Raw genomic sequence first — 110,197 nt, 5'->3', positions numbered from 1 at the left:
TTCAGATACTGGTGCGGCGCGATGCCGTACGCGGTGCTGAACGCCCGTACCAGATGGGCGGGGTGGGCGTGGACGAGGGCCGCTGCCTCGTCCAGGGTGAGGCCGTCGACGACGTGCTCGTCGAGTAGTTCGCGCAGCCGGCGGGCGAGGGCGGGGTCGGAGCGGGGTACGTCGGCGACGTCGCGCGGCCGCAGATGGCCGCGCAGCCGCTCCTCGATCAGCGTCAGCCGGCTCTCGGCCTCCAGCTCGTCCCCGGCGTGCGCCAGGGCCGCGTGCAACTGGCCGACGCGTGTCCGCAGCACGGGATCGCGCAGGTCGGGGTGGTCCACGGCGGCGCCGATGAGGTCGTCGGGGATACGGGTGTCGTCGAGATACAGGACACGCTTGCGGAACCCGCGCGGGGTGGCGGGGGAGCCGTTGTGCGGGACGTGCGGCGGCAGCAGCGAGACCGTGTCGAGGGGGGTGCCGTGCCGGTGGCGCTCCAGGTCGTACCGTACGGCGCCGTCGTCCACGATCAGCACCGTCCATGCCTCGTGGACGTGCATCGGGTAGGCGTACTCGGTGAAGTGGGCGTGGAAGACCTCGACGACGCCGGATACACGGGGCCGCCAGGCGGAGACTTCCGGCTGCGGGGCCGAGGGCTGCTTGGCCGAGGGCTGCTTGGCCGAGTGCTGCGGGGCCATGCAAAGAACGTACAAGACGTGCGCGCGGTCCGGTCGGCAGTCTCGGAGTATGAGCGACGACGCACCCATCCGTTTCGACACCAAGATCGCCGTCCTGCTGCGCGAGGACCTGGAGCCCTGGCAGCGCCTGAACGTCACCGCGTTCCTGGTCAGCGGCCTCGGCAGCCAGATCCCCGAGGTGATCGGCGAGCCCTACGCGGACGCGGACGACGTGCAGTACCTGCCGATGTTCCGCCAGCCCGTGCTGGTCTTCGAGGGCACCAAGGAGACCCTGTCGGCGGCCCACCGCCGGGCGCTGTCCCGGGCCCTGCCGCGCTCACTCTTCACCTCCGACCTGTTCACCACGGGCAACGACCGCGACAACCGGGCGGCGGTGCGGGCCGTCCACACGGACGACCTGGACCTGGTGGGGCTGGCGGTGTACGGACCGAAGAACGCGGTGGACAAGGTGATCAAGGGGGCGCGGATGCATCCGTGAGGTTTTGCGGGGGGCCTTGGTGGGGCTTCAGCTCGCGGAGACCTCGGCCGCTCCGGTGGTGGTGGCGGGCACCGCGGTGGCCGTCGTCGCCGTCGGGAGGCGCCGCATCAGGACGCCGTAGCCGACCGCCGCCACCGTGCCGACGACCGCGCACAGCCCCCACAGCCACTCGGCCCCCAAGCGGTCGATGACCAGGCCGGACACCAGGGGAGCGACGAGCGCGGCGAGGGACCAGGAGAGGGTGTACATGCCCTGGTAGCGGCCGCGGCCGTGCACCGGGGAGAGGCGGACGACCAGGCTGGTCTGCGTCGGTGCGTTGACGATCTCGGCGAGCGTCCACACGCACACGGTGAGCGCGAAGAGGCCGACCGACCCGGCGAAGGCGGTGAGCCCGAAGCCGTAGCCGGCCAGGAGCGACGAGACGACGAGCAGCCGCCGCGGGTCCCGGCTCTCGATGAGCCGGGTGACGGGGATCTGCAGCGCCACGATCAGGATGCCGTTGACGGCGATCGCCATGCCGTAGTCGGCGGGGGTGAACCCGGCCTCGCCCATCGCGACCGGCAGCCCGACCGCGCCCTGCTGGAAGACGACGGCGACGAGGAAGGACAGGCCGACGACGCCCATGTAGCGCCCGTCGCGCAGCACGGTGCCGAGCCCGACCTCGTCCGCGGCCTCGCCGGTCGCCAGGTCCTTCGCCGTGCGCTGCGGCCGGGACTCGGGCAGCTTCAGGAACACCACGACGGCGCAGACGGCCGTCATGCCCGCCTCGATCAGGAACCCGGCGAGATAGCTGACCTCGGCGATGAACCCGGCGGCCATGGAGGAGACGGCGAAGCCGAGGTTGATGGCCCAGTAGTTCAGGGAGAAGGCGCGCACCCGGTCCTCGGGCCGCACGATGTCGGCCATCATCGCCTGCACGGCGGGCCGCGAGGCGTTCGACGCCATGCCCACCAGGAACGCGACCGCGGCGATGGCGACCGGGTGCTGCATGAAGCCGAGCAGGGCGACCGAGGCGGCGGTGGAGGACTGGGCGATCAGCAGGGTGGGGCGCCTGCCGAGCCGGTCGGTCATCACGCCCGCCCCCAGCGAGGAGACGACGCCGCCGAGGCCGTGCAGGGAGGCGACGAGACCGGCGTAGGAGGCGGAGTATCCGCGGTCGACCGTCAGATACAGGGCCATGAAGGTGGCGACGAAGGCGCCGAGCCGGTTGACGAGGGTGCTGGTCCACAGCCACCAGAACTCGCGGGGGAGTCCCGAGACGCTCTCCCGGATGGCACGTCTCAGACCGGCGATGGCCATCTGTCTCCCCCACGCTTCCCCACGACGAAGAACGCACGCACGCGTGCATGTAAGTGCCCCGCTGGGCAGGCACACCTTACGAATCCTTCGCCGCCGTCGGCCACTCAATTAACGGATCCAGTCAACTGTCCGGCTGATGGGCGGGCCTGCTGTGGGGCCGAATGCGTGGATTACGCTCTGAGGCATGGCCGACGCACCGTACAAGCTGATCCTCCTCCGCCACGGCGAGAGCGAGTGGAACGCGAAGAACCTGTTCACCGGCTGGGTGGACGTGAACCTCAACGAGAAGGGCGAGAAGGAGGCGGTCCGCGGTGGCGAGCTCCTGAAGGACGCCGATCTTCTCCCCGACGTGGTCCACACGTCCCTCCAGAAGCGCGCGATCCGCACGGCCCAGCTGGCGCTGGAGTCCGCGGACCGCCACTGGATCCCGGTCCACCGCTCGTGGCGCCTGAACGAGCGCCACTACGGCGCTCTCCAGGGCAAGGACAAGGCGCAGACCCTCGCGGAGTTCGGCGAGGAGCAGTTCATGCTGTGGCGCCGCTCGTACGACACCCCGCCGCCCCCGCTCGAGGACGGCACGGAGTTCTCCCAGTCGGACGACCCGCGCTACGCCTCCATCCCGCCGGAGCTGCGCCCGCGCACGGAGTGCCTCAAGGACGTGGTGCACCGCATGCTCCCGTACTGGTACGACGGCATCGTCCCCGACCTCCTGGCCGGCCGCACGGTCCTCGTCGCCGCCCACGGCAACAGCCTCCGCGCCCTGGTCAAGCACCTGGACAACATCTCGGACGCCGACATCGCGGGCCTGAACATCCCGACGGGCATCCCCCTCTCCTACGAACTCGACGCCGACTTCCGCCCCCTCACCCCGGGCGGCACCTACCTCGACCCGGAGGCGGCAGCGGCAGCGATCGAGGCGGTCAAGAACCAAGGCAAGAAGAAGTAAGCGGTACGGATCAAGCCCCCTGCCTGCGGGTTCTCCGCGAGCAGGGGGCTTGTGTCGTCGACTGGGGCCCGGATGAGCCCGTACCCGGATTGCCTAGGCGGTCGTAGCGATGCCCCCGTCGACCGGGATCACGGTGCCCGTCAGGTATGCGCCGGCCCGGCTTGCGAGGAATACGGCGACACCCGCCATGTCGTCGTCGCGGCCGATTCGGCGTAGTGGGGCCGACGCTGCGATCGCCTCGCCCAGCTCGGCGAGGGTGGCGGCCATCATCGTGGACGGGAACGGTCCCGGTGCCACGGCGTTCACGGTGATGTGCTGCGGTCCCAGTTCCTTGGCGAGCACTCTGGTGAGTTGGTGCACTGCCGCCTTGCTGCTGGAGTACGAGTAGTTGGGCCGCTGGGGAATGTGGATGGCGGCGATGCTGCCGATGTTGATGATCCGCGCGGGATCGTCGGCGGTGCCCGCCTTGCGAAGCGCCGGCAGCAACGACTGGACCAGCCAGAACGGCGCCTTCAGGTTGAGGTCGACGACCGTGTCCCAGGCCTCGTCCGGGAACGTCTCCAGCGGCTCGTCCCACAGGGCGCCCGCGTTGTTGACGAGGATGTCGACACGCTCCGAGTCGGCCGTGATGAGCCCGGACAGTCGACGGCACTCGTCGTGGCGGGACAGGTCGGCGGGGATGGCCCGCACCTCACCGAACGCGGAGAGCTGTTCCTGCGCCTGAGCGCACGCTTCCGCGTTGCGTGAGCTGATCACCACGCGGGCGCCCGCCTGGAGCAGGCCACGCGCGATCATCATCCCGATACCTCTGGTGCCACCGGTGACGAGCGCGCGCTTTCCGCTGAGATCGAAGAGTTCTGCATGCGCCGTGAATCGGTCGTCCATCACTTGACGCCTTTCTGGGTGTCCTGCGGGGCTGCCATGCAACCCGTACGCGCATGCGGGCGGGAGTCACTGCTCTTCCGGGTAACGGCAGTACCTCCCGGCCCACCGCCGTACGACCTACGGTGATGAGGTGACCGACAGCGACAGGCATGGGCAGGCCGACGAGGTGCGGGAATTCCTCTCCACCCGCCGCGCCCGCATGACGCCCCAGCGGGCAGGGCTGCCCGTGTTCGGTGGCAATCGACGTGTGACCGGGCTGCGCCGGGAGGAGGTCGCCCTGCTGGCCGGGATGAGCGTCGACTACTACATCCGCCTGGAGCGCGGGAACCTCAGGGGCGCCTCGGACGCGGTGCTGGACTCCTTGTCCGACGCGCTCCAGCTCGACGACGCCGAGCGGGCCCACCTCTACGACCTTGCCCGCGCGGCCACGGGATCCGAGCGCCGGCCACCTGCGGCGACGGGGCGGATCCGACCGGTGGTTCTGCGGGTGCTCGACGCGATGACCGACCTGCCGGCCTACATCCGCAACGCGCGGTTCGACATCGTCGCCGCCAACTCCCTCGGCCGGGCTCTGTATGCCCCGGTCTACGATTCCCCGTTGTTCGCGCAACGTGGTCCGGTCAACACCGCGCGGTTCCTGTTCCTCGATCCTGGTTCCGCCGATTTCTGGCCCGAGTGGGAGAAGGCCGCCAACGACTCGGTCGCCTTCCTGCGCACCGAGACCGGCCGCTCGCCCCAGGACAAGGGGCTGATGGGCCTGATCGGCGAGCTCTCCACCAAGAGTGATGACTTCGCCCGGCGTTGGGCCAGGCACGACGTGAAGTTCTCCCGCTCCGGCGTGAAGCGACTCCACCACCCGCTCGTCGGGGACCTGGCCCTGCCCTACGAGGCCCTCGATCTGCCCGCTGACCCCGGCCTCCGTATCACCGTCTACTCTCCCGAGCCCGACTCACCCGAGCGCCAGGCACTCGATCTTCTGGCTGGCTGGACCGGCTGGACCGGCTGGACCGGCGGGACCGGCGGGACCGGCTGGACCGGCTGGACCGGCGGGACAGGCTCGACCAGCTCGCCCGGCCCGACCGCACGGGAAACCCGGCAGGCCGCCGGGGGACATGGCTCTGCCGGGACATGACTCTCCGGGACATGACGGAGGGGCCCCGATGCCACCACCGGAGCCCCTCAGCACGCAAACCGGCCGACCTCGGTCAACCGCACTGGCACGCATTGCCCGACTGGCAGCCGCAGCCGCAGCCCGAGCCGCAGCCGCATGCGCCGAAGAGCGGGAGGCTCTTGATCTCGGCGGGCTGTTCCGTCTCGCGCTCCTGCGTCGGGTCGGGCGGGGTGGGGGCTTCGGCCATGGGTCCTCCCGGAGACCTAGAGGCTGGCACCAGACCTGGGGACTGGTGCCTTCGCCCATTGCATGCCCGTTCCGCTGGGCGCATCAACGGCGCATTGTGGCGCCCACACGCCCCACCCTCCGGCTTTACGCCCCCTCGCCCCCGGCCACCGCCTGGATCTCCGGCTGGATGTCGGGCTGCAGCTCGTCCGCGTGCTCACCCGTCACCAGGAACACCACGCGCTTGGCGACGGCCACCGCGTGGTCGGCGTACCGCTCGTAGTAGCGGCCGATCAGGGTGACGTCCACCGCCGTCTCGATGCCGTGCTGCCAGCGGTCGTCCAGCAGATGCTGGAAGAGGGTGCGGTGCAGCAGGTCCATCTCGTCGTCGTCCTGCTCCAGCTGCATGGCCAGGTCGACGTCCTTGGTGACGATGACCTCGGCCGCCTTCGCCATCAGACGCTGCGCGAGCTGCCCCATCTCCAGGATGGTGGCGTGCAGGTCGTGCGGGATCGCGCGCTCCGGGAAGCGGAGCCGCGCGAGCTTGGCGACGTGCTGGGCCAGGTCGCCCGAGCGCTCCAGGTCGGCCGACATCCGCAGCGAGGTGACGACGATACGGAGATCGGTGGCCACCGGCTGCTGGCGGGCCAGCAGGGCTATGGCCCGGGCCTCCAGGTCGTGCTGCAGTTCGTCGACCTTCTTGTCGGCCTCGATGACACTCTCGGCCAGCTTCAGATCGGAGTCGAGGATGGCGGTCGTGGCGCGCCCGATCGCCGACCCGACGAGCCGGGCCATGTCCACCAGACCGTCGCCGATCGAGTCCAGTTCCTCGTGGTACGCGTCCCGCATCAGGGATCCCTCTCTTACGTGTTCTTCGGGGCTGCCGGGGCAGGAAGCCTGCGTCCGTCGTCGTCCAAGAGCCGGCGCTTCGCACCCAACGCTCCCACGTTCCGGCTTGTACGCGTCGTTTTCCGCCACCCCAAATGAACCAATACTGGCTCCAAGGTGAACTCTGGGCGACGAGTGTTCGAGGTCGCACCTCGACGGCTGTGGGGATGTCGTAGGCCATGCCTAACCTGGACGCATGGACGTGAACGCGGCGGTCGCCGCAGCGGCAGCGATCGCCGGGGTGCTCACCGGCGTGATCGCCATGCTGGCGTTCCGCTGGAGCGAGCGGGAGCAGAAGCGCCCCACTCGTACCTCCCTGCACACGGACCCGGTGCTTCCGCCGGGTGTGGACACCGTCCTGTCCGTGCTCCGCTCCTCGGCCGTGGTCCTCGACGAGGCGGACACGGTCGTCAAGGCCAGCTCGGCGGCGTACGCCCTCGGACTGGTCCGCGGCGGCCGCCTCTCGGTCGAGCCGATGCTGCAGATGGCCAGGGACACCCGGCGGGACGGAGAGATACGCCAGGTGGAGCTGGACCTGCCGCGGCGGGGGACCGGGCGCGGCGAGGCACTCGCCGTCTCCGCGCGGGTCGCCCCCCTCGGCTCCCGGCTGGTGCTCCTGCTGGTCGAGGACCTGACCGAGGCCCGCCGCATCGAGGCGGTCAGGCGCGACTTCGTCGCGAACGTGAGCCATGAGCTGAAGACTCCGGTCGGCGCCCTCTCCCTGCTGTCCGAGGCCGTCATGGACGCCTCCGACGACCCGGAGGCCGTGGAGCGCTTCGCCGGCCGTATGCAGATCGAGGCCACACGCCTCACCAACCTGGTGCAGGAGCTGATCGACCTCTCCCGGGTGCAGAACGACGACCCGCTGGAGGACGCCGAGCCCGTCCGCGTGGACGAACTGGTCGCGGAGGCGATCGACCGCTGCCGCCACCAGGCCGGCACCAAGCAGATCACGATGGCCGCCGGCGGCACCGCCGACCTGCACGTGTGGGGGAACAGGGGCCAGCTGGCCGCCGCCCTCGGCAACCTGGTGGAGAACGCCGTCAACTACAGCCCGTCCCGCACCCGTGTCGGCATAGCCGCCCGCCGGGTGACCGCCCCCGGCGGAGAGCACATCGAGATCGCCGTGACCGACCAGGGCATCGGCATCTCGGAGAAGGACAAGGAGCGCGTCTTCGAGCGCTTCTACCGCGTCGACCCCGCTCGTTCCCGGGCCACCGGTGGTACGGGCCTGGGGCTGGCGATCGTCAAGCACGTGGCCGCCTCGCACGGCGGGGAGGTCACGGTGTGGAGCTCGGAGGGTCAGGGCTCCACGTTCACCCTGAGGCTGCCGGAGGCGGGGGCCGCCCGCGACCGCGCGCACCAGCATCCCGACCCGGACGATCTCGACGACGAGGCCGACCGCACCACCCCCCAGTCATCCCCGTACGAATCGCTTCCCGCCCCGGAGGTCCTTCCGTGACCCGAGTGCTTGTCGTCGAGGACGAGGAGTCCTTCTCCGACGCCCTGTCGTACATGCTCCGCAAGGAGGGCTTCGAGGTCGCCATCGCGGCCACGGGCCCCGACGGACTCGACGAGTTCGAGCGCAACGGCGCCGACCTCGTCCTCCTCGACCTGATGCTGCCGGGGCTGCCCGGCACGGAGGTGTGCCGCCAGCTGCGCGGCCGCTCCAACGTCCCCGTGATCATGGTGACGGCCAAGGACAGCGAGATCGACAAGGTTGTCGGTCTCGAAATAGGAGCCGACGACTATGTCACCAAGCCCTTCTCGTCGCGTGAGCTGGTCGCCCGCATCCGGGCCGTCCTGCGCCGCCGCGGCGAGCCCGAGGAGGTCACCCCGGCCGCCCTGGAGGCCGGTCCGGTCCGCATGGACGTGGACCGCCATGTGGTCACGGTCTCCGGCTCCAAGGTCGACCTGCCCCTCAAGGAGTTCGACCTGCTGGAGATGCTGCTGCGCAACGCCGGCCGCGTCCTGACCCGTATGCAGCTCATCGACCGGGTCTGGGGCGCCGACTACGTGGGCGACACCAAGACCCTCGACGTCCACGTCAAGCGCCTGCGCGCCAAGATCGAGCCGGACCCGGGCGCCCCGCGCTACCTGGTCACGGTCCGCGGCCTCGGGTACAAGTTCGAGCCGTAGAAAGACCGCGGGCCGTGGCGCAACACGGCAGTGGACAGTGGAAAGGGCGGGACCTCACGAAGAGGTCCCGCCCTTTTTCCGCTACGGCTTTCCGCTACGGCGGTACAGGCGCCGCAGGGCCGCCTACTGGCCGGACGGCGACACGCTGGCGGAAGCCGCGTCCGTCGGGGTGGCCGAGGAGTCGGGGGTGTTCGCCGAGGAGGCCGTGCCGGTGGGCGTGGCCGTGCCGGTCGGCGTGGCGGTGCCCGTGGCGCTCTTGCCCGGCTTGGGGGTCTTGGACGCCGTGTTCGTCGCGCCGGCCGACGGGATGTCGCTCGGGCCCCACTTGCTGAAGTAGCTGTCGGCCGGAACCACGAAGGCCTGCAGGCTGACGGCGCCGGTGGAGCTGAAGGTGAAGGTCACCTTGCGCACGCTGCCGTCCTGAACCGCCTCGCGCCCGTTGGGCAGGACGGCGGTGGCGTTGCCCTTGCCGCCGATCACCACGGAGCCGTGCGCCGGGACGACGACCTTGCCGTTGCCCTTGGCGGGCTTGAGCTGGGCGGTCTGGTCGACGTTCGCGAGAGTGACCGAGTCCAGCGTCTGCGCGGTGTCACCGTTGTTGAAGAGGGTGGCCGCGACCACGGCCGGACCGGTCGCCTCGATGTCGGGCTGGGTGATGACCAGGGCGTTCTGCACCTTGATGTCACCGACCCTGGTCTCCGCGTTGTCCGGCTTGACCTCAAGCGTCTGGGCATTGCTGCCGGCACCGCAGGCGGCGAGCGAGGCGAGCGGGAACGCGATGGCGGCGGCGGCGAGGGCGCCGCGTCGAAGGCTGCTGCTCACGGCGGCGGCAACTCCTTGACTCGAGCGTGGCGACCGTAAAGCCGCCCTAAGTGTCTGTCAGCGGCCTTAGGCTACCGAGCCGTTCCCGAGGCACCGCACCCGACCCTCCCTCCGGTCCCCCTCATCGCCCGGCAGGCGGTAGTGCGGACACTCGTCCGCCATTCACATAAGTCCGTCCGGCATACCGTCCGGCATACGTCGTACGACGGCGCGCAAAATTTCCGTGAAGGAATGCGCGATCACCCCCGGAATTGATCACGCCGCAGAACAAGCCGCAGAACAACCGGCCACGTGGAGACGCCTCTGTGATCAATTTCGGATTCGACGCGGAAGAGACGCATGGCACCGAACGGAGTAGCGGAAGTCGCACACTCGGAACCGGACATATGAGGACGTTCGTCCTCCCTGAAGGGCCTCCGGATGTGTGTAACGTACGCGTTTCCCCTCCCCCGGAGAGCCGCTCCGACCTGCGAATACCTTCTTCCGCTAGGGCCGCGCAGCACGTTCCTGTTGCTGTTGTCAAGCCCCGAGATATGCCCTGACCTGCGAAAACGCCATTCAGAACCCGCCGTTTCCGTGTTACCCTGGATAGCCACGGAAGGGGTACCTGTCACATGACGTTCAAGGTTGGCGACACCGTGGTCTATCCCCATCACGGGGCCGCGCTGATCGAGGCCATCGAAACTCGCCAGATCAAAGGCGTGGACAAGACCTACTTGGTGCTGAAGGTCGCCCAGGGTGACCTGACGGTACGTGTGCCAGCGGACAATGCGGAGTTCGTCGGCGTACGTGATGTGGTCGGTCAGGACGGGCTGGACCGGGTCTTCGAGGTGCTGCGCGCGCCGTACGCCGAGGAGCCCACGAACTGGTCGCGTCGATACAAGGCAAACCTGGAGAAGCTTGCCTCCGGTGATGTCATCAAGGTCGCGGAAGTGGTGCGTGACCTGTGGCGTCGTGAGCGCGAGCGCGGACTGTCCGCCGGTGAGAAGCGCATGCTCGCCAAGGCCCGCCAGATCCTGGTGAGCGAACTCGCCCTCGCGGAGAACACGAACGAGGACAAGGCCGAGGCCCTGCTCGACGAGGTTCTCGCGTCCTGAACCTGACGCAGGCGCAAGCCCGCTTCAGCACTCAGTACATCGAAATGCCGCGGTGCCCGATGACGTGTTTTTTGTCGCCGGGCGCTGCGGCATGTTCGCACTCTGACGCCGTTCATAAAGCTACGGTCGAAGGGTGGGGGCCCCTTGATGGCGTGCCGGGCCCGGGCTGCAGGCTCGACCGGGGTCACGGAAGGGTCCGGTCAAGGCGTCGCGCCCGGCACTTCCCAGGCCATACCCACCCAGGCCGAGCACACAAACCTGACAGGAACCGATGTCTGACGATTCGCGCCCTTCGCCTGCGGGAGCCCGCACAGCTGCCGTGATTCCGGCCGCCGGAAGGGGCGTACGCCTCGGTCCGGGCGCCCCCAAGGCGCTCCGCGCGCTGGGCGGAACCCCCATGCTGATCCACGCGGTGCGCGCGATGGCCGCCTCCCGCTCGGTCTCCCTGGTCGTCGTCGTGGCGCCGCCCGACGGTGCGCCCGAGGTCAAGTCGCTCCTGGACGCCCACGCGCTGCCCGAGCGCACCGACTTCCTGGTCGTCCCCGGCGGCGAGACCCGCCAGGAGTCCGTGAAGCTCGGCCTCGACGCACTGCCGCCCGACTACGACATCGTGCTGGTGCACGACGCCGCCCGGCCGCTGGTGCCGGTGGACACGGTGGACGCCGTCATCGAGGCCGTACGGGCCGGGGCGCCGGCCGTCGTGCCCGCGCTGCCGCTCGCCGACACCGTCAAGGAGGTCGAGCCGGCGACGGCCGCGGGCGAGCCGGAACCCGTCGTGGCCACCCCGGTGCGTGCCAGGCTCCGCGCGGTGCAGACCCCGCAGGGCTTCGACCGGGCCACGCTGATCCACGCCCACGAAGAGATCACCGAGGACGTCACCGACGACGCGGGCATGGTCGAGAAGCTGGGCCGGACGGTCCTGCTCGTCCCCGGTCACGAAGAGGCCTTCAAGGTCACCCGCCCGCTGGACCTGGTCCTGGCCGAGGCGGTCCTCGCGCGCAGGAGGCTCAACGATGGCTTCTGAAGGACTGCCGGACGGGCCCCTGATCCTTCCCCAGGTCGGCATCGGCACCGACATCCACGCCTTCGAGGAGGGCCGCGAACTGTGGTGCGCGGGCCTGAAGTGGGAGGGCGAGGGCCCGGGACTGGCCGGTCACTCCGACGCGGACGTCGTCGCGCACGCCGCGTGCAACGCGCTCTTCTCCGCCGCCGGACTCGGTGACCTGGGGCAGCACTTCGGTACCGGACGCCCCGAGTGGTCCGGCGCGTCCGGCATCACGCTGCTCACGGAGGCCGCCCGGATCGTCCGCGAGGCCGGCTTCCGCATCGGCAACATCGCCGTACAGGTCGTCGGACCCCGGCCGAAGATCGGCAAGCGCCGCGACGAGGCGCAGAAGCTGCTGTCTGAGGCGGCGGGAGCACCGGTCTCCGTCTCGGGCGCGACGACGGACGGGCTGGGTTTCCCGGGCCGCGACGAGGGCCTGATGGCGGTGGCGACGGCGCTGGTCGTGCGCGTGCGGTGAGACACGGGGCCGGGTGCGGGGCCGGGCGCCGCACCCGGCACGGGCCAAACCGGCGGAAGGCGCAACGCACTACCCGGGGCCCACTACCCTTGGACACGTGACTATTCGCCTGTACGACACCAACGCCCGGCAGATCCGTGACTTCACCCCGATCAAGCCGGGTTGTGTCTCGATCTACCTCTGTGGTGCCACCGTGCAGGCGGCCCCGCACATCGGGCACATCCGCTCCGGGCTCAACTTCGACATCATGCGCCGCTGGTTCGAGTACCGCGGCTACGACGTGACGTTCATCAGGAACGTCACGGACATCGACGACAAGATCATCGCCAAGGCGGCCGAACAGAACCGCCCCTGGTGGTCGATCGGTTACGACAACGAGCGCGCGTTCAACGACGGTTACACCGCGCTCGGCTGCCTCCCGCCGTCGTACGAGCCGCGGGCCACCGGTCATATCACCGAGATGGTCGAGATGATGCAGGGCCTGATCGAGCGCGGCCACGCCTACGAGGCGGAGGGCAACGTCTACTTCGACGTGCGCTCCTTCCCGGGCTATCTGGAGCTGTCGCGGCAGGAGCTCGACAACCTCCAGCAGCCCTCCGGCGCCGGCGAGACCGGCAAGCGCGACCCGCGCGACTTCGCCATGTGGAAGGCCGCCAAGCCCGGCGAGCCGACCTGGGCGACCCCGTGGGGCCGCGGCCGTCCCGGCTGGCACCTGGAGTGCTCGGCGATGGCGCACAAGTACCTCGGCTCCGCCTTCGACATCCACGGCGGCGGCCTGGACCTGATCTTCCCGCACCACGAGAACGAGATCGCCCAGGCCAAGGCCTACGGCGACGAGTTCGCCCGGTACTGGGTGCACAACGCCTGGGTCACCATGGCCGGCGAGAAGATGGCCAAGTCGCTCGGCAACAGCGTCCTCGTCTCCGAGATGGTCAAGCAGTGGCGCCCCATCGTCCTGCGCTACTACCTCGGCACCCCGCACTACCGCTCGATGATCGAGTACAGCGAGGAGTCGCTGCGCGAGGCCGAGTCGGCGTTCGCGCGCATCGAGGGCTTCGTGCAGCGCGTGGTGGAGAAGGCCGGCGTCGTCGAGCCGTCCGCCGAGGTGCCGCCCGCCTTCGCCGAGGCGATGGACGACGACCTGGGCGTGCCGCAGGCCCTCGCGATCGTGCACACCACGGTCCGGCAGGGCAACAGCGCGCTGGCCGCCGACGACAAGGAAGCCGCCGTGGCCCGCCTCGCCGAGGTGCGCGCCATGCTCGGCGTACTCGGCCTCGACCCGCTCGACGCGCACTGGGCCGGCGAGACCGACCGTGGCGAGGACCTGCACGGCGTGGTCGACAGCCTCGTACGGATGGTCCTCGACCAGCGCGAGGCCGCCCGCGCCCGCAAGGACTGGGCCACCGCGGACGCCATCCGCGACCAGCTGGGCCAGTCCGGGCTGACCATCGAGGACAGTCCGCAGGGCCCGCGCTGGAGCCTCGGTCCGCGCTGAGCCCGGCCGCTGAAGATCGATTGTGCCGTCCGGGTCTCCGGGCGGCACACTTCATAGACGTACGCACACACGCCTCACGACAGACAGGTAGGTCATGGCCACCAACAACCGCCGCATGTCCGGCAAGAAGGGCGCGCAGGTCGGCAGTGGCGGCCAGCGGCGCAAGGGCCTGGAGGGCAAGGGTCCGACCCCGCCCGCCGAGATGCGCAAGGGCCACAAGAAGAACCGCATCGCGAACGCCAAGGCGAAGCAGACGGTACGGCGTCCCGCGCCGCGCGGCCGCGGCGGCAAGTCGTCGTCCGAACTGGTCGTCGGCCGCAACCCGGTCGTCGAGGCGCTGCGCGAGGGCGTGCCCGCGTCCACCCTGTACGTCCAGCAGTTCATCGACAACGACGAGCGGGTGCGCGAGGCGCTGCAGCTCGCGGCCGACCGCGGCGGCATCAACCTCATGGAGGCCCCCCGCCCCGAGCTCGACCGCATGACCAACGGCCTCAACCACCAGGGGCTCGTCCTCCAGGTCCCGCCGTACGAGTACGCCCACCCCGAGGACCTCGCGGCCGCGGCGTACGACGAGGGCGAGGACCCGCTGATCGTCGCCCTCGACGGTGTGACCGACCCGCGCAACCTCGGCGCCGTCGTCCGCTCCGTCTCCGCCTTCGGCGGTCACGGCGTCGTCGTGCCCGAGCGCCGCGCGGCCGGCATGACCGCCGGCGCCTGGAAGACCTCCGCCGGTACGGCCGCCCGTACGCCCGTCGCCCGCGCCACCAACCTGACGCGCGCCCTGGAGGCGTACAAGAAGGCGGGCATCGCGGTCGTCGGCCTCGCCGCCGACGGAGAGGCCGAGATCGGCGAACTCGCGGCGCTGGACGGCCCGGTCGTCATCGTCGTCGGCAGCGAGGGCAAGGGCCTGTCCCGACTCGTCGGCGAGACCTGCGACTTCCGGGTCCGGATCCCGATGCCGGGCGGCGCGGAGTCGCTCAACGCCGGTGTGGCCGCGGGCATCGTGCTCTACGAGGCCGCACGCCGCCGCGGCTGAACACCTGTCCGCACCCTCACCCGTGCGGGTCGATCTGGGCGTCCCGGACAAGATTGACGCGGTCCGGACACATCCGGCACGAGTCAAAGCAGTGTCCTAACCGCACGTCACTCGGTTAGATGAGTGTGGACACCAGAACACCCCGCACACCCTCGGGGGACGGCCCGTCGGGATTCGATGACGCTCCGGCGCTGACCATGGTGAAGGTGCCGAGCGATCCGGCGCAGGTCATCGTCAGCCACGCGAGCTTCCGCGTGCTGCTGGGCGCCTCGACCCGCACGCAATCGCCGCGGATCGCACGGCACTTGAGCGCCTCCCAGGACGGCGCCCGGAGGCCCGTCGTCGGCACCGCGGCAGGCGGGGCGGGTGCGGGCGCCCGGCGCCGGCCCGTCGTCTGGAGCGGCAGATCGGCCCCCGACGACACCGGCGCGCACCGCCTCCTCCAGGCCGTGCGGGGCGGCAGCGTCCGGCATGCCGACGAGCCCGCCGACGCCGGAGCCACCCAGGTCATCCCGCGCGTCGAGCCCGGCGACTACGACGAGGTCTACGACGAGCTGGACGCGACCGTCGAGACCCCGGTCGTCGGCCCCCGGCGCAGCCACCACGACGACGCCCCGGGCACCCGCCTGCTGCCCGCGATGCGCACCGTCGGCAGCGCGTACGACGAGGAACCCCCCTACGGCGACGGGGAGTTCGAGGACTTCGACGAGTCCGGCGACCCGGACGGCACCGATCGGCAGACCAGGCGCCACGGCGACGACCCGGCCCGGCACGCCTACTACCCCGGCCGCCGGATGAACCTCGGCGTCGTCCTGCTCCCGCTGCGCATCTTCCTCGGCTTCATCTCCATCTACGCCGGCATGGGCAAGCTGTGCGACCCCGTCTACTTCGACGGCGGCAAGCGCGGCTCGATGGTCACCTGGCTCAACACCCTGCACCCCTGGGAAGTCGCCGAGCCGCTGCGCCAGTTCGCCCTGCACCACCCCGTCGGCTCCGGTCTGGTCATCGCCTTCGCGCAGGTCGTCGTGGGCGTGCTGACGGTTCTCGGCTGCTGGCAGCGCGTGGCGGCCGTCTTCGGCGCCCTGCTCTCCGCCGCGCTGATCGTCACCGTCAGCTGGAAGACCGTCCCCGCCTACGACGCCCCGGACATCATCTACCTCGCCGCCTGGTCCCCGCTGATCATCGCCGGCGCCCCCGTCTACTCCGTCGACGGCCGCCTCGCGGGCAACGCCTGGCGGCGCCTCGGCCCCTCCTCGGACATCTGGGACCTGCGCCGCTACGTCCTGCGCCGCGGCGCCCTCGTCACGGCCATCGTGACCGGTGTGACGCTGCTCCTCGGCTCGCTGCTCGGCGGCGCGGTCCGAGACTCCGACCGCGTGACCGTCCCGGGCCCCGGCGAGGCCCCGCGCAACGAGCTGCCGGGCTCCCCGCTCCCGCAGCAGCCGGGCAAGCGGCACAGCCAGTCCCCGTCGGCCTCCCACTCGCCCACGCAGGGCGCGACGGCCGGCTCCACGCCCTCCGGCGCGGCGACCACTCCGGGTGCCGCAGCGACCGGCGGCGCGCCCAGCCAGGCGCAGAGCACGGCCGGGCAGGCACCTCCCCAGCAGTCCTCGCCGACCGGAGGCGCCCCCAGCACCAGCTCAGGGCCCACCTCCGGCGGCGGCACGGGCGGCACCGGATCGAGCGGCGGCATCGGCTCCGGAGGCTCCACCTCCGGCGAACCGGGCCTGGTGGGCGGCCTGTTGGGGTAGCCGGGCCGGTGGGCGGCATCCTGAACCCACCCACCGGCTGACACCCAGAGGGCCCCGCACGGCTGACGTGCGGGGCCCTGCTTCGTGCCGGAGCTCCTACCTCCCCAGAGCGGCCAACTCCTTGGCCGCCTCGGTCAGATCCTTGGCCGTGTCGATGGCACGCCAATAGGCCCCCTGCGGGATCGGGAACCCGGCCAGCCGGTTCTCACGGGCGAGATGCGGGAAGGTCGTACGCTCATGGTCGCCGCGCTCCGGGAGCAGCCCGGCGAAGTCGGCGGAGAAGACGTAGACACCGGCGTTGATCTCGAACGTCGACGGCGGGGCCTCTATGAAGTCCGTGATGTGCCCGAAGCCGTCCGTCTGCACGGCGCCCCAGGGGAGGCGAGGTCGGGCCAGGGCGAGCGTCGCCGTCGCGTCGCGCTCGGCGTGGAAGTCCGCCATGTCGCGCAGCGAGAAGCGGGTCCAGATGTCGCCGTTGGTGGCGTACCAGGGGCGGTCGGGGTGCGGGAGATGGGCGGCGGCGTACTTCAGACCGCCACCTCGTCCGAGCGGCTCGGTCTCGACGACCGTCGTCACCTTCACCGGCAGATCGGCCGACTTCAGCCAGTCCTGCAGGACCTCGGCGAGGTGGCCGCAGCTGACCACGACGTCCGTCACGCCCTCCTCGGCCAGCCACACGAGCTGATGGCCGATGATCGGAGTCCCCGTGCCGGGGATCTCGACCATCGGCTTGGGCCGGTCGTCGGTGTAGGGGCGCAGCCGGGAGCCCTGGCCCCCGGCCAGGACGACGGCTTGAACGGGGCGGGAGGCGGCGTTCGGATCGGTCATGACCGAACTGTACGGCGCGCCCCTCCCGCGGCCTGAGCCGGCAACCGTTCCCCGGGCAGCCGTGACCCTCCTCCCGGCCGTCGGCGGGGAGGAGGGGCGGCGTCAGATGTGTGAAGCCGCGACGCCGGAGGCGAAGGACGTGTCGCAGACCGGGCGGGCGTACGACTGGGCGCGCGTCGGGCCGTAGATGCGGACGGCGGCGCGGCCCAGGGCGCGGGCGATGGACGTGCAGTGCTTCGCGAGCGACGGACGCTCGGCCACGGCCTGCTGGAGGTGCGTGAGCACCACGCCCGGATCGTCCTCCTGGAGTTCGGTCAGGAGCTTGTCTCGCAGCACGTCCTGGGGGGCGCGGTGGGCCGCCTTGCCGTCCGCGGCGATGTCGGAGGCGTCGGAGGCGGTGAGGACCGAGTTCGACGGGTTGCCCGACCAGTTGACTCGGGTGACCGCGAGGGTCCCGGAAAGCACCAGGACGACGGGCAGGACGAGGGCGAGGGTGCGGCCGATCCGGCGGGCGGGGCCCCGGCCACGTCGCTTCTGTTGGTTAGTGGAGTGCTTCACGCGAGTGAGAGTAGCGCCAGGTGATGATTTGGCGACATTTAGTCACCGGTTCGAGGGAAGAAGAGCCGCCCCGGACGAGGTGCGGCGTTGACGCACGCTGCTCGAAATGACCGGTCTGCCGGGGTATTTGTCGACACGGAAAAGGGCCCCGCAGCGGTGTGCGGGGCCCTTTTCGTCAACCTGGGTGAATTACCCGGGATGAGACGTTTCCAGGATGACGGTTGCGTCAGTCGCTGAGGCGCTCACCCGTGGAGGTCGAGAACACGTGGGTCTCGCCCGGACGCGGCACGACGTGCAGCGTGGCGCCCTTCTCCGGAACCCGGCGGCCCTCGACGCGGACGACGAGGTCCTTGCTCTCGCCGCCGACCTGGGCTGCGCCGTAGACGTAGCCGTCGGCGCCGAGCTCCTCGACGACGTTGACGGAGACCGCGAGACCAGCCGGCTTGTCCTCGGTGTCCTTGGACAGGGACGAGCTGGCGCCGCCGTTCTCCTCGACGATGTCGAAGTGCTCGGGGCGGACACCGACGGTGACCGTGGTGTCACCCTTGTCGGTGGCGGCCTTGAGGGCGTCGCGGTTGACCGGGACGACGCTGTTGCCGAACTTCACACCGCCGTCGGTGATCGGCACCTCGACCAGGTTCATGGCGGGGGAGCCGATGAAGCCGGCGACGAAGAGGTTGGCCGGGCGGTCGTACATGTTGCGCGGCGAGTCGACCTGCTGGAGCAGACCGTCCTTGAGCACGGCCACGCGGTCGCCCATCGTCATGGCCTCGACCTGGTCGTGGGTGACGTAGACGGTGGTGATGCCGAGACGGCGCTGCAGCGAGGCGATCTGCGTACGGGTGGACACACGGAGCTTGGCGTCCAGGTTGGACAGCGGCTCGTCCATGAGGAAGACCTGCGGCTCACGCACGATCGCGCGGCCCATGGCGACACGCTGGCGCTGACCACCGGAGAGGGCCTTCGGCTTGCGGTCCAGGTACTCGGTGAGGTCGAGGATCTTCGCGGCCTCTTCGACCTTCTTGCGGATGTCCGCCTTGTTGACGCCGGCGATCTTGAGCGCGAAGCCCATGTTGTCGGCGACGGTCATGTGCGGGTACAGCGCGTAGTTCTGGAACACCATGGCGATGTCCCGGTCCTTCGGCGGCAGGTGGGTGACGTCGCGCTCACCGATGCGGATGGCGCCGGCGTTCACGTCCTCGAGCCCCGCGAGCATCCGGAGCGAGGTGGACTTGCCGCAGCCGGACGGGCCGACGAGGACGAGGAACTCGCCGTCCCCCACCTCGATCTCCAGGCTGTCTACGGCGGGCTTCTCGGTGCCCGGGTAGATCCGGGTCGCCTTGTCGAACGAAACAGTGGCCATGGTGAATGGGCCCCCTTCTACCGGCAGGAACGTGCCGGACGATCCGTTGTAGGAAGGTGGTGGTGTAGTCCACGACAGTGAACTGGCTCTGGACGGTACCTGGCGTTCGCCTGATCTGTCAGTACCTGTGGGGCAGTGAACTTCGCGGAAATTTTCGACAGGGGGCCCCTGGGACCTGGGTACACTGCACGGGCACGCCCGCAAACCGGACGTGCAGGCCTCCTTAGCTCAGCTGGTCAGAGCGCCGCTCTTGTAAAGCGAAGGTCGTCGGTTCGAATCCGACAGGGGGCTCGGCCGACGGCAGGCCCGCCCCTCGGTGGGGGCGGGCCTGCCGTCGTGTGTGCTCATCCGGCCAGACCGGTCGGTGCGAGTTCGGCGGTGCGCTGCTCTCGGGCCACGGTGAGGATGACGTCCCGCAGCCGCTCGACGTACAGCCGCATGTTCTTGTACGCGGCGTCGGTGTCGGGGTAGCGGCAGGTGAACCACAGGCCCTCGTGGAGCCGGTTCAGCCAGACGCAGACCTGGTCGCCGTACGACACCCTGACGAGGCCGTAGGCGCTCAGCTCGTCCCAGCGCTCGGAGCCGGGGATGCCGCGCGCGTCGACGTACGACACGATCGAGTACAGGTCGGGCGAGGTGGGGCGGAAGTCGGCGCCGAGCAGGCGCAGCACCCGGGCCAGCGGCATGCGTGCCAGCGACCTGTTGGCCTGCAGCTCGGCGCGCACCGTCCGGACGGCGCCCAGGAAGTCGGGTGCCTGGTCGACGGCCACCTCGATGGGGGCGCCGCCGACGTACCAGCCCACGGAGTTGGACCACTTGGACTTGACCCGGGTGTGGAAGGGGACGACCGCGCGGTAGACGGGCGCTCCGCCGATCTCGTGGACGATCAGGCTGGTGGCGGCCAGAATGCCGACGAGACTGCCGCCGAAGGGCCGGCAGTACGCCTCGAAGGCCGCGGCGGTGTCCGCGTCGACGAGCATCTCGCGCATCAGCTTCTGGGTGGGCAGCGGGCCGCCGGGCTCCAGGCCCAACTCGACGGGGAAGTTGGGCAGTTTGCCGTCGCACCGCACGATGAACTCGCGCCAGCGGCTGACGATCGCGTGGGTGGCGTCGATGCGGTCGGCGTCCGCCCGCTCGATCTCGCAGAAGTCGACGTAACTGCCCACCGGTGCCTGCTCGGTGGGCCGGCCCGCGACGGCCGCCGCGTAGAGCTCGTGGATCTCGGCGGGGATGCGCTGGATGGAGTAGGCGTCGACATTGCTGTGGTCGAAGCCAATGTACACGCTGGTGCAGTCGTCCCTGATCACCGCCGAGTAGAGGAAGTTGGGCCAGCTCAGCGCGTTCGCGCAGGTGTCGAAGCGGTCCTGGAGGTGCTGGACGAGCCGGTCCGCGTCGGTGAACTCGCCGACCTCCTCGCGGTGCAGCGACACCGCCTCGGGTTCGAGGGTGAATCGGTGCATCTCGTCGCCGTCCCAGCGGAAGCCGCTGCGCAGCGTCTCGTGCCGCAGCGTCCAGCCGCGCAGCGCCTGTTCGAGCGCGTCGAGGTCGACGGTGCCGGGGATGTCGAAGGCGGTGCCGAGCCAGGTCGGCACGAACAGCCCGTCCTCCCGGACGGTCCTGGCGGTCCTGATGTGTCCTTCCTGGACGTACGCCGGCGGCCTGGGGTCGGCCGGCAGGTCCGCGGCGGCAGCGACGGTCGCCGGACTGAGCGCCCACTCGACGAGCCGTCCGGGCCGGACCTCGCAACGCTGGATGTCGGTCATTCGCACGGGCGTCTCCGTTCGCAGTTGGAGCCCGGATCGGGCGGACCCGATCAAGGGAATGCCGCGACCGCGAAAGGAGATGCCCGGAACATGATGTGTTCCCACTTTTGAGTGGATTGAGTGATCGGCGATTGTGAGCCAATCGGTCCGCCGGGCATCGCGCGGCGCCTGAAAAGGCGCAACTCCCTTGTCCACCTTCGGACACGGGACATCGAGCGGCACGGAATCCCCTTTTGTGACTGATAGTGTTCGTCCAGTCACAGTAGGCAATCAGCCTCGATTTACCGGCGAATGAAGGACCGAGGGTTCCATGCGCAAGCTTCAACAGGCCATGATCGCAGCGGCAGTGGCGGCCGGCGGTCTGTCCGCCATCGGCGCCGGCACCGCCCAGGCCCATGGCTACGGCTACGACGATGCGCCGAAGGCGACCGAGCACTACCGCCCTTACCAGGAGTGCAGCCCGCAGACGGCGGCCGAGGGCGATCTGCCGATCAGCGTGCTGGGTCTGTCCGAGACCTTCGACACCACCTGCGGCCAGTTCAACCACGCCTTCACCGACTGAGGGCGGCAGCCCAGTCCTGCGCGACACCTTCCGCGGGCCCCTCGGGGTCGACCCCCAAGGGGCCCGTTCGTGTGCTGCGGCCCGGAGTGCGAGGCCGCCCCCAACTCGGGCCCGGCGCGGCCGGTTTGCGGCGCAAGGCGTACGGGCGCACCTCACAAAGGAAACGGATCACATGTTCAGTGGAAAGAAGACCGCGGCCGTCTCCGGGCTCCTGTGCGGCCTCGTCATGACCGGCGCCGGCGTCACCCAGGCCCACGCCGCCGCGGACCCGGGCGCCTGCTCCGTCGACCTCCAGGGCAATGTCACCTGTGTCCAGCGCATCACCGGTGAAATGCCCTCGGGCGACGGATTCGCCATCCGCAAGTCGACGACCTGTGTCCCGGTGAAGCCCATGCAGCTGCCCGTCATCCCCCTGCTGAACAACGGGGCCACGCGGATCGGCCCCGAGGTGACCTGCAATCCGGACGGTTCCTCGGCGCCCAAGAACAACCAGAACGAAGACGGTTTCGAGCTTCCCGGTGGCCTGCTGGGCTGACCCTCTGTCGTCGGTGAACGGCCGGGCCGGAATTAATCGGACCGGCCGTTTTCAAGTGTTTATCACCATAAACCGACACGGCGCTGAGAGACCCGATAGATCCCAAATGACTACGTTTCGTCTGTATATGCTCACATTAAGTAGTCAACTCAGGGCTTCACGCCCAGCCAGGGAAGGGTCTCACTATGCGCAAGTTTCAGCGGGCCGCGGTCGTAGCAGCTGCGGTCGCGGGGCTGTCCGCTCTCGGTGCCGGCGTCAGCGTCGCCGACGGCTTCGGCGGAGTCACGGCGGTGGCTTCCTCGCAGGCCAACGCCGTGGCCGGTTGGGGTGCCCCGTACGGTCCGCAGGCCGCTCCGCAAGCCGCTCCGCAGGCGGCCCCGTACTTCGCGCCCACCAACGGTTTCAACTACATGCCCCAGACGGGCTACGCCGCATCCCAGGCCGGCTACGCCGCACCGCAGACGGGCTACGCGACCCCGCAGGCCGGCTACGGCCAGTAAGGCGCCCAGCAGGGACGCACGCAACACCCTCACAGAGCAACACAGCAGCCCGGACGCGCGGCACAACCCTTCAGGGTGCGCGCCCGGGCTGCATCAATTGCAAAGGAAAGCAGCGCATGTTCAGTCGAAAGAAGATCGCCGCCGTCTCGGGGCTCGTCGGAAGCATCGCCGTGATCTACGTCGGCGGCGCACAGGCGTACGCCGACGACTCCTCGGGGGACTGCAAGACCACCGCCGCGGGGGAGACGACCTGTGTGCACACGAGCGAGATCGTCCACAAGAACAAGCGCGGCACCTTCGTCGTCAAGCAGGACCAGAAGTGCTCGACGACCTACCGGCCGCAACTGGTGCTCACCGACGACGAGATGCTGACCCGCCCCGGGACCACGGAGGTCGGGCCCAAGGTGGAGTGCTCGAACACGACGCCGGTGCCGAAGGGTGTCAAGCCCCCGCACGTCGAGCGCCCGCACATCGCGCGTCCGCACATCGAGTTCTGAAGCGGCGCGCGTTCTGAAAGCAGAGGCTTTCCGGCGAAACGAAAACCTCGGTGCCCCGGCCTTCCGGCCGGGGCACCGAGGGCGTTTTCGGCCTTACTTGCCGACGCTGTTGTTGCAGCCCATGCTCGAGCCCAGCGAGGTCTCCTGCGCACCGGCGTTGCCCTCGCCGTTCAGCAGGTTGCCGCCGAGGCCGTTGAGGATGCCGACCTGGCCGAGGACGTCGACGTTGGCGTCGTGCGAGCGGCAGGTGGTGCTCTGCAGGACGCTGAAGGAGGAGGAGGTCCCACGGTGCCCGTTCTCGCCGCCCGAACCCCAACCGCCCTGGTCGGCCTGCGCGGCGCCGGCACCGAGGAGCCCGACGCTGCTGATGGCGGCGACCAGGACGGCAGCCTTGCGAAGCTTGTGCATGTCATCTCCGGTGGAGTGAAGTGGATGCGACCTGTCACAGATCGACTTCGTGCAGTTACGGAGGCTAATACGAAATATCAATGCAAATCCGTACGGCACGCCGAATTCGGGGAATCCTCACCGGCTTGGTCGACAACGCTGAATAGCCGGTGCATAAAAAGGTCCCGGCACCGAGTCGGGCTCGGTGCCGGGACCTGATCGCCGCGAGAATCAGAAGGCGCTGTTGTTGCAGCCCATGCTCGAGCCGATGTGGGTGTCCTGGGCGCCCGGGTTGCCCTCGCCGTTGAGCGCGTTGCCCAGCAGGCCGTTGAGCAGACCCACCTGGCCGAGGACGTCCAGGTTCAGGTCGTGCGACTTGCAGTTGGAGCTCTGCAGGACGCTGGTGTGCTGGTCGCCCCCGTGGCCACCCTCGCCGGCCTGGGCGGTGCCCGCACCGAGGAGCCCGACGGTGCTGATGGCGGCGACCAGGACGGCAGCCTTGCGAAGGTTGTGCATGTCATCTCCGGTGGAGTGAAGTGGGTGCGATCTGTGGCAGATCGACTTCGTACAGTCACGGAGATTAGTAAGAAATATGTGCAAATCGGGCAGCGACGCGCCGAGTCCTGTGATCTTGTCCTAACGGTGCCCGGTACGGGTGCTAGTGGGACTGGGCCTTGGCCAGGGCGTTCGCCTGGTTGTTGGCCTGGCCGCAGTCGACGCCGTTGGTCTCGGCGGCGGCGAGCAGGGCGACCGGGACATTGGCGTTGAGCAGGTTCTGCGGGCTGCACTCCTGGTACGGGCGGAAGAGGTTGTTCTGCTCCACCGGACCGGACTGCGCCGAGGCGGGCTGCGGGCTGAGTTGGGGGCTGAGCTTGGGGCTCACCTGTGGGTTGAGCTGCGGGCTGACCTCGGCGCCCTGCGTGGGCAGCGACATCCGCTGCGGGGCGGGGGCCGAGCTGTCGCTGTGCGCCGTGGCCTGCGAGCTGCTCAACGCCGCGGCCTGGGCGCCCTGTTGTGGAGCGGGCGGCGGAGCGGTGTACGCAATGGGGGCGTCGGCGAAGCTGGGAGCGACGCCGATGGCGGACAGGCCCCCGGCGGCTGCTGCGACGAGCGCGACGTGCTGGAACTTGCGCATGGAACCCTCGGCCCTTCATCGACCTGTGCATGGAACGTACGGAAATGCTGGATGGACCATTGCTCTGGCCCTGTGGCAACGACCTGTCCGACGCACCGGTCACGGGGGCTCGGGCCTGGTCACCCATTTGCCGGGTGGCGTGCATCAATTGGGCCGGTAATCCGATCAATGGCAAACGGGTGACGGGTTTTTCGACCCCGTGACCGGGTCCGCGGAAATGTCGTTGCCAGCAGGGAGAGGGCAGTGGACAGGTATCGGAGAGAGGGATCACGGGATCCGCTGTCGGCTCCGGCGTGACTGCACTGAATACAACGGATTTCCCTGCACAGGTATTGAAGGGCCGAGGGTTCCATGCGAAAGCTTCACAAGGCCGCGCTCGTCGTAGCGGCGGCCGGCGGTCTGTCCGCCATCGGCGCGGGCGCCAGCCACGCCGACACCATGAGCGGGTACTACCCCGGTGCCGCTCCTGCGCCGGCTCCCTACTACCCGGCACCTCAGTACCAGGCGCCCCCGGCTCCGGCTCCGCAGTACTACGCGCCTCCCGCGCCGCAGTACCAGGCGCCCCCGGCCCCGCAGTACTACGCGCCGCCGGCTCCGCACTACTACGCACCCCCCGCGCCGCAGCAGAGCGCCCCGCAGGCCTCGGCCGCGACCACGTCGGCGGGCATGGCGCAGGCCGCTCCGCAGTATGTGCAGCCGCCGATGCCGGCCGCTCCTCCGGCTCCGCCGCAGATCGGCCAGGCCTCCGCCTTCGCCTCGTCGAACGGTGCCGCGCAGGCCGGTCCGCCGTCGTACTCCCCGCCGCAGCAGCAGGCCGCTCCCCAGCCGCAGGCGCCGCAGGTCGTGCCGCAGGTCGCCCCGCAGACCGCGCCGCAGGTGGTGCCCAAGGTCGCCCCGCAGGTCGACATGCCGCAGGTCTTCAACCCTGAGCCGGCGCCGCACGTCGCGCCTCAGGTGAACCCGCAGGTGAACCCCGAGGTGAACCCGTTGATCAATCCGCTGATCTCGTCGGCCAGTGCGCCGCAGGTGCCCGGGCTCGGCCTCGGGCAGGTCGCGGCGCCGCCCGTCGGGCAGTTGGGTCTGCCGCGCCTCGGCTGACGGCCCGTTTCGTAGTTGTCCACCGTCTCAACCCGATCTGCTGCAGATCACACCCGCTCGATCAATGGAGAAGAAATGCGCAAGCTTCAGAAGGCAGCCGTCGTGGGTGCCGCCGTCCTCGGCAGCATCGGTTCCTTCGGTGCCGGTACCGCCTTCGCACACGGTGAGGCGGGGGCGCACGACGGCGGCTTCGACATCTCGCAGGGCATCGAGTGCCGCTCGCACGACATGAACATCGACGTCCTCGGCAGCGTCGGCGCCCTCAACGGCGTGCTGGGCAACGCGCTCAACGGTGAGGGCAACCCGGGTGCGCAGGACCACCACCTCGGTTCGGACATGGGCTGCAACAGCAGGGCCCTCTGAGCAGTCGCGTCACCGCTTCTCCGCAACACCCTCCCCGGCTCCCCCCTCAGGGGGTGCGCATGCCCAGGTCAGGAGCGATCCTGCCTGGGCTTTCGCACGTCATGACGGACGGTGGTCCGCCAGTGCCCTGAGGGGTTCGTCGGTCAGCCGGTACACCGTCCACCCGTCCTGCGGGCGGGCGCCGAGGGACTCGTAGAAGGCGATGGACGGGGTGTTCCAGTTCAGGACGGACCATTCCAGGCGCTCGTAGCCGCGGGTGGCGCAGATGTGGGCCAGTTCGGTGAGCAGGGCCTTGCCGTGGCCGGCGCCGCGGGCGGTGGGGCGGACGTAGAGGTCCTCCAGGTAGATGCCGTGGACGCCGCGCCAGGTGGAGAAGTTCAGGAACCACAGTGCGAAGCCGACCGGGTCGCCGGTGGTGTCGTCGGCGGCGATGTGGGCGAAGGCGGCCGGGTGCTCGCCGAAGAGGGCCTCGTGCAGCTGGGCCTCGGTGGCCCGGGCCTCGTGGAGAGCCTTCTCGTACTCGGCCAGTTCACGGATCAGGGTGTGGATGACGGGGATGTCGGCGGGGGTCGCGGGGCGGATCATGGGGCGAGGCTAGCCTGCGGGGTCGCGCAGGTGGCGGGCGATCTCCAGTTGGCGGGGTTCGGGGGTGCGGCCGTCCTCGACGTCCCAGAGGGTGTTCTGCAGGAGGCGGCCGAGGGTCCAGGCGCGGGCGCGGGAGCGGTCCACGCCGAGGATGTCCGTCATGGCGTCGAAGCGCCAGCGGATCTCGTCGGCCTCGAAGCGGTTGTCGAGCGCGGGCCACAGCTCGAAGCCCGGGTCGCCGGCCAGGGGTTTGGGGTCGATGGCGAGCCAGGGGGCGCGGTCCGCGGCGAGGACGTTCTCGTCGTGCAGGTCCCAGTGCAGGAGGCGGTCGCCCGGTTCGTCCACGACTTCCCGTACGGCGGCGGCGCAGTCCGCGACCAGGCGGCGCGTCGCGGTGTCGGGGATGCGTGCAAGGGCCCAGGGTGTGCGCTCCAGCATGGCCTGCGCGATGTCGCCGAGGCGGCGCAGGCCCACCGGGGCCGGGGTCGCCGTCAGGCGGGCGAGCAGGCGGGCGATGACCAGGACGGCCGCGCGGGTGCCGGGCAGGGTGGAGAGCATACGGGTGTGGTCGAGGCGTTCCAGGAGCATGGCGTGGGTCGCCGGGTCGTGGTCGAGGAGGCGGACCGCGCCGTCGCCGTCCCACAGACGCAGGGCGACGGGCTCGCCCTCGCTCTCCTCGTCCAGCAGCTGGAGTTTCAGCGCGGCCGGGGTGCCGTCGCGGCGGACGACCGGCAGGACCAGGGCGCTCACTCCGTGCATGGGCCGTCCGTCCAGGCGCAGGTCCCACCGCTGCAGGAACTCCTCCGCGAGGCCGGGCAGGCCGGCGACGAACGCCCGTCCCGCCGCGCCGTTGTACCTCTCCTGGGCCGCCGCCAGCCCGCCCGGAATGTCGATCACGCGGCCGACGATACCGACGTGCGTGAATCGCCTCATGCGAATTGAGCGGGGGCTCGGGGACCGGGTGTGGGCCTACGTCCGCCGTGCGCCCGGGACGTACGTGTGGCTGGCGATCCTCTTCGTCACCACCGTCGCCCTGCACCACATGTCGCCGCAGTTCGAGCAGGAGTTCCTGCGGCAGCGGTCCACGAACATCCATGAGCTGTCGAACGATCCCACGCGGGTGCTGGTGCAGAGCGCGATGTGGATCGACGGCGGGCACTGGGTGCCGTACGCCGTCCTCTACACCGTCTTCCACGCGCAGGCCGAGCGCTGGCTCGGGACGCTGCGGTGGCTGATGGTGTGCGTGGCCGCGCATGTGCTCGCGTCGCTGGTCAGCGAGGCCGCGCTGCTGAAGGCGGTGCGGGACGGGATGGTGCCGTACTCGGCGGTCAACACCCTGGACATCGGGGTGAGTTACGCGCTCGCGGGAGTGGTGGCCGTGCTGGCGTACCGGATCGCGTCGCCCTGGCGGTATGCGTATCTCGGGGTGGTGCTGGTCGTGTACGGCGGTCCGCTCGCCGCCGCGCCCACTTTCACCGACTTCGGGCACTTCCTGTCCGTGCTGATCGGGCTCGGCTGCTATCCGCTGGTCAGAGGGCGTGGGGAAGCGTGGGGTCCGAAGAAGACACGGGCCGCTCCGAGGGGTTAACTTTCCGGCCATGAGCAGCTCGGCAGGCAGTGTCGTGAACGGTGGGATCTCCTTCTGGTACGCGGACGACGGGCTCCCGGAGGTGCGGCAGCCGCTCGCCGGTGACGCCTCCGCGGACGTCGCGATCGTGGGCGGTGGGTTCACGGGACTGTGGACCGCGTACTACCTGAAGAAGGCCGCGCCCTTTCTGCGGATCACCGTCCTGGAGCAGAAGTTCTGCGGATACGGCGCCTCCGGGCGCAACGGCGGCTGGCTGTACAACGGGATCGCCGGGCGCGACCGGTATGCCAAGCTGCACGGTCACGAGGCCGCCGTACGGCTGCAGAAGGCCATGAACGACACCGTCGACGAGGTGGTGCGGGTCGCCGGCGAGGAGGGCATCGAGGCCGACGTCCACAAGGGCGGGGTGCTCGAAGTCGCCACCACTCCGGCGCAGTTGGCGCGACTGAAGGCCTTCCACGAGCACGAGCTGTCGTACGGCGAGAAGGACCGTGAGCTCTACGACGCCGGGGAGACGGCCGAGCGGATCAGGGTCGCGGACGCGGTCGGCGCGAGCTGGACCCCGCACGGGGCGCGGCTGCACCCGGCGAAGCTGGTGAAGGGGCTCGCGGCGGCCGTCGAGGCCCTCGGGGTGACGATCCACGAGTCGACGCCGGTGACGGAGATCCGGCCCAAGCACGCGGTGACGCCGTACGGGACGGTGCGGGCGCCCTATGTGCTGCGCTGCACGGAGGGGTTCACCGCCTCTCTCAAGGGGCTGCGGCGCACCTGGCTGCCGATGAACTCCTCGATGATCGCCACCGAGCCGCTGACCGACGAGCAGTGGGAGTCCGTCGGCTGGGAGGGCCGCGAGACGCTGGGCGACATGGCGCACGCGTACATGTACGCGCAGCGCACCGCCGACGGGCGGATCGCGCTCGGCGGGCGCGGGGCGCCGTACCGCTTCGGGTCGAGGACCGACAACGACGGGCGGACGCAGGAGGCGACGATCGAGGCGCTGCGGGAGATCCTGGTGCGCTTCTTCCCGTCACTGGCCGGTGTGGGGATCGCGCACGCCTGGTCGGGGGTGCTCGGGGTGCCGCGGGACTGGTGCGCCACCGTGACGCTGGACCGGTCGACGGGGATCGGCTGGGCCGGCGGCTACGTCGGCTCGGGCGTGGCCACGACGAATCTCGCGGCGCGCACGCTCACGGACCTGGTGCAGCTCGACTCCGGGCAGGGTGGCCGCACCGAGCTGACCGATCTGCCGTGGGTCGGGCACAAGGTGCGCAAGTGGGAGCCGGAGCCGCTGCGCTGGCTGGGCGTGCAGGGCATGTACGCCACCTACCGGGCGGCGGACCAGCGCGAGCGGCGCACGCACAGCCCGGAGTCTTCGCGGCTCGCGCGGTTCGCGGACCGGGTGGCGGGGCGGGGCTGACGACGGGCGCCGAGGTCACACCGGAGTGCTGCGGGGCGAGGGCTCGGTCTGCTGTGCCTGGTCAGGGCTCCAGCACCACCTTTCCGATCGTGCCGCGGGTCTCCAGTGCCCGGTGTGCGGCGGCCGCATCGGCGAGTGGGAAGCGCTGCACGGTGGGTGTGAGGCGTCCCGCGGCGGCCTCGGCGAGCGCGCGCAGTTCGAGGGTCTGCAGGGGGTTGGGGCCGCCCGCCCTGCGCATCATCACGGGGCCGAGGACCTGTTCGGACACGCCGTCGACGAGGTACGGCCGGCCGTCGCGGATGCCCTCGGCGGACCAGCCGAAGACGAGGTGTGTGCCGCCGGGGCCGAGGAGGCCGGTGGCGTGGCGGGCGACGTCGCCGCCGACACCGTCCAGGACGATCGTCGCGGGCCGGCCGCCGAGGAAGGCGCGGACCTTGTCGGGCCAGGCCGGGTCGGTGTAGTCGGCGGCGAGGTCGGCGCCGTTCGCCTGCACGCGTGCGACCTTCTTGGGGCCGCCCGCGAGCCCGACGACCACGGCGCCGGCGTTCTTCGCGTACTGCACGAGGAGGGTGCCGATGCCGCCCGCGGCGGCCGGGATCACGGCCACGGAGTCCGGGCCGAGATCGGCGAACTGCAGGATGCCCATCGCTGTGCGGCCCGTGCCGATCATGGCGACCGCCTGGGCGAAGTCCAGGTTGGCGGGGATCTCGTGCACGCGGTCGACATCGGTGACGGCCAGCTCGGCGTAGCCGCCGGGCGCGAAGCCGAGGTGTGCGACGACGCGTTTGCCGAGCCAGAGCCCGGCGACGCCCTCGCCGAGCGACTCGACGACACCGGCGACCTCGCGGCCCGGGATGGTGGGCAGCGGGGTGGGCTCGGGCAGCGGCCCCTGCTCGCCCTCTCTGAGGGCGGTGTCGAGCAGGTGCACTCCGGCCGCCTCTACGGCGATACGGATCTGGCCGGGGCCCGGGGCGGGGTCGGGCACCTCCTCGTAGCGGAGGTTCTCGGGCGGGCCGAAGGTGTGCAGACGGATGGCGTGCATGGTGAATCCCCCAACTGTTCGTGAGGCGCCCACTGTTCGTGACGCGTCCACCCTTCAACCTCAAGCTTGCTTGAGGTCAAGTGTGCGGTGGCCGAGTGCCAGCGACACCGCGGTGAGCGCGCTGTTGAAGGAGACCTCCGACAGGACGCCCGGGGCCGCGACCTGGTCGCCCGCGAGATACACGCCGTCGCCGCGGTCGACGGCGGGCCGGTCGCGCCAGCTGGTGCCGGGCAGGTCGACGGCGCCGGTCCGGCCGTTCGCGACGGACTCGCTGCGCCAGACGACCCGCTCGCGCCAGCCGCCGAAGGCGAGGTCGAGCAGTTCCTCGGCGCGGACGATGCCGTCGGCCTTCTTCTCGTACGGGGCGATCGGGATCTGCCCCTGGATCAGTTGCTCGCCGGCCGGGGCGAGGGTGCGGTCCTGTGCGGTGAACCGTTCCAGCCAGCCGGGGGAGTCGAGGTCGGACACCGCGAAGGCGTCGCCGCGCCGGGTCCTCAGGGCCAGGTCGATCAGTGTCGTACGGCCGCTCGTCCAGGTCAGGGAGTCGTCGCCGAGGAGGCGCCGGGCGGCGTCGAGCGAGGTGGCGACGACGACCGGGCCGTCGGTGGGGAGGGTGTCGACGCGCGACAGGGTCTCCATCCGCACGCCCAGGTTCCAGGCCCTCGCGGCCATCCGGTCGATGACGCTCGCCCAGCCGCCGCGCGGGTAGTGCGCCTCGGGCGGGAGCTTGGTGGCACGGCGCAGCCGCTCCTGCACGAAGGCCGCGGACAGGGCGCCGGGGTCGTGGTGGAAGAGGGCGACGGCGGAGTAGTGGGCGGCGGCGCGGGCGGCCTCCTCGCCCGCGATCCGGGTGGCCCAGCTCATGAAGTCGCTGTCCACGGGCGCCTGTTGGATCCCGTGGCGCAGCAGCTTCAGCATCGCGAAGGGCGGGGTGCGGCGGAGCACGCCGTGGTGGCGCAGCCGCATCCTGGCTGCCTCCAGGGCCGGGATCGGGGCGAGCGGGCCGAGCAGATCGCGCTGCTTGAGCCAGGTCCAGTGCGGGCCGCCGCTGTAGAGGGCGTGCGGCCCGTCGTTCGTGCGGTACGGGCCCTCGGCCGTGCGGGCTCGGCCGCCGAGCGTGTGGTGGGCCTCGTGGACGGTCACTTTGGCGCCCGCCTCGGCAGCGGCGACGGCGGCGGTCAGTCCGGCGAAACCGCCGCCGATGACGGTGATGCGGTGCATGGGTGGGGGTCTCCCTCGGGTGTCGGACCGTTGCGGGCGCCAGGTGTCGGGCGCCTTTGCGGATACGACGGTTCTCGGCACCCGGAATGTGACAGTGACCGGCGTTTTCGCTGGTCAAGTGGTTGTCAGGGGGATTGTCAGTGGCGGGGTGCAGGATGAGGTCATGGCGAGGAGAGCGGCGGGTGGTCCGGGTGCGGGGAGCGGTGGGGGTGGTGCTCCTGGGCGGGCGGTGAAGGGGGCGCGGCGGCCGGAGGTGCGGCTGCCTGTGTTGGAGCCGTTCCCGGGCGGGGAGCTGGAGCCCGACGGGGACTACGACGGGCTGGAGTTCCGCGAGGTGGACCTGGCCGGGCAGGACGGTGGGGGCGCGCGGTTCATGGACTGTGCGCTGACGGGGTGCGCGCTGGACGAGACGGGGCTGCGCAAGGCCCGGATCCTGGACTCGGTCCTCACCGGCCTCAGAGGCGTCGGCACGGACCTGGCCGAGGCCACCCTGCGCGACGTCGAGCTGATCGACGCCCGCCTCGGCGGGGTGCAGTTGCACGGTGCGGTTCTGGAACGGGTCGTCGTGCGCGGCGGAAAGATCGACTACCTGAACCTGCGCACGGCCCGGCTCAAGGACGTCGTCTTCGACAACTGCGTCCTGGTGGAGCCCGACTTCGGGGGTGCCGTGCTGGAGCGCGTGGAGTTCGTGGACTGCGTCCTGAAGGAGGCGGACCTGACGTCGGCGGTGCTGAAGGACGTGGATCTGCGGGGTGCCGCGGAGCTGGGGATCGCGCGGGGGGTGGACCGGCTGTCGGGGGCGGTGATCAGTCCGGCGCAGCTGGTGGACCTGGCGCCTGTGCTGGCGGGGGCGATGGGGATTCGGGTGGAGGGGTAGGACGCGCCCGGCTCACGTGGGACGGCGCCCCGGCTCACGTGGGACGCGCCCGGCTCACGGAACCCGGGGGAAGCGGGACTGGAGGGTCCAGATGGCCGGGTTTTCGGCGAGGGCCTCGTGCATGTCCGTCAGGTCGGCGATCAGGTCGTGCAGGAAGTCGCGGGCCTCGCGGCGGAGTTCGGTGTGGGAGAAGGTGAGGGGCGGTTCCTCCGCCGGCATCCAGTCGGCCTCCACGTCCACCCAGCCGAAGCGGCGCTCGAAGAGCATGCGGTCGGTCGACTCCGTGAAGTCGAGTTCCGCGTGCTGGGGGCGCGCGGCGCGGGACCCGGCCGGGTCCCGGTCCAGCTGCTCCACGATGTCGCACAGCGCCCATGCGAAGTCGAGGACCGGCACCCATCCCCAGGCTGTGGACAGTTCCCGGTCCGCCTTGGTGTCGGCGAGATAGACGTCGCCGCAGAACAGGTCGTGGCGCAGGGCGTGGACGTCCGCGCGGCGGTAGTCGGTCTGCGGGGGGTCCGGGAAGCGGTTGGAGAGGGCGTAGCCGATGTCGAGCACGTACGAGATGGTGTCACGTCGTCGCGGACGCGCGAGACCGTGCCCGGGCCGTCCTAGGATCACAGCCGTGCCCCGATCCGTACCGGTTGTCCCGGCTGTTCCCGCTGTCCTGCTCGCGCTCGCCCTCACCCTGACCGCGTGCGACGGCGGAGTCCACGGCACCCCGGGCGGCTCCGGCGTACGCGACCCGTACTTCCCGAAGGCGGGCAACGGCGGGTACGACGTCGGGCACTACGACCTGAAGCTGGCGTACGACCCGGCCCGCGGACACCGTCTCACCGGCACCGCTACCATCACCGCCCGCGCCACCAAGGACCTCACCGCCTTCGACCTCGACCTCAAAGGGCTGCAGGTCGACGGGGTCACCGTCGAGGGCAGGGGCGCGCGCTGGAACCGTGCCGGGCAGGAGCTCACGGTCCGCCCGCACGACGACCTCCGTGACCACGAGACCTTCCGCGTCACCGTCCGCTACTCCGGCACCCCGCAGACCCTCACCGACCCCGACGGCTCCCACGAGGGCTGGCTGCGCACGGCCGACGGCGCGCTCGCGCTCGGCGAACCGGTCGGCTCCATGGCCTGGTTCCCCGGCAACCACCACCCTTCCGACAAGGCGACGTACGACCTCGCGATCACGGTGCCGCAGGGGCTGCAGGCCGTCTCCAACGGGGAGTTGAGGGGTGAGAGCAGCAGCAAGGGCCGTACGACCTTCCGCTGGCACGGCGCCGAGCCGATGGCGAGCTATCTCGCCACGGTCGCCGTCGGCCGCTACGACATCAGCCGCTCCACCATCGGCACGGACCGGCTGCCGGCGTACGTGGCCGTCGACCCGGACCGGGCGAAGGCGAGCCGCACGGTGCTCGCGAAGCTGCCCGAGATCATCGAGTGGGAGGAGCACACCTTCGGGCCGTACCCCTTCTCCTCCACCGGCGTGATCGTCGACCGCCCGCAGGACGCCGAGTACGCCCTGGAGACCCAGACCCGGCCCGTCTTCCCCGGCGCCCCCGACACCGCGACGCTCGTCCATGAGCTCGCCCACCAGTGGTACGGCGACTCCGTCACGCCCCGCACCTGGCGGGACATGTGGCTCAACGAGGGGTTCGCGACATACGCGGAGTGGCTGTGGGCCGAGGACCACGGCGGGGACAGCGCGCAGCAGACCTTCGACGCGCTCTACGACTACGGCGAGGACGACCACCCCCACCTGTGGTCCTTCCCGCCGGCGAAACCGAGCAGCGCCGCCCACATCTCCGACGATCCGGTCTACGTCCGCGGCGCGATGGTCCTCCACAAGATCCGGCAGAAGGTGGGGGACGCCGCCTTCCGCACCCTCATCCAGGGCTGGGCTGCTGCCCACCGCCACGGGAATGCCGACACCGCCGATTTCACGGCGTACGTCGAGAAGCAGGCGCCGGACGCGGACTTCGGGACGATCTGGGAGGAATGGCTGTACGGGGAGGGGAAGCCGGAGAACCGGTAGGTGGTCGGACGGCGGGGGTCAGCCGAGCCGACGCCGATCAGCGCGCCGGGACCGGTTGCGGCCAGGGTCGTCCATTCCACGTCGTTATCCTGCACGGCCGCCGGGCACGTCAGGTGGTGGGGGCGGGCAGTTCCTTGCGCAACACCGTGCAGGGGCGGCCCAGTTGGAGGTCGGTGCGGCGGGCGACGGGGTGGTAGCCGAGGGCGGTCCAGAAGGCGAGGGCCTTGGGGTTGTTGTCCAGTACGGCGAGACGTACGGCGTCTCGGCCCGCCGTACGGAAGCGGTCCTCGACGAGGGTGGCCAGGCGGCGGCCGATGCCGCGGCCGTGCAGGTCCGCGTCGACCATGAGGAGGCCGATCCAGGGGTCCGGGTCGGACGGGTCGGGGTGGTGGGCCAGCGTGATCGCGATCCCGGCCAACTGCCCCTCGCTGCGGGCCAGCAACACCTCCACATCCGGGTTCACGAACTCGTCGGCCAACGCGGTCGCGACCTGCTCGGGCCGGATGTCGTCCGGGTCGGGGAAGTCTCCGCTCAGCGCGTGGAACTCGCGGTTGGAGGCGTAGAGGGCGGTGAGTTCGGTGAGCAGTTCACCGGGGAGGGCGTTGTCTGTGGGGGTGAGCCGTTCGAGGAACATGGCGGGACCGTATCGCCGTGAGGCCTCGGCGGCTCGTCGGCGTAGCGGGGGCCTCAACGACTGGAACCCGCTGAACGCCGAAGCCCCCGGCCGCAATTGCCTGCAGCCGGGGGCCTCTGCTCAGCGCGGCGTGTCTCAGACGTTCACGCCGAAGTCCTGGGCGATGCCTGCCAGGCCCGAGGCGTAGCCCTGGCCGACTGCGCGGAACTTCCACTCCGCGCCGTTGCGGTAGAGCTCGCCGAAGACCATCGCCGTCTCCGTCGCCGCGTCCTCCGAGAGGTCGTAGCGCGCGATCTCGGCGCCGCCGGCCTGGTTGACGATGCGGATGTAGGCGTTGCGGACCTGGCCGAAGTTCTGCGAGCGGGTCTCCGCGTCGTAGATCGAGACCGGGAAGACGATCTTGTCGATGTCGGCCGGGAGGGCCGCCAGGTTGACGTTGATCGCCTCGTCGTCGCCCGCGCCCTCGCCGGTGCGGTTGTCGCCGGTGTGGACGATCGTGTTGTCCGGGGTCTGCTTGTTGTTGAAGAAGACGAAGTGCGCGTCCGAGTAGACCTTGCCCTGCGTGTTGACCGCGATCGCGGAGGCGTCGAGGTCGAAGTCCGTGCCGGTGGTGGTGCGGACGTCCCAGCCGAGGCCCACGGTGACGGCGGTCAGGCCCGGAGCCTCCTTGGTGAGCGAGACGTTGCCACCCTTGGACAGGCTTACAGCCATGGTTGGGAGTCCTTTCCCTCGTTGTGTACAGCAGTGGTGCCGCACGGTCAGTACGGCACGAAGCTACAGCTACCCCTATGAACGCCAGGAGGGGTACGGAAGGTTCCGGGTCTCTTTACTTTCTTTACCGAACCCCCGGTGAACGTTATTCGCGTGACGTGTGCGGGTCAGCCGCGGGACGATGGGGGCATGTCCGGTCCCTATGTCATCCGCGGCTCCGTCTCGCTGCCCGAGGCCGAGCTCATGTGGCGTTTCTCGCGGTCGTCCGGGCCCGGCGGACAGCACGTCAACACCAGCGACTCACAGGTGGAGCTGCGCTTCGACCTGGCGGGCACGGAGGCGCTGCCCGAGGTGTGGAAGCGGCGCGCGCTCGAGCGGCTGTCGGGCCGGCTCGTCGACGGCGTGATCTCCGTACGCGCCTCCGAGCACCGTTCGCAGTGGCGCAATCGCGAGGCCGCCGCGGTGCGGCTCGCGGCGCTGCTCGCCGAGGCGACGGCGCCGCCGCCCAAGCCGCGCCGCCCCACCCGGCTCCCTCGGGGGATCAATGAACGGCGGCTGCAGGAGAAGAAGCAGCGTTCGCAGACGAAACGGGGACGGTCCGGCCGGGACTGGAACTGAGAACGGACGGGCACGGTGAACGCACGGCCATTCGGGCCGTCGTAGAACGTTCCTTGTCACATCCGCGGTCTCTCGTACGTCAAGTCATCGACAGGCGACAGTCGGCAGGGGAACGCGTGCGAGGAGCTGTGGCGATGAACGAGAACTCAATTCCCGCCGGGGACGGTGCCCGGAAAGCGGCGGAGAACGAATTTCTCGCCCGGCGATTCGAATCGCACCGAAGTCATCTGCGTGCCGTCGCCTACCGCATGCTCGGCTCGCGGGCCGAGGCCGACGACGCGGTGCAGGAGGCCTGGTTCCGGCTGAACCGTACCGACACCGCGGCGGTGGAGAACCTCGGGGGCTGGCTGACGACCGTGGTCGGGCGGGTCTGCCTGGACATGCTGCGCTCCCGCAGGTCGCGCGCGGAGGAGCCGCTGGACACCACCGCGCGCGCGGACGTCGCCGTGGCCGGGCCCGAGCAGGACGCGCTGCTCGCGGACTCCGTGGGGGCCGCTTTGATCGTCGTCCTGGAGACGCTGTCGCCGGCCGAGCGGCTGGCGTTCGTGCTGCACGATCTGTTCGCGGTGTCCTACGAGGAGGTCGGGGACATCGTGGGGCGCAGCCCGGTCGCGGCGCGGCAGCTGGCCAGCAGGGCGCGGCGCAGGGTGCAGGGCGCGAACGTACCCGACCGGCAGCAGGTGCGGCAGCGGGAGGTCGTGAACGCGTTCCTGGCGGCGGCCCGGGAGGGCGACTTCGAGGCGCTGGTCGAACTCCTCGACCCGGACGTGATCGCGCGCACCGACGTGGGCGTCGCCGTCGGCGCGCAGGCCGTGGCCAAGGGTGCGTCGCGCTTCGCGCACTACGCCTTCGTGGCGCGCGACGCCCTGGTGGGCGGGGCGACGGGCCTCGCGGTGTTCCTGGAGGGCCGTCTGGACCGGGCCCTGTCCTTCACGTTCGTACGGGACCGCATCGCCGTGATCGAGATCGTCACGGACCCGGAACGGGTGGCGGCCCTGGACGTGGAGCTCCTCTAGCCGGAGCTTCCGGGATGGTTTCGGGCACGCGCGCGTGCCCTGCGATCTCCCGGTCAGCCCAACTGCCGGTACCGCCCCCGGAAGTACGCCAGTGGCCCTCCGTCCGCGCTCGGAACGGATGCCGTCAGGACGCGGGCGATGACCAGGGTGTGGTCGCCGGCCGGGACGCGTTGTTCGGTGCGGCACTCCAGGGTGGCGAGGGCGCCGCCCACCAGGGGGGCGCCGGAGACCGGGCCGCGGACGTAGGGGATGTCCTCGAAGAGGAGGCGGTCGCTGATGCGGCCCTTCATGGCGAAGCGGCCGGCGATGTGGCGCTGGCTCTCGGCGAGGACCGAGACCCCCCACAGCGGCTGTTCGTCGAGCAGGTCGTCCATGCGGGAGCCCTCGCGCAGGCTGACCAGGACCAGCGGCGGGTCGAGGGAGACCGACATGAAGGCCGTCGCCGTCATGCCGACGTCCTCGCCGCCGGGCGCCGACGGGTCGTCGGGGTCCAGCGGCGGCTCCTGCGCGGTCACCAGGACCACGCCCGCGGCCAGCCGGGACATGGCGGCGCGGAACTCGTCGTTGCTCACCCCCTCAGCATGCCCGGAGGCGGTCGGAGCAGTGATCGGGAATGCGGCAAGGGGAGTGTTCTGCACGCCGGAAACGCTAATGTCCGCTGTGCACGGGTCGCATCGGGCCCGGGTCCGAGATCGGGCCTAGGACCACCGACGGAGCCGGACCTCCACATACTTACAAAGTTTGCATTCAGTAAACGCACAGGGAAAACGCAGAAACACCACTCAATTGTTCATGTTTAGCTGTGACTTGAGTCACAAGGGCCATTAATTGTTGACCCTGTGTACCGAGTGGGCAGCGCGCTGTGATTCAGTGGCTGGGAAGCTGCCAGAACGATACGCCGATGAGAACCCTTGATTCGCTACGAGGTCTCGGGGGGAGGGCGAGTATGGAGACCGAGTCGGAGCCGTACGTCCGTCTTGCGACCCTGCGACAACTGCACCAGGTCATGGCTGACATGAACACGGCCCGCAGCCTGGCGGACACACTGCAGACGGTCGCGGAGGGCGTGGTGAACGGCCTCGGCTACGAACTGGCGTGCGTCAACCTCGTCCGCCCCGACGGCGACCTCGTGGTCGCCGCCTTCGCGGGCAACGCGGCGGCGGAGGCGCTCATCACCGGCCGGGTCGGCCCCCGACCGTCCTGGGACCGCCGCCTGGGCATGGGTGAGCGGTGGGGCGACCTGATCTTCATACCGCACACCGAGGGCTGGGTTCTCGACGACGACGACGTCCCGCAGTGGTACACCGAAGGCCCCGCCCCCCGCTTCGAGGACGAGTGGCACCCCGCCGACCGGCTCTTCGCGCCCATGTACACACCCGGCGGCCCGAGCGGCTCCCGCGGTGAGCTGATCGGCGTGCTCTCCGTGGACCGGCCGCGCAACGGCCGCAAGCCCGGCGCATGGGGGCGCGAAGCGCTCCAGATGTACGCCTTCCAGGCCGCCATCGCGATCAGCAACGCACGCCTGCGGGCCAACATGCAGCGCGCACTGGTCAGGCTCGAAAGGGAGCAGCAGGCCCTGCGCGCCAGCGAGGAGAGCTTCCGGCAGGCCTTCGAGTACGCCCCCTCCGGCATGGCCATCGCCGAGATGGGCGGCGACCAGCACGGCCGCATCCTGCGCACCAACGACGCGCTGTGCCGGCTGCTCGGCCGCCCCGCCTCCGCGATGCGCCGCTACTCCTTCTCCGACCTGGTCCACCCCGAGGACATCGGCACCCTGCTGCGGACGTCCGCCGAGGGCGGCCGCGCGGAGCTCAGGCTCGGCCGCCGCGACGGCACGTACGTCTGGGTTTCGCTGCGCAACAGCGTGGTCGCCGACGCCGCCGACGGCCCCCGCTTCCTGCTCACCCACGTCGAGGACATCGAGGAGCGCAAGCGCCGCGAGCTGCAGCTCGCCCACCGCGCCTCGCACGACTCGCTCACCGGACTGCCGAACTCCGCCGAGCTGCGCTCGCGGCTGTCCTCGCGGCTGTGCCAGCGTCCCACCCACCCCGGCGCCCTGGAGTCCCTGGACGCGGCGTACGGCCACCCGGCCTTCGACGCGAACGGACACGGCTTCGACTTCCGCCCGGGCGGCGCCGTCGAGGTCTTCGACGGCTTCGACCACCATGTGCACACCGTCGCCCCGGCCGGGGAGCACGACGACGGCACCAAGGGCCTCGCGGTGCTCTTCTGCGACCTCGACGGCTTCAAGTCGATCAACGACCGGTTCGGGCACAACGCGGGTGACGCGGTCCTCATCGAGGTCGCCCGCCGGCTGTCGCGCGGGGTGCGCGACGGGGACACGGTGGCGCGGCTCGGCGGCGACGAGTTCGTGGTGCTGGCCGACGGACTGGGCCGGGCCGACGCCCAGGACCTCGCCGTACGGCTGCGCAACGAGATCATCCAGCCCATCCGGGTCGACGGACGGGCCATGCGCGTCGGCGCCAGCTTCGGCATCGGCTGGGCGCACTGCGGAATGACTGCGGACGAAGTGTTGAAGTCCGCCGACGAGCGGATGTACGTAGAGAAACGATCTCGTCCCAAACAACACAGACGCGCGGGCTGAGCTCCAGGTCAGCGAGCCGGGCGTGAGCCGATGCGATCCGAGTCACCCGTTTGGGCCAGCGGGAGCGGGTAGGCTCGCCATTCTGACCCCACGTATCGCAACGCATCGCACCCGACCCGCACCGCTGAGGAGTACCAAGGGATGACGTCCGGCAACAACGGCGCCAGCACGCCCGAGGACGAAGACCCGTTCGGCTACCTCTACGCCGACGGGCAGGCCAACGGAGCCCAGCCGCCGTCCGGTGGCTACGGCTACCCGAACTCGGTCAACCGGGTGCGCGCGGTCGGCCAGCGGCAGTACGGCCAGCCGGCCCAGCAGACCGCTGCCGCCGCCTACGGCCAGATCCCGCAGCAGCAGGGCGCCTACGGCCAGCCGAACGCCCACTACGCCGCGCCGGAGACGCTTCCCGGCGGCGCGCCCACCGCCCCGCAGCAGCCCGCCTACAGCGGCGGCGCCGGCGGCCGGGGCCGCGGTCCCAACACCAAGGGCCTGCTGATCGGCGCGATCGCCGTGGTCGCCGCGGTCGTGATCGGCATCGGTGTGGCGATGATGAACGGCGACTCCCAGGACGACAAGGCGGGCGGCGACGCCTCCAGCACACCCTCGTCGCAGCAGAGCTCCCAGCCGAGCCCCTCCAACAGCAACAGCGCCGCCGCCGAGGACGACCTCCCGACAATCGACGCGAAGGCACTGCGCCTGGACGGCGGGACGACGACGGCATCGGACGTGAAGGGCGCGCAGGCGGACGGCGGCGTCTATGTGACCGGCTTCAACGCGGTCGGCGCGTCGCTCACCTGGACCGTCAACGGCATCCCCAAGTCCGGCAAGTACAGCGTGTACGTCGGCTACAGCGTGCCCGGCAAGGACGCCAACGCCACCCTCACGGTCAACGGCACGGCGTCCAAGACGCCCGTCGACCTCAAGAACTGGGCGGGCGCCCCCGGCGGCGACTACGAGAAGGGCTGGACGAAGACCTACAACTACATCCAGCTCAACAAGGGCACCAACACCATCAAGCTGTCCTGCGAGCAGGGCAACCAGTGCGATGCCCTCCTGGACCAGATGTGGCTGGTCAAGGGCTGGGTGAAGTCAGGCGGCTGACGCCTCCTGAGTCACCGTGACCTGCTCCACCAGCTCCTCGTAGGTCCGCCGGTCGAACTCTCCGGCCACCCGGGACAGGACCGTCGCCGCCGACAGGGCGACGGCGCGGGAGAGCCGGTCGGGCCAGGGCAGCTGTTCGGTCAGGGCCGACAGCAGGCCGGCCACCGCCGAGTCGCCGGCGCCCGTCGGGTTGCCGTGCAGACGGGCCGGGGGAGTGGCGCGCCAGCGGCCCTCGGGGGTCACCGCCAGCAGGCCTTCGGTGCCCAGTGAGGCGACCACCGCGCGGGCTCCCCGGCGGCGGGTGTCCTGGGTGGCGCGCAACGGCTCGTGGGAACCGGTGAGTTCGGCCAGTTCGTCGGCGTTCGGCTTCACGAGGTCCGGGCGGGCGGCGACCCCGCGGCGCAGCGGCTCCCCGCTGGTGTCCAGCAGGACGGGCACGGCGGCCGCCCTCGCGGCACGCACCAGGCCCGCGTACGCCCCCACCGGCACTCCCGGCGGCAGGCTGCCGCACAGCGCCACCGCGGACGCCGACGCGAGAAGGTCCTCGTAGGCCTCCTGGAAGGCGCTCCACTCGGCGGGCGTGATCGTGGGACCCGGCTCGTTGAGCTGTGTGGTGTCGCCGGTCCGGTCGTCCACCAGCGCGATCGTGCGGCGGGTGGGGCCCTCGACCGGGACGAGCGCGTCCACCAGATGCGGGACGGCGGTCAGGCCGTCCTGGACCGTGCGGCCCGTCGCGCCGCCCGTGAATCCCGTCACCGTCACCTCGTGCCCCAGCGCCGCGAGCACCCGAGCGACGTTCACGCCCTTGCCGCCGGGCCGCTCGATCACCTCGGTGACCCGGTGGGTGGCGTGCGGCTCGAGGACCGGCACGCGGTACGTGATGTCGAGAGCGGTGTTCAGCGTGACCGTGAGGATCAACCGCGCCGACCTCCCCCGAAGATGCATCTGTCCGTCCGGAAAGGCGATCATGCCAAACGGACGGCGGCCGTCCCAGTCTCCCAGCACAACCGCCGTCCTCAACAGGCGGACAGATCACCCCAGTTGGGGATCGACCACCCATTCTCCGCGGCGCATCACGCCCTTGAGGTCGAAGTGCTCGTCGAGGATCACCACGTCGGCGTCCTTCCCGGGCTCCAGGGAGCCGACGGTGTCGTCCATGCCGAGCAGCCTGGCCGGGTTGGCGGAGATCGCCGCCACCACGTCCTCGACCGGCAGCCCGTCCACGGTCACCGCCCGCTTGAACGCGCGGTCCAGCGTCAGCGTCGAGCCGGCGATCGAGCCGCCCTCCACCAGCCGCGCCACTCCCTCGCTGACCTCGACCTCCAGCGGGCCGAGCATGTACGTGCCGTCGACGAAACCGGCCGCGTCCATTGCGTCGGTGATGAAGGCGACCCGGCCCGCGCCCGCGTGATGGAACGCCAGCTGGAGGGAGGCGGGGTGCAGATGCGTGCCGTCGTTGATCAGCTCGACGGTGATCCGCTCGTCCTCCAGCAGGGCGGCGATCGGGCCGGGCGCCCGGTGACCGAGGGTCGGCATCGCGTTGAACAGGTGCGTCGCGACCGTGGCGCCGGCCTCGATGGCCTCCACCGTCTGCTCGTACGTCGCGTCCGTGTGCCCGATCGCCGCGATCACGCCGTGCTCCGCCAGCAGCCGTACGGAGTCGACGCCGCCCGGCAGTTCGGTGGCGAGGGTGACCATCTTGGCCTGGCCGCGCGCCGCGTCGACCAGCTTGCGCACCTCCGCCGGGTCCGGGTCGCGCAGCAGCGCCTCGGAGTGGGCGCCCTTGCGGCACGGCGAGATGAACGGGCCCTCGAAGTGGATGCCGGCGATGTCGCCCTGCTCCGCGAGCTCGCTCAGCAGCCCCGCCCGCTGGGCGAGGAAGTCCATGTCACCGGTGACCGTCGAGGCGACGACGGTGGTCGTGCCGTGCAGCCGGTGGGTGTGGATGCCCTTCAGGACCTCCTCGACCGTGCCGGAGGTGAAGGAGGCGCCTCCGCCGCCGTGGTTGTGGATGTCGACGAAGCCGGGGACGACGTAGTGGCCGGTGACGTCGATGACCTGGGCGTTCTCGGGAGCCGTGGCGGTGATGCGGGTGCCGTCGACGACGACGCGGCCGTCGGGCACCGTGCCGGTGGGCAGCACCACTTGGCCGCCGGTCAGTACCTGCGGGTGCGTTGTGGTTGATCGCGCAGTTCCCCGCGCCCCTGGGTCGGCTGCCATCAGGGCGTTACCTCCGTGTCGGTAGTTGCGAGGAGATCCCAGGCCAGGAGGCCGGCGCCGAGGCAACCGGCCGTGTCGCCCAGGGCCGCGGGAACGATCTGCGGCAGTTTCTGGAAGGTGACCCGGCGGCGGACGGCGTCCCGCAGGGGTGTGAACAAGGTTTCCCCCGCCTCCGCGAGGCCGCCACCGATGATCAGGGTGCGCGGGTCCAGCAGGGTGAGGGCGGTGACCAGGCCGTCCGCCAGGGCGTCCACCGCGTCCTGCCAGACCCGGACGGCGTTCGGGTCACCGGACGCGACGGCCTTCGCGCAGTCCGCGGCGTCCGCCTCGGGGTCACCGCAGGCCGCCGCCCACGCCTCGCTCACGGCCGCCGCGGAGGCGTACCGCTCCAGGCAGCCGATCTGCCCGCACGGACAGGGGCTGCCCTGCGGCCGTACGACGATGTGGCCGATCTCGCCCGCGAAGCCGTGCGCGCCGGCCTCCACCCGGCCCTCGATGCCGATCGCGCCCGCGATGCCGGTGCCGAGGGGGACGAACATGAAGCGGTCGGCGCCCTTGCCCGCGCCGATCCGGCCCTCCGCGAGGCCGCCGGTGCGCACGTCGTGGCCGAGGGCCACCGGGACGCCGAGTTTCGCGGACAGCCGGTCGCGCAGGGGGACGTCGCGCCAGCCGAGGTTGGCCGAGTAGGCGGCGATGCCCCGCTCGGCGTCGACGATGCCGGGGACGGCGACGCCGGCCGCGGCCGCGGGCTCGCCGAAGCGCTCGGTGCCGTACGCGCTGAGTTCGGCGGCGAAGTCGAGGATGGTCTCGACGACGGCGTCCGGCCCGCGCTCGCGCCCGGTCGCCCTGCGGGCCTGGTGCAGCAGCTCGCCGTCGGCCGCGACCAGAGCGGCCTTCATCCCGGTGCCGCCCACGTCGAGGGCGATGACATGTCTCACGGGGGACAGTGTGGCCCCAGGACCCGCGAGAGGTCTAGTCCACTCACGTGGTGTAGACCTATTGTGTCCATATATTGAACGGTCAGACAGCAGGGTTGGGGTCACAAGCAGTGCAGCGGCGCAGGACAGGAACGATCGCGGCAGTGTCCGCACTGGGCATGACGGCGGTCCTCGGCGGCTGCGGCGTCACCGGCGGATCGGGGGACGTCACCCTGAAGCTGATCGCCGCCGACTACGGCGACTCCGCCGCGAACAGCTCCCAGAAGTACTGGGACCACCTGGTCGAGGAGTACGAGAGCAAGCACCCCGACGTGAAGGTCGACGTCAGCGTCTACTCCTGGAACGACGTCGACCGCAAGGTCAAGGAAATGGTCGACGCCGGCCAGGAGCCCGACATGGCGCAGATCGGCGCGTACGCCGACTACGCCGACAAGGACCTGCTCTACACGGCGGACGACCTGCTCTCCATCACCGCGCAGGCCGACCTCGCCTCCCAGCTCGCCACCGCGGGCCAGGTGAAGGGCGTGCAGTACGGGATGCCGTTCGCCGCCTCCACCCGGCTGCTCTTCTACAACAAGACCCTCTTCAAGCAGGCCGGCATCACCCCGCCGAAGACCTGGGACGAGCTGGCCGACGACGCCAGGGCGCTCAAGGCGCAGGGCGTGAAGTACCCGTACGCGCTGCCGCTCGGCCCCGAGGAGGCGCAGGCCGAGACGATGCAGTGGCTGCTGAGCGGGGGCGGCGGTTACACCGACGACGTCGGCACCTACGGCATCGACTCCGCGAAGAACGTCGCCACCTTCGACTGGCTCAAGGACGACCTGGTCGACAAGGGCCTGACCGGTCCCGTCGCGCCCGGTCGGCTCAACCGGGCCGACGCCTTCGCCGCGTTCGCCAAGGGTGACGTCGGCATGCTCAACGGCCACCCCTCGCTGATGAAGATCGCCGCGAAGAAGGGGGTGAAGTACGGCATGGTGCCGATGCCCGGCGTGGACGGCGAGAGCCGGAACACCATGGGTGTCGCCGACTGGATGATGGCGTTCAAGAAGAACGGGCACGCCAAGCAGGTGGGTGACTTCCTCGACTTCGTCTACAGCACCAAGAACGTGCTGGCCTTCTCCCGCGAGTACGACCTGCTGCCTGTCACCACGTCCGCCTCCGAGGCCATGAGCAACGACAAGCGGGACGCCGATCTCAAGCCGTTCCTCGACCAGCTGCCGGTGTCCGAGCTCTACCCGGTCGGCAACACGTCCTGGGCCCAGGTCGCCGCGGTCGTGAAGAAGGAGATAGGCGAGGCCGTCGCCCCGAACGGCAGCCCCGCGGGGACCCTCGCGCAGATCCAGTCGACGGCGGCCATGGCGGAGAACGCGCAGTAGGCGTTGTCGGTGGCGGGGGCTACCGTGCGGGGCATGGAGCAAAAACAGCTGGGTGAGCGCGAGCGGGCCGTCCTGGCCCTGGAGCGCAGGGGGTTTCCGGGGCCGGGCGCGAAGGAGCGCGCCATACGTGAGGAGCTGGGCCTCGCCCCGGTCCGCTACTACCAGCTGCTCAACGCCCTCCTGGACGACACCAGGGCCCTCGCCCACGACCCGGTGACCGTGAACAGGCTGCGGCGGGTGAGGGAACAACGCCAGGCGGAACGCTGAGGGGGCCACTCGCCGTTAGGGTCGCCGTATGGGCACCCCTACGGATACGGACGCGACGCACTCCATGGACCCCCTGCCGACGCCTGCCACACAAGCGGGCCGCGAAGGACTCGCCGCACTCCTCGCGAACCCCGGGAAAGCCGTCGTCGGCCTCGACTTCGACGGCACCCTCGCCCCGATCGTGGCGGACCCCGAACAGGCCCGCGCGCACCCGGAAGCGGTGCCGGCGCTCGCCGCGCTCGCCCCGCGGATCGCCTCCGTCGCGGTGGTCACCGGCCGCCCGGCCGGGGTCGCCGTGCGCTATGGCGGCTTCGCGGGCGTGCCGGGCCTGGAGCACCTGCTCGTCCTCGGGCACTACGGCGCCGAGCGCTGGGACGCCGTCAGCGGTGAGGTCAGCGCCCCCGCCCCGCATCCCGGCGTCGCCGCCGTCCGGGCCGAACTGCCCGGCGTCCTCGACCGCGTCGGCGCCTGGCAGGGCACCTGGATCGAGGAGAAGGGGCGCGCCGTCGCGGTCCACACCCGCCGCGCCCAAGACCCCCAGGCCGCCTTCGAGGCGCTGCGCGCCCCCCTCACCGACCTCGCCCACCGCCACGGCCTGATCGTCGAACCCGGCCGCCTCGTCCTGGAACTCCGCCCACCGGGCATGGACAAGGGCGTGGCCCTACTCTCCTACGTCCACGAGATCGGCGCCTCGGCCGTCCTCTACGCCGGCGACGACCTCGGCGACCTCCCCGCCTTCGACGCGGTCGACACCCTCCGCACCGAGGGCGTCCCCGGCCTCCTGGTCTGCAGCGGCAGCGACGAGGTCATGCAACTACGCGACCGAGCGGACCTGGTGGTGAACGGCCCGGAGGGCGTCGTGGCGTTGCTACGCGGCCTCGCGGCTCAACTCGCCTGACCGGCGCCGCGCCGACCGCTGCCTGGGCCCGCTGGTGTGCGGCGACGAGCGAGGTCGCCGAGTTGCTGGAGCGTGCGGCCCCGCAGGAGTCGTCCGGCCGCCGCGCGGGCCGCGGCTCAGGTGGGCCGGCTGGTGTGCGCTTCCGGCCGGAGCAGGAAGCGCCGCGTGGCGGCAGCGCGGTCGTCTGCGTCGCCTGGCTGCGCGGCGACGGCGTCCCGGTCGTGGTGGTCGGGCCCGTGGGTGTCGTCCGGCCGCTGCGCGGGTGCCGCTTCGTAGGCCGGCGGTTCAACCGGCCTGGTTGGTCAGGGCGTTCAGCTGGTCCAGGAACCATTGCGCGGGCGGGAGGGCCGTTGCTGCTGCTGCCAGGCGCTTGGTGCGTTCTGCTCGTTCGGCTGCGGGCATGGTCAGGGCCTCGTGGAGGGCGTTCGCGGTTTCCGTGATGTCGTACGGGTTGACCGTGATCGCGTCCTCGGCCAGTTCCGCGTGGGCGCCTGCCTCGCGGGAGAGGACCAGGGCGCAGCCGTCGTCGGAGACGACGGGTACCTCCTTGGCGACGAGGTTCATGCCGTCCCGGATCGGGTTGACGAGGGCCACGTCGGCGAGGCGGTAGGCGGCGAGCGAGCGGGCGAAGTCGTCCTTGACGTGCAGCACGACCGGGGTCCAACCCGGGGTGCCGTAAGAGGAGTTGATCTCGTCCGCGAGCCGCTGCACCTCGGCCGTGTAGTCCCGGTAGACGGCGAGGTCCTGCCGGGAGGGGTAGGCGAAGGCCACGTGCACGACGCGTTCGCGCCACTCGGGGCGGGAGTCGAGCAGCTGACGGTACGCCAGCAGCCCGCGCACGATGTTCTTCGACAGCTCGGTGCGGTCGACCCGCACGATGGTGCGCCGGCCCTCCCCGATCTCGTCCCGCAGCGCCGCCATCCGCTCCGTCACGTCGTCCCGGTGCGCCCGCTCGCGCAGGAAGTCCGCGTCCGCACCGAGCCCGTGCACCCCGACCTCGGTGCCCCCGAGACCGTCCACGAACGCCGTACAGCAGGCCGTGAAGGCGTCCGCCCAGCGCCGGGTGAGGAAGCCGAGGCGGTCGGCGCCCAGCATCCCGCGCAGCACCTGCTGCGCGATGTCGTCGGGCAGCAGCCGGAAGTACTCGGCGGGTGCCCACGGCGTGTGCGAGAAGTGCCCGATCCTCAGGTCGGGGCGCAGCTCGCGGAGCATCCCCGGCACCAGGCAGAGGTGGTAGTCCTGCACCAGCACGGCCGCGCCCGGCCCCGCCTCCTCGGCGAGCGCCTCGGCGAAGGCCCGGTTGTAGGTCTCGTACGACGCCCACTGCCGCCGGAACTCCGCGTCGAAGACTGGCTCCAGCGGGGTCTGGTACAGCAGGTGGTGGACGAACCACAGCACCGAGTTCGCGATGCCGTTGTAGGCGTCCGCGTGCACGTCGGCCGGGATGTCCAGCATCCGCACGCCGTCCTCGCCGATCCCGCGCCGCACCGCCTCCCGGTCGCCGTCGGACAGCGCCGAGCACACCCACAGCGCACCCGCGTCCGGCCCGATCGCGGACAGGCCGGAGACCAGCCCCCCGCCGCCGCGCTTGGCGGCCAGCGAGCCGTCGTCCTGCACCTCGTACGAGACCGGTCCGCGATTGGACGCGACCAGCACCTGATGAGCAGCGCCGTGCGTGGAAGCCATAAGCCTCAACCTAGCCCGACCCGGAAACGCTCAAACGTTTGGTGGCCCCTCGTGGGTGGGCCGTATACGGCGCGTCGCCGCGCTCGGGCGATGCTCAGGCGACCTTGCGCTCGGCGTACTCGGCGATCTCCGCCATGGGCGGCCGTTCCTCGGTGTCCACCGCGTAGGTGCGCGGCTCGAAGCCGTCCTCGCCCCGCTCGAACTGGGTCAGCGACGGCCGTACGAGATGTCCGCGGGCCAGCCTCAGCTGCGCCGTGCGGTAGATCGCGGCGGCCATCCGGCCCAGCGCCTGTCCGTCCTGGTGGCGGTGCTTGCGCACGCCGACGTCCACCTGGGCGAGCCCGCCGAGGCCCACCAGGTGCAGGGCGTCGACCAGCATGCCCAGCTCGACGCCGTAGCCGACCGGGAAGGGCAGCTGTTCCAGCAGGCCGCGGCGGGCCGCGTACTCACCGCCGAGCGGCTGCACGAAGCCGGCCAGCTGCGGCCAGTGCATGTTCAGCAGCGGGCGCGCCATCAGCTCGGTGACCCGGCCGCCCTGCCCCGCCGCCCCGCCGAGCGGGCGGTCGTACATGCCCTTGACCAGGTCGATCCCGGGGTCGGTGAGCAGCGGACCGACGATCCCGGAGACGAAGCCGGAGGAGAACTCCTTCAGGTCCGCGTCGACGAAGCAGACGATGTCGCCGGATGTCACGAGCAGCGAGCGCCACAGCACCTCGCCCTTGCCGGGCACGGCCGGGATGCGCGGCAGGATCGTGTCCCGGTGCACCACTCGCGCGCCCGCCTCGGCGGCCACCTTCGAGGTGCCGTCGGTGGAGCCCGAGTCGACGACGACGATCTCGTCGACCAGCGGAACCTGCTCCATGAGGTCGCGGCGGACGGCCGCGACGATGTCGCCGACCGTCTCCTCCTCGTCGAGCGCGGGCAGGACGACGGAGACCGACTGACCCGTACGCTGCTTGGCGGCCAGGATCCGGTGGAGCGGGCGGTCGGCAGCGGACCAGGAGCGGGTGTGCAGCCAGCGCTCGACTTCTTCCAGCACGGTCGACGGCTCCTCACGGTTGTCTCGCGTTACGGACGGCTCTCTCAACTGTCGGGGCCGTCGGTTACAGTCTTGAACAACGCGGATGACCATCCCATGTCCGGGGTCGCCGCGATCACAATCGAATACAGCTCATCCAGAGGGGCAGAGGGAAACGGCCCGTTGAAGCCCCGGCAACCCTCCAGCCGGTACTCGTCGATCAGTGCTGATCATCCGCGAGGCTCCCCGGCTAGGGAAGGTGCCAAATCCGTCTCACGGCGAGATGCGTCGTGAGGAAGATGAGGAGAAAGGGCCTCGCCTCCATGGCTGTGCAGACTGCTGCAAGCACCACCGACTCCACGACCGTCGACCTCGGCTCCGCCGCCGCCCTGAGCTGCCGCGAGTGCGGGCACCGCGTACCGCTCGGACCGGTCTTCGCGTGCGAGGAGTGTTTCGGCCCGCTCGAGATCGCCTACGACTTCTCCGCCTACGAGCCCGAGGACCTGCGCAAGCGCATCGAGGCGGGCCCCGCGAACATCTGGCGCTACGCACCCCTGCTGCCGGTCCCCGCCGACGTGGCGGACAAGCCGAACATCAACCCCGGCTGGACCAAGCTCGTCAAGGCCGACAACCTCGCCCGCGAGCTGGGCGTGACCGGCGGTCTGTACGTCAAGGACGACTCCGGCAACCCGACGCACTCCTTCAAGGACCGCGTCGTCGCGCAGGCCCTGGAGGCGGCGCGCGTCTTCGGCTTCACCACCCTCTCGTGCTCCTCCACCGGCAACCTCGCCGGCGCGGTGGGCGCCGCCGCGGCCCGCGCCGGCTTCCGCTCCTGCGTGTTCATCCCGCACGACCTGGAGCAGGGCAAGGTCGTCATGGCCGCGATCTACGGCGGCGAACTCGTCGGCATCGAGGGCAACTACGACGACGTGAACCGCTTCTGCTCCGAGCTGATCGGCGACCCGGCCGGCGAGGGCTGGGGCTTCGTCAACGTCAACCTGCGGCCGTACTACGCCGAGGGGTCCAAGACGCTGGCGTACGAGATCTGCGAGCAGCTCGGCTGGAAGCTGCCCGACCAGCTGGTCATCCCGATCGCCTCGGGCTCGCAGCTCACGAAGATCGACAAGGGGCTGCAGGAGCTGATCAAGATCGGGCTCGTCGAGGACAAGCCGTACAAGATCTTCGGCGCCCAGGCCGAGGGGTGCAGCCCGGTCTCCGTCGCGTACAAGGCGGGGCACGACGTCGTCCGGCCGCAGAAGCCGAACACCATCGCGAAGTCGCTGGCGATCGGGAACCCGGCGGACGGGCCGTATGTGCTGGACATCGCCCGGCGCACCGGGGGTGCGGTGGAGGACGTGAACGACGAGCAGGTCGTGGATGCGATCAAGTTGCTCGCGCGGACCGAGGGGATCTTTGCCGAGACGGCGGGGGGTGTGACCGTCGGCGTGACGAAGAAGCTGCTTGAGAACGGGGTGCTTGATCCGAGCCTGACCACTGTGGTGCTCAACACCGGGGATGGGTTGAAGACGCTTGACGCGGTTGCCGGGACTGGGTTGACGGCGACCATTCGCCCCAATCTTGAGTCGTTCCGTGAGGCTGGGCTGGCGTAAAGCGGCTCGTCTCTCGTCTGCGGGCCGGTGGGGGCTGGTCGCGCCCGCGCGGCGGTAGCCGCAAATCCAACACAGCCCCGCGCCCCTGAGGGGCACACACCTGACCGGAGGTTCATCGTGAGCGTTAGCGTTCGTATCCCTACCATCCTGCGTACCTACACCGGCGGGCAGGCCGAGGTGGCTGCTGAAGGGGCGACCCTGGCCGAGGTCATCGCCGATCTGGAGAAGAACCATGCGGGGATCGCTGCCCGTGTGCTGGACGATCAGGGCAAGCTGCGGCGCTTCGTGAACGTGTATGTGAACGACGACGACGTGCGCTTCGAGCAGGGCCTGGAGACGGCGACCCCGGACGGTGCGGGTGTCTCGATCATCCCGGCCGTCGCCGGCGGCTGACGGAACAGGTCGAACGCCCCGATTATTACCGTGGGTAACGTCGGTCACGAAGAGTTCATGCAATTGCCCCCTCCGTGAGAGAAGCGGAGGGGGCAATTCTGCATGGTTGAGCACGGTACAGTTGGGGAACCGGCCCGGATCTGCTCGCCGAATGCATACGAGTTCTGGCTTCTCGGGCAACGAGAAGCGGCCAAAGTGTGCAGGTTTTTTGCGTCTTATGCTCCTTTTATGGGGCCCGACTTGCCCTGAATTCGGGGGAATTCTCAGTAAATTCCCGACCGGTCGTGCCCGGAATTCTCGTCCGATTGACCTGTTGCAGACGGCAGTTGGGCAGATACATTCAGCCGCGGTCGACGCGTTCCGGCGCACGCCCCCAACCGTGGGGGGTGAGGTCTGACCCGGATCCGCGAAGTGTGGATCCGTGCAAGGGCCAGTAATAGGGGAGTTAGGCATGGCTCAGGGCACCGTCAAGTGGTTCAACGCGGAGAAGGGGTACGGCTTCATCGCGGTCGACGGTGGTGCGGATGTTTTCGTCCACTACAGCGCGATTCAGATGGACGGATACCGCACCCTGGAAGAGGGTCAGCGGGTCGATTTCGAGATCTCGCAGGGCCAGAAGGGGCCGCAGGCGGACATGGTCCGACTGGCGGCCGGCTGAAGCACGCGCCGGGTCAATCGCAGCGACGTTCTTCCGTTCTTTGATCGAAGGGTCCGCGCCCTGGGGTGCGGGCCCTTCGGCATGTCGGGGGTCCGTGCCGTGGCGGTGCCCGCCTGCGGGCCCTGACCTCTGAGAGCCGCTTGCGCCCGCCCGTCGCCCGACCACCACCCCTCAACGAGCCCGCTCCGCGGGCGCACCTTGCACTCTCATGGGGCGAGTGCTAATCATTGGCGTTAGCACTCTGAAGGTGAGAGTGACAAAGAAGGACCGGGTCGGTGAGGCCCGCAGGCCGGGTGGGGCAAGGAACCACGAGGCAGGCGTGCCGTCCGTCGCGGGCGCGGGCGCGGTCCGAAGGAATCACCCCCAGTCCTGGAGGGACCACTTCACATGGCCAAGATCATCGCGTTCGACGAGGAGGCGCGGCGCGGCCTCGAGCGCGGCATGAACCAGCTCGCGGACGCCGTGAAGGTGACGCTCGGCCCCAAGGGCCGCAACGTCGTCCTCGAGAAGAAGTGGGGCGCCCCCACGATCACCAACGATGGTGTCTCCATCGCCAAGGAGATCGAGCTCGAGGACCCGTACGAGAAGATCGGCGCCGAGCTGGTCAAGGAAGTCGCCAAGAAGACGGACGACGTCGCCGGTGACGGTACGACCACCGCGACCGTTCTCGCCCAGGCCCTGGTCAAGGAGGGCCTGCGCAACGTAGCCGCCGGCGCCAACCCGATGGCCCTCAAGCGCGGTATCGAGAAGGCCGTCGAGGCCGTCTCCGGTGCCCTGCTCGAGCAGGCCAAGGACGTGGAGACCAAGGAGCAGATCGCCTCCACGGCCTCCATCTCCGCCGCCGACACCCAGATCGGCGAGCTCATCGCCGAGGCCATGGACAAGGTCGGCAAGGAAGGCGTCATCACCGTCGAGGAGTCCCAGACCTTCGGTCTGGAGCTGGAGCTCACCGAGGGTATGCGCTTCGACAAGGGCTACATCTCGGCGTACTTCGCCACCGACATGGAGCGGATGGAGGCGTCGCTCGACGACCCGTACATCCTGATCGCCAACTCCAAGATCGGCTCCGTCAAGGACCTGCTCCCGCTCCTGGAGAAGGTCATGCAGTCGGGCAAGCCGCTGCTGATCATCGCCGAGGACGTCGAGGGCGAGGCCCTGTCGACCCTGGTCGTCAACAAGATCCGCGGCACCTTCAAGTCCGTCGCGGTCAAGGCCCCGGGCTTCGGCGACCGCCGCAAGGCGATGCTGAACGACATCGCCATCCTCACCGGCGGCGAGGTCATCTCCGAGGAGGTCGGTCTCAAGCTGGAGAACACGACCCTCGACCTGCTGGGCCGCGCCCGCAAGGTGGTCATCACCAAGGACGAGACCACCATCGTCGACGGCGCCGGCTCCACGGAGCAGGTCCAGGGCCGCGTGAACCAGATCCGCGCCGAGATCGAGAACAGCGACTCGGACTACGACCGCGAGAAGCTGCAGGAGCGCCTGGCGAAGCTCGCCGGCGGTGTCGCGGTCATCAAGGCCGGTGCCGCCACCGAGGTGGAGCTCAAGGAGCGCAAGCACCGCATCGAGGACGCCGTCCGCAACGCGAAGGCGGCCGTCGAGGAGGGCATCGTCGCCGGTGGTGGCGTGGCCCTGCTGCAGGCCTCCCAGGTCTTCGAGAAGCTGGAGCTCGAGGGTGACGAGGCGACCGGCGCCCAGGCCGTGAAGCTCGCGCTCGAGGCCCCGCTGAAGCAGATCGCCGTCAACGCCGGCCTCGAGGGCGGTGTCGTGGTGGAGAAGGTGCGCAACCTGACCCCGGGCCACGGCCTGAACGCCGCGACCGGCGAGTACGTCGACCTGGTCAAGGAAGGCATCATCGACCCGGCGAAGGTCACGCGCTCTGCCCTGCAGAACGCCGCCTCCATCGCCGCGCTCTTCCTGACCACCGAGGCCGTCATCGCCGACAAGCCGGAGAAGGCCGCCGCGCCCGCCGGTGGCGGTATGCCGGGTGGTGACATGGACTTCTGATCGACCCCGGTCGATCCGCGTCCTTACCGAGGGCGGCACTTCCTGCCAGGCGCAGGGGGTGCCGCCCTCGGGTGTGTCCGGGGGTGTGCCGGGGTGTGTGTCCGGGGTCATGGCGAAGGGCCATGGAGAAGTTGGTTCAGAGGGTGCAACAATGCATACGCACATACCATCCGGTTAGTCGCAGCACCCCGAGGAGCCCCCGCGTGACCGTCACCGAGTCCCCCACCTCCCGAGTGGCCCAGATCCTGTCCCGTCCGATCTCGCTGGGCGGTCTGACCGTCCCCAACCGGATCGTGATGGCGCCGATGACGCGCATGTTCTCCCCGGGCGGCATCCCCGGCGAGGACGTGCGCTCCTACTACGCGCGCCGCGCCGCCGCCGGCGTCGGGCTGATCGTCACCGAGGGCACCTACGTCGGCCACGACTCCGCCGGGCAGAGCGACCGCGTCCCGCGCTTCCACGGCGAGGAGCAGCTGGCGGGCTGGGCGAAGGTGGCCGAGGACGTGCACGCGGCCGGCGGCACGATCGTCCCGCAGCTGTGGCACATCGGCATGGTCCGCAAGCAGGGCGAGCCGCCCTTCGCGGACGCCCCCGCCGTCGGACCCTCCGGCCTGGTGACCGCGGGCGCGGAGCAGACCGGCAAGGCGATGACCCAGCAGGACGTGGACGACGTCGTCAACGCGTTCGCCGAGGCCGCGGCGGCCGCCGAGCGCATCGGCTTCGACGGCGTGGAGATCCACGGTGCCCACGGCTACCTCCTCGACCAGTTCCTGTGGGAGGGCACCAACCGCCGCAGCGACGCCTACGGCGGCGACCCGGTGGCCCGCGCCCAGTTCGCGGCCGAGATCGTCGCCGCGGTCCGCGCGGTCGTCTCCCCGGACTTCCCGGTCCTCTTCCGCTACTCGCAGTGGAAGCAGCAGGACTACACCGCACGGCTCGCCGAGACCCCGCAGGAGCTGGAGGCGATCCTCGCGCCGCTGGCCGCCGCCGGCGTCGACGCCTTCCACGCCTCCACCCGCCGCTACTGGCTGCCGGAGTTCGACGGTTCGGACCTGAACCTGGCGGGCTGGACGAAGAAGCTCACCGGCAAGCCGGTCATCACCGTCGGCTCGGTCGGCCTCGACGGTGACTTCATCAAGGGCTTCCAGGGCGAAGGGGCCCCGGTCAAGGGCATCGACGACCTGCTCGACCGCATGGAGGCCGAGGAGTTCGACATGGTCGCGGTCGGCCGGGCGCTGCTGCAGGACCCCGAGTGGGCCGCGAAGGTCCTCGGCGGGCGCTTCTCGGACCTGAAGCCCTACGACGCGGCCGCGCTGCGCTCGCTGAGCTGAGCCGGGGCCTGTGCGGGGCGTCGGCCACCTGACACTCTGGTTGGGAACGTCAACTCCGGCTAGCGTGCGGGAGCATGAGGATTCTGCACCTCTCCGACACCCATGTCGAACGTACCGACGCCCCCAACAGGCACGGCGTCAACCCGACCGCATCACTGCGCCTCATGCTCGACAGCCTCCGCCACCAGCGGGACGTCGACGCGATCGTCGTCACCGGTGACATCGCCAACGACGGGGCCGTGGAGGCGTACACGACCGTACGGGAGCTGCTGAGAGAGTTCGCGCTGCCGCTGGACGTGCCGGTGTTCTGTACGACCGGGAACCACGACGAGCGTGAGGCCTTCGGCAAGGTGCTGGGCAGCGGCCATCTGACGGCCGACGGCAGCGAGCGGGCCGAGACGGTGCTGGAGTCCGCGGACGGGGAGCGGGCCGCGGTGAGCACCGTGGACGGGTGGCGCATCGTCACGCTGGACTCGCTGGTGCCCGGCAAGGTGCACGGCTGGCTCGGCGCCGAGCAACTGGCCTGGCTGCGCGGGGTGCTGGCCACACCCGCGGCCAGGGGGACCGTGCTCGCCCTCCACCATCCGCCGATCGCCCTGGACGTCGAGACGCAGCGCGTCTTCGGCCTGCGCAATCCGTCGGCCCTGGCGGAGGCCGTGCGGGGCACCGATGTACGGGTGGTCCTCACCGGCCACTTCCATCTGCAGCTCTTCGGCCTGCTGGAGGCGGTGCCGGTGTGGGTCACCCCGGGTGTGGTCAACCGCATCGACCTGACGGCGCCGCCCGGCACGGAGCGGGCGGTGCGCGGGGCGTCGGCCTCGCTGGTGGAGCTGGGCGACGGCTCGGCGGGACCGATGTTCCACACCCTGCATGCACGCGACCCGCGGGCGCACGAGACGGTGTACGAGATCGACGAGGAGCAGACACGGGCGCTGATCCAACGGTTCGGTTAGTTGGATCGGCCGCCCGCCCATGAGGAGTTGAGGATGACGACCACTGTCGTGCGCACCACCGCCGGTTCGGTGCGGGGGCGCGCGGAGGACGGGCTGACCGTGTTCCGCGGGATACCGTTCGCCGAACCGCCCGTCGGCGAGGCCCGGTTCCAGGCGCCCCGCCCGGTGCGGTCCTGGGAGGGAACCCGGGAGGCGTACGCCTTCGGACCGCCGCCCCCGCAGGAGACCGGCATCCAGGGCCGCCGGGGCGTGCTGAACGCCCCCGACGGCGACGACTGGCTCACCGTCAACGTCTGGACGCCCGAGGCCGATCCGGCCGCCCTGCGTCCGGTGATGGTGTGGATCTACGGCGGGGCGTACCGGATCGGGCACGCGGGCAGCCCCGGGTACGACGCGCAGCGCATCGCACGCGACGGTGACGTGGTCGTCGTGACGCTCAACTACCGTGTGGGGACCGAGGGGTTCGCACGGATCGACGGGGCGCCCGCCAACCGCGGCCTGCTGGACCAGGTGGCGGCCCTGCGGTGGGTGCAGGAGAACATCGCGGCGTTCGGCGGCGATCCCGGGCAGGTCATCGTCTTCGGCGAGTCCGCCGGTGCGGGGTCGGTCGCGGCACTGCTGGCCATGCCGAGCGCACGCGGGCTCTTCCGGCGGGCGATCGCCCAGAGCGTGCCCGGGACCTACTTCTCCGACGAACTGGCCCGCGACATCGCGTCCGCCCTCGCCGAGGAGACGGGGCTGCGCCCGACCGCGGCGGACCTCGCCACCGTCGAGCCCCGTCGGCTGACCGACGCGGGTGAGGCGCTGAGCGCCAGGATGGCGACGTACGAGGACCGGTGGGGCCGCGTGGCGCCCACCACCACGCCCTTCTCGCCCGTGGTGGACGGCGAGGTGCTGCCGACCACTCCCTGGCAGGCGCTGAAGGCGGGCGCGGGACGGGACGTGGACCTCCTCGTCGGCCACAACCGCGACGAGTTCCGGCTGTTCCTCTTCATCGGCGGGCTGCTGGACCGGATCGGCGACGAGCAGGCGGCCTGGGCGCTGCGGACGTTCGGGCCGGGACCGGACGGGGAGCGGGCGTACCGCGCGGCCTTCCCCGGGGCCACGCCGGGCGCACTCTTCGAACGCGTCCAGACCGACTGGCTGTTCAACATGCCCACCCTGCACCTGGCCGAGGCACAGCTCACGGGTGGGGGCCGCGCCCACGTCTACGAGCTGACCTGGCCGGCCCCCGGCAGCGGGGGCGCCCTCGGCGCCTGCCACGGACTGGACATCCCGCTGCTCTTCGGCACGTTCGAGGCGGACCTCGGGAATCTGCTCTTCGCACAGAGCGGGGTGCCCGCGGAGGCGAAGGAGTTGTCGGCGCGCTTCCGCCAGTCGTGGACCAGTTTCGCCCGGAGCGGAGACCCCGGCTGGCCGGCCTACGACACGACGGAACGCCTCGTGCAGGTCCTGGACGCCAAGTCCGAGGTCAGGGCCTATCCGGAGGAGGCGTCGCGGCAGCTGTGGGAGGGGTACGAGTTCGCCGAGCTGCCCCTGCTGAAGTGACGTAGGTGGTACGGGAGTTACAGGTTGCCCAGCGGCTCGATGTCGACCTTCACCGGGGTGCCCCACACCCGCAGCACCTCGTAGTCGGTGAACTCGTGCACCAGGCGGTACGCCATCGCGGGGCGCGGGCCGCGGCGCTGGGCGTTCAGATACAGCTCGGCCTCGCGCCGGTCCCGCCGTGGCGTCCCGCACAGCTGCCACGCCTGGCCGTTCCACGACTCCGGCAGCCAGCGCTGCTGCGGCTGCGGACGCTCGGCACTGACGCCGTAGCGGGACGGCACGGTCTCGGTGGCGTGCGGGGGGACGGGGCCGCCGTTGTACTCCAGCCGGCGCGCCGCCCTGCGCCTGGTCTCGCAGAGCAGGCACAGGTCGTGCGCGTTCTCGTCCACCGGGCCGTTCGGATGCTCCGGGCACCGCGTCGCCGGGGCGGCACCCGTCACACTCTCGTCCAGCAACTCCAGGGCCCGGCGCAGATCCGCCTTGACCTCATGCAGCTTGCCGTCCGGCGTATCCCCGGTGAGCGCTTCGCCGTGCTCCCCGAGCAGCCGGAGAGCACGGCCCAGAGCGGTGAGCTGGGCGTGGTTCATGGGTATCAGTGTGCGGGGTTCTTCAAGCCTTTGACGAACGCGGCCCACGTTTCCGGGAGGAACGTGAGCACTGGGCCTTGGGGGGTCTTGGAGTCCCGGACGGGTACGAGGGTGGGGTGGTCGTCGGCAATTTCCAGGCATTCGTTACCGCCGCCGCCGCTGTACGTCGACTTGCGCCAGCGGGCGACCTCCAGGCAATTGCCGCCACTGCCGCCGCTGTAGCTCGACTTGTACCAGGTGGGTTCAGGGATGCTCCTCATGGGCGTAATCCTGCGCCACCGATTCGATCAGGGCTAGGGACTTCTGCGGCGAGAGGGCGACAGCGCTGAGGAGTTCGAACGTGAACCGCAGTCGGGCGACGGTGGCCGGGTCGTCCTCCAGCCTTCCTGTGCCGGGTCCTTCGAAGTAGACCAGCGCAGGGGCGTCCTCGAAGTCCATCAGCCGCAGCGAGCCCGACATCGCGTTGTGCGCCCCGGCGTTGAAGGGCAGCACCTGCACGATGACCCGACCCTTGCGGGCCAGGCTCGCGACGTGCCGCAAGGCTTCCGCCATCACCGTCCGGCCGCCCGTCTCCCGGCGCAGCGCAGCCTCGTCGAGTACCGCCCACAGCAACGGCTTTGCAGGATCGTCCAGCAAGCGGGTCCGTACGATCCTGCCGTCCACCCACTCGTCGATGGTCTCCTCAGTCGCTGTGGGGTCGTAGGCGCGGTTCACGGCCCGTGCGTACGCGGGCGTCTGGAGCAGTCCGGGGATCAGCATCGGGGCGTACTGGCGAATCGCCGTCGCCGTCACCTCCGCTTCCGCCGCCTCGGCGAAGTGCTCCGGGTACCGGGACTTCGCCGCCGCCCTGCAGTTCCGCAGGAAAAAGTCCTCCGTACCCAGCACCTCGTCCAACAACCGCGCATACTCCGGCTGCATCCGACGCGTCCCCGCCTCCAACTGCCCTACGAACGACCCGCTCACGAACAGCCGTAACCCCAACTCCTCCTGGCTGAGCCCGGCCTTCTCGCGCGCGTGGCGCAGCTCCGCGCCGAGGAGGGCGCGCGGCGATGACGACGGGTCGAGGTCCTTCGGTCCCGGCATGGGCAACTCCCTGTTCGACAAACGCGGTTGTTGTGTCCTCCCGTATGGCCAGGTTAGAGCCCGCTTGAACACTCTGTGTGGTGAATCAGCAACTCACCGTGGAGGTACGTGCGCGTGCGACCGACCGAAGAAGTAGTCGAGACCCTGCGAAGCGCCCTCGTGGGCGTCGGCGTCGTCCTGCCCTCCCTCGGCGTCGACCCCGTCACCGGCGCGAGCGACGAGCCGTTCGCTCTGGTCGACCTCGGCCGCTGCAACACCCGCACCGCCGAGCGGCTGGCGTCGGTGCTGCGCGGGGAGCGCCCGCCGGTCGGTGCGCATGCCGTGGACGTACGGGACGGGCGGGTCGGGGAGGTGATGGGGCATGTCGGCGGGCGGGTCCAGCTGCGGCCGGTGGCCGGTGGGCGCGAGTGGGACTGCCCGCCGGAGTCCGCCGAGACCGCGTCCCCGGAGGAGGTGATGCGGGCGCGGGTGCGCAAGGCCAACAGCCAGTGGCGGCTGCCGTGTTGAGGTCCGTCAGCCGGACGCAGCGGCCAGTGCCGCCCGCAGATGGCCGTCGGAGTCCTCAAGGAGACGCGCCGCCGTGGGGCCGTCGACGTCGGCGAGGATGGCCAGGATGGCGTTCTTCACCTCGCCGTCGGTGGCCGCGAGGGCGCGCTCGATCTCGTCGTCGGACGCTCCCGTGGCGAGGGCGACGATGCGGCGGGAGCGGGCGCGCAGCTTCTCGTTGGAGGCGCGTACGTCGACCATGAGGTTCCCGTACGTCTTGCCGAGCCGGATCATCGTGATCGTCGAGAGCATGTTGAGCACGAGCTTCTGCGCCGTGCCCGCCTTGAGGCGGGTGGAACCGGTCAGCAGCTCGGGCCCGACGACGACCTCGATGCCGTGCTCGGCAGCCGCGGCGAGCGCGCTGTCGGCGTTGCAGGCCAGGCCCACGGTCAGCGCGCCCCGCGCACGGGCGTGCTGGACGGCGGCGATGGCGTACGGCGTGCGGCCCGAGGCGGAAATGCCGACGACGGTGTCGGCGGCGATCAGGCGCAGCCCGTCGAGGTCGTCCCGGGCGAGCTGGGCGGAGTCCTCGGCGCCCTCGACGGAGGTGACCATGGCGTCGGGGCCGCCCGCGATCAGACCCACGACCTGGTCGGGGTCGGTGTTGAAGGTCGGCGGGCACTCGGAGGCGTCCAGGACGCCGAGCCGGCCCGCGGTCCCGGCACCGGCGTAGATCAGCCGCCCGCCGCGCGCCATGCGCTCCGCCACGGCGTCGATGGCGGCGGCGATCTCGGGCAGCCGCTCGGCGACAGCCGTGGGCACGGTGGTGTCCTCGCCGTTCATCAGCCGCGCGATCTCCAGCGTGGGGAGCCGGTCGATCTCGGCGAGGTCGGCACGGAAGGCCTCGGTGGTCAGGGTTTCCAACTCGGCGCGCAGTTGACGGGGGTTGGAGGTGGAGGTCATGAGGGCGTGACTCTTTCGACGTACGGTTCGGTGAGGGTGCTGCCCTGTTCTTCCCGGGGGAGGGGGGCTACCGCCGGTGCCGGTGCGCCAGCGCCTCGTAGGACGCGGCGAGCGCGGGCCCCGCCGTCTCGTACGTCCGCTGCGCCACCCCCACGAACAGACAGTCCACGACGAGGAGCTGGCTGGTCCGGGACGACATCGCCGCGGGCCGCAGTTCGCTCTCCCGGGCGACGGACGTCGTCAGCACATGATCGGCGTACTGGGCGACCGGCCCGTCCGGCCGGCCCGTGATCGCCACCGTCGTCGCCCCGTGCTCGAAGGCGACGCGCAGCGGCTCGATGACGTCCCCGGTCGACCCGGAATGGGTGATCGCGATGGCGACGTCGCCGCCGCGCAGCTGCACGGCGTTGGTCACGGCCAGGTGCGGGTCGCCGTGCGCGTGGGCTATCAGCCCGATCCGCAGCAGCTTCTGGGCCAGGTCCTGGGCGACCAGACCGGACGCCCCGACGCCGTACACATCGATCCGCCGTGCCCCGGCCGCCGCGCTCACCGCGGCCCCCAGCTGCACCGTGTCGAGCCCGGCCGCCGTGTCCGCGAGGGTCTGCTGCTCGTCGTAGGCGAGCTTCGCCACCACGTCCGCGATCGGGTCGTCGACCGCTATGTCGGTGGTGATGGCGGGCGCGCGGCCGGACTGCTGCTGGGCGGCGAGGCCGGCGAGGGCCAGGCGCAGATCGCGGTAGCCGGGGTAGCCCAGCAGCCGGGCCGTCCGGACGACCGTCGCCTCGCTGGTGCCGGTGAGCTCGGCGAGGCCGGTGACCGTGAGGGCCGCGCAGCCGGCCGGGTCGCCCGCCACGGCCTCGGCGACGCGCTGCATGGAGCGGGTCATGGACGGGGCGAGGGTGCGCACCTTCGCGGCGAGGGCGGCCGGTGCGGGAGGCGCCGGAGCGGCCGCGGCCGGCATGCCCGCGCTCCCGTTGGCGAAAATTTCCTTCACTTCCTGGGTCACATATGAAAGATATTTTCGTCCCGGTGTCGGGTCAAGAGTGCGCACAATAGGGGCATGCACCCCATCAGCCCCCTGGAGCAGACGTTGCACGCGGCGCGCGCCCTCGTGCTCGCGGACCTGGCCGCCGGCGAGGTCACCGCGGCGGACGTGGTCTCGATGGTCGAGGAGTCCGTCGTCCAGCGGCGCTGGTGGGTCGAGCAGTGGCCGGAGGGCGCGGAGTACGTGGCGGGGCTGGTCGCGCAGGACGTCCAGGACGCGCTGCTGGAGGCGTACGGCCGCTGGCCGCTGTGCCCGGTCTGCGGCGGGGGCGATCCGCACGCCCTGGAGGTGGAGCCCGAACTGGGCCCCGATCCGCACTGGGTCTGCCACAAGGCGGGCGTGAAGGTCGCGCCGCTGGGGGCGCTCGGCGGGGCCATGGGCAAAGAGACGTCGTCATGACCGTCTACATCGACCCGCCCACCTGGCCCGGCCACGGCCGGATGTGGTCCCACCTGGTCAGCGACATCTCCTACGACGAACTGCACCAGTTCGCCGAGAAACTGGGCGTCCCCCGACGCGCCTTCGAACGCGACCACTACGACGTCCCCTCGCACCGCTACGCGGACGCCGTGCGCGCCGGCGCGGTCGAGGTCAGCAGCCGCGACGTGGTGCGCCTGCTGACGGGGGCGGGGCTGCGACGGCCCAAGGGGCGGCTCTAGTCGGCCGGGCGGGGAAGTTCGTAGGCGAGCCCCTCCTCGTCCTCGCCCACCCGCCGGAAGCCCGCGCGGGTGACCACCGCCTGGGAGGGGAGGTTGTCGCGCTCTATGGTCGCGACGAGGGTGTGGACGTCGTCGCGGGCGAAGGCCCAGTCGGACAGGGCGCGCAGCGCCTCGGTGGCGTAGCCGTGGCCGCGGGCGCCCTCGGCGAGGTCGTAGCCGATCTCGGCCCGGCCGTCCTCGTCCGGGACGCCGTGGAAGCCCATGCCGCCGACCGCGCGGCCGTCCTCGCGCCGCACCAGCGCGAACACGCCGAACTCCGGCCGGTGCACGCCCCCTTCGTACGCCTTCAGCATGAAGCCCGCGGCCTCGCGGGTGCCCTCGAAGGGGCCGCCCTCGATCCACTCGAAGCCGCCGTCGCCACCCATGCCCAAATCGTGCGCGGACGCGGGCGTGATGCCCTGCAGAGTGAGGCGTTCCGTCGCGATGACGAGGTTGTTGTTCCAGCGCCACTCGGTGACCGGGGCGCGGCCGGGCAGGTCGCCGCGGCCGGTGGCCCACAGGAAGGTGCGCCAGTGGTCGGGGCCCGGCTGCACGTGCGGGAAAATATGGGTGAGGACGAACTCCGGGAGGGCGGCGGGCGGTTCGTACGCGAGGCCCAGGCCCTCGGCGATGTCGTGCGTGTGGGCGAGGACCTCGGCGATGCCCATCGCGGCGAAGCCCTCGCGGTTCGCGCTGCGGAACGGGTACGGGTGGAAGGCCCGCACCTCGCGGGGGGTGGTGCGGATGGTGGCGGCGAACAGCGCGCCGGTGCTCTCGATCACCTGCAGCAGGCCCGCGTTGTCGGTGCCCTCGTCGAGGGTGATCTCGAAGGGGACGTAGGCGTCCTGGGCGCGTCCGGCGAGGTTCGCGGCGTACGCGATGAGGTCCTCGGCGATGTGGAACGCCGTCGTGTGGCAGCTCCACTCCAGCCGGCCGGCCCGCACCGCCTCCCAGTCCCGGTCCACCGCCGTCCGCAGCACGGCCACACAGCCGTCGACGGCTTCCTGCACCCTGGTCCCACCCCATGCACGCATACGCCGCAGACTAGGACGCCGGGTCCTCGGGAAGCGACAGGATTTCGAGCTCCGAGGCGATGTTCCAGCGCGCCGTCGCCTCCCACTCCGTCTGTCCGTACGGCGTCCTGAACAGCCGTGGAAGATCGAGGAGCCGGCGCAGGATCGCGGCGCGGCCGGTGCGGAAGGCGTCGTTCGGCACGAAGTGGTACTCCTCGCGGACGGCGGCCGTGTACGCGGCGTAGGCCGACGGGGACGCGGCGAGGATCGCGAGGTCGGCGTCGCACAGGACCTGGCCGTCGCGGTCGTCGTCGGCCGGGTCGTGGGTGACGGTGAGCCGGACCAGACGGGCCACCTCGGCCGTCTTCTCCGCGGACACCCCCGCCTCGGGCAGCGCGCGTTCGGCCAGCCGGGCCGAGCGTTCCTCGTTCTCGGAGCGCTCGGGCAGATAGACCGCGTCGTGGAACCAGGCCGCGAGCCGTACGACGTCCGGGTCGGCCGCGTACTTCTCCAGCACGTCGACGTGGTCCAGGACCGCCGTGAGGTGCGTGAGCGTGTGGTAGTGCCGCTGGGGTTCCTGCCAGCGGGCCAGCAGATTGTCGGCGTACGGCACCGGATCGGGGGCGGCGCTTCCGGGACCGGCGTTGGCGGCACGGGCTCCTTCCAGTGCACGGGTCCAGCGCAGACGCAGGGCGTCGAGATCGGCCATGCGCCCATTCTCCCGCCGATCAACTCCGGCACCTAGCGTGGTGGTCATGACTACTGCCGAGGTACGTGACCCCGAACTGCCCGGGCGGCTGCTGATCACCGAGCGGGACGCGCTGGTGCCGCTGCTGCGGGCGCGGCCGGACGGCGACTTCGCGCTGGCGACCGCCGCGTGTCCCGGGTGGACGGTGCGGGATGTGCTCGCGCACTGCTCGTCCGCGCTGATGCGGGTGGTGGAGAGCCGGTACGAGAAGGGGGTGTTCTCGCCCGAGGCGAACGACCGCGACATCGCCGAGCGCGCCGACTGGACGAACGCGCAGGTCGTGGACGAGCTGGAGCGCGGCATGACCGAGGCCGGGCCGGTGATCGCCAAGGCGGGCGGGAAGCTGGATCTGGTCGCGCTGGGGGAGTGGGTGCACGCGGGCGACGTGCGCGACACGTTCGGGGAGCCCGGGGCGTACGCGGGCCCCGGCCTGCCGGACGCGCTCACCCTGCTGGTGCGGATCACCCGGGAGAAGGCGCATGTGCCGCTGCACGCGGACCTCGACGACGTGGACGAGCCGCAGCGCCTGGGCGACCCGGCCGCCGCACGGCCCCCGGCCCGCTACATCGGCGGCGCCGCCACTCTCGTACGGCTGTATGCGGGGCGGTCGGTGAAGGGGGCCGACTTCGAGCTGGTGGGGGTCGAGCCGCCGGAGCTGAACATCTTCGGATGACCTCGGATTCGGATGACCTCGGGTTCGGATGATTTGGGGACATCCGAGGAGTGAGGGGCGTCGTGGACCGGCGGGGGTACGGGCTAGGCTGTGAATTGGACTAGACCTGTACCGCCCGCCGAGTCGACGAATGAGGTCCCATGAGCAAGCGTGCAGTCCTGGAGGTGATCGCCCTCGGGGTCGAGGACGCGGTCGCCGCCCAGGCCGGAGGCGCGGACCGCCTCGAGCTGGTCACCGACATGGCCGCCGACGGGCTGACCCCGTCGGTCGACACCTTCGCCCGGATCCGCGCCGCCGTCGACATCTCGCTGCGGGTGATGCTGCGACTGACGGACGGGTTCGCGGTGGGGGACGTCGGACGGGTGGTGGGGGTCGCCGGGGAGATGCGGGCTGCTGGGGCCGAGGAGTTCGTGCTCGGGTTTCTCGACGCGGACGGTGGGGTGGATCTGGCGGCCGTGGAGCGGGTTGTGGGGGCGCTTGACGGGTGTGCCTGGACTTTCCACCGGGCCGTCGATCGGGCCGCTGATCGTGATGCCCTGCGTAAGCAGTTGGACGGGTTGCCGGGGTTGGACGCGTATCTGACCGCGGGGTCGGCTGCCGGCGTGGACGACGGGATGCCTGTGCTGCTTGCGGAGGTTGCGCGGCGGGGGGAGCCCGGCTACGAGGCGGAGATCATGGTCGGTGGGGGGCTGCGGCTGGAGCATGTGCCTTCGCTGCAGGGGGCCGGGGTGCGGGCGTTTCATATCGGCGGGGCGGCGCGGCCGGGGGGTTGGGATGCGCCGGTTTCTGCGGAGGCTGTGCGGGAGTGGAGGCGGGTGCTGGACGGGCGCTGAACCGGCGCGGGTGGCAGTGGGTGCGGGTACAAGCGGGGGGTGCGCAGCCCGGCGCTAACGGGGTGCCGCCTGCGCCCACCCGTGCCGCCCCAGGCGGCACGATTGCCCGCAGGCTACGCCGACCCCAGCCCCCCACGATCCGCACCCGGCGACCGGCGTCTAGGGGCACCCCATTGGACGGTTCAGTCGGCGAGTTGAGCCGGCAGCGGCTCTGCGTGCGTGACGATCAGGCCCGATACCGCTCGGGTCAGGGCTACGTACAGGCGCCGTAGGCCGGTGCGTTCGTCCGGCTCGCCGGATACCACCGCCTGGGGTTCGTCCAGGACGACGTAGTCGTACTCCAGGCCCTTGGCGAGGGAGGCCGGGACCAGGGTGAGGCGGGTTTCGGCCGTGGTCTCCTCACCGGGGGACAGGTAGCCGATGCCCGCCGCCGTCAGGGCCGCCGCCAGCTCCGGGATGCGGGCGTCCGCTGCAATCAGGCCCGTCGAACCCTCGCGGAGCAACAACTCCTCGCAGGCGGCCACCACTTCCGCGGTGCCGGTGATCGGGCGGAGGTCGAAGAAGCCGGGGTTCTCACGGACCGAGGCGACCGGGGTGAGGCCGGGGGCGATGTGCGGGAGCAGCCGGGAGGCGTAGGCGATGACATCCGTCGGGACACGGAAGCCCGCCGTCAACTCCTCCACGACACCGTCCGTCTTGCCCAGGTGCGCCAGCGCCTCGTCCCAACTCCTGGTCGCCCAGGGCGTGGTGCCCTGCGCCAGGTCGCCGAGGACGGTCGCCGAACCGGTGGTGCAGCGGCGGCCGACCGCGCGGTACTGCATCGGGGACAGGTCCTGCGCCTCGTCCAGGACCACATGGCCGAGCGAGTGCGTACGCTCCACGAGATCGGTCGCCTCGTCGATCAGCACCGCGTCCGCGGACGACCACTTGGCGGACTTCACCGACCGGACCGGCTTCGCCCACAGGACCGTCCGCTGCTCCTCCTCGGAGAGAACCCCCTCCGCGTGCTCGGCGAGGAACTCCGCGTCCGACAGCAGCCGCAGCACCAGCTTCGCCGGGTCGACCGGCGGCCAGATCGCCTTCACCGCCGCCTTGACCGCCGCGTTGCGGGCCACCGCGTCCTGCACCCGGTCGTCGGGCGCCTCGCCGGAGCGTTCCATCTGCACCAGCACGGCGTGCGCGATGCGCTGCGGAAGGGCCTCGCGGGCGGCGCCGTAGCGGATACCGCGCTCCAGCAACTCCCGCACGATGTCCTCGAGTTCGTAGGCGGGCACCCGCCACCGTCGCGAGCCGCGCACCACCACGACCGGCTCGGTCGGCATCGTGACGTGCGCGTACACCGCCCTGCGCAGCACCTCCGCCATCCGTGCGTCGCCCTTGACGATCGCGGCGGGCGCCTCGTCCACGCCCCGCACCTGGACGCCGGCCGACACCAGGTCGTCCACGGTGGCCTGCTGCACGGTCAACTCACCGAGCGCGGGCAGCACTTGCTCGATGTAGTGCAGGAAGGAACGGTTCGGCCCGATGACGAGGGTGCCGGTGCGGGCCAGCCGTTCCCGGTGGGCGTAGAGGAGATAGGCGACCCGGTGCAGGCCGACGGCCGTCTTCCCGGTCCCCGGGCCGCCCTGCACGCACACCGTCCCGCCGAGTCCGCTGCGGACGATCTCGTCCTGCTCGGGCTGGATCGTCGCGACGATGTCGCGCATCGGGCCCACGCGCGGGCGCTCGATCTCCTGCTGGAGCAGCTTGCTGGTGCGGGCGGCCTCGGCGGGGTCGGAGAGGTGCTCGTCCTCGTACGCCGTGATCTCGCCGCGTGTGTAGCCGAAGCGGCGGCGCAGGGCGACGTCCATCGGGTCCTTCTTGGACGCCCGGTAGAACGGCTGGGAGACCGGCGCACGCCAGTCGATGACCATGGGGTCGCCGTCGTGGTCGTGCACATGGCGGCGCCCGATGTAGAAGCGCTCGCCCTCGGCTCCCTCGGCCCGGTCGGCGCCGGGGGAGTGCAGATAGTCGAGGCGGCCGAAGAAGAGCGGGGTGTCGCTGAGGTCGGCCAGTGCCTTGATGCGTTCGTCGATCTGGTGGGCGAGGACCTCGGCGTTGACCCAGTTCGCGGTGACGTCGCGGATGTCGAGCGACTCGACGTCCTCGCGCATGGCGCGCAGGGCGGCACGGGAACCGGCGAGATGGGAGCGCTCTCGTTCGAGCGGATCCAGGGCGTCGTCGACGGGCGTGGACAATGGAGTGCCTCCGGGACCTACGAGCAGGTTGCTGAGGGAGCCGGCCGGTTTCCGTCCGGGCGGCAGCGCTCCACGGGGGAGGCGGGCAAGAGCGGAGATTGTAGGCGAGCGGTCGGTGCCGGTGCCAACGGTTTTTCCTCCCCCTAGGGGACGCCCCTGTCGTACCCCGGAGGGAGGGACCTGCCCGGAGTCGTACGTGACGGCGCGGCAGGTTGGGACCGCAGGCCGATGCTCTCCTTATGGTGCACGGCGGACCATGGAGACATGAGTGCAGCAACCATCACCCCGGCCCCCGGTCGTCCGCCCGGCGCGACACCCGTTCTCGGCAGCCACCGTCATCGCTTCGGCGATGTGCTGCGTGCGGTGAAGGTGTTCGCGGGCGCCGCGTTCGACGTCGTGATCCTCGGCGAGTACGGCGAGGAGGCGGGCGTACGCCGTAAGTGACCCCACCCAGGGGGGTCTCAGTTCTCGCCCGACAGGATCTCGTCCGCGTCCACGATCCGGTACGCGTACCCCTGCTCCGCCAGGAAGCGCTGGCGGTGGGCGGCGAAGTCCTGGTCGAGGGTGTCGCGGGCGACCACCGAGTAGAAGTGGGCCTGATGGCCGTCGGCCTTCGGGCGCAGGACCCGGCCCAGCCGCTGGGCCTCCTCCTGGCGTGAGCCGAAGGTGCCCGACACCTGGACGGCGACCGTCGCCTCCGGCAGGTCGATCGAGAAGTTCGCGACCTTGGACACCACCAGCACGCTGATCTCGCCCTCCCGGAAGGCGTTGAAGAGTTTCTCGCGCTGTGCGTTGGACGTCTCGCCCTTGATGACCGGTGCGTTCAAGTGCTCGCCCAGCTCGTCGAGTTGGTCGATGTACTGCCCGATGACGAGGATCTGCTGCCCGGCGAACTTACGGACGATCGCCTCCGTGACCTTGCGCTTGGTCTCCGTCGTCGCGCAGTAGCGGTACTTCTCCTCGGTCTCGGCGGTGGCGTAGGCGAGCCGTTCGGAGTCGGTGAGGTTGACGCGGACCTCGACGCAGTCGGCGGGCGCGATGTAACCCTGCGCCTCGATCTCCTTCCACGGTGCGTCGAACCGCTTGGGGCCGATGAGGGAGAAGACGTCCGACTCGCGGCCGTCCTCACGCACCAGAGTCGCCGTCAGCCCGAGCCGGCGCCGGGCCTGGAGGTCGGCGGTGAACTTGAAGACGGGCGCGGGCAGCAGGTGCACCTCGTCGTAGACGATCAGGCCCCAGTCGCGGGAGTCGAAGAGCTCGAGGTGCGGGTAGACGCCCTTCCGGCGGGTGGTCAGCACCTGGTACGTGGCGATGGTGACCGGGCGGATCTCCTTGCGGGTCCCGCTGTATTCGCCGATCTCGTCCTCGGTGAGACTCGTGCGCTTGACCAGCTCGTGCTTCCACTGGCGCGCCGAGACGGTGTTCGTGACGAGGATCAGGGTCGTCGACTTGGCCTGGGCCATCGACCCGGCGCCGACGAGCGTCTTCCCGGCGCCGCAGGGCAGCACGACGACCCCGGAGCCGCCGTGCCAGAAGTTCTCCACGGCCTGCTTCTGGTACGGGCGCAGCGCCCAGCCGTCCTCGTGCAGCTCGATCGGGTGCGCCTCGCCGTCGACGTAGCCCGCGAGGTCCTCGGCGGGCCAGCCCAGCTTCAGCAGCGTCTGCTTGATCTGGCCGCGCTCGGAGGGGTGCACGGCGACGGTGTCGGGGTCGATGCGGGCGCCCACCAGCGGGGCGATCCGCTTCGACTTCAGCACCTCCTCCAGCACCGGCCGGTCGGTGGTGGTCAGCACGAGTCCGTGCGTGGGGTGCTTGGAGAGGGTGAGGCGGCCGTAGCGGTCCATCGTGTCGGCGATGTCGACCAGCAGGGCGTGCGGTACGGGGTAGCGGCTGTAGGTCACCAGCGCGTCCACGACCTGCTCGGCGTCATGGCCGGCCGCGCGCGCGTTCCACAGCCCCAGCGGGGTCACCCGGTAGGTGTGGATGTGCTCGGGCGCCCGCTCCAGCTCGGCGAAGACCGCGATGGCACGACGGCACTCGCCGGCCTGCTCGTGGTCGACCTCGAGCAGCAGCGTCTTGTCGGACTGGACGATGAGTGGACCGTTCACGCGGGGGCACCCTTTCTCCCGGCCAGAGGTGAGGCCAAACGTCCAGTGTGCCCTATGCTCCGCCGATCACCGGGGGCCGTGACCGGTCCGGGACCGTGCGGGACCGGTGCGGGACCGGTGCGGAATCAGTCCTCCGCGAGTTCTGCTACGCCTGTCACGCGGTGCAGTGGGTGGGGGTCTACGTCGTCAGCTGTGGTTGTGGGCCGTCACGCGGCATGGTGGTGAGGGTCCGGGCCGATGTGTCTTGTGCCCGGCCGATCGCCGGGGCCGACCGGTCTGGGGTCAGTCTCCGCGAGTTCTGCCACGCCTGTCACGCGGTGGAGCGGTCAGGGCGGCGGTGGCGAAGGTTTCGGCCGACGTGCCCCATGGTCTGCCGATCACCGGAGGCGCGACCGGTCCGGGGTCAGTCTTCCGCGAGTTCTGCCACGCCCGTTACGCGGTGCAGTGGGTAGGTGCGGACCTCGTCGGCTGTGTGGTCGTAGGCCGTTACGAAGCCGCCCTCGACGCGGATGGGGGCGATGACGCGTTGGCTGGCGGAGCCTTCGGCGTTGACGTAGCCGATCCAGACGGCTTCGCCGGTGAGGGCGGCGGCCTGCATGGTGGCGAGGGTCTCGGCCGAGCTGGTGCGGGGGAGGTCGCCGCTCGTCGACGGGGGCTGCTTGCGCGGGGTCGTGGAGGCCCGGTCACCGGCCCGGATCGCGCGGATCGCGGCCGCGAGCAGCGTGGCGTCGGGGGTCGGCGGGCCGTCCGGTACCGGCTCGGGGGCGGAGCGCGGCGGGGTGCGGTGGGCGTCGGCGCGGGTGATCAGGACGTCGCCCTCGGCCGACTCGGCGGCCGGCGCGTAGCCCATGGCGCGCAGCCCGTCGAGGAGGGTCGCCGGGTCGGCCTGGGTGGCGAGGACGGTGGGGGCGAGGCGGCGCAGGCGCAGGCCCGCGGTGCGCTTGTCGGCCATGATCTCGTTCAGCAGCGCGTCGTCGTCGCAGCGCACATACGCCGAGGCCGCCCCCACCCGCAGATGCCCGTGCCTGCGGGCCACGTCGTCGATCAGATACGTCAGCGGCTGCGGAACCGGCGTGCGGGAGTGCGCGGCCAGGAACGCGTGCAGGTCGGACGCCGCGCGCCCGGCGTCCAGCGCCCGGCGCACCGAACCCGGCGTGAAGCGGTAGACCGTCGCCCCGCCCTTCGACTCCACGTCCGCCAGCACCCCCAGCATGTCCGCCAGCGGCCGCCGCAACGGGCCGGGCGCCACCGCCGTCAGGTCGGCCTGCAGCAGGACGTGGTCGAGGGGCTCGGGCAGCAGCGGGGCGAGGAGACGGGCGGCCGCGGCACTCGCGGTGGCCTGTTCGGCGGGGGTGAGGGGTTCCAGCGGGAGCGGCACATGATGGTGGACCGGGAGCTTGTCGCCGGGGCCCTGCCCGCCCGCGCCGGACGCCTCATCGGCGGGCCGCGGCGCGGGGGCGCCCAGCAGCGCCCGCCCGTGCTCCGACAGCGCGCCCCGCCCCGTCACGCCGAGCATCTCGGCCTCCGACAGCGCCCAGGTCGCGAGCCGCCCGCGCAGGTCGTCGTCCTGCTGCGGGCCGCGCAGCGGCCGCTCCCAGCGCAGCCGCGCCAGCACGGAGTCCGCGGACGGCGACGCCCCCTGGGGCAGCCCGGCCAGCAGGCTCAGCACCCGGTGCCGTACCTCCGGCGCGGCGCTGCGGTCGAGGCCCGGGCCGAGTGCCGACAACGTACGGTCCTTCGCGTCCCGCCCCCCGACGACCCCCGCCGTCCGCGTCGCCGTCAGCCAGGCCTGCGCCAGCTGCGCCCACCGCTCGGCGGGCGGCAGCTCCAGCCACTCGTCGTGGGCGGGGGTGGCCGCGTACCGCTCGTCGGCCTCCCCGTCGGAGGCCAGCAGCCCGGCGGCGTAGGCGAGTTCGACCCAGAAGGCGGCGACGGGCTCGGAGACGTCCAGCGCCACGGCGGTCCGCTTGAGGTCACGCACGCTCAGGCCGCCGGCCCGCAGCACCGCGGGCCCGCCCTCGTCCCAGTCCTTCAGCAGCTCCTCCACCGTCGCCAGCGCCGTGTACGCCTGTCCGGCCGCCGTCGCGTCCACCACCTGTGGACGGTGCGTGCCGGTCACCTCCAGGGCGGGCGGCAGCGGCTCGGTGCTGCGATGCGCCCGCCCGCCGCGCAGCCGCAGGGCCACCTCACGGGGGAGTACGACCGTGCCGGGCGCCGTCGGCAGCAGCAGCCCGCGGTCGAGCAGCCAGCGCAGCCGGGGCGCCGGATGGGCGGTGACCTGGCCGTACGGCGGACCCCACACCAGCCGGTCCAGCACCTCACGCGACTCGGCGGGCGCCCCGGCCAGCAGCGCCGCCATCCGCTCGCGGTCCCCGAACAGCGCGGTGAGAGCGGCGATCGCGGAGACGGAGTCGTGCGTCGAGGGCAGCCCGGCGGCGGCGACGATCTCCTGGATCCGCCCCGGCGACATACCCGCCGCAGCCTCCTGCACGGTCGGCCCGAGCCCTGTCGGCGAGGGGTGCTGCGGCGACGGGGCGAGCAGCTCACGGGCCGTGCGCACCAGACGCAGCCGGTCGTCGCCGCCCCACACCAGGGCCTGCTCGCGCAGGGTGGCGACGGCACGGGGCAGCGCCGCCTCGACCGCCGGGTCGCCCTCGTCGCCGCTCATCAGCCCGAGCAGCACGTCGTATCCCGCCGGGTCCGGCGCCACCGCCAGCGCCTGCGCCGTCTGCAGCGCGAACCGGTCCAGCCGCTCCAGGGCGCGTACGACCGAGGCGCGCGTACCGGCCCGCGTCGCCAGCTGGGTCAGGTCGGTCGGAACGGGCGTGATGAGGTCGGGACGGGCGCGCAGCAGAGCGGCCAGGGACGCGTCGTCCCTGGCGCGGAGCGCCTCCGCGAGGGACCGGGGCGTTGTGGCCGGACTGCTCATCCGCCCCACGGTAGCGGGTGCCCCACACCCACAGCGGCCGACCACCACGAGAACGGGACGGCGCGCGCACGGGAGGGGTGAGGACGGGCGCACCGGTGGAGCGGGGACGCCCGCACGGGTCGATCGGGGGCGCCCGCGCCGGCGGAGCGACGGCGCCCGTGCGCCGGGGTGGCCCGTCGGCCGGCTCCGTGTGCTGCGGGCTGCGCTACCGTCGTCACCACGGGACATCCAACACAGCCGCCCCGGAGGGGACTTCGTGGGTATCGAGAGTGACAAGGTCGTCTACGAGTATCTGAGCCGCGTCGGCGACGTGGCTCAGCAGCGGCAGTTGCCGTCGTCGGTGCGCATGCGCCTGGTGTCGGAGCTGCGGGGCGAGATCGACCGGCGCCGCGCGAAGACCACCGTGGACTCTCCCGCCGCGGTGCGCCGCATCCTCTCCCGGCTCGGCACCCCCGACGAGGTCGTCGCCGCCGCCGGAGCCACGGGTTCCGCGCCCCAGCCGGCCCCCACCCATGTGCCCGTACAGCGGGACGACGAGGCGGAGCCGGAGACCAGGCGGCTGCCGAAGAGCCTGCGCCGGGTGCCGCGGCCGCGCCCCGCCGAACCCCAGCCGCCCGCCGCCTCCGAAGCCCCCACACCACCGCACCTGGCGAGCGCCCAGGAACTCGGCGGCAGCGCGACCCAGCCCGACTGGTGGCGGGTCGAGGCGACGCCGTTCGGCGAGAGCGTGCCCGGGTTCACCGGCGGTGTGGAGATCCCGGAACTGCTCAAGCCGCCGCGGCCGCAGGAACCGGACAAGCCCGAGAAGGAGCAGGAACCGGCCACCGCGAAGCCCGTCGAGGCCGAAGAGGTGGAGGTCGTACCGGAGACCACCGCGGGCCGTCGCCGCCGCTTCCTGCTCCCCGCCGGAGGCTGGAGCAACCCGCTGCTGCTGATCGCCGCCGCACTGCTCGTCGCCGGCGCGGTCCTCGGCAACTGGTTCGCCCTGCTGCTCGGCTGGCTGATCGCCTACGCCTCGCGCCGGCTGACCCCGAACGAGTCGAAGTGGGCGGTCGCCGGCATGCCGGGCCTCGCGGTCGCCGCCGGGCTCGTCTGGCTGTGGGGCAGGAACGACGGCCGCTGGGGCGACCCCATCGCCGAGGGCCACATGAACGACGCGATCTCCGAGACCTGGCCCTGGGTGGTGCGCGGGGCGGCGGTGCTGAGCGCGCTGTACGTGGTGTGGCGCTCGCAGCGGAGGCTGTAGCGCGGCCGAGGACGACTCCTCCAGCCCCGGCAAGGAAGATGTAGGTCACACCGGCCGGACGCCTTTTGGCCATGTCGCCTGGGCACAATGGCCCATATGGCCTCCACGACTGCTCCCGCCCCGACCGTCGGCTTCGACCTCGACATGACCCTGATCGACTCCCGCCCCGGCATCCGCGCCTGCTACCAGGCGCTCGCGGAGCGGACGGGGACCTACATCGACGCCGACCTGGCGGTCACCCGGCTCGGGCCGCCGCTCGCCGAGGAGCTGATCAACTGGTTCCCCGAGGACCGGATCGCGGAAATGGCCGATCTGTATCGGTCGATGTACCCGGCGTTCGCCATCGAGGCGACGCTGGAGATGCCCGGTGCGCGCGAGGCCGTGGACGCGGTCAGGGCGGCCGGGGGACGCGCGATCGTCGTGACCGCCAAGTACGAACCCAACGCCAAGCTGCACCTGGAGCACCTGGGCATCCACCCGGACGAGGTGGTCGGCAACCTGTGGGCCGAGCAGAAGGCGGAGGCGCTGCGCGAGCACGGCGCGAGCATCTACGTCGGTGACCACATCGGCGATGTGCGCGGCGCGCGCAAGGCCGACGCCCTGGCCCTCGCGGTGGCGACCGGGCCGTGCAGCGCCGAGGAGTTGAGCGCGGCCGGGGCGGATGTCGTGCTCGACGACCTCACGCAGTTCCCCGGGTGGCTCGCCGACTACCGTCCGGTGCGGGCCTGACGGCGGCCGGCCGAAATCGACTGCAGTAGGCCGGCTGCCGCCATCAGGAAGCCGATCCCCATGAGCATGCTCAATCCGAACATGTAGGTGGGAAATGGGGTCGCGTGGAGGAAGAGCGGAGCCACAGTGACGAGTGTGGCCACCGCGCCGAGGAAGAACACGATGGCACCGGCACGGATCAGTCGGTCACCGGGCTCGGCGGAATTCGTTTGGGTTTTGTCACGCACCGGACCAGGGTAGTTCCCTGCCCGAAGGAACAACCCGGCGACGTCTTGTCACCGGCCTGAAGAGCATTAGCCTTGGTACCGGCGGGTCCGCGACGGCCCGCCCGACCGCTATCAAGAGCAGTTTCCGAAGCAGTTTTCCGACGAGTACGAGGACGAGGACAGTCGTGCCGACTGGCAAGGTCAAGTGGTTCAACAGTGAGAAGGGCTTCGGCTTTCTCTCCCGTGACGACGGCGGTGACGTCTTCGTGCATTCCTCGGTACTCCCCGCCGGAGTGGACACGCTCAAGCCCGGTCAGCGAGTGGAGTTCGGTGTGGTCGCCGGCCAGCGCGGTGACCAGGCGCTCTCGGTCACCGTCCTGGATCCGACGCCCTCGGTCGCGGCCGCCACCCGCAAGAAACCCGACGAACTCGCCTCCATCGTCCAGGATTTGACGACCCTTCTGGAGAACATCACCCCGATGCTCGAGAAGGGCCGCTACCCCGACAAGACCTCGGGCAAGAAGATCGCGGGCCTGCTGCGAGCGGTCGCGGACCAACTCGACGTATAGCGGTTACGGGAATTCCAGCGCACCGGGCCCGAGGTGAGCCCCTCCGGGCCCGGTGCGCATGTTCTTCCGCTGCTGCTCACGGGAACGACAGAGCGTCCGGGCCCAGGGCCGGGACGAGGCCCTCTGCTGCTGCTCGGGTCAACAGGCCGCGGATGGCTGCGTAGCCGTCCTCGCCGAGGTCGGCGGTGAACTCGTTGACGTAGAGGCCGATGTGCTGGTCGGCGACGGAGGGGTCCATTTCCTGGGCGTGGTCCATGACGTACGGGCGGGAGGCCTCGGGGTCGGCCCAGGCGGAGTGGACGGAGGTGCGGATCGCGTCGGCGAGGGTCGTCAGGGTGGCCGGGCCCAGAGAGCGCTTCGCGACGATCGCGCCCAGGGGGATCGGCAGTCCGGTGGTGTTCTCCCAGTGCTCGCCCATGTCGGCGAGCTTGTGCAGCCCGTAGTTCTGGTATGTGAAGCGTGCCTCGTGGATGACGAGTCCCGCGTCGACCTTCCCGTCCCGCACGGCCGGCATGATCTCGTGGAAGGGCATGACCACGATCTCGCCGACCCCGCCGGGCACGGTGTCCGCCGCCCACAGCCGGAACAGCAGATAGGCGGTCGACTTCTCGCTCGGTACGGCGACGGTCCGGCCGGTCAGGTCGGCCCCGGCCTCGCGGGTCAGCACCAGCGGCCCGCACCCCCGCCCCAGCGCACCCCCGCACGGCAGCAGCGCGTACTCGTCGAGGACGTACGGCAGCACGGCGTACGACACCTTCAGGACGTCGAACTCGCCGCGTTCGGCCATGCCGTTGGTGATGTCGATGTCCGCGAAGGTCACGTCGAGCGCGGGCGCACCCGGCACCCGGCCGTGCGCGAGGGCGTCGAAGACGAAGGTGTCGTTCGGGCAGGGCGAGTAGGCGATCTGCAGGGGCTGCTCACTGGTCATACGGGTTCCAACTCTCCAGGACGGGCGCGATCTTCCCGAACGCCTCGGTCAGCGCGGCGAGGGCGTCACCGATGCGCCAGGCGGCACGGTCGCGCGGCCCGACGGGATTGGACACCGCGCGGATCTCCAGCACCGGCACACCGTGCGCGGCGGCCGCCTCGGCCACCCCGAAGCCCTCCATGGCCTCGGCCAGCGCGCGGGGATGACGGGCGCGCAGGGCGGCGGCGCGCGCGGCGGTGCCGGTCACCGTGGAGACCGTCAGTACGGCTCCGGTGCGCGCACCGGTCGCCGCCGAGAGCTCTCGTACGAGTGCTTCCGGCGGACGGTGGGTGACGGTGCCGAAGCCCAGTTCGGTGACCGGCACGAACCCCTCGGCGGTCTCGGCACCGAGATCGGCCGCGGTGATCTCGTCGGCGACGACGAGCGAACCGACGGGCGCCCCGGGCGCGAATCCGCCCGCGATCCCCGCGGACACCACGAGGCCGTAGGGGTCGCCGCTCAGGGCGGCGGTGGTCAGGGCGGTCGCCGTGCCCGCGGCGACGAGGGCCGGGCCCACCCCGGCGGCGATCACGGTCCGGCCCGCCCCCGTGAACGCCCGCTCCACCGCGTCCCGTTCGGCGGGGACCGCGGTGGCCACGAGGACGCGTACGGGGGCCATGGAGGACGTGGTCAGTCGTCCTTCTTGAGCCGGAACGACCACAGACCGGTGGCCGCGGTGGCGTTCTTCTTGCCGTCGCCGGCCTTGATGGTGACCAGCGTCGAGTTGCCGGTGGCGCCGTACTGCTGGTTGAAGAACACGCTGCCCGGGACGGTGCGGTAGGTCTTGTCGCTGTCCTCGGTCAGCGGCTGACCGTTCATCAGGATCGTCCACCGCTTGTCGGCGATCTCGGGGTCCACACCGAAGCGGACCGTCTCGTCGGGGTCGACCTTGATGGACTTGATGTCCTTGGCCTTCAGGCACTCGGTCAGGTCCGCGGTCTGCAGGGTCTTGCCCTCGCCTCCGCAGGTGGCCTCCGAGCTGACGGACGAGCGGCCGACGGTGATCGTGGACAGGGGCGTCGGCTTGTCGCACGCCGACAGCACGAGCAGTCCGGCGGAAACGGCGCCGACGGCGGCGACGGTGTGGCGGCGTCGCGCGGCGGCGGTGACATCTGCGGCTCCGCCGCGTGGCATCGAGGTCATGACGGCAGGCTATAGGGCGCCTCCGGCGGCTCCTTTACCTGGGGTGCGGCGTGGCCCGCTGTTACGCCACGCGGGGTCGCGCGGCCCCGCCGTGCCGGGCCGAGCTGAGCAGCCCGCGCAGCGTGGTGAACAGGCCCAGGGCGATCACCGCGGCCGCCAGGCACAGACCCCCCGTGCCGTTGAGCGGCATCACGATGCCGACCGCGCCGCCCAGCACCCACGCCATCTGCAGCATCGTCTCCGAGCGGGCGAACGCCGAGGTGCGCACCAGCTCGGGCACGTCCCGCTGGATCAGCGCGTCCAGGGACAGCTTGGCCAGCGCCTGCGAGAACCCGGCGACCGCGGCGAGGCAGGCCACCAGGAGCGCGCCGAAGAAGATCGCCGCGACGATGGCCGCGCCCAGCACGATCGAGACGACGGTCACGATGATGATCTCCGGCGCCCGTTGTCTCAGCCACGAGCCGACCGCCGTGCCCAGCGCGTTCCCGGCGCCCGCCGCGACGGCCACCATGCCGAGGGAGACGGCCGCGCTGGAGCCGGTCAGCGGGTGCTCTCTGAGCAGGAAGGCGAGGAAGAAGGTCAGGAAGCCGGACAGCCAGCGCAGGGTGGCGTTGGCGCCGATCGCGTGGGTGACCGCGAGGCCGACCGTGCGCAGGCCCGGCCGCTTGAGCGGCTTGCGGTGCGGCCCGTGCAGATGCTGCTCGTCCGCGGCGAGCAGGGCGACGTCCTCGCCCTTGGCCGAGTCGACCTTCGGGGCCAGCGAGAAGGACAGGAACATGCCCCAGATGTAGATCACGAAGGCGCCGTAGAGCGGCCAGCGCGGTCCTATGGCATGCAGCCCGGCCCCGATCGGGGCGGCGACTCCGGTGGCGAGGAGGCCGCCCAGCGTGACCCGGGAGTTGGCCTTGACCAGGGAGAAGCGGGGCGGCAGCAGCCGGGGGACCACGGCGCTGCGCACCACACCGTAGGCCTTGGAGGCGACCAGTACGCCGAGTGCGGCCGGATACAGCTGCAGGCTGCCGCTGGAGACGGCGCTCGCGATGATCAGCGCGAGCAGCGCCCGGGCGAGCATCGAGCCCGCCATCGCGGCCCGGCGGCCGTGCGGCAGCCGGTCCAGGAGCGGGCCGACCACCGGGGCGAGGACCGTGAACGGGGCCATGGTGATGGCGAGGTAGAGCGCGACGCGTCCGCGTGCCTCGTCGGTCGGTACGGAGAAGAAGACGGTGGAGGCGAGGGCGACGGTCACCATGACGTCGCCCGCGCCGTTCACCCCGTGCAGTTCGATCAGCTTGCCGAGGCCCGACTCGCCCGCGCCGTGCGCGTGGGTCGCCTTCCTGATCCCGCGGGCGGTTCCGGTCACCGGGAAGTGCAGGGCACGGCCGATGGCGCGGACGGACCCGCCGAACCGGCCCGAACCGCCACGACGACTGGTGCCCTTGATCCCGCCGACCTTGGCGGTCCCTTGGGGCGTCCTTGCGGCTGCCACTCCGTCATAGTGCCCCGAGAAACCTGTGTGTAGTGCGGTTACCGCGCGTATGGGCGCGTACTTGACGAGTTGATCGGTCCGCGGGCGGCGCGGGAGCGGGGGTTCGGCGGAGCGGGACGAGGGGAAACGTCCCGTCGGTGTAGGCCGAGCGGTCGCGAGAAGGTAGCGTGCGTAGCGCGTCGTGGCGAACGTTCTCGGCCGCGCGCCTTACGGACATCCCGCAGAATGGATGTACGAGGTGCGCCCGAGTGCGATCGGGCGCGGGCGTCGACGCGGTCCTTCGGTCCGCTCCGTCCGCACCCATCGCCTTCAGGCCGGCGCACCCGAGTGACGGCGTAGGAGAGAAGCGATACCTGTGAGCGCAGCGACAACGCGAAGCCGCACCCCCGACCGCCTGTGCGCCGAGGCGGTCGACCTCGCCCGTGCCGCAGCCGAGGAGGCTGCCGCGCCCGGGGTGGTGGGCGAGCACGCGGGCCTGGAGTCGGAGGGCGACCGCGTTGTCACGCACTTCTTCGAGTGCAAGGAGCTCGGGTACCGGGGCTGGCGCTGGGCGGTGACGGTCGCGCGCGCCTCTCGCGCCAAGGTCGTCACGCTGGACGAGGTCGTGCTGCTGCCCGGCCCGGACGCGCTGCTCGCCCCGGAGTGGGTGCCGTGGAGCGAGCGGCTGCGGCCCGGCGACATGGGCCCCGGTGACCTGCTGCCCACGGACGCGGAGGATCTGCGTCTGGAGCCCGGGTTCTCGGGCGAGGACGAGCCGGCACCGGACTCCGCGGTGTCCACGCAGATGGCGGAGCTGGTGGAGGCGGAGGACGCGGAGGTCACCGCGGGCGCGCCCGCCAGCCTGCCCGTCGCACCGGCCCGTGGCTCCATCGCGGCCGTCGCCGCGGAGCTGGGCATGGGCCGGGCCCGGGTCCTCTCGCGCTACGGCCTGCACATCGCCGCGGACCGCTGGGAGGAGGCGTACGGCGCGAAGACGCCGATGGCGCAGGCGGCGCCCGCCTCCTGTGTGAGCTGCGGCTTCCTGCAGCCGATCGGTGGCACGCTCGGGCAGGCCTTCGGCGTCTGCGCCAACGAGTTCTCGCCGGCCGACGGCCGGGTGGTCTCCCTCGCGTACGGCTGCGGCGGGCACTCCGAGGCGGCCGTCATGCCCAAGCCGCCGCAGCCGGCGGCGCCGGTGATCGACGAGACGAGGGTGGATCCGTTCCCGCTGCGGCCCGCGGCGGATTCCGGTTCCGTATCGGTTGTCTCGGACGACTCCTCGGCGGAGTTGGGTCACTCGTAGTCCTGCGCCCGCGCCTGCCGTGTCCGGCCCCGGGGGTGCCCGGCGAGCGGGTTCCGGATGCCGGATCCGGGCCGGGTCTCTGTCGGCGGGAGCGGGCCGCAACTCGCGGTACCTTCGACCTCACGCCGACGAGGGCCGATGAGGAGAGTCACCGTGAGCAAGTTCGTGCGGCCGGCAGCCGAGGGTGCGGACGCCTTCGGGACCGCCCGTCTCAGGCGGGGTGTGCTCGACGCCTGGGCCACCAGCCCGGCCCGGTTCCGTGAGGACGCCAACGCCGAGGAGGACCTCGTCCTCGGCGGCTACCGCGACCGGCTCGTCGTCGAGCTCGCCCAGAACGCCGCCGACGCCGCGGCCCGCGCCCACCGGGAAGGCCGGCTGCGGCTCACCCTCCGCGACGGTGTCCTCGTCGCCGCCAACACCGGTGCCCCGCTGGACGCGACGGGCGTCGAGTCGCTGGCCACCCTGCGGGCCTCCGCCAAGCGGGACGACGAGGAGAGCACCGTCGGACGCTTCGGCGTCGGCTTCGCCGCCGTGCTCGCCGTCACCGACGAGCCCGCCGTCGTCGGCCGCCACGGCGGTGTGCGCTGGTCCCTGGCCGAGGCGCGGGAGCTGGCCGCCGAGACCGCGGGGCACAGCCCGGGGCTCGGCGACGAGATCCGCCGCCGTGACGGGCACGTTCCGCTGCTGCGCCTGCCCTTCGCCGCCGAGGGCACCGCCCCCGACCCCTACGACACGGCCGTCATCCTCCCGCTGCGCGACACGGCCGCCGCCGACCTCGCCGAACGCCTGCTCGCCGCCGTCGACGACGCCCTGCTGCTCGCCCTGCCCGGCCTCGCGGAAGTCGTGATCGAGATCGGCGACGACGCTCCCCGCACGCTGCGCCGCAGCGCCGACGGGCCCTTCACCGTCGTCGAGGACTCCGCGCACGGCACCACTCGCTGGCGTACCGTCGCCGAGCACGGCCCGCTCACCCCGGACCTGCTGGCCGACCGGCCCGTCGAGGAGCGGTTGCGCCCGCACTGGTCCCTCACCTGGGCCGTGCCCGCCGACCCCGACGGGAGCCCGGGCCGCCCGCGCACCAGCCCCGTCGTGCACGCCCCGACGCCGAGCGACGAGCCGCTGGGCGTGCCCGCCCTGCTCATCGCCTCCTTCCCCCTCGACACCACGCGCCGGCACGCGGCCCCCGGCCCCCTCACCGACTTCCTCGTACAGCGCGCCGCCGATTCCTACGCCCAACTCCTCGCCGACTGGCGCCCGGTGGGCGAGGGCATCATCGCTCTGGTGCCCGGCCCGCTGGGCAAGGGCGAGCTGGACGGGGCGCTGCGGCAGGCGATCCTGGAGCGGCTGCCGCGCACGGAGTTCCTCCCGCCCGCGCTCCCCGCGACGGGCTCGCCCGCCCACCCCGTCGCCGCCGAGCCCGGCGCGCAGGACCTGGACTCCGAGCTGCCCGAGGCCCTGCGCCCCCGGGACGCCGAGATCGTCGAGGGGGCCGGCGCCGACACCGTGCGGGTCCTCGCCGAGGTGCTGCCGACCCTGCTGCCCGCAGGTCTCGAACGGCGCGTGGAACTGCGGACCCTGGGCGTCGCCCGGATCCCGCTCACCGACGCCGTCGACCGGCTGGCCGGTCTGGAGAAGGACCCCGGCTGGTGGCAGCGGCTCTACGACAGCCTCGCCGGGGTCGACCCCGACCGGCTCTCCGGGCTGCCCGTGCCGCTCGCCGACGGACGGACCACCATCGGGCCCCGTCAGGTGCTGCTGCCCACACCGGACGCCGCGCGCGTCGACCCGGAACTGCTCGCCCGGCTCGGCCTGAAGGTCGCCCACCCGGACGCGGCCCACCCCCTGCTGGAGAAGCTCGGCGCGCTGCCCGCCACCGCCCGCGCCGTGCTCACCACCCCGCAGGTGCGGGCCGCCGTCGCCGCCTCGCTCGACGACGACGGCGCACTGGACTGGGAGCAGGACGCCCCGGACGCCGAGGAGCTGGCCGACACGGTGCTCGCGCTCGTGCGGGACGCGGGCCTCGACGCCGGCGACGAGCCGTGGCTGGGTGCACTCGCGCTGCCCGACGAGGACGGTGAGCTCGCCCCCGCCGGTGAGCTGGTGTTCCCCGGCAGCCCCTTCCACCAGGTCATGCGCGAGGACGAACTCGCCACCGTCGACGCCGAGTTGGCGGAGAAGTGGGGACAGCAGCCGCTGGCCGCCTGCGGTGTGCTCGCGGGCTTCGCGCTCGTACGGGCCACCGATGTCGTCCTCGACCCGGACGAACTGGAGCCCCGCGAGGGCGACTTCGCCGAACCCGACGACCCCGGGCTGCTGGACGCCGTCGACGTGTGGTGCGAGGACGTCCTGGACCGCTTCCCGGACACGCCGGTGCCGCCGGTCGCCACCGAGCTGATCGCCGTACGGGACCTGGAGCTCGTGGACGACGACAAGTGGCCGCAGGCGCTGGCCCAGCTCGCGCAGCCGCCGCTGCGCGACGCGCTCACCCAGCAGGTGCGCATCCTGCTGCCCGACGGCACGCACGAGGTCGTACGGCCGTACACCGCCTGGTGGTTGCGCGGGCACCCGGTGATCGACGGAAGACGGCCCGCCGGGCTGCTCGCCTCCGGCGGCGACCCGCTGCTGCGCGGACTGTACGACGAGGCGGATGCGACCGGGTTCGAGGACGAGCAGGTGCTGCGGGCGCTCGGCGTGCGTACGTCGGTGGCCTCGCTCCTTGACGAGCCGGGCGGCGCCGCCGAGCTGCTCGACCGGCTCGCCGACCCCGACCGCACCGTCACCGGGGCCCAACTGCACGCCCTCTACGGCGCCCTGGCCGACCTGGACCCCGAGCAGGTGACCCTGCCGGACGAGCTGCGCGCCGTCGTCGACGGCCGCGTCGAGGTGGTGGACGCGGCCCGGGCCGTGGTCGTCGACTCGCCCGACCTGCTGCCCTTCACCGAGGGCGTCCCGCTGCTGCCGGTGCGTCCCGCGCGGGCGGCCGAGCTGGCCGAGCTGTTCCAGGTGCGGCGGCTGAGCGAGTCCGTCACCGGCGAGGTGACCTCCGAGGGCACCGAGCACGACGTACCGGAGCCGGTGCGGGTGCTGCTCGGGGCGCGCACCCCCGCGACCTACGTCGAGCACGAGGAACTCGTCGTCGACGGCGTGGAACTGGACTGGCGCCTGACCGCGGACGGCGTGCTGCACGCCGCGACCCTGGAGGGCGTCGCCGCGGGTCTCGCCTGGGCGGCGGGCCAGTGGCCCCGCCGCTTCGAGGTGGCGGCCCTCCTGGAAGACCCCTCCCGCACCGAGGAGTTGGCGAGAGACCGCTGGTTCGACTGAGGTGCCCCCGGCGGTTTCAAGTTCCGCACAAATATTTCACCAGTCGTACAACCAATCGCCTTTGACGCGCATCTGATCAGTGAGCCAAGAGGCTCACTGATCACTTTCTCCACTTGAGGAAGCACATGCGCATTCGTGCCACTGTGGCCGCCGTCTCCGGCGCCCTGGCCCTCTCCGCCCTGGCCGTGCCGGCCGCGCAGGCCGCCGATGCCGCGCCGTCGTTCCGGGCCGAGGCCGCGAAGGTCCTCGCCGGGCACACCGGCAGCACCGCGTTCCGCACCGCCGACGCCGACGCCGCCGCGGACCTCGGCGTCACCTTCTCCAACCTCAAGATCGCCTCGGCGGTCAAGGTGGGCACCACCAACCACGTCAGCACCACGGTCACCTACACCCTGACCCACGGTGCGAACTACGACGTCACGTCGGACGACTTCGACAGCGGACCGGTCATCTACAAGGGCTCGATCGACAGCCCGGAGGTGCTGCTGGGCGGCGAGGCCCCGGCGAGCTGCACGGTCACCTCGACCACCACCGCCAAGTGCACCGGCAAGATCGACATCTACCCGGCCGCGGGCGATCTGATCAACTCCGACGCGGGCAAGTGGTCGGCGGGCGCGATCGCGCTGCAGTACAGCTCCGACGACTTCTCGCTGCAGGGCGGCCTCGGCTCGACCCTCCTCCAGCGCTACTCGAAGCTGACGGTCAACGCCTCGCCGGAGCCGGTGAAGAAGGGCAAGACCGTCACGGTCACCGGCAAGCTCTCCCGGGCCAACTGGGAGGACAACGAGTACCACGGTTACGCCACCCAGTCGGTGAAGCTGCAGTTCCGCAAGAAGAGCTCCAGCACCTACACCACGCTGAAGACCATCAAGACCAGCTCGACCGGCACCCTGAAGACCACGACCACGGCGACGGTCGACGGCTACTTCCGCTACAGCTTCGCGGGCACGTCCACCACCCCGGCCGTGAGCGCAGCGGGCGACTACGTCGACGTCCAGTAAGTCCCGCACCCCCTAGGGGGCTCACGCGGGAACGCGGCGGTCGACCAGTCTCCACAGCAGTTCCAGGGCGGCCGCCGCCACCGCCGCGATGCCGACCGCGAGCCAGGGCATCGTGACGCCGACCAGCTTCAGCGCGAAGAAGTGCTGGAGCCACGGCACGGCCAGCACGAACAGGAACGCCACGCCCATCGCGGCGACGAGGGCGAGCCGCCACCAGGTGTAGGGGCGGGCGACGATCGCGAGGACCCACATCGAGATCAGGAAGAGCGTCAGGGTCGCCGCGCTGGTCTCCGCGTCCAGCTGATCCGGTCCGCTGTAGTGGTGGCGGGCGATCAGATACGTCACGAAGGTCGCCGTACCGGCCACCAGTCCGCCCGGGATCGCGTACCGCATGACCCGCCGTACGAAGTGGGGCCTGGCCCGTTCCTTGTTGGGGGCCAGGGCGAGGAAGAAGGCCGGGACGCCGATCGTCAGCGTGGACAGCAGCGTCAGGTGGCGGGGCAGGAAGGGGTACTCCACCTGCCAGCACACCACCAGCAGCGCAAGCAGCACCGAGTAGACCGTCTTCACCAGGAACAGGGTGGCGACCCGGGTGATGTTGCCGATGACCCGCCGGCCCTCCGCGACCACCGACGGCAGGGTCGCGAAGCTGTTGTTGAGCAGCACGATCTGCGCGACGGCCCGGGTGGCCTCCGAGCCCGAGCCCATGGACACGCCGATGTCCGCGTCCTTGAGGGCGAGGACGTCGTTGACGCCGTCGCCGGTCATCGCGACCGTGTGTCCGCGGGACTGCAGCGCGCCCACCATGTCCCGCTTCTGCTGCGGGGTCACCCGCCCGAACACCGTGCCCTCCTCCAGCGCCCGCGCCATCGGGTCCGGCTCCGCGGGCAGCCGCCGGGCGTCGACGGTCGTGCCGGTCAGGCCCAGCTTCGCGGCCACCGCGCCCACGGACACCGCGTTGTCGCCGGAGATGACCTTGGCGCTGACGTCCTGCTCGGCGAAGTAGCGCAGGGTGTCGGCGGCGTCGGGCCGCAGCCGCTGTTCGAGGACGACGAGGGCCGTGGGCCGGGCGCCCACCGCGGGCTCGGGATCGTCGAGGTCACGCGCGGCGCGGGCGAGCAACAGCACCCGCAGGCCCTGTTCGTTCAGGCGCGCGGTCTCCGCGACGGCCGGGTCGTCCTCGGCCAGCAGCACGTCGGGCGCCCCCAGCAGCCAGGTGCCCGACTCGCCGTCGCCCTCGCTGAGGGTGGCGCCGCTGTACTTGCGCGCCGAGGAGAAGGGCAGGGACTCGGTGCAGCGCCAGTCCTCGACGTCCGGGTAGGCGTCGATGATCGCCTGGAGGGAGGCGTTGGGCCGCGGGTCGGACTCGCCGAGGGCGCCGAGGACCTTGCGGACGTACGACTCGTCGGCGCCCTGCAGCGGCCTGAGCTCGGTGACGTCCATGCCGCCCTCGGTGAGGGTGCCGGTCTTGTCGAGGCAGACGGTGTCGACGCGGGCGAGGCCCTCGATCGCGGGGAGTTCCTGCACGAGGCACTGTTTGCGGCCGAGCCGGATCACGCCTATCGCGAAGGCGACCGACGTCAGCAGCACCAGCCCCTCGGGGACCATCGGCACGATCCCGCCCACCGTGCGTGCGACCGAGTCCTTGAACCCGTGCTCCTTGACGACCAGTTGGCTGATGACCAGGCCGATCGCGGTCGGGACCATCATCCAGGTCACGTACTTGAGGATGGTCGAGATGCCGGTGCGCAGCTCGGAGTGGACGAGGGTGAAGCGGGAGGCCTCCTCGGCCAGTTGGGCGGCGTAGGCCTCGCGGCCCACCTTGGTGGCCTTGAAGGCGCCGCCGCCCGCGACGACGAAACTGCCCGACATGATCGGGTCCCCGGGCCGTTTGACCACCGGGTCGGCCTCGCCGGTGAGCAGCGACTCGTCGATCTCCAGGCCGTCGGTCTCGACGCACACGCCGTCGACGACAGCCTTGTCGCCGGGCCCGATCTCGATCAGGTCGTCCAGCACGATCTGTGAGGTGCTGACCTCGGCGGCCACCCCCTCGCGCCGCACCGTGGGCCGCGCCTCCCCGATCACGGCGAGGGAGTCCAGGGTCTTCTTCGCCCGCCACTCCTGGATGATGCCGATGCCGGTGTTGGCGAGGATCACATAGCCGAAGAGGCTGTCCTGGAACGGCGCGACGAACAGCATGATCAGCCACAGCAGGCCGATGATCGCGTTGAACCGGGTGAAGACGTTCGCCCGGACGATCTCGCCCATCGACCGGCTGCTGCGCACCGGGACGTCGTTGACCTGGCCGCGCGCGACCCGTTCGGCGACCTCGGCGGCGGTCAGTCCGCGCGCGGAGACCGGGACGGGCACGGGGTGCACAGGGTCGAGCTCGGCGCCCGCGTCGATGTGCGTCATGCATTCGACGGTACGTGCGGATTTGCGGCTTCACCCGCCGAGTGCCCGGAAGATCCGACCTGCGGAGGAGCCGCGTCGTGCGGTGGTAGTACGGCCTACTTGGCCGGCCCCGCCCGCAGTGCCGCGTCCCGCTTGATCGCCGCGTCCCGCTTCCTGACGAACCAGACGCCGTACAGCCCGAGGACGCCGCCGGTCAGACACGTCCACAGCCACCAGGTGTGCCCGTGGTCGTCGAACCAGCCGTAGAACGGCAGCTGCACCAGGAAGAGGACGAACCAGACGATCGTGCCGCCGGTGATGGTGGCGACGACGGGGCCCTCCAGGGGCTCCGGTGCCTCGTGCTTCGGTGTCCACTTCGCCATGGGGGACAGCTTACGAGGTGATCAGGTCTACGCGCGGAGATAGCGTCGGCGAGACTCATATGTTCATACTGAAACCGTTTGCGTCTGACCCTGTCATAATCTGTCTGAATCTCTTCGTAGGAACAACCAATGCCCACCTCGGCTCCCGCCAAGGTCCCCGCTCCCGGACAGCCGGGGCAGGCGCCCGCACACGGCGTACTCGACCGCTACTTCAAGATCTCCGAGCGGGGCAGCACCCTGTCCCGCGAGGTCCGCGGCGGTTTCGCCACCTTCTTCGCGATGGCCTACATCATCGTGCTGAACCCGATCATCCTGGGCAGCGCGAAGGACATGTACGGGCATCATCTGGACAACGGCCAGCTGGTGACCGCGACCGCGGTGACGGCCGCCTTCACCACGCTGCTCATGGGCGTCGTCGGCAACGTCCCGATCGCGCTCGCCGCCGGCCTCGGGGTGAACTCGGTCGTCGCGCTGCAGCTCGCGCCCCGGATGTCCTGGCCGGACGCGATGGGCATGGTCGTCCTGGCCGGCCTCGTCGTGATGCTGCTGGTCGCCACCGGACTGCGCGAGCGCGTGATGAACGCCGTGCCCTACGGCCTGCGCAAGGCGATCTCCATCGGCATCGGCCTGTTCATCATGCTGATCGGCCTGGTCGACTCCGGCTTCGTCTCCCGTATCCCGGACGTCGCCCAGACCACCGTGCCGCTGCAGCTGGGCGGCGACGGCCATCTCAACGGCTGGCCGGTCCTGGTCTTCATCCTGGGCGCCCTGCTCACCCTCGCGCTGATCGTCCGCAAGGTCCCCGGCGCGATCCTGATCTCGATCGTCGCGATGACGGTCCTCGCGGTGATCATCGACGCCGTCGCGAAGGTCCCCTCCTGGGGCCTGACGACGCCCAAGTGGCCCGGCAACCCCGTCGCCAACCCGGACTTCGGCCTGATCGGGAACGTCAGCCTCTTCGGCGGCTTCTCCCACGTCGGCGTGCTCACCGGCATCCTGTTCGTCTTCACCGTGCTGCTGTCGTGCTTCTTCGACGCGATGGGCACGATCATGGGCGTCAGCGACGAGGCCCGGCTGACCGACGCGCAGGGTCAGATGCCCGGCATCAACAAGGTCCTGTTCGTGGACGGCATCGCGGTCGCCGCGGGCGGCGCCAGCTCCTCCTCGGCCACCACCTGCTTCGTGGAGTCCACGGCCGGCGTCGGCGAGGGTGCGCGCACCGGCTTCGCGAACGTCGTCACCGGCGCGCTGTTCGCCGTAGCGCTGTTCCTGACGCCGATCGCCACGATGGTCCCGTCCCAGGCGGCCACCCCGGCCCTGCTCGCGGTGGGCTTCCTGATCCTGGCCGGTTCGGTCAAGGAGATCGACTGGGCCGACTTCACGATCGCCATCCCGGCCTTCGTGACGATGGTGATGATGCCGTTCACCTACTCGATCACCAACGGCATCGGCATGGGCTTCATCACCTTCGTCGTGCTGCGGCTCGCGGCCGGGCGCGCCAAGGAGATCCCGGTGGCGATGTACGTCGTCTCGGCGGTCTTCGCCTTCTACTACCTGATGCCGGCCCTGGGTCTGACGTGAGCCGGGCCGCTCGCGTGAGACTCGTGCTCACGTGACCCCGTAGAACCTCTCCGTCTCCTCGACGGCGGACTGGAACCGCTCGTCGAAGTCGTCTCGAATGAGCGTCCGGATCACATAGTCCTGGACGCTCATTCCCCTTTTCGCGGCGTGGTCCCGGAGCCGGTCGAGCAGCTCCCCATCTATCCGCAGGCTCAGCACGCTGGTCCCCATGCACACGAGGGTCGCTGGCGGGCTCCGTTTGCCGTTCACTTTCCGCACATCACTCACTCGTACGGGTGAAGCTGCGGTTTCAGTGGCCGGAGTCACGGGAATCCACGCGCCCGCCAGCTTGTTTAGAGAGAGTAATGAGTTACTCTAAGTACATGTCGGACCTCACCCATGGCGACGATGCTGCCGCCGTGAACGCCCTCCGCTCCGCCGTGATGCGGCTGTCCCGCCGGCTCAAGCACCAGCGGGTCGACGAGTCGCTGAGCCCCACCGAGATGTCGGTGCTGGGCACCCTGGCCCGCTTCGGCACGGCCACGCCGGGCGAACTCGCCCGCAAGGAGCATGTGCAGCCCCCGTCGATGACCCGCATCGTCGCGCTGCTGGAGGCGAAGGGACTGGTCCGGCTGGAGCCGCACCCCGAAGACCGGCGCCAGAAGGTGGTCACCCAGACCGAGCAGGCCGAGGCCATGCTCGAGGAGAGCCGCACCAAGCGGAACGCCTTCCTGGCGAGTCTGGTCGAGGGACTGGACGAGGACGAGTGGGCGAAACTGCGCGCCGCCGCCCCCGTCCTGGAGAAGCTCGCACACCTGTAGAACCACACCGAGGAGGCGAACCCTTTTGAGTACGGGACCCGGAGCAGACTCCGCCCCCGCACCGTCACCTACTACCCCTGACATCCCCGCCGTTCCCCGCAAGTCCTCGATGTTCTCCTCGCTGAGGATCCGGAACTACCGCCTCTTCTTCGTCGGCCAGGTCGTCTCCAACATCGGCACCTGGATGCAGCGCATCGCCCAGGACTGGCTGGTGCTCAGCCTCACCGGCTCCGCCACCGCCGTCGGCTTCACGACGGCCCTGCAGTTCCTGCCGATGCTGCTCTTCGGTCTCTACGGCGGTGTCCTCGTCGACCGGCTGCCCAAGCGCCGCGCGCTGCTGTTCACCCAGACCGCGATGGCCCTGACCGGCGTCGCGCTCGCCGTGCTGACGCTCTCCGGACACGTCCAGGTCTGGCACGTCTACCTCGCCGCCTTCGCCGTCGGCCTCGCCACGGTCGTGGACAACCCGGCCCGGCAGTCCTTCGTCTCCGAGATGGTCGGCCCCGCCCAGCTGCAGAACGCGGTGAGCCTGAACTCCGCGAACTTCCAGTCCGCACGGCTCATCGGCCCCGCCGTCGCGGGCCTGATGATCACCGGTGTGGGCACGGGCTGGGCGTTCCTCTTCAACGGACTGTCCTTCGTCGCGACCATCGGCGGACTGCTGCTGATGCGCGCACGTGAACTGCATGTCGTCGAGCGCAGCCCGCGCGGCAAGGGCCAGCTGCGCGAGGGTCTGCGGTATGTCGCCGGGCGCCCCGACCTGACCTGGACCATCGTGCTGGTCGGCTTCATCGGGACCTTCGGCTTCAACTTCCCCGTCTATCTCTCCGCCTTCGCCGACGACGTCTTCCACGCCGGCGCCGGCGCCTACAGCCTCTTCAACACGCTGATGGCGGTCGGCTCGCTGGCGGGCGCGCTGCTCGCGGCCCGCCGCGGCACGGCCCGGATGCGGGTGATGATCGCGGCCGCGGTGGCCTTCGGCGGCCTCGAGCTGGTTGCGGCCGTGGCGCCGTCGCTGTGGCTGTTCGCCCTGATCATGGCCCCGATCGGCATGTTCGGCATGACGGTCAACGTCACCGCCAACACCAGCGTCCAGATGAGCACCGACCCGGTCATGCGCGGGCGCGTGCTGTCCCTCTACATGATGGTGTTCATGGGCGGTACGCCGATCGGTGCGCCGATCGCCGGATGGGTCACGGACGCCTACGGCGTCCGCGCGGGCCTGGCCGTCGGCGGCGCGATCGCCACTGCCGCCGCGGTCGTCGTCGGCCTGGTCCTGGCCCGCATCGGCAACCTGCGCCTGTCGATCGGCTGGCACCGCGGCCACCCGCACGTCCGCTTCGTCCCCCGCGAGGCCCAGGAGCAGCTGGCACCGGCCGCGTAGGGGGGCCGGTCGGGGGTCAGTCGCGGGGGAAGTCGTCGGTGCTGAGGACGAGGCCGACCGGGGTGCCGGTCAGGTCGATGTCCTCGCCGAAGGGGAAGGAGACCTCGCTGTGGTACTTGCCGTCCTTCGGGAGGGTGTGCAGGTGCCACTCGCCGGTGTACGGGTCCACGATCAAGTAGACCGGTACACCGGCCGTGGCGTAGACGTCCTTCTTCGGGCCGTAGTCGTTGCCCGCCGTGTCCTTGGAGATGACCTCGGCCACGAATTCGATGTCCTGATAGTGCCAGCGGCCCTTGCCGTCCTTGACCGATCGCTCGGCCATCGCCGCGAGGTCGCAGGCGAAGCCGTTCAGATGCCCGGGGAAGTCGATCCGCACGTCCGATGCCAGGCGCTTGCGGGAGTACTTGCCGAGCAACTGCTCGACGAAGGCGACGATGATCTCCCAGTGGCTCTGGCGCTGCGGTGACATGAAGATGTTCCCCCCGACGATCTCGATCTTCGTACCCTCGGGGATAGGCAATTTCTCGAGCCACTCGAACAGGACGTCCAGCGTCAGTTCGTCGCACTCCTCGGCCATCTCGATCCTGTCGTCAAGGACGGACATCGTGGCGCTCCTCCCCGGCCGCACCACGGACAGGTGCAGCCGCGCAGTACAACGATACGCACGGTGACCAGGGCACGGGCGCGCGAACAGGCGTCCGGGGGCGAGACTGTGGAGCCATGAGACTCTTCGCGGCCGTGCTGCCGCCCGATGACGTCGTGCGTGAACTCGCCGTGGAAGTGGACCAGTTGCGCGGGCTGCCCGGGGCGGAGCGGCTGCGGTGGACCGGGCGCGACGGGTGGCACTTCACGCTCGCGTTCTACGGCGAGGTCGACGACGGCGTCGTGGAGGAGCTGTCGGCGCGGCTGGAGCGGGCCGCGCACCGGACCGGGGCCTTCGAGCTGGCCGCGCGCGGCGGAGGGCAGTTCGGGCACGGACGGGCGCTGTGGGCGGGGGCCGAGGGGGACCTGAGCACCCTGCGGCTGCTCGCCGAGCGGGCGGAGGCGGCCGGGCGCAAGGCGGGCGTGCCGATGGGGGAGCACCGGCGCTACAAGGCCCATCTCACGCTGGCCCGCAGCCGGGACGCGGTGGACGTGCGGCCGTATCTGTCGGCGCTGGAGGAGTTCGCCGGCCGCACCTGGACGGTGGCCGAGCTGGTGCTGCTGCGGAGCCACCTGCCGAGGTCGGGTGTGGCGGGGGAGCAGCCGCGCTACGAGGCGGTCGCCCGCTGGGCGCTCGGCGGGGCCGGTTAGGCTCGACCACGTGGACCCGAAGACCCGGAACCGGATCATGGCCGTAGTGCTGGTGCTGTTGTTCGTCGTGGTGGCGTTCGCGGCGGCGATGGGCAAGTAGCCGACCGCCGCCGCGCCGCGCCTTTGCCCGCTCTACCAGGCGAAGGCCTCCGGGGAGGGGCCCGGGCCGGGGAAGATCTCCTCCAGGCCGGACAGCAGCTCCTCGCTCAGCTCCAGCTCGACCGCGCGCAGGGCGGAGTCGAGTTGCTCGGCGGTGCGCGGGCCGACGATCGGGCCGGTCACGCCGGGGCGGGTCAGCAGCCAGGCCAGAGCGGCCTCGCCGGGCTCGATCCCGTGCTTGTCGAGCAGGTCCTCGTACGCCTGGATCTGGGCGCGGATGGTGGTGTTGGCGAGGGCGTCGGCGGCCCTACCGCTCGCCCGGCGCCCGCCCTCGACCTCCTTCCTGATCACACCGCCCAGCAGTCCGCCGTGCAGCGGCGACCAGGGAATGACCCCGAGGCCGTAGTCCTGCGCGGCCGGGATGACCTCCATCTCGGCGCGGCGCTCGGCGAGGTTGTAGAGGCACTGCTCGCTGACCAGGCCGATGGTGCCGGCGCGGCGGGCGGCGATCTCGTTGGCCTGGGCGATCTTGTAGCCGGGGAAGTTGGACGACCCGACGTAGAGGATCTTGCCCTGCTGCACCAGGACGTCGATGGCCTGCCAGATCTCCTCGAAGGGAGTGCTGCGGTCGATGTGGTGGAACTGGTAGACGTCGATGTGGTCGGTCTGCAGCCGCTTGAGGCTGGCGTCGACCGCGCGCCGGATGTTCAGCGCGGAGAGCTTGTCGTGGTTGGGCCAGGCCGGGCCGTCGGCGCCCATGTTGGCGTAGACCTTGGTGGCGAGGACGACCTTGTCACGCCGGTCGCCGCCCTGGGCGAACCAGTTCCCGATGATCTCCTCGGTACGGCCCTTGTTCTCACCCCACCCATAGACGTTTGCGGTGTCGAAGAGGTTGATGCCGGCGTCCAGCGCCGCGTCCATGATCGCGTGGCTGTCGGTCTCGTTCGTCTGCGGTCCGAAGTTCATCGTCCCGAGAACCAGCCGGCCGACCTTGAGTCCCGTGCGTCCCAGTTGCGTGTACTTCATGGTGCACAAGCCAACGACTTGGAGTGCGCTCTATGCAAGAGGGGTCAGTCGCGCGGGAAGGCGCTGGTGCTCACGGTCAGGTCGGCCACGGTGCCGGTCAGATCGATGTCGTCGCCGAAGTCCACCCGCGTCCGCGTGACGTAGTCGCCGTTCTTCGGGTCGGTGTAGACGAAGCAGTGGCCCTGGTAGGGGTCGACGATGACATAGAGGGGGAGCCCGGCGGTCGCGTAGGCGGCCTTCTTCGGGCCGTAGTCGTTGGCGGCCGTGCCCTTGGAGATGACCTCGAAGACGAACTCGACATCCTCGTAGCGCCAGTGGTCCCCTTCGTCAGGCTCGGCGGAATCCCGGAGCATGGCCACGTCGGGGCAGAGACCGTTCTCGTGGCCCGGGAAGTCGATGCGGACGTCCGAGAGCACGTTCACGTCCATCCCGAACCTGTCCTCGACGGCCCGCACGATGCGACGAATGATGGCCCAATGCGTGCCACGCTGCGGCGTCATGAAAACGTTGCCCCCGACGATCTCGACCCTGTATCCCTCGGGGACGGGCATCCGCTCCAGCCGCTCGAACCACTCGTCCAAGCGCTGCGTGTCGACGTCGGCCATGGCGATCCTGTCTTCAACGACGGTCATCGTGGCGCTCCTCCCCGGCCGCCCCACGGACAGGTGCAGCCGCGCAGTACAACGATACGCACGGTCACCAAGAGACGCCGCAAATCGGTCAATGCGATCCAGCCGCGTACGGCTGCCCGACCCCCCACGCCTCCCACATCGCCCCCGCGAACGCCTCTGCGATCTTGTGCTCGCCGGTTGCGTTCGGGTGGGTGCCGTCGTAGGTGTCGTGGTGGATGTCGTACGAGGGTGGGGGAGAGGCGAGCAGCAGGGGGGAGCGGGGCTCGTCCAGGTCGGCGAGGGTCTTGGCGAGCAGGACGTTGAAGAGGTCCACCTGGGCGGCGAAGGACGGCTCGGACGCGGCCCGGATGTTGGGGATCACCGGCAGCACGACCATGCGCACGCGCGGGCGGGCCGCCCGGGCCTCGGCCACGAACCGGCGGACGTTGTCCGCCGTCTGCTCCGCGTTGGTGTAGAAGCCGAGGTCGATCAGGCCCAGCGAGACCATCAGCACGTCGGCGCGGCAGGAGCGCACCGCCTCGCCGATCAGCGGCACCATGTGGTGCCATCCCTCGCCCCAGCCGGCCAGGTGGCCGCGGGGGAAGTCGGGGTCGGCGTACTCGTAGGACGTCGGCGCGTCCGTCGCCTGGTCGTGGAGCGTCTCCCGGGGACCGACCAGTGCGAACGGACCCCCGTAGGTGTCCCGCAGATGGCGCCACATCCGGTAGCGCCAGGTGTGTTCGCCCGCACTCCCGATCGTCATCGAGTCGCCGACCGGCATGAACCTGAGCATCCGCTCATGATGAACGATCCGCACGGGATCAATGGGACGGGCGGGGTGTGAGGCCTGCCACGGTACGGCGCGGCGGGAACCCGGCCCGGGCCGTCAACCGTTCGACGGGATGGCAGGCTTGGGGCATGCGCCGACCCCTCGCTCTGCTCGCCGGAGTCCTGCTCGTGGGCGTGTTCGCCCTGCCCGCCTCCGCCGACGACGGCGAGGGCAAGGGGGATCAGGGGTTCACCATCAAGGACCCCCGCATCACCGAGTCGAGCGGCCTCGCCGCCTCCCACCTGCATCCCGGCATCTACTGGACGCACAACGACAGCGACGACGGCCCGTACCTCTACGCCGTGGACAGCGCCACCGGAAAGACCGTCGCCCGCATCACCCTCAGCGGCATCGGCTCGCCCCGCGACGTCGAGGCCATCTCCATCGGCCCCGGCAACCAGATCTACGTCGGCGACATCGGCGACAACCTCGGCGGCAAGTGGCCGTACGTGTGGATCTACCGGCTGCCCGAGCCCAAGAAACTCGTCGACCAGACCGTCCGGGCCACGCAGTACGTCGTGAAGTACACGGACGGGGCGCGCAACGCCGAGTCGCTGGTCGTCGACCCGAAGACGGGACGCGCGTACATCATCGACAAGAACGAGGACGGCGGGCACCTCTACGAGGGGCCCGCCAAGCTCTCCTCCTCGGGCACGAACTACTTCAAGCCCATCGCCACTGTCGACCTCTGGGCCACCGACGCCGCCCTGTCCCCGGACGGCCGACAGCTCGCCGTCCGGGGCTACTTCGGCGGGATCTACTACGACTTCGACGGCGGCAAGATCAAGCGCAAGGGCCGGCTGAACGTCCCCCTGCAGGGACAGGGCGAGTCCGTCACCTACTCCGCCGACGGGACGCGCCTCATGTACGGCAGCGAGGGCGACGACAGCCCGGTGCAGGCGGAGGACGCGCCGGGCGGCGGGGCCGGAGACGCCAAGTCGCCGTCTGCCGACGGCAGTTCGAGCGCCTCCGACCAGGACGGCGGCAGCGGGATCGGCAACCTCAAGGTCGGAGCCGTCGCCGTCGCCGTGGCCGCAGCGGTCCTCCTCGGTCTGCGCCGCCTGCTGCGCCGCTCCTAACTCCCGCTCGGCAGCGACGTGTTGGTGATCGGGAGCTTCTGCTCCGCGCCCGCCACGTACAGGTCCGTCGGGGCCGTGCGTAGGGTGAACGTGTCGTCGTAGCCCGACACACGCACCGACATCACGAAGAAGCCGTCGTCCTCGACGGTCGTCTTCACGTGGTACTCCTGCTCCCAGTAGGTCTGCAGGAAGACCTCGGTGCCCTGCGGCTCGACCCCCTTGGGCAGGGTGACCTTGCCCTGGACGGTGAGGATGTCGCCCGCCTTCACCTTCTTCTTGTTGACCTTGTAGCTGACGGAGCTGGATTTGGCGTTCGCGGCCACGGTGGTGTCCGCGAAGTAGCCGTCCTGCGGGGTGTTGAGGTCGCCGTCCTCGTCGTAGAGGGCGGTGATCTGCACGTCGTGCTCGACGTTGAGCAGGCTGCTGCCGGTCACGTGGTCGATGGCGACGTCGGGGATGGTGAACTTCCCGGTGGCGTCGGTGACGGGCTTGCCCAGGTCGCGCGGCTCGTAGTAGTTCGGGTCGATCGGGTCGCCCCACGGGTTCCAGGTGGTGAAGCGGACGACCTCCTGGACGGTGACGGGGATGTCGGCCGCCGGGGTGCCGTCGGCCTTGGTGACGGTGCCGGTGACGTCGACGTGGCGGTTGTCGAAGTCCGTGCTGCTGGGGTTGGTGCTCACGGTCAGGACGTAGGCGTCGCCGGGCGCGGCGTCCGAGGATGCCGCCGAGGCGGCGGGCGCGGACAGCGCGCCCGCGGCGAGCAGCAGCGCGGCGGTGGCGGCAACGCGTGCCGACAGGGACTTGCTGGGCATGGAGCAACTCCAACTTCGGTCGGGTGTACAGGAGTTGCGCCGGGACGGCACCGGTTCCGCCGCGACGCACCAGGTTCGACCGGCGGTACGGGGCGCGAGTTGTCCCTTGTGCGGCTGCTGTTACGCGGCTGTGGTGCAGGACCGGTTTGTCCGGGTTGCGGGTTCACCTGGATGTCGGCCGCAGGTCGACCGATGGTTTCTCTGCGATGACGAAGGGCGCCCAGCGGTTGATCCGCGGGGCGCCCTTCGTCGTCGTAGCGAAGACGGCTACAGCTTCTCGATCACGTAGTCGACGCACTTCGTCAGGGCCTCGACGTCCGCCGGGTCCACCGCCGGGAACATGGCCACGCGCAGCTGGTTGCGGCCGAGCTTGCGGTAGGGCTCGGTGTCGACGACGCCGTTGGCGCGCAGCACCTTGGCGACGGCGGCCGCGTCCACCTCGTCGGTGAAGTCGATGGTGCCGATGACCTGGGAGCGCTTGGCCGGGTCGGTCACGAACGGCGTCGCGAACTTCACGTCCTCCGCCCAGCCGTACAGCGTGCGCGCGGAGGTCGCCGTGCGGCGCACCGCCCAGTCCAGGCCGCCCTGGCCGTTCAGCCACTCCAGCTGCTGGTTCAGCAGGAAGAGGGTGGCGAGGGCCGGGGTGTTGTACGTCTGGTTCTTGCGGGAGTTGTCGATCGCCGTGGGCAGCGAGAAGAACTCCGGGACATGGCGGCCGGAGGCGTGGATCCGCTCGGCGCGCTCGAGCGCGGCCGGGGAGAAGATGCCGATCCACAGGCCGCCGTCGGAGGCGAAGGACTTCTGCGGGGCGAAGTAGTAGACGTCCGTCTCGGCGATGTCGACCGGGAGGCCGCCGGCGCCGGAGGTGGCGTCCACGAGGACCAGGGCGCCCTCGTCGGCACCGGCCACGCGGTTGATCGGCATGGCGACGCCGGTCGAGGTCTCGTTGTGCGTGAAGGCGTAGACGTCGACGCCCGCCTCGGCGGCCGGCTCCGGGTGGGTGCCGGGGTCGCTGGTGATCACGGTGGGCTCGGCCAGCCACGGGGCCAGCTTGGAGGCCTTGGCGAACTTCGAGCTGAACTCGCCGAAGCTCAGGTGCTGCGACTTGTTCTCGATCAGGCCGTGGGTCGCGATGTCCCAGAACGCCGTCGAGCCGCCGTTGCCGAGGACCACCTCGTAGCCCTCGGGCAGCTGGAACAGGTCGGAGATGCCCTCGCGCACCTTGCCGACCAGGTTCTTGACCGGGGCCTGGCGGTGGGACGTACCGAGGAGGGAGGTACCGGTCGCGGCGAGAGCGTCCAGCGCCTCCGTCCGCACCTTGGAGGGACCCGCGCCGAAACGTCCGTCCGCGGGCTTGATGTCAGCGGGAATCTGAATCTCAGCCACGAGCCGGAGGGTATCCCCTCGGCGAAACCGCACGGAAACGTGTCCGTCCGATGAGACGACTCCTCCGGCCCGTGGACCTGTGCGATCAGACCAGGGGCAACAGCCGCACCGGCAGCTCGAACAGGTCGTTCTGCGTCACTACGGGCTTGTTGCGCAGTTCGCCCGGCGGGATGGCCAGGTCGAGATCCGGGAAGCGGGCGTAGAGCGCCGGGAGGGCCACGCCCGCCTCCAGTCGGGACAGCGCGGCGCCGGGGCACACGTGTGGGCCGTGACCGAAGGAGATGTGGCGGTTCTGCGAGGTCCGGGTGATGTCGAAGGCGCCCGCGGTCGGCCCGTGGGCCTTCTCGTCGCGGCCGATCGCGGCGTACGACACGATCAGCGCGTCGCCCGCGGGCAGCACCTTGTTCCCGACCTGGACGTCCTCGGTCGCGAAGCGGATCAGGACGTGCGAGGTGGGCGTGGAGTGGCGCAGGGTCTCCTCGATCACCGCCGACCAGTCGGCCGCGCCGGACAGGACCAGGGCTCGCTGATCCGGGTGACGGGACAGATTGACCACCGCGTTGACGATGAGGGAGATCGTCGTCTCGTGGCCCGCCGCGACCATCAGCTGGAGCGTGGAGACGATCTCCTGGTCGGTGAGGTGGTCGCCGTTCTCCGAGGCCAGGATGAGGGCGGAGGTGAGGTCGTCGCCCGGCTCGGCGCGCTTGGCGGCGACCGTGTCCGCCATGATGCCCGCGAGTTCCCGAAGCGTGGCGAGGACCTCCTCGGGCGGGGTCTGCGTCGAGAAGAACTTCTCGAACAGCTCCTTCAGCCGGGGCAGCCGCCCCTCGTCGATGCCCATCAGGTCGGCGACGACGTACATGGGCAGCGGGTAGGCGAAGGACGCCTTCAGGTCCACGACGCCGTCCGCGTCCGTGTCCGCGGGCAGCCGGTCCAGCAGGCTCTCGGTGAACTTGCCGATCCGCTCCCGCATCCGCTCCACCCGGCGCGGGGTGAGCGCCTGCGCGACCAGGGTGCGCAGCCGGCGGTGGTCGGCGCCGTCCACGGTGAGCATGGAGCGGCCCGGGTTGGCAAGGCCGATCAGCGGCCAGTCCGGCGGTATCTCGCCGCGCTGCCAGGCCCCCCAGACGTCGATGTCCTTCACCAGGCGCGGATCCGTGAGGAGTTGCTTCGCCTCCGCGTGGTGGGTGACGGCCCACACGGGGACCCCGCCGGGCAGTTCCACGGCGGCCAGCGGACCCGCGGCGCGCAGCCTCGCGCTCTCGCCGTCCAGGTCGGTGACGAAGGGATCGAGTGCGATACGGGTCTCTTCGGTGCCGGTCGTCGTCATACGGAGGTCCCTCCTGGGGGCGTCAGAGCGCAGGTACGGGCGTGAACCGGGCGGGCAGTTCCGTCAGACCCCGCAGCCACGGCGAGGGCCGACGCGTCAGGGACTCGGCCGGGACGGCCAGGTCGATGTCGGGCAGGCGGTCCAGGACGACCTCGATGCCGGTGCGCGCGATGACCTCGGCGATCTCCTGCGCGGGGAAGGGGCAGCGGTGCTCGCCGTGCCCGAAGGAGAAGTGCGCGCTGTTGCCGCCGGTGAGCGAGCCGTCGGTGCGCACCTGCGGGTCGGAGTTGGCGCCCTGCAGACCGAGCAGCAGCAGATCGCCGGCCCGGATGCGGCGACCGCCGAGCCGGGTGTCGCGGGCGGCCCAGCGGCCGGCCACGTTCTGGGTGGGCGTGTCCTCCCACAGGACCTCGTTCATGGCGTCGGCGACGCTGCTGCGGCCGCCGAACAGGGAGGCCGCGAACCGGTCGTCGGTGAGCATCAGCCGCAGCGAGTTGCCGATCCAGTCGGCGGTGGGCTGGTGGCCCGCCGCCATCATCACCATCAGGTCCTGGGCGATCTCCTCGTCGCTGAAGCCGCCGCGGTCGGCGAGCATCCGCGAGACGACGTCGTCGGCGGGCTCGGCCCTGCGGTCGGCCAGCAACTGGGCCATGGACGTGGCCAGATGGGTCTGTCCGGCGATCGCCCGCTCCCGCCCGTCGATCATGTCGTTCAGGGCGGTCACCAGGCCCGGGCCCTGCTCGTCGGTGAAGCCGTAGAGACGGGCCAGGACGCGCACGGGCAGCAGCATGGCGTAGTCGGAGACGACGTCCGCCTCGCCGCGGGAACCGAAGGCGTCGATCAGCTCGTCGGCGAACTTCTCGGCGTCGGCGCGCAGTTCGAAGGGGTCGGCGGCCTCCAGGGCGTCGCTGATCATCGCGGCGCGCTCGCGGTGGCGCTCGCCGACCGTGTAGAGGATCGAGGGCTGCTTGCGTCCGATCATCGGCAGCAGGGGCCAGTCGTCGGGGATGCGGTCCCACTGGTTCCACAGGCCGGAGTCGCGGCTGAACAGCGCCGGATCGCCGGTGACCTGGTGCAGCTCGCGGTAGCCGAGCACCAGCCAGGCCGGTACGTCGCCGTCGAGCACGACCGGGGTCACGGCACCGTGCTCGCGCCGCATCTCCCGGTACAGCTGCGCCGGATCGGTCTGGAACCGGGGGCCGCCGAGCGGTACGGGCGTGGTGGGGGCGGTCACAGTGCCAACTCCTGGTGTGAGGAAGGGGTCTTGGCCGCGTACTGGTCCCTGACGTGCTCCACCAGCGTGATCAGGACCTGCTTGCCGGAGCCGCGGGAGCGGGCGTCGCAGTCGAGCAGCGGCACCTGCGGGTCGAGGTCGAGAGCCTCGCGGATCTGCCCGAACAGATACAGCACATTGCGTGCGTCGAGCGTGATGCGGCCGAAGTCGAAGGCGACCGTGGTGGCCGACTTCCCGCGCACCCCGCTGTTGTCGTCGAGGCCCTCGCCGGCCCGGGTCATCGTCTCCTCGGTGCTGAGGGGACGTATCTCGCTCACCGAGCGCACCAGGGTGGTCTTGCCGGCGCCGAAGCCGCCGACCACCACGATCTTCAGGCCGTTGTCGGCCGACGCACCCAGCGGGGTGCGTGCGTCAGAGGTTGCGGAGTCCAACGAGCACCTGTTCCAGGACGTCGGGGTCGAGGACACCCGAAGGGGGCTTCTTCGGGTGGCGGGCGCTGATACGGCCCGCGGCGAGGAGGTCGGAGAGCAGGATCTTGGTGATGCTCACCGGCAGCTTCAGCTCGGCGGCCAGCTCGACGACCGCGGTGGGCAGCTGTGTCAGCCGCAGGATCGTGGCGTGCTCCGACTGCATGCCGGGCACCGGATCGCACTCGGCGACCACGAGGGTCACCAGGTCGAAGGGGCTGTCGAGGCCCGAGCGGGCGCGGCCCCCGGTGAGGGTGTAGAGGCGGTCGGGTGAGTCGTCCCTGCCGGGGCGGCTCATGAGGTCCGGGGCTGCGCGGTCAGATGGGTGCCGAGTTGCTCCACGAGCTCGCTCATGTTGTGCCCGACCAGCCCGGCGTCCGCCTCCTGCGTGGTCACCACGGCCAGATGCGCGCCCTCGCCGGCCTCCGCGATGAACAGCACCCCGCCGTAGAACTCGGTCATGGCGGAGCGCACTCCTCCGGTGCCGTCGCCGAACTCCATCGAGGCGCCGTGCGCCAGCGACTGGATCCCGGCGGCGATCGCGGCGAGTTGGTCGGCCCGGTCGACGGTGAGCTCCGGCGTCCGGCACAGCTTCAGGCCGTCCCGGGACAGCACGAGCGCGTGGCGCGCGCCCGGCGTGCGCTCCAGGAGGCCCTGGATGAGCCAGGTCAGCTTCTCGTCGGCGGTGGTCGTGCCGGTCATGACGTGGAGTGGCCTTCCGGATCCGGGTGCGGGTGGGACAGGGCGGACGGTTCGGGGGAGGGCGGGGCGGGGTCCGCGTCCGGTTCGCCCAGGTCCGAGAGCGAGCCGCGCACGGCCCGGCGGAAGCTGCTGAAGCGGGCGGCACGGGCGAGGGGGTCGTCCAGGGGGACGGCCGTATCGGCGCCGGAGGTGTCGGTGGACTTGGCGGAGTCGGCGGCACGCGCGCGTGCGCGCTCCCGGTCCCGCTCGGCCTGCGCGAGGGCGCGGCCCCGGCGGCGCTTGGGCAGCGCCGGGGAGAGGGCGTCGGGTTCGCCGTCGCCGGGCTCGTGGTGGGCGCGGTGCGGGTCGTGGGCGCGGACCTCGTCGGGATCGTCGCCGCGGACACCGTCCGGGGTGGTGTGCCGGTCCGGGGTGGTGTGCGGGGTCTCGTACGACCGCTGCGGGTGCTCGTCCACCGGCTCGGGACGGTCGCTTGCGGGCGTCGGAAGGTCGGTCGCGGGCTGCTTCGTACGGTGGCCCGCGGGCTTCGGACGGTCGCCCGCGGGCTCCGGACGTTCGGTCGCGGGCTGCTTCGTACGGTCGCCCGCGGGCCCCGGACGCTCGGTCGCGGGCTTCGGGCGTCCGGCCGTCGTCTCCGGGAGGGGGAGCGCGTCGTCGGGGCGTGAGGTGGGGTTCTCGGATACGAGGATGTCCTGCGGGACGAGCACCAGGACCCCGGTGCCGCCGCGCGCGGACGGCCGGAAGGAGACCTTGAGGCCGTACTTGCGGGCGAGGCGGCCGACGACCACGAGGCCGAGGCGGGTGCCGCCGAGACCGCCCGGGCCGGTGTCGTCGCCGGTCACGGCCCGTTCGGCGCGGCGCAGCTGCACCTCGCCCATGACCAGGCCGCTGTCCTCGACGGACACGATGACGCCGGCCGGCACCTCCTCGACGTAGACATGCACCTCGGCGGTGGGCGGCGAGAAGTTCGCGGCGTTGTCGAGGAGTTCGGCGAGCGCGTGCATCACGCCCTCGGCGGCGTGTCCGGCGACGGCGGCCTCGCTGGCGGAGTGCACCCGCACGCGCTGGTAGCCGCTGATCCGGCCCATCGCGCCGCGCAGGATCGACTCCATGGAGATGGGGCGCGCCCAGCGGCGTCCGGAGCGGGCGCCCGCGAGGACGGCGACCGAGTCGGCGAGGCGGCCCGCCTGCGCGGTGCGGTGGTCGAGGTGGAGCAGGTCGGCGAGGACGTCCTCGTCCTCGTGCCGCTCCTCCATGGCCCGCAGGTCGGCGAGCATGCCGGTAGCCAGCGCCTGCATACGGCCCGCCGCGTTGGCGGTCGCCGAGACCGCGGCGGCGCGCTCGTGGTCGGCCTTGCGGGCCTGCTCGGCGAGGCGGGTGTTCTCGGCGGTGAGCCGGGCGCGCTCCTGCTCGAACTCGGCGCTCAGCCGCGCGCGTTCCTCGGCGATCTCCGTGGCCGTCCGGGCCCGCTCATGGGTCAGCTCCTCGGTCAGGCGGACCCGCTCCTGGTCGAACTGCGCGCTCTGGCGGACCCGGTCCTGCAGCAGCCGGCCCGTGTCCTGGCTGACCTCCTCCAGGCGGCGGCGGGCGATCCGGGCCGTGCCGAACGCGTGGGCGGCCACGGCGACGGCGGCGCACAGCAGGACGGCGCCCGCGCCCGCGCCGAGGCCGAGCGGGACGCGGTCCGGTGCGGGGGCCAGGGCGACCGCGCCGGCGACAGCGAGTGCCGCGAGGACGGCGGTGATCAGGGGTGCGGGCGCGACGGTGCGGACTGTGGGTCGTTCGCCGGACGCGTGGGGGGCGGTCATGAATCGGGTCCTCGGTCGGGGGGCCTCGGTCGTCCTTGATCTGGTTCCGCTGTCCTTGCTGGATTCCGCTGTCGTTGCTGGGCGAGAAGCGACACAGGTTGCTCAACTGGTGGTCACTATATGAGAGTTCGTAATCGAATTGGGAAGGTTGCGGATCCGTCCACGAGTTCCGGCGACGGCTCGGCGCCGTGCCTGTGGACACGGATTCCACGCCTGTGGACACAGACCCCGTGACTGTCGGTCCCCGGATGCATGCTGGGGTCATGACGGATCTCGAAGCCGAACTGCGCAGGGCCGTCCGCGGCGACGTCCGCTTCGACGTCACCTCCCGGGCGCTGACCACCATGGACGCGTCCAACTACCGGCGGGTCCCGCTCGGCGTGGTCGCCCCGCGCGACGCCGACGACGTGGCGGCCGTGCTCGCCGTGTGCCGGGAGCGCGGCGTCCCGGTCGTGGCGCGCGGCGGCGGCACCTCGATCGCCGGGCAGGCCACCGGCACGGGCGTGGTTCTGGACTTCACCCGCCACATGAACCGCCTGGTGTCGCTCGACCCCGGGGCGCGCGAGGCCGTCGTGCAGCCCGGGCTCGTCCTCGACCGCCTCCAGGAGGCCGCCGCGCCGCACGGGCTGCGCTTCGGCCCCGACCCCTCCACCCACAGCCGGTGCACGCTCGGCGGGATGATCGGCAACAACTCCTGCGGCTCGCACTCCGTGGCCTGGGGCACCACCGCGGACAGCGTGCGCGCACTGGACGTGGTCACCGCGCGCGGGGCGCGGCTCGGACTCGGACAGCAGTGGGCGGGCGCGCCGGCGGGCCTGCGGGCGCTGGCGGAGGGGGAGTTGGCGCGGCTGCGGACGGGTTTTCCCGAGCTGCCGCGCCGTATCTCCGGCTACGCACTGGACGCGCTGCTCCCGGAGAAGGGCGCCGACGTCGCCCGCTCCTTCTGCGGCAGCGAGGGCACGCTCGGAGTGCTCACCCAGGCCGTCGTACGGCTCGTGGAGAACCCGCGCGCGCGTGCGCTGGCCGTGCTTGCCTACGCCGACGAGGCCGCCGCCGCCCAGGCCGCGGCGGGACTGCTGCCGTACGGGCCGCTCACCGTGGAGGGCATGGCGGCGGACCTGGTGCCGTCCACGGCCGCGCTGCCGCGGGGCGGGGCCTGGCTGTTCGTGGAGACGGGAGGCGAGTCGCCGGGGGAGGCACGCGCGCGTGCGGAGGCGATCGTGCGGGCCGCCGACGTCCTCGACTCACTGATTGTCACCGACCCGGCCGGGCAGCGGACGCTGTGGCGCATCCGCGAGGACGCGAGCGGCACGGCGACCCGGATGCCGGACGGGAGCGAGGCATGGCCCGGCTGGGAGGACTGCGCGGTGCCGCCCGCGCGGCTCGGCGCGTATCTGCGGGACTTCCGCGCCCTGCTGACCTCCCACGGCCTGCGAGGCACTCCGTACGGCCACTTCGGGGACGGCTGCATCCACGTCCGCATCGACTTCGACCTGCTGACCGAGGCGGGCATCGGCCGCTTCCGCCGCTTCTCCGAGGACCTGGCCGAACTGGTCGTCGCGCACGGCGGCTCGCTGTCCGGGGAGCACGGCGACGGACAGGCACGGGCCGAACTGCTGCCGAAGATGTACGGCGCGGAGACGGTCGCCCTCTTCGAGCGCGCCAAGGGCGTCTGGGACCCCGACGACCTCCTCAACCCCGGGATGCTGGTGCGCCCTTCGCCCATGGACGCCGACCTGCGCTTCTCCGTCCTGCCCCGCGAGCCGGTCGACGTGGTCTTCGGCTACCCCGCGGACGGCGGCGACTTCTCCGCCGCGGTCCGGCGCTGCGTAGGGGTCGCCAAGTGCCGTACGACCTCGGCGGCCGGCTCCGCCGTGATGTGCCCGTCCTTCCGCGCGACCCGCGAGGAGGAGCACTCCACGCGCGGGCGCGCGCGGCTGCTGCACGAGATGCTCGCCGGGGAGCTGGTGACCGACGGCTGGCGGTCGACCGAGGTGCGCGACGCACTGGACCTGTGCCTTTCCTGCAAGGGGTGCCGCTCCGACTGCCCGGTCGAGGTCGACATGGCCACGTACAAGGCGGAGTTCCTGCACCACCACTACGAGGGCCGGCGCCGCCCGGCCGCGCACTACAGCATGGGACGGCTGCCGGTGTGGCTGCGCTGGGTGGCGCGCACCCGAACGGCGCCGCTGGTCAACGCCCTCGCTTCCATCGGGCCGTTGGCCGCGCTCGCCAAGCGGCTCGGCGGGATCGCGCCCGAGCGGCGCATCCCGCGGGTGGCGAAGGAGACGTTCGGCCGGTGGTGGTCCCGGCGGCCCGGCCGTCCTGGGGCCGATGGTGACCTGGTGGTGCTGTGGCCGGACACCTTCACCGAGCACCTCTCGCCGGACGTGGGGCGCGCGGCCGTACGCGTGCTGGAAGCGGCCGGACTGCGGGTGGCGCTGCCGCCCACCGTGGCCCTCGCGAAGGCACCCGTGGGCGACGGCAGGACGGTCGCCCTCGACCCGCTGTCCCTGCTGCGGGGGCGCGGACGGGTGTGCTGCGGTCTGACGTACGTCTCCACGGGCCAGCTCGACCGCGCCCGCACGGTCCTGCGCCGCACGCTGGACCTGATGGAACCGATCCTGGCCACGGACGCCCCCGTCGTCGTCCTGGAGCCGAGCTGCGCCGCCGCCCTGCGGACCGACCTGCCCGAGCTGCTGCCCGACGACCCGCGCGCGGCCCGCCTCGCCGCCTCGGTCCTGACCTTCGCGGAGGCGCTGGAGAAGCACGCCCCCGCCTGGAGACCACCGGCCGTGAACCGCCCGGTCACCGGCCAGACCCACTGCCACCAGCACGCGGTCCTCGGCGACGCCCCCGACCGCAGGCTGCGCGAAGCGGCCGGTCTCACCGGTGAGTTGACGGGCGGCTGCTGCGGCCTGGCGGGCAACTTCGGCTTCGAGAAGGGGCACTACGAGGTGTCGGTGTCCTGCGCCGAGGACCAGCTCCTCCCGGCCGTCCGCGACGCGACGGACGGGACGGTCGTCCTGGCCGACGGGTTCTCCTGCCGGACGCAGCTGGAGCAGCTGGCGGGGGTGCGGGGGCGGCATCTGGCGGAGGTGCTGGCGGGGGCCCTGGACGAGGAGCGCTCATGAAGTGAGGCATCCGCGTCCAGCATCCGGGACAGTGGCAAAACAGGTTCACACACCTGGCGGAGTCCATTACCCTGGACTTGACAGTGCACCGTGATGAACGTACCTCGACCCCGACCCGAGCACCTGGACCGCCCGTGACCACGCCCAGCAGCACCACCACCACCTCGCCCACCGCGGTGAACGCTCCCGGCGCCCCGGACCGCCGGAACTCGCTCGGACCGGTCGGGCTGGTGCTCGGCGCCGGGCTGTCGGTGCAGTTCGGGGCGGCACTGGCCGTGAGCCTGATGCCGAGGGCCGGGGCGCTCGGCGTCGTCACCCTGCGCCTGATCGCCGCGGCCGTCGTCCTGCTGGTGGTCTGCCGCCCGCGGCTGCGCGGCCACTCACGCGCCGACTGGGGCACGGTCGTCGTCTTCGGCACCGTCATGGGCGCGATGAACGGCCTCTTCTACCAGGCGGCCGACCGTATCCCGCTCGGCGCCGCGGTCACCCTGGAGGTCCTCGGACCGCTCGCCCTGTCCGTCCTCGCCTCCCGCCGCGCGCTCAACGCCGTGTGGGCCGCGCTCGCGCTCGGGGGCGTCTTCCTGCTCAGCGGTGGGGTGGGGGGCTTCGGCGACCTCGACCTGGTCGGAGTCGCCTTCGCGCTGGGCGCGGGTGCCATGTGGGCGACGTACATCATCTTCAGCGCGCGTACGGGGCGGCGGTTCCCGCAGGCCGACGGGCTCGCGCTGGCCATGGCGGTCGGTGCGCTGCTGATGCTGCCGCTGGGGGTCGCGGAATCGGGTGCGAAGCTCGCCGATCCGACGACGATCGCGCTGGGCTCGTCGGTCGCGATCCTCTCCTCGGTGCTGCCGTACACCTTCGAACTCATCGCCCTGCGCCGCCTCCCCGCCTCCACCTTCGCGATCATGATGAGCCTGGAGCCCGCTCTCGCCGCGACGGCAGGCTTCCTCATCCTGGGCCAGTCCCTGTCCGCCGCGCAGGCCGCCGCGATCGCCATGGTCATCGCGGCGAGCATGGGGGCGGTGCGGACGCAGGTGGGGCGGGGGAAGGCTTCGCCGGCGCCGGAAGCATGACCTGCGGTGCTTCGGCGGGGGCCGGCTGGGGTCAGCTGGGGCTGGCGGGGCTCGGTCGGAGCCGGCCGGGGTCAGTCGGCCGGCTTCTCCCAGACCGAGACGTGCTGCCGGCTCTCGCTCGTGAAGGGCTCCCGGGTCCAGCCGTCCCACCGGTCCACCAGCCGCATCCCCGCGAGCCGGGCCATGAGGTCCAGCTCGGACGGCCAGACGTAGCGGAAGGGGACGGCGAGGTACTCGGCGCGGCCGTCCTCGATCCGCACGTGGTGCGAGGTCATCGACTGCGTCGCCACGTCGTACTCGTCGAAGCCGAGGCGTCCCTCGCTGACACGGAACGGCACCGCGTTCTGCCCGGGCGGCAGCCTGCGCAGGTCGGGTACGCCTACCTCGACGACGAAGCGGCCGCCGGGCCGCAGATGTTCGGCGACGTTGCGGAAGCAGTCGACCTGGGCGTCCTGAGTGGTGAGGTTCGCGATGGTGTTGAACACCAGGTACGCGAGGGAGAACGTGCCCTGGGCCTTGGCCGTGGCGAAGTCCCCGATCGTCACCCCGATCGCGTCCCCACCGGGCTTGGCCCGCAGCCGCTCCATCATCGCCCGGGACATGTCGATCCCGTGCACCTCGACCCCACGAGCCGCCAGAGGCAAGGCGACCCGCCCGGTCCCAACCCCCAGTTCCAGCGCGCGCCCACTTCCGGCCAACTCCGCCAACAGCTCTACGGCCGGTTCCAGCACGTCCGCCGCGAACATCTCCGCCGACGACTCGTCGTACCCGGCGGCAACGGACTCTCCGAAGTAACCGTCTTCATCAGGCATTGGGCGACGGTACAGCCGGGTTGATGGATGGCGCGCGGGAATATCCCGTGAGCCCCGGCCGGGTGTCCTGCGCGCTTTCCCGATACGACCAGGATCGAGACGGACTAGAGTCGAGTCCATGAGCGTGCAGCACACTGGGCCGACTAATCATGGGCCGCTGATTCCAAGCCCGGAGCGCACTCCGGGTTCGCTGCGTGCCGCGTGCGCCGTCGTGGCTCCGCAGCTCCTGGCCTCGTACGACCAGGCCAAGGATCAGGCGCTGGCGGACGCTGTGGAACAAGGTTCGC

Annotated in this window: 112 protein-coding genes, 1 tRNA gene and 1 riboswitch (2 of these 114 running past the window's edge); of the genes, 56 read left to right on the top strand and 57 right to left on the bottom strand. The window is 71.2% G+C overall.

Annotated features, from left to right (window positions below):
• Positions 1-683, bottom strand: partial view of a helix-turn-helix transcriptional regulator gene (locus MQN93_RS16905; protein ID WP_242710100.1) — the 5' portion only. Its footprint begins 163 nt before the window's first position; 683 of the gene's 846 nt are visible here — the first part of the coding sequence; the start codon lies at positions 681-683; the stop codon falls past the left edge of the window.
• A 49-nt stretch (positions 684-732) separates the two neighbouring features.
• Here MQN93_RS16905 and MQN93_RS16900 point away from each other — a divergent pair, with 49 nt between their 5' ends.
• Positions 733-1,161 (top strand): DUF2000 domain-containing protein, encoded by a 429-nt coding sequence (locus MQN93_RS16900; RefSeq protein WP_242710099.1) that lies wholly within the window; start codon positions 733-735, stop codon positions 1,159-1,161.
• A gap of 27 nt (positions 1,162-1,188) precedes the next feature.
• Here the strand turns inward: MQN93_RS16900 and MQN93_RS16895 are convergent, their stop codons facing one another.
• The gene (locus tag MQN93_RS16895; protein ID WP_242710098.1) at positions 1,189-2,460 is read right to left on the bottom strand and encodes an MDR family MFS transporter; all 1,272 of its coding nucleotides are present in this window, start codon (positions 2,458-2,460) and stop codon (positions 1,189-1,191) included.
• Positions 2,461-2,644: 184 nt separating this feature from the next.
• Here MQN93_RS16895 and MQN93_RS16890 point away from each other — a divergent pair, with 184 nt between their 5' ends.
• Entirely contained in the window at positions 2,645-3,406 is a 762-nt protein-coding gene (locus tag MQN93_RS16890; protein WP_016436749.1) for a phosphoglyceromutase, read from the top strand.
• 93 nt (positions 3,407-3,499) lie between these two features.
• Here the strand turns inward: MQN93_RS16890 and MQN93_RS16885 are convergent, their stop codons facing one another.
• Entirely contained in the window at positions 3,500-4,294 is a 795-nt protein-coding gene (locus MQN93_RS16885) for an SDR family oxidoreductase (protein ID WP_308404336.1), read from the bottom strand.
• Between the two features lie 127 nt (positions 4,295-4,421).
• Here MQN93_RS16885 and MQN93_RS16880 point away from each other — a divergent pair, with 127 nt between their 5' ends.
• Positions 4,422-5,423 (top strand): helix-turn-helix transcriptional regulator, encoded by a 1,002-nt coding sequence (locus tag MQN93_RS16880; RefSeq protein WP_242710096.1) that lies wholly within the window; start codon positions 4,422-4,424, stop codon positions 5,421-5,423.
• Positions 5,424-5,496: 73 nt separating this feature from the next.
• Here MQN93_RS16880 and MQN93_RS16875 read toward each other — a convergent pair whose 3' ends face one another.
• Both MQN93_RS16875 and phoU read right to left on the bottom strand, forming a co-directional pair.
• Entirely contained in the window at positions 5,497-5,649 is a 153-nt protein-coding gene (locus MQN93_RS16875; protein ID WP_016436746.1) for a hypothetical protein, read from the bottom strand.
• 125 nt (positions 5,650-5,774) lie between these two features.
• Positions 5,775-6,476: a phosphate signaling complex protein PhoU gene (gene phoU, locus MQN93_RS16870; protein WP_016436745.1), complete on the bottom strand. Its 702-nt coding sequence runs from the start codon at positions 6,474-6,476 to the stop codon at positions 5,775-5,777.
• A gap of 235 nt (positions 6,477-6,711) precedes the next feature.
• On the opposite strand from phoU, the gene phoR reads away from it, so the two are divergent.
• The gene (gene phoR, locus MQN93_RS16865; protein WP_242710095.1) at positions 6,712-7,977 is read left to right on the top strand and encodes a two-component system sensor histidine kinase PhoR; all 1,266 of its coding nucleotides are present in this window, start codon (positions 6,712-6,714) and stop codon (positions 7,975-7,977) included.
• 5 nt (positions 7,978-7,982) lie between these two features.
• Positions 7,983-8,654, top strand: a complete 672-nt coding sequence (gene phoP, locus MQN93_RS16860) for a two-component system response regulator PhoP (RefSeq protein WP_005476807.1) — start codon at positions 7,983-7,985, stop codon at positions 8,652-8,654.
• A gap of 123 nt (positions 8,655-8,777) precedes the next feature.
• Here the strand turns inward: phoP and MQN93_RS16855 are convergent, their stop codons facing one another.
• A complete protein-coding gene (locus tag MQN93_RS16855; RefSeq protein WP_016436743.1) occupies positions 8,778-9,476 on the bottom strand; it encodes a copper chaperone PCu(A)C domain-containing protein in 699 nt (232 codons plus the stop codon).
• A gap of 614 nt (positions 9,477-10,090) precedes the next feature.
• Here MQN93_RS16855 and MQN93_RS16850 point away from each other — a divergent pair.
• From MQN93_RS16850 to MQN93_RS16825, 6 genes are all read left to right on the top strand, one after another.
• Positions 10,091-10,573, top strand: a complete 483-nt coding sequence (locus MQN93_RS16850; protein WP_003953493.1) for a CarD family transcriptional regulator — start codon at positions 10,091-10,093, stop codon at positions 10,571-10,573.
• 271 nt (positions 10,574-10,844) lie between these two features.
• On the top strand, positions 10,845-11,597 hold the full coding sequence (gene ispD / locus MQN93_RS16845) for a 2-C-methyl-D-erythritol 4-phosphate cytidylyltransferase (RefSeq protein WP_016436742.1): 753 nt from the start codon (positions 10,845-10,847) through the stop codon (positions 11,595-11,597).
• Entirely contained in the window at positions 11,587-12,096 is a 510-nt protein-coding gene (ispF, locus tag MQN93_RS16840) for a 2-C-methyl-D-erythritol 2,4-cyclodiphosphate synthase (protein ID WP_016436741.1), read from the top strand. The genes ispD and ispF overlap by 11 nt, the downstream gene beginning before the upstream one ends.
• Before the next feature lie 97 nt (positions 12,097-12,193).
• Positions 12,194-13,591: a cysteine--tRNA ligase gene (gene cysS, locus MQN93_RS16835; RefSeq protein WP_242710094.1), complete on the top strand. Its 1,398-nt coding sequence runs from the start codon at positions 12,194-12,196 to the stop codon at positions 13,589-13,591.
• A gap of 94 nt (positions 13,592-13,685) precedes the next feature.
• Positions 13,686-14,627, top strand: coding sequence for a 23S rRNA (guanosine(2251)-2'-O)-methyltransferase RlmB (rlmB, locus tag MQN93_RS16830; protein WP_016436739.1), 942 nt, complete (start codon positions 13,686-13,688; stop codon positions 14,625-14,627).
• 119 nt (positions 14,628-14,746) lie between these two features.
• A complete protein-coding gene (locus tag MQN93_RS16825; RefSeq protein WP_242710093.1) occupies positions 14,747-16,378 on the top strand; it encodes a DoxX family membrane protein in 1,632 nt (543 codons plus the stop codon).
• 96 nt (positions 16,379-16,474) lie between these two features.
• On the opposite strand, the gene MQN93_RS16820 is transcribed toward MQN93_RS16825, so the two are convergent.
• The 3 genes from MQN93_RS16820 to MQN93_RS16810 form a co-directional block, all read right to left on the bottom strand.
• Positions 16,475-17,206 (bottom strand): nucleotidyltransferase family protein, encoded by a 732-nt coding sequence (locus MQN93_RS16820; protein WP_016436737.1) that lies wholly within the window; start codon positions 17,204-17,206, stop codon positions 16,475-16,477.
• Between the two features lie 102 nt (positions 17,207-17,308).
• Entirely contained in the window at positions 17,309-17,764 is a 456-nt protein-coding gene (locus tag MQN93_RS16815; protein ID WP_242710092.1) for a hypothetical protein, read from the bottom strand.
• 226 nt (positions 17,765-17,990) lie between these two features.
• Positions 17,991-19,127: an ABC transporter ATP-binding protein gene (locus MQN93_RS16810; RefSeq protein WP_016436735.1), complete on the bottom strand. Its 1,137-nt coding sequence runs from the start codon at positions 19,125-19,127 to the stop codon at positions 17,991-17,993.
• Positions 19,128-19,344: 217 nt separating this feature from the next.
• On the opposite strand from MQN93_RS16810, the gene MQN93_RS16805 reads away from it, so the two are divergent.
• Positions 19,345-19,418, top strand: a tRNA-Thr gene (locus MQN93_RS16805).
• 53 nt (positions 19,419-19,471) lie between these two features.
• Here the strand turns inward: MQN93_RS16805 and MQN93_RS16800 are convergent.
• Complete coding sequence (locus MQN93_RS16800; protein ID WP_242710091.1) at positions 19,472-20,896, bottom strand: condensation domain-containing protein; 1,425 nt, start codon at positions 20,894-20,896, stop codon at positions 19,472-19,474.
• Between the two features lie 304 nt (positions 20,897-21,200).
• On the opposite strand from MQN93_RS16800, the gene MQN93_RS16795 reads away from it, so the two are divergent.
• The 4 genes from MQN93_RS16795 (at position 21,201) to MQN93_RS16780 (ending at position 22,984) form a co-directional block, all read left to right on the top strand.
• Positions 21,201-21,452: a hypothetical protein gene (locus MQN93_RS16795; protein WP_016436733.1), complete on the top strand. Its 252-nt coding sequence runs from the start codon at positions 21,201-21,203 to the stop codon at positions 21,450-21,452.
• Between the two features lie 172 nt (positions 21,453-21,624).
• Positions 21,625-21,987, top strand: coding sequence for a hypothetical protein (locus MQN93_RS16790; protein ID WP_242710090.1), 363 nt, complete (start codon positions 21,625-21,627; stop codon positions 21,985-21,987).
• Positions 21,988-22,172: 185 nt separating this feature from the next.
• Positions 22,173-22,487, top strand: coding sequence for a hypothetical protein (locus MQN93_RS16785; protein ID WP_242710089.1), 315 nt, complete (start codon positions 22,173-22,175; stop codon positions 22,485-22,487).
• Between the two features lie 116 nt (positions 22,488-22,603).
• Complete coding sequence (locus tag MQN93_RS16780) at positions 22,604-22,984, top strand: hypothetical protein (protein ID WP_242710088.1); 381 nt, start codon at positions 22,604-22,606, stop codon at positions 22,982-22,984.
• A 93-nt stretch (positions 22,985-23,077) separates the two neighbouring features.
• Here MQN93_RS16780 and MQN93_RS16775 read toward each other — a convergent pair whose 3' ends face one another.
• The 3 genes from MQN93_RS16775 to MQN93_RS16765 form a co-directional block, all read right to left on the bottom strand.
• Positions 23,078-23,392, bottom strand: coding sequence for a hypothetical protein (locus MQN93_RS16775; protein WP_016436729.1), 315 nt, complete (start codon positions 23,390-23,392; stop codon positions 23,078-23,080).
• 210 nt (positions 23,393-23,602) lie between these two features.
• On the bottom strand, positions 23,603-23,887 hold the full coding sequence (locus tag MQN93_RS16770; protein WP_016436728.1) for a hypothetical protein: 285 nt from the start codon (positions 23,885-23,887) through the stop codon (positions 23,603-23,605).
• 142 nt (positions 23,888-24,029) lie between these two features.
• Positions 24,030-24,506: a hypothetical protein gene (locus MQN93_RS16765; RefSeq protein WP_242710087.1), complete on the bottom strand. Its 477-nt coding sequence runs from the start codon at positions 24,504-24,506 to the stop codon at positions 24,030-24,032.
• 351 nt (positions 24,507-24,857) lie between these two features.
• On the opposite strand from MQN93_RS16765, the gene MQN93_RS16760 reads away from it, so the two are divergent.
• The gene (locus tag MQN93_RS16760; RefSeq protein WP_242710086.1) at positions 24,858-25,604 is read left to right on the top strand and encodes a hypothetical protein; all 747 of its coding nucleotides are present in this window, start codon (positions 24,858-24,860) and stop codon (positions 25,602-25,604) included.
• Positions 25,605-25,679: 75 nt separating this feature from the next.
• A complete protein-coding gene (locus MQN93_RS16755) occupies positions 25,680-25,967 on the top strand; it encodes a hypothetical protein (RefSeq protein ID WP_016436725.1) in 288 nt (95 codons plus the stop codon).
• A gap of 99 nt (positions 25,968-26,066) precedes the next feature.
• On the opposite strand, the gene MQN93_RS16750 is transcribed toward MQN93_RS16755, so the two are convergent.
• Positions 26,067-26,552, bottom strand: coding sequence for a GNAT family N-acetyltransferase (locus MQN93_RS16750; RefSeq protein ID WP_016436724.1), 486 nt, complete (start codon positions 26,550-26,552; stop codon positions 26,067-26,069).
• A 9-nt stretch (positions 26,553-26,561) separates the two neighbouring features.
• A complete protein-coding gene (locus tag MQN93_RS16745; protein WP_278190814.1) occupies positions 26,562-27,485 on the bottom strand; it encodes an aminoglycoside phosphotransferase family protein in 924 nt (307 codons plus the stop codon).
• Between MQN93_RS16745 and MQN93_RS16740 the strand changes: the two genes are divergently transcribed.
• Positions 27,484-28,140: a rhomboid-like protein gene (locus MQN93_RS16740; protein WP_242710084.1), complete on the top strand. Its 657-nt coding sequence runs from the start codon at positions 27,484-27,486 to the stop codon at positions 28,138-28,140. The genes MQN93_RS16745 and MQN93_RS16740 overlap by 2 nt on opposite strands.
• Before the next feature lie 10 nt (positions 28,141-28,150).
• Positions 28,151-29,557 carry an NAD(P)/FAD-dependent oxidoreductase gene (locus MQN93_RS16735; RefSeq protein WP_242710083.1) on the top strand — a complete coding sequence of 469 codons (1,407 nt, stop codon included), beginning with the start codon at positions 28,151-28,153 and terminating at the stop codon, positions 29,555-29,557.
• A 61-nt stretch (positions 29,558-29,618) separates the two neighbouring features.
• Here MQN93_RS16735 and MQN93_RS16730 read toward each other — a convergent pair whose 3' ends face one another.
• On the bottom strand, positions 29,619-30,599 hold the full coding sequence (locus MQN93_RS16730) for a zinc-binding dehydrogenase (protein WP_242710082.1): 981 nt from the start codon (positions 30,597-30,599) through the stop codon (positions 29,619-29,621).
• Between the two features lie 60 nt (positions 30,600-30,659).
• A complete protein-coding gene (locus tag MQN93_RS16725; RefSeq protein ID WP_242710081.1) occupies positions 30,660-31,820 on the bottom strand; it encodes an FAD-dependent oxidoreductase in 1,161 nt (386 codons plus the stop codon).
• A 163-nt stretch (positions 31,821-31,983) separates the two neighbouring features.
• Here MQN93_RS16725 and MQN93_RS16720 point away from each other — a divergent pair, with 163 nt between their 5' ends.
• Positions 31,984-32,697, top strand: coding sequence for a pentapeptide repeat-containing protein (locus MQN93_RS16720; protein WP_242710080.1), 714 nt, complete (start codon positions 31,984-31,986; stop codon positions 32,695-32,697).
• 54 nt (positions 32,698-32,751) lie between these two features.
• On the opposite strand, the gene MQN93_RS16715 is transcribed toward MQN93_RS16720, so the two are convergent.
• Positions 32,752-33,252 carry a hypothetical protein gene (locus tag MQN93_RS16715; RefSeq protein ID WP_242710079.1) on the bottom strand — a complete coding sequence of 167 codons (501 nt, stop codon included), beginning with the start codon at positions 33,250-33,252 and terminating at the stop codon, positions 32,752-32,754.
• Positions 33,253-33,319: 67 nt separating this feature from the next.
• On the opposite strand from MQN93_RS16715, the gene MQN93_RS16710 reads away from it, so the two are divergent.
• Positions 33,320-34,729, top strand: a complete 1,410-nt coding sequence (locus MQN93_RS16710) for a M1 family metallopeptidase (protein WP_242710078.1) — start codon at positions 33,320-33,322, stop codon at positions 34,727-34,729.
• A gap of 109 nt (positions 34,730-34,838) precedes the next feature.
• Here the strand turns inward: MQN93_RS16710 and MQN93_RS16705 are convergent, their stop codons facing one another.
• Complete coding sequence (locus MQN93_RS16705) at positions 34,839-35,363, bottom strand: GNAT family N-acetyltransferase (RefSeq protein WP_016436715.1); 525 nt, start codon at positions 35,361-35,363, stop codon at positions 34,839-34,841.
• Positions 35,364-35,498: 135 nt separating this feature from the next.
• On the bottom strand, positions 35,499-36,074 hold the full coding sequence (locus tag MQN93_RS16700) for a TerD family protein (RefSeq protein ID WP_016436709.1): 576 nt from the start codon (positions 36,072-36,074) through the stop codon (positions 35,499-35,501).
• A 189-nt stretch (positions 36,075-36,263) separates the two neighbouring features.
• Here MQN93_RS16700 and arfB point away from each other — a divergent pair, with 189 nt between their 5' ends.
• The gene (arfB, locus tag MQN93_RS16695; RefSeq protein ID WP_242710077.1) at positions 36,264-36,692 is read left to right on the top strand and encodes an alternative ribosome rescue aminoacyl-tRNA hydrolase ArfB; all 429 of its coding nucleotides are present in this window, start codon (positions 36,264-36,266) and stop codon (positions 36,690-36,692) included.
• A 134-nt stretch (positions 36,693-36,826) separates the two neighbouring features.
• A complete protein-coding gene (locus MQN93_RS16690; protein ID WP_242710076.1) occupies positions 36,827-37,708 on the top strand; it encodes a sigma-70 family RNA polymerase sigma factor in 882 nt (293 codons plus the stop codon).
• Between the two features lie 53 nt (positions 37,709-37,761).
• Here the strand turns inward: MQN93_RS16690 and MQN93_RS16685 are convergent, their stop codons facing one another.
• Positions 37,762-38,346, bottom strand: a complete 585-nt coding sequence (locus MQN93_RS16685; protein ID WP_242710075.1) for a flavin reductase family protein — start codon at positions 38,344-38,346, stop codon at positions 37,762-37,764.
• Between the two features lie 308 nt (positions 38,347-38,654).
• On the opposite strand from MQN93_RS16685, the gene cdgB reads away from it, so the two are divergent.
• The gene (gene cdgB, locus MQN93_RS16680; protein WP_016436705.1) at positions 38,655-40,313 is read left to right on the top strand and encodes a diguanylate cyclase CdgB; all 1,659 of its coding nucleotides are present in this window, start codon (positions 38,655-38,657) and stop codon (positions 40,311-40,313) included.
• Positions 40,314-40,454: 141 nt separating this feature from the next.
• Complete coding sequence (locus tag MQN93_RS16675; RefSeq protein ID WP_016436704.1) at positions 40,455-41,414, top strand: CBM35 domain-containing protein; 960 nt, start codon at positions 40,455-40,457, stop codon at positions 41,412-41,414.
• On the opposite strand, the gene MQN93_RS16670 is transcribed toward MQN93_RS16675, so the two are convergent.
• The 3 genes from MQN93_RS16670 to MQN93_RS16660 form a co-directional block, all read right to left on the bottom strand.
• Positions 41,403-42,332, bottom strand: a complete 930-nt coding sequence (locus MQN93_RS16670; RefSeq protein ID WP_242710074.1) for a 1-phosphofructokinase family hexose kinase — start codon at positions 42,330-42,332, stop codon at positions 41,403-41,405. The two genes, MQN93_RS16675 and MQN93_RS16670, sit on opposite strands and share 12 nt — an antisense overlap.
• Positions 42,333-42,446: 114 nt before the next feature.
• The gene (nagA, locus tag MQN93_RS16665) at positions 42,447-43,634 is read right to left on the bottom strand and encodes an N-acetylglucosamine-6-phosphate deacetylase (RefSeq protein ID WP_242710073.1); all 1,188 of its coding nucleotides are present in this window, start codon (positions 43,632-43,634) and stop codon (positions 42,447-42,449) included.
• Positions 43,634-44,572: an ROK family protein gene (locus tag MQN93_RS16660; protein ID WP_242710072.1), complete on the bottom strand. Its 939-nt coding sequence runs from the start codon at positions 44,570-44,572 to the stop codon at positions 43,634-43,636. The genes nagA and MQN93_RS16660 overlap by 1 nt, the downstream gene beginning before the upstream one ends.
• A 110-nt stretch (positions 44,573-44,682) precedes the next feature.
• Here MQN93_RS16660 and MQN93_RS16655 point away from each other — a divergent pair, with 110 nt between their 5' ends.
• The 3 genes from MQN93_RS16655 to otsB are packed head-to-tail and all read left to right on the top strand — an operon-like array spanning position 44,683 to position 47,113.
• Positions 44,683-45,948: an ABC transporter substrate-binding protein gene (locus MQN93_RS16655; RefSeq protein ID WP_443744614.1), complete on the top strand. Its 1,266-nt coding sequence runs from the start codon at positions 44,683-44,685 to the stop codon at positions 45,946-45,948.
• Positions 45,949-45,981: 33 nt separating this feature from the next.
• Positions 45,982-46,215, top strand: a complete 234-nt coding sequence (locus tag MQN93_RS16650) for a DUF3263 domain-containing protein (protein WP_242710071.1) — start codon at positions 45,982-45,984, stop codon at positions 46,213-46,215.
• 28 nt (positions 46,216-46,243) lie between these two features.
• Positions 46,244-47,113, top strand: coding sequence for a trehalose-phosphatase (gene otsB / locus MQN93_RS16645; RefSeq protein WP_242710070.1), 870 nt, complete (start codon positions 46,244-46,246; stop codon positions 47,111-47,113).
• A 285-nt stretch (positions 47,114-47,398) separates the two neighbouring features.
• Here otsB and MQN93_RS16640 read toward each other — a convergent pair whose 3' ends face one another.
• Together MQN93_RS16640 and MQN93_RS16635 are read right to left on the bottom strand one after the other, a co-directional pair.
• Complete coding sequence (locus tag MQN93_RS16640; protein WP_242710069.1) at positions 47,399-48,799, bottom strand: alpha,alpha-trehalose-phosphate synthase (UDP-forming); 1,401 nt, start codon at positions 48,797-48,799, stop codon at positions 47,399-47,401.
• Between the two features lie 94 nt (positions 48,800-48,893).
• On the bottom strand, positions 48,894-49,838 hold the full coding sequence (locus MQN93_RS16635; protein ID WP_242710068.1) for a glucosyl-3-phosphoglycerate synthase: 945 nt from the start codon (positions 49,836-49,838) through the stop codon (positions 48,894-48,896).
• Between the two features lie 129 nt (positions 49,839-49,967).
• Positions 49,968-50,123: riboswitch (SAM riboswitch) on the top strand.
• Positions 50,124-50,140: 17 nt separating this feature from the next.
• Here MQN93_RS16635 and thrC point away from each other — a divergent pair.
• From thrC to MQN93_RS16600, 7 genes are all read left to right on the top strand, one after another.
• Positions 50,141-51,427, top strand: coding sequence for a threonine synthase (gene thrC, locus MQN93_RS16630; protein WP_242710067.1), 1,287 nt, complete (start codon positions 50,141-50,143; stop codon positions 51,425-51,427).
• A gap of 117 nt (positions 51,428-51,544) precedes the next feature.
• Complete coding sequence (locus MQN93_RS16625; protein WP_016436694.1) at positions 51,545-51,820, top strand: MoaD/ThiS family protein; 276 nt, start codon at positions 51,545-51,547, stop codon at positions 51,818-51,820.
• Positions 51,821-52,271: 451 nt separating this feature from the next.
• Positions 52,272-52,478: a cold-shock protein gene (locus tag MQN93_RS16620; RefSeq protein ID WP_016436693.1), complete on the top strand. Its 207-nt coding sequence runs from the start codon at positions 52,272-52,274 to the stop codon at positions 52,476-52,478.
• Between the two features lie 387 nt (positions 52,479-52,865).
• A complete protein-coding gene (gene groL / locus MQN93_RS16615) occupies positions 52,866-54,488 on the top strand; it encodes a chaperonin GroEL (RefSeq protein WP_016436692.1) in 1,623 nt (540 codons plus the stop codon).
• A 203-nt stretch (positions 54,489-54,691) separates the two neighbouring features.
• The gene (locus MQN93_RS16610; RefSeq protein WP_242710066.1) at positions 54,692-55,819 is read left to right on the top strand and encodes an NADH:flavin oxidoreductase; all 1,128 of its coding nucleotides are present in this window, start codon (positions 54,692-54,694) and stop codon (positions 55,817-55,819) included.
• A gap of 74 nt (positions 55,820-55,893) precedes the next feature.
• Positions 55,894-56,772: a metallophosphoesterase gene (locus MQN93_RS16605; protein ID WP_242710065.1), complete on the top strand. Its 879-nt coding sequence runs from the start codon at positions 55,894-55,896 to the stop codon at positions 56,770-56,772.
• 33 nt (positions 56,773-56,805) lie between these two features.
• A complete protein-coding gene (locus MQN93_RS16600) occupies positions 56,806-58,320 on the top strand; it encodes a carboxylesterase/lipase family protein (protein WP_242710064.1) in 1,515 nt (504 codons plus the stop codon).
• 17 nt (positions 58,321-58,337) lie between these two features.
• Here the strand turns inward: MQN93_RS16600 and MQN93_RS16595 are convergent, their stop codons facing one another.
• Genes MQN93_RS16595 through MQN93_RS16585 form a run of 3 tightly spaced genes read right to left on the bottom strand, consistent with a single transcriptional unit; the run spans position 58,338 to position 59,990 of the window.
• A complete protein-coding gene (locus MQN93_RS16595) occupies positions 58,338-58,907 on the bottom strand; it encodes a hypothetical protein (RefSeq protein ID WP_242710063.1) in 570 nt (189 codons plus the stop codon).
• Positions 58,908-58,912: 5 nt separating this feature from the next.
• The gene (locus tag MQN93_RS16590; protein WP_242710062.1) at positions 58,913-59,167 is read right to left on the bottom strand and encodes a DUF397 domain-containing protein; all 255 of its coding nucleotides are present in this window, start codon (positions 59,165-59,167) and stop codon (positions 58,913-58,915) included.
• A complete protein-coding gene (locus MQN93_RS16585; RefSeq protein ID WP_016436688.1) occupies positions 59,151-59,990 on the bottom strand; it encodes a helix-turn-helix domain-containing protein in 840 nt (279 codons plus the stop codon). The genes MQN93_RS16590 and MQN93_RS16585 overlap by 17 nt, the downstream gene beginning before the upstream one ends.
• 114 nt (positions 59,991-60,104) lie before the next feature.
• On the opposite strand from MQN93_RS16585, the gene MQN93_RS16580 reads away from it, so the two are divergent.
• Entirely contained in the window at positions 60,105-60,497 is a 393-nt protein-coding gene (locus tag MQN93_RS16580) for a hypothetical protein (RefSeq protein WP_242710061.1), read from the top strand.
• 6 nt (positions 60,498-60,503) lie between these two features.
• Here MQN93_RS16580 and murQ read toward each other — a convergent pair whose 3' ends face one another.
• Both murQ and MQN93_RS16570 read right to left on the bottom strand, forming a co-directional pair.
• The gene (gene murQ / locus MQN93_RS16575; RefSeq protein ID WP_242710060.1) at positions 60,504-61,439 is read right to left on the bottom strand and encodes an N-acetylmuramic acid 6-phosphate etherase; all 936 of its coding nucleotides are present in this window, start codon (positions 61,437-61,439) and stop codon (positions 60,504-60,506) included.
• Between the two features lie 67 nt (positions 61,440-61,506).
• Positions 61,507-62,445: a MurR/RpiR family transcriptional regulator gene (locus MQN93_RS16570; protein WP_242710059.1), complete on the bottom strand. Its 939-nt coding sequence runs from the start codon at positions 62,443-62,445 to the stop codon at positions 61,507-61,509.
• 54 nt (positions 62,446-62,499) lie between these two features.
• Here MQN93_RS16570 and MQN93_RS16565 point away from each other — a divergent pair, with 54 nt between their 5' ends.
• Positions 62,500-62,883 carry a DUF8819 family protein gene (locus MQN93_RS16565; RefSeq protein WP_016436684.1) on the top strand — a complete coding sequence of 128 codons (384 nt, stop codon included), beginning with the start codon at positions 62,500-62,502 and terminating at the stop codon, positions 62,881-62,883.
• Positions 62,880-63,143, top strand: coding sequence for a DUF4031 domain-containing protein (locus tag MQN93_RS16560; protein WP_016436683.1), 264 nt, complete (start codon positions 62,880-62,882; stop codon positions 63,141-63,143). The genes MQN93_RS16565 and MQN93_RS16560 overlap by 4 nt, the downstream gene beginning before the upstream one ends.
• On the opposite strand, the gene MQN93_RS16555 is transcribed toward MQN93_RS16560, so the two are convergent.
• Together MQN93_RS16555 and MQN93_RS16550 are read right to left on the bottom strand one after the other, a co-directional pair.
• Positions 63,140-64,216 (bottom strand): GNAT family N-acetyltransferase, encoded by a 1,077-nt coding sequence (locus tag MQN93_RS16555; protein WP_199786594.1) that lies wholly within the window; start codon positions 64,214-64,216, stop codon positions 63,140-63,142. The genes MQN93_RS16560 and MQN93_RS16555 overlap by 4 nt on opposite strands.
• A gap of 10 nt (positions 64,217-64,226) precedes the next feature.
• The gene (locus tag MQN93_RS16550) at positions 64,227-64,904 is read right to left on the bottom strand and encodes an HD domain-containing protein (RefSeq protein ID WP_242710058.1); all 678 of its coding nucleotides are present in this window, start codon (positions 64,902-64,904) and stop codon (positions 64,227-64,229) included.
• A 46-nt stretch (positions 64,905-64,950) separates the two neighbouring features.
• Between MQN93_RS16550 and MQN93_RS16545 the strand changes: the two genes are divergently transcribed.
• Positions 64,951-65,616: a maleylpyruvate isomerase family mycothiol-dependent enzyme gene (locus tag MQN93_RS16545; protein WP_242710057.1), complete on the top strand. Its 666-nt coding sequence runs from the start codon at positions 64,951-64,953 to the stop codon at positions 65,614-65,616.
• A 140-nt stretch (positions 65,617-65,756) separates the two neighbouring features.
• On the top strand, positions 65,757-66,449 hold the full coding sequence (locus tag MQN93_RS16540; RefSeq protein ID WP_242710056.1) for a copper homeostasis protein CutC: 693 nt from the start codon (positions 65,757-65,759) through the stop codon (positions 66,447-66,449).
• Positions 66,450-66,631: 182 nt separating this feature from the next.
• Here MQN93_RS16540 and MQN93_RS16535 read toward each other — a convergent pair whose 3' ends face one another.
• Positions 66,632-68,686: a HelD family protein gene (locus MQN93_RS16535; protein WP_242710055.1), complete on the bottom strand. Its 2,055-nt coding sequence runs from the start codon at positions 68,684-68,686 to the stop codon at positions 66,632-66,634.
• Positions 68,687-68,950: 264 nt separating this feature from the next.
• Here MQN93_RS16535 and MQN93_RS16530 point away from each other — a divergent pair, with 264 nt between their 5' ends.
• Positions 68,951-69,130 (top strand): hypothetical protein, encoded by a 180-nt coding sequence (locus MQN93_RS16530; RefSeq protein WP_016436677.1) that lies wholly within the window; start codon positions 68,951-68,953, stop codon positions 69,128-69,130.
• A gap of 17 nt (positions 69,131-69,147) precedes the next feature.
• Here MQN93_RS16530 and MQN93_RS16525 read toward each other — a convergent pair whose 3' ends face one another.
• Together MQN93_RS16525 and MQN93_RS16520 are read right to left on the bottom strand one after the other, a co-directional pair.
• On the bottom strand, positions 69,148-70,794 hold the full coding sequence (locus MQN93_RS16525; RefSeq protein ID WP_242710054.1) for a DNA repair helicase XPB: 1,647 nt from the start codon (positions 70,792-70,794) through the stop codon (positions 69,148-69,150).
• A 403-nt stretch (positions 70,795-71,197) separates the two neighbouring features.
• Positions 71,198-73,723, bottom strand: coding sequence for a helicase C-terminal domain-containing protein (locus MQN93_RS16520; RefSeq protein ID WP_242710053.1), 2,526 nt, complete (start codon positions 73,721-73,723; stop codon positions 71,198-71,200).
• A 256-nt stretch (positions 73,724-73,979) separates the two neighbouring features.
• Here MQN93_RS16520 and MQN93_RS16515 point away from each other — a divergent pair, with 256 nt between their 5' ends.
• Complete coding sequence (locus tag MQN93_RS16515; RefSeq protein ID WP_242710052.1) at positions 73,980-74,969, top strand: hypothetical protein; 990 nt, start codon at positions 73,980-73,982, stop codon at positions 74,967-74,969.
• A 96-nt stretch (positions 74,970-75,065) separates the two neighbouring features.
• Positions 75,066-75,698: an HAD family hydrolase gene (locus MQN93_RS16510; protein ID WP_242710051.1), complete on the top strand. Its 633-nt coding sequence runs from the start codon at positions 75,066-75,068 to the stop codon at positions 75,696-75,698.
• Here MQN93_RS16510 and MQN93_RS16505 read toward each other — a convergent pair.
• Complete coding sequence (locus MQN93_RS16505) at positions 75,677-75,925, bottom strand: hypothetical protein (protein WP_242710050.1); 249 nt, start codon at positions 75,923-75,925, stop codon at positions 75,677-75,679. The two genes, MQN93_RS16510 and MQN93_RS16505, sit on opposite strands and share 22 nt — an antisense overlap.
• A gap of 164 nt (positions 75,926-76,089) precedes the next feature.
• Here MQN93_RS16505 and MQN93_RS43935 point away from each other — a divergent pair, with 164 nt between their 5' ends.
• Positions 76,090-76,473, top strand: a complete 384-nt coding sequence (locus tag MQN93_RS43935; RefSeq protein WP_016436670.1) for a cold-shock protein — start codon at positions 76,090-76,092, stop codon at positions 76,471-76,473.
• 76 nt (positions 76,474-76,549) lie between these two features.
• Here MQN93_RS43935 and MQN93_RS16495 read toward each other — a convergent pair whose 3' ends face one another.
• From MQN93_RS16495 to MQN93_RS16480, 4 genes are all read right to left on the bottom strand, one after another.
• Positions 76,550-77,401, bottom strand: coding sequence for a 1,4-dihydroxy-6-naphtoate synthase (locus tag MQN93_RS16495; protein WP_242710049.1), 852 nt, complete (start codon positions 77,399-77,401; stop codon positions 76,550-76,552).
• On the bottom strand, positions 77,391-78,059 hold the full coding sequence (locus MQN93_RS16490) for a futalosine hydrolase (RefSeq protein ID WP_016436668.1): 669 nt from the start codon (positions 78,057-78,059) through the stop codon (positions 77,391-77,393). Before MQN93_RS16490 ends, MQN93_RS16495 begins: the two co-directional genes overlap by 11 nt.
• A gap of 11 nt (positions 78,060-78,070) precedes the next feature.
• Positions 78,071-78,583, bottom strand: coding sequence for a hypothetical protein (locus tag MQN93_RS16485; protein WP_016436667.1), 513 nt, complete (start codon positions 78,581-78,583; stop codon positions 78,071-78,073).
• A gap of 61 nt (positions 78,584-78,644) precedes the next feature.
• Positions 78,645-80,069, bottom strand: coding sequence for an MFS transporter (locus tag MQN93_RS16480; protein WP_242710048.1), 1,425 nt, complete (start codon positions 80,067-80,069; stop codon positions 78,645-78,647).
• Positions 80,070-80,424: 355 nt separating this feature from the next.
• Between MQN93_RS16480 and MQN93_RS16475 the strand changes: the two genes are divergently transcribed.
• The 3 genes from MQN93_RS16475 (at position 80,425) to MQN93_RS16465 (ending at position 85,673) form a co-directional block, all read left to right on the top strand.
• Positions 80,425-81,351 carry a DUF3027 domain-containing protein gene (locus MQN93_RS16475; RefSeq protein ID WP_016436665.1) on the top strand — a complete coding sequence of 309 codons (927 nt, stop codon included), beginning with the start codon at positions 80,425-80,427 and terminating at the stop codon, positions 81,349-81,351.
• A 153-nt stretch (positions 81,352-81,504) separates the two neighbouring features.
• The gene (locus tag MQN93_RS16470) at positions 81,505-84,672 is read left to right on the top strand and encodes a sacsin N-terminal ATP-binding-like domain-containing protein (RefSeq protein ID WP_242710047.1); all 3,168 of its coding nucleotides are present in this window, start codon (positions 81,505-81,507) and stop codon (positions 84,670-84,672) included.
• Between the two features lie 125 nt (positions 84,673-84,797).
• Positions 84,798-85,673, top strand: a complete 876-nt coding sequence (locus MQN93_RS16465; protein WP_242710046.1) for a hypothetical protein — start codon at positions 84,798-84,800, stop codon at positions 85,671-85,673.
• A gap of 21 nt (positions 85,674-85,694) precedes the next feature.
• On the opposite strand, the gene MQN93_RS16460 is transcribed toward MQN93_RS16465, so the two are convergent.
• Both MQN93_RS16460 and MQN93_RS16455 read right to left on the bottom strand, forming a co-directional pair.
• Positions 85,695-88,088 carry an HAD-IC family P-type ATPase gene (locus tag MQN93_RS16460; protein WP_016436662.1) on the bottom strand — a complete coding sequence of 798 codons (2,394 nt, stop codon included), beginning with the start codon at positions 88,086-88,088 and terminating at the stop codon, positions 85,695-85,697.
• 95 nt (positions 88,089-88,183) lie between these two features.
• Entirely contained in the window at positions 88,184-88,450 is a 267-nt protein-coding gene (locus tag MQN93_RS16455) for a DUF2530 domain-containing protein (RefSeq protein WP_242710045.1), read from the bottom strand.
• Positions 88,451-88,579: 129 nt separating this feature from the next.
• Here MQN93_RS16455 and MQN93_RS16450 point away from each other — a divergent pair, with 129 nt between their 5' ends.
• Entirely contained in the window at positions 88,580-90,031 is a 1,452-nt protein-coding gene (locus tag MQN93_RS16450; RefSeq protein ID WP_016436660.1) for an NCS2 family permease, read from the top strand.
• Positions 90,032-90,058: 27 nt separating this feature from the next.
• Here MQN93_RS16450 and MQN93_RS16445 read toward each other — a convergent pair whose 3' ends face one another.
• A complete protein-coding gene (locus MQN93_RS16445) occupies positions 90,059-90,247 on the bottom strand; it encodes a hypothetical protein (protein ID WP_037783150.1) in 189 nt (62 codons plus the stop codon).
• 146 nt (positions 90,248-90,393) lie between these two features.
• Here MQN93_RS16445 and MQN93_RS16440 point away from each other — a divergent pair, with 146 nt between their 5' ends.
• Both MQN93_RS16440 and MQN93_RS16435 read left to right on the top strand, forming a co-directional pair.
• Positions 90,394-90,831 (top strand): MarR family winged helix-turn-helix transcriptional regulator, encoded by a 438-nt coding sequence (locus MQN93_RS16440; protein WP_037783148.1) that lies wholly within the window; start codon positions 90,394-90,396, stop codon positions 90,829-90,831.
• A 25-nt stretch (positions 90,832-90,856) separates the two neighbouring features.
• Complete coding sequence (locus MQN93_RS16435; RefSeq protein WP_106964543.1) at positions 90,857-92,215, top strand: MFS transporter; 1,359 nt, start codon at positions 90,857-90,859, stop codon at positions 92,213-92,215.
• 16 nt (positions 92,216-92,231) lie between these two features.
• Here MQN93_RS16435 and MQN93_RS16430 read toward each other — a convergent pair whose 3' ends face one another.
• On the bottom strand, positions 92,232-92,819 hold the full coding sequence (locus MQN93_RS16430) for a Uma2 family endonuclease (RefSeq protein ID WP_016436656.1): 588 nt from the start codon (positions 92,817-92,819) through the stop codon (positions 92,232-92,234).
• 116 nt (positions 92,820-92,935) lie between these two features.
• Here MQN93_RS16430 and thpR point away from each other — a divergent pair, with 116 nt between their 5' ends.
• On the top strand, positions 92,936-93,508 hold the full coding sequence (thpR, locus tag MQN93_RS16425) for an RNA 2',3'-cyclic phosphodiesterase (RefSeq protein WP_242710044.1): 573 nt from the start codon (positions 92,936-92,938) through the stop codon (positions 93,506-93,508).
• A 132-nt stretch (positions 93,509-93,640) separates the two neighbouring features.
• Here the strand turns inward: thpR and MQN93_RS16420 are convergent, their stop codons facing one another.
• The 3 genes from MQN93_RS16420 to MQN93_RS16410 all read right to left on the bottom strand — a co-directional run bounded on the left by MQN93_RS16420 (position 93,641) and on the right by MQN93_RS16410 (position 96,037).
• Positions 93,641-94,633: an aldo/keto reductase gene (locus MQN93_RS16420; RefSeq protein ID WP_242710043.1), complete on the bottom strand. Its 993-nt coding sequence runs from the start codon at positions 94,631-94,633 to the stop codon at positions 93,641-93,643.
• Between the two features lie 44 nt (positions 94,634-94,677).
• Positions 94,678-95,265, bottom strand: coding sequence for a Uma2 family endonuclease (locus tag MQN93_RS16415; RefSeq protein WP_242710042.1), 588 nt, complete (start codon positions 95,263-95,265; stop codon positions 94,678-94,680).
• 88 nt (positions 95,266-95,353) lie between these two features.
• Positions 95,354-96,037, bottom strand: a complete 684-nt coding sequence (locus MQN93_RS16410; RefSeq protein ID WP_242710041.1) for a GDSL-type esterase/lipase family protein — start codon at positions 96,035-96,037, stop codon at positions 95,354-95,356.
• Between the two features lie 125 nt (positions 96,038-96,162).
• Between MQN93_RS16410 and MQN93_RS16405 the strand changes: the two genes are divergently transcribed.
• Positions 96,163-97,152: a WD40 repeat domain-containing protein gene (locus tag MQN93_RS16405; protein WP_242710040.1), complete on the top strand. Its 990-nt coding sequence runs from the start codon at positions 96,163-96,165 to the stop codon at positions 97,150-97,152.
• On the opposite strand, the gene MQN93_RS16400 is transcribed toward MQN93_RS16405, so the two are convergent.
• The 8 genes from MQN93_RS16400 to MQN93_RS16365 all read right to left on the bottom strand — a co-directional run bounded on the left by MQN93_RS16400 (position 97,149) and on the right by MQN93_RS16365 (position 104,891).
• Complete coding sequence (locus tag MQN93_RS16400; protein WP_242710039.1) at positions 97,149-97,964, bottom strand: acyl carrier protein; 816 nt, start codon at positions 97,962-97,964, stop codon at positions 97,149-97,151. The genes MQN93_RS16405 and MQN93_RS16400 overlap by 4 nt on opposite strands.
• A 267-nt stretch (positions 97,965-98,231) precedes the next feature.
• Complete coding sequence (gene serC, locus MQN93_RS16395) at positions 98,232-99,350, bottom strand: phosphoserine transaminase (RefSeq protein ID WP_037783143.1); 1,119 nt, start codon at positions 99,348-99,350, stop codon at positions 98,232-98,234.
• Between the two features lie 85 nt (positions 99,351-99,435).
• A complete protein-coding gene (locus MQN93_RS16390) occupies positions 99,436-100,680 on the bottom strand; it encodes a cytochrome P450 family protein (RefSeq protein WP_242710038.1) in 1,245 nt (414 codons plus the stop codon).
• Between the two features lie 22 nt (positions 100,681-100,702).
• Positions 100,703-101,914 (bottom strand): cytochrome P450, encoded by a 1,212-nt coding sequence (locus MQN93_RS16385; protein ID WP_242710037.1) that lies wholly within the window; start codon positions 101,912-101,914, stop codon positions 100,703-100,705.
• Positions 101,911-102,345 carry a GTP-binding protein gene (locus tag MQN93_RS16380; protein WP_242710036.1) on the bottom strand — a complete coding sequence of 145 codons (435 nt, stop codon included), beginning with the start codon at positions 102,343-102,345 and terminating at the stop codon, positions 101,911-101,913. The genes MQN93_RS16385 and MQN93_RS16380 overlap by 4 nt, the downstream gene beginning before the upstream one ends.
• Positions 102,326-102,679: a DUF742 domain-containing protein gene (locus MQN93_RS16375; protein WP_242710035.1), complete on the bottom strand. Its 354-nt coding sequence runs from the start codon at positions 102,677-102,679 to the stop codon at positions 102,326-102,328. The genes MQN93_RS16380 and MQN93_RS16375 overlap by 20 nt, the downstream gene beginning before the upstream one ends.
• Positions 102,676-103,083: a roadblock/LC7 domain-containing protein gene (locus MQN93_RS16370; protein ID WP_016436644.1), complete on the bottom strand. Its 408-nt coding sequence runs from the start codon at positions 103,081-103,083 to the stop codon at positions 102,676-102,678. Before MQN93_RS16370 ends, MQN93_RS16375 begins: the two co-directional genes overlap by 4 nt.
• Positions 103,080-104,891, bottom strand: a complete 1,812-nt coding sequence (locus MQN93_RS16365; protein ID WP_242710034.1) for an ATP-binding protein — start codon at positions 104,889-104,891, stop codon at positions 103,080-103,082. Before MQN93_RS16365 ends, MQN93_RS16370 begins: the two co-directional genes overlap by 4 nt.
• Before the next feature lie 263 nt (positions 104,892-105,154).
• On the opposite strand from MQN93_RS16365, the gene MQN93_RS16360 reads away from it, so the two are divergent.
• Both MQN93_RS16360 and MQN93_RS16355 read left to right on the top strand, forming a co-directional pair.
• A complete protein-coding gene (locus MQN93_RS16360; RefSeq protein ID WP_242710033.1) occupies positions 105,155-108,025 on the top strand; it encodes an FAD-binding and (Fe-S)-binding domain-containing protein in 2,871 nt (956 codons plus the stop codon).
• A 134-nt stretch (positions 108,026-108,159) separates the two neighbouring features.
• The gene (locus MQN93_RS16355) at positions 108,160-109,098 is read left to right on the top strand and encodes an EamA family transporter (protein ID WP_242710032.1); all 939 of its coding nucleotides are present in this window, start codon (positions 108,160-108,162) and stop codon (positions 109,096-109,098) included.
• A gap of 71 nt (positions 109,099-109,169) precedes the next feature.
• Here MQN93_RS16355 and MQN93_RS16350 read toward each other — a convergent pair whose 3' ends face one another.
• Positions 109,170-109,910, bottom strand: coding sequence for a class I SAM-dependent DNA methyltransferase (locus MQN93_RS16350; RefSeq protein ID WP_242710031.1), 741 nt, complete (start codon positions 109,908-109,910; stop codon positions 109,170-109,172).
• A 118-nt stretch (positions 109,911-110,028) separates the two neighbouring features.
• Here MQN93_RS16350 and MQN93_RS16345 point away from each other — a divergent pair, with 118 nt between their 5' ends.
• Positions 110,029-110,197 carry the 5' portion of a DUF6247 family protein gene (locus tag MQN93_RS16345; RefSeq protein ID WP_242710030.1) on the top strand. 194 nt of this gene lie beyond the right edge of the window, so only the first 169 of its 363 coding nucleotides appear in the window; it begins with the start codon at positions 110,029-110,031; the stop codon falls past the right edge of the window.

This window comes from Streptomyces spinosisporus, from assembly GCF_022698145.1.
Classification (GTDB): Bacteria; Actinomycetota; Actinomycetes; order Streptomycetales; family Streptomycetaceae; genus Streptomyces; species Streptomyces spinosisporus.
The sequence above is the reverse complement of the archived record's forward strand: the minus strand, read 5'-3'. Positions and strand labels throughout refer to the sequence as shown.

Coding starts and splice junctions, on each gene's coding strand:
- MQN93_RS16900 (WP_242710099.1), top strand. CDS start 733: ATGAGCGACGACGCACCCATCCGTTTCGACACCAAGATCGCCGTCCTG.
- MQN93_RS16895 (WP_242710098.1), bottom strand. CDS start 2,460: ATGGCCATCGCCGGTCTGAGACGTGCCATCCGGGAGAGCGTCTCGGGA.
- MQN93_RS16890 (WP_016436749.1), top strand. CDS start 2,645: ATGGCCGACGCACCGTACAAGCTGATCCTCCTCCGCCACGGCGAGAGC.
- MQN93_RS16875 (WP_016436746.1), bottom strand. CDS start 5,649: ATGGCCGAAGCCCCCACCCCGCCCGACCCGACGCAGGAGCGCGAGACG.
- phoU (WP_016436745.1), bottom strand. CDS start 6,476: ATGCGGGACGCGTACCACGAGGAACTGGACTCGATCGGCGACGGTCTG.
- phoR (WP_242710095.1), top strand. CDS start 6,712: ATGGACGTGAACGCGGCGGTCGCCGCAGCGGCAGCGATCGCCGGGGTG.
- MQN93_RS16850 (WP_003953493.1), top strand. CDS start 10,091: ATGACGTTCAAGGTTGGCGACACCGTGGTCTATCCCCATCACGGGGCC.
- ispD (WP_016436742.1), top strand. CDS start 10,845: ATGTCTGACGATTCGCGCCCTTCGCCTGCGGGAGCCCGCACAGCTGCC.
- ispF (WP_016436741.1), top strand. CDS start 11,587: ATGGCTTCTGAAGGACTGCCGGACGGGCCCCTGATCCTTCCCCAGGTC.
- rlmB (WP_016436739.1), top strand. CDS start 13,686: ATGGCCACCAACAACCGCCGCATGTCCGGCAAGAAGGGCGCGCAGGTC.
- MQN93_RS16825 (WP_242710093.1), top strand. CDS start 14,747: ATGAGTGTGGACACCAGAACACCCCGCACACCCTCGGGGGACGGCCCG.
- MQN93_RS16820 (WP_016436737.1), bottom strand. CDS start 17,206: ATGACCGATCCGAACGCCGCCTCCCGCCCCGTTCAAGCCGTCGTCCTG.
- MQN93_RS16810 (WP_016436735.1), bottom strand. CDS start 19,127: ATGGCCACTGTTTCGTTCGACAAGGCGACCCGGATCTACCCGGGCACC.
- MQN93_RS16795 (WP_016436733.1), top strand. CDS start 21,201: ATGCGCAAGCTTCAACAGGCCATGATCGCAGCGGCAGTGGCGGCCGGC.
- MQN93_RS16790 (WP_242710090.1), top strand. CDS start 21,625: ATGTTCAGTGGAAAGAAGACCGCGGCCGTCTCCGGGCTCCTGTGCGGC.
- MQN93_RS16785 (WP_242710089.1), top strand. CDS start 22,173: ATGCGCAAGTTTCAGCGGGCCGCGGTCGTAGCAGCTGCGGTCGCGGGG.
- MQN93_RS16780 (WP_242710088.1), top strand. CDS start 22,604: ATGTTCAGTCGAAAGAAGATCGCCGCCGTCTCGGGGCTCGTCGGAAGC.
- MQN93_RS16775 (WP_016436729.1), bottom strand. CDS start 23,392: ATGCACAAGCTTCGCAAGGCTGCCGTCCTGGTCGCCGCCATCAGCAGC.
- MQN93_RS16770 (WP_016436728.1), bottom strand. CDS start 23,887: ATGCACAACCTTCGCAAGGCTGCCGTCCTGGTCGCCGCCATCAGCACC.
- MQN93_RS16765 (WP_242710087.1), bottom strand. CDS start 24,506: ATGCGCAAGTTCCAGCACGTCGCGCTCGTCGCAGCAGCCGCCGGGGGC.
- MQN93_RS16760 (WP_242710086.1), top strand. CDS start 24,858: ATGCGAAAGCTTCACAAGGCCGCGCTCGTCGTAGCGGCGGCCGGCGGT.
- MQN93_RS16755 (WP_016436725.1), top strand. CDS start 25,680: ATGCGCAAGCTTCAGAAGGCAGCCGTCGTGGGTGCCGCCGTCCTCGGC.
- MQN93_RS16750 (WP_016436724.1), bottom strand. CDS start 26,552: ATGATCCGCCCCGCGACCCCCGCCGACATCCCCGTCATCCACACCCTG.
- MQN93_RS16740 (WP_242710084.1), top strand. CDS start 27,484: ATGCGAATTGAGCGGGGGCTCGGGGACCGGGTGTGGGCCTACGTCCGC.
- MQN93_RS16745 (WP_278190814.1), bottom strand. CDS start 27,485: ATGAGGCGATTCACGCACGTCGGTATCGTCGGCCGCGTGATCGACATT.
- MQN93_RS16735 (WP_242710083.1), top strand. CDS start 28,151: ATGAGCAGCTCGGCAGGCAGTGTCGTGAACGGTGGGATCTCCTTCTGG.
- MQN93_RS16730 (WP_242710082.1), bottom strand. CDS start 30,599: ATGCACGCCATCCGTCTGCACACCTTCGGCCCGCCCGAGAACCTCCGC.
- MQN93_RS16725 (WP_242710081.1), bottom strand. CDS start 31,820: ATGCACCGCATCACCGTCATCGGCGGCGGTTTCGCCGGACTGACCGCC.
- MQN93_RS16720 (WP_242710080.1), top strand. CDS start 31,984: ATGGCGAGGAGAGCGGCGGGTGGTCCGGGTGCGGGGAGCGGTGGGGGT.
- MQN93_RS16705 (WP_016436715.1), bottom strand. CDS start 35,363: ATGTTCCTCGAACGGCTCACCCCCACAGACAACGCCCTCCCCGGTGAA.
- MQN93_RS16700 (WP_016436709.1), bottom strand. CDS start 36,074: ATGGCTGTAAGCCTGTCCAAGGGTGGCAACGTCTCGCTCACCAAGGAG.
- arfB (WP_242710077.1), top strand. CDS start 36,264: ATGTCCGGTCCCTATGTCATCCGCGGCTCCGTCTCGCTGCCCGAGGCC.
- MQN93_RS16690 (WP_242710076.1), top strand. CDS start 36,827: ATGAACGAGAACTCAATTCCCGCCGGGGACGGTGCCCGGAAAGCGGCG.
- cdgB (WP_016436705.1), top strand. CDS start 38,655: ATGGAGACCGAGTCGGAGCCGTACGTCCGTCTTGCGACCCTGCGACAA.
- MQN93_RS16675 (WP_016436704.1), top strand. CDS start 40,455: ATGACGTCCGGCAACAACGGCGCCAGCACGCCCGAGGACGAAGACCCG.
- nagA (WP_242710073.1), bottom strand. CDS start 43,634: ATGGCAGCCGACCCAGGGGCGCGGGGAACTGCGCGATCAACCACAACG.
- MQN93_RS16650 (WP_242710071.1), top strand. CDS start 45,982: ATGGAGCAAAAACAGCTGGGTGAGCGCGAGCGGGCCGTCCTGGCCCTG.
- otsB (WP_242710070.1), top strand. CDS start 46,244: ATGGGCACCCCTACGGATACGGACGCGACGCACTCCATGGACCCCCTG.
- MQN93_RS16640 (WP_242710069.1), bottom strand. CDS start 48,799: ATGGCTTCCACGCACGGCGCTGCTCATCAGGTGCTGGTCGCGTCCAAT.
- thrC (WP_242710067.1), top strand. CDS start 50,141: ATGGCTGTGCAGACTGCTGCAAGCACCACCGACTCCACGACCGTCGAC.
- MQN93_RS16620 (WP_016436693.1), top strand. CDS start 52,272: ATGGCTCAGGGCACCGTCAAGTGGTTCAACGCGGAGAAGGGGTACGGC.
- groL (WP_016436692.1), top strand. CDS start 52,866: ATGGCCAAGATCATCGCGTTCGACGAGGAGGCGCGGCGCGGCCTCGAG.
- MQN93_RS16605 (WP_242710065.1), top strand. CDS start 55,894: ATGAGGATTCTGCACCTCTCCGACACCCATGTCGAACGTACCGACGCC.
- MQN93_RS16600 (WP_242710064.1), top strand. CDS start 56,806: ATGACGACCACTGTCGTGCGCACCACCGCCGGTTCGGTGCGGGGGCGC.
- MQN93_RS16595 (WP_242710063.1), bottom strand. CDS start 58,907: ATGAACCACGCCCAGCTCACCGCTCTGGGCCGTGCTCTCCGGCTGCTC.
- MQN93_RS16590 (WP_242710062.1), bottom strand. CDS start 59,167: ATGAGGAGCATCCCTGAACCCACCTGGTACAAGTCGAGCTACAGCGGC.
- MQN93_RS16585 (WP_016436688.1), bottom strand. CDS start 59,990: ATGCCGGGACCGAAGGACCTCGACCCGTCGTCATCGCCGCGCGCCCTC.
- murQ (WP_242710060.1), bottom strand. CDS start 61,439: ATGACCTCCACCTCCAACCCCCGTCAACTGCGCGCCGAGTTGGAAACC.
- MQN93_RS16565 (WP_016436684.1), top strand. CDS start 62,500: ATGCACCCCATCAGCCCCCTGGAGCAGACGTTGCACGCGGCGCGCGCC.
- MQN93_RS16560 (WP_016436683.1), top strand. CDS start 62,880: ATGACCGTCTACATCGACCCGCCCACCTGGCCCGGCCACGGCCGGATG.
- MQN93_RS16555 (WP_199786594.1), bottom strand. CDS start 64,216: ATGCGTGCATGGGGTGGGACCAGGGTGCAGGAAGCCGTCGACGGCTGT.
- MQN93_RS16550 (WP_242710058.1), bottom strand. CDS start 64,904: ATGGCCGATCTCGACGCCCTGCGTCTGCGCTGGACCCGTGCACTGGAA.
- MQN93_RS16545 (WP_242710057.1), top strand. CDS start 64,951: ATGACTACTGCCGAGGTACGTGACCCCGAACTGCCCGGGCGGCTGCTG.
- MQN93_RS16540 (WP_242710056.1), top strand. CDS start 65,757: ATGAGCAAGCGTGCAGTCCTGGAGGTGATCGCCCTCGGGGTCGAGGAC.
- MQN93_RS16530 (WP_016436677.1), top strand. CDS start 68,951: ATGAGTGCAGCAACCATCACCCCGGCCCCCGGTCGTCCGCCCGGCGCG.
- MQN93_RS16520 (WP_242710053.1), bottom strand. CDS start 73,723: ATGAGCAGTCCGGCCACAACGCCCCGGTCCCTCGCGGAGGCGCTCCGC.
- MQN93_RS16510 (WP_242710051.1), top strand. CDS start 75,066: ATGGCCTCCACGACTGCTCCCGCCCCGACCGTCGGCTTCGACCTCGAC.
- MQN93_RS16495 (WP_242710049.1), bottom strand. CDS start 77,401: ATGACCAGTGAGCAGCCCCTGCAGATCGCCTACTCGCCCTGCCCGAAC.
- MQN93_RS16490 (WP_016436668.1), bottom strand. CDS start 78,059: ATGGCCCCCGTACGCGTCCTCGTGGCCACCGCGGTCCCCGCCGAACGG.
- MQN93_RS16485 (WP_016436667.1), bottom strand. CDS start 78,583: ATGACCTCGATGCCACGCGGCGGAGCCGCAGATGTCACCGCCGCCGCG.
- MQN93_RS16465 (WP_242710046.1), top strand. CDS start 84,798: ATGCGCATTCGTGCCACTGTGGCCGCCGTCTCCGGCGCCCTGGCCCTC.
- MQN93_RS16460 (WP_016436662.1), bottom strand. CDS start 88,088: ATGACGCACATCGACGCGGGCGCCGAGCTCGACCCTGTGCACCCCGTG.
- MQN93_RS16455 (WP_242710045.1), bottom strand. CDS start 88,450: ATGGCGAAGTGGACACCGAAGCACGAGGCACCGGAGCCCCTGGAGGGC.
- MQN93_RS16450 (WP_016436660.1), top strand. CDS start 88,580: ATGCCCACCTCGGCTCCCGCCAAGGTCCCCGCTCCCGGACAGCCGGGG.
- MQN93_RS16440 (WP_037783148.1), top strand. CDS start 90,394: ATGTCGGACCTCACCCATGGCGACGATGCTGCCGCCGTGAACGCCCTC.
- MQN93_RS16430 (WP_016436656.1), bottom strand. CDS start 92,819: ATGTCCGTCCTTGACGACAGGATCGAGATGGCCGAGGAGTGCGACGAA.
- thpR (WP_242710044.1), top strand. CDS start 92,936: ATGAGACTCTTCGCGGCCGTGCTGCCGCCCGATGACGTCGTGCGTGAA.
- MQN93_RS16420 (WP_242710043.1), bottom strand. CDS start 94,633: ATGAAGTACACGCAACTGGGACGCACGGGACTCAAGGTCGGCCGGCTG.
- MQN93_RS16415 (WP_242710042.1), bottom strand. CDS start 95,265: ATGACCGTCGTTGAAGACAGGATCGCCATGGCCGACGTCGACACGCAG.
- MQN93_RS16410 (WP_242710041.1), bottom strand. CDS start 96,037: ATGCTCAGGTTCATGCCGGTCGGCGACTCGATGACGATCGGGAGTGCG.
- MQN93_RS16405 (WP_242710040.1), top strand. CDS start 96,163: ATGCGCCGACCCCTCGCTCTGCTCGCCGGAGTCCTGCTCGTGGGCGTG.
- MQN93_RS16400 (WP_242710039.1), bottom strand. CDS start 97,964: ATGCCCAGCAAGTCCCTGTCGGCACGCGTTGCCGCCACCGCCGCGCTG.
- MQN93_RS16390 (WP_242710038.1), bottom strand. CDS start 100,680: ATGACGACGACCGGCACCGAAGAGACCCGTATCGCACTCGATCCCTTC.
- MQN93_RS16375 (WP_242710035.1), bottom strand. CDS start 102,679: ATGAGCCGCCCCGGCAGGGACGACTCACCCGACCGCCTCTACACCCTC.
- MQN93_RS16370 (WP_016436644.1), bottom strand. CDS start 103,083: ATGACCGGCACGACCACCGCCGACGAGAAGCTGACCTGGCTCATCCAG.
- MQN93_RS16365 (WP_242710034.1), bottom strand. CDS start 104,891: ATGACCGCCCCCCACGCGTCCGGCGAACGACCCACAGTCCGCACCGTC.
- MQN93_RS16360 (WP_242710033.1), top strand. CDS start 105,155: ATGACGGATCTCGAAGCCGAACTGCGCAGGGCCGTCCGCGGCGACGTC.
- MQN93_RS16350 (WP_242710031.1), bottom strand. CDS start 109,910: ATGCCTGATGAAGACGGTTACTTCGGAGAGTCCGTTGCCGCCGGGTAC.